Annotated in this window: 102 protein-coding genes, 5 pseudogenes and 1 riboswitch (2 of these 108 cut by a window edge); of the genes and pseudogenes, 48 read left to right on the forward strand and 59 right to left on the reverse strand. The window is 56.1% G+C overall.

Annotation, left to right across the window (positions count from 1 at the left end):
- The 7 genes from ATG98_RS05995 to ATG98_RS06030 form a co-directional block, all read right to left on the reverse strand.
- A protein-coding gene (locus ATG98_RS05995; protein WP_098422394.1) for an ABC transporter permease crosses the window boundary here: on the reverse strand, positions 1 to 306 show its 5' end (the start). It extends 2,181 nt beyond the left edge of the window; only the first 306 of its 2,487 coding nucleotides appear in the window; its start codon is at positions 304 to 306; the stop codon falls past the left edge of the window.
- A gap of 5 nt (positions 307 to 311) precedes the next feature.
- The gene (locus tag ATG98_RS06000) at positions 312 to 989 is read right to left on the reverse strand and encodes an ABC transporter ATP-binding protein (protein WP_098422395.1); all 678 of its coding nucleotides are present in this window, start codon (positions 987 to 989) and stop codon (positions 312 to 314) included.
- Complete coding sequence (locus tag ATG98_RS06005; protein ID WP_098422396.1) at positions 986 to 4,183, reverse strand: efflux RND transporter permease subunit; 3,198 nt, start codon at positions 4,181 to 4,183, stop codon at positions 986 to 988. The genes ATG98_RS06000 and ATG98_RS06005 overlap by 4 nt, the downstream gene beginning before the upstream one ends.
- Positions 4,180 to 5,424: an efflux RND transporter periplasmic adaptor subunit gene (locus ATG98_RS06010; RefSeq protein WP_098422397.1), complete on the reverse strand. Its 1,245-nt coding sequence runs from the start codon at positions 5,422 to 5,424 to the stop codon at positions 4,180 to 4,182. Before ATG98_RS06010 ends, ATG98_RS06005 begins: the two co-directional genes overlap by 4 nt.
- A gap of 17 nt (positions 5,425 to 5,441) precedes the next feature.
- Positions 5,442 to 8,798 (reverse strand): efflux RND transporter permease subunit, encoded by a 3,357-nt coding sequence (locus ATG98_RS06015; protein WP_218925841.1) that lies wholly within the window; start codon positions 8,796 to 8,798, stop codon positions 5,442 to 5,444.
- The gene (locus ATG98_RS06020; protein ID WP_098422398.1) at positions 8,795 to 9,886 is read right to left on the reverse strand and encodes an efflux RND transporter periplasmic adaptor subunit; all 1,092 of its coding nucleotides are present in this window, start codon (positions 9,884 to 9,886) and stop codon (positions 8,795 to 8,797) included. The genes ATG98_RS06015 and ATG98_RS06020 overlap by 4 nt, the downstream gene beginning before the upstream one ends.
- Positions 9,887 to 10,204: 318 nt before the next feature.
- The gene (locus tag ATG98_RS06030) at positions 10,205 to 12,214 is read right to left on the reverse strand and encodes a TonB-dependent receptor domain-containing protein (protein WP_179888063.1); all 2,010 of its coding nucleotides are present in this window, start codon (positions 12,212 to 12,214) and stop codon (positions 10,205 to 10,207) included.
- Positions 12,215 to 12,461: 247 nt separating this feature from the next.
- Here ATG98_RS06030 and gdhA point away from each other — a divergent pair, with 247 nt between their 5' ends.
- The 5 genes from gdhA to ATG98_RS06055 all read left to right on the forward strand — a co-directional run bounded on the left by gdhA (position 12,462) and on the right by ATG98_RS06055 (position 20,524).
- Positions 12,462 to 13,811 (forward strand): NADP-specific glutamate dehydrogenase, encoded by a 1,350-nt coding sequence (gene gdhA, locus ATG98_RS06035; RefSeq protein WP_098422400.1) that lies wholly within the window; start codon positions 12,462 to 12,464, stop codon positions 13,809 to 13,811.
- A 9-nt stretch (positions 13,812 to 13,820) separates the two neighbouring features.
- On the forward strand, positions 13,821 to 16,415 hold the full coding sequence (locus tag ATG98_RS06040) for a PEP/pyruvate-binding domain-containing protein (protein WP_098422401.1): 2,595 nt from the start codon (positions 13,821 to 13,823) through the stop codon (positions 16,413 to 16,415).
- A 30-nt stretch (positions 16,416 to 16,445) separates the two neighbouring features.
- The gene (locus ATG98_RS06045) at positions 16,446 to 17,723 is read left to right on the forward strand and encodes a sensor histidine kinase (RefSeq protein WP_098422402.1); all 1,278 of its coding nucleotides are present in this window, start codon (positions 16,446 to 16,448) and stop codon (positions 17,721 to 17,723) included.
- Positions 17,724 to 17,745: 22 nt separating this feature from the next.
- Complete coding sequence (locus tag ATG98_RS06050) at positions 17,746 to 18,279, forward strand: response regulator transcription factor (RefSeq protein ID WP_098422403.1); 534 nt, start codon at positions 17,746 to 17,748, stop codon at positions 18,277 to 18,279.
- Positions 18,280 to 18,370: 91 nt separating this feature from the next.
- Positions 18,371 to 20,524, forward strand: a complete 2,154-nt coding sequence (locus tag ATG98_RS06055; RefSeq protein ID WP_098422404.1) for a putative bifunctional diguanylate cyclase/phosphodiesterase — start codon at positions 18,371 to 18,373, stop codon at positions 20,522 to 20,524.
- Between the two features lie 45 nt (positions 20,525 to 20,569).
- On the opposite strand, the gene ATG98_RS06060 is transcribed toward ATG98_RS06055, so the two are convergent.
- The 3 genes from ATG98_RS06060 to ATG98_RS06070 form a co-directional block, all read right to left on the reverse strand.
- Positions 20,570 to 21,229: an energy-coupling factor ABC transporter permease gene (locus tag ATG98_RS06060; protein ID WP_098419972.1), complete on the reverse strand. Its 660-nt coding sequence runs from the start codon at positions 21,227 to 21,229 to the stop codon at positions 20,570 to 20,572.
- A gap of 61 nt (positions 21,230 to 21,290) precedes the next feature.
- Entirely contained in the window at positions 21,291 to 23,018 is a 1,728-nt protein-coding gene (locus ATG98_RS06065) for a SulP family inorganic anion transporter (RefSeq protein WP_098421753.1), read from the reverse strand.
- Positions 23,019 to 23,025: 7 nt separating this feature from the next.
- The gene (locus ATG98_RS06070; RefSeq protein ID WP_098422405.1) at positions 23,026 to 23,898 is read right to left on the reverse strand and encodes an MBL fold metallo-hydrolase; all 873 of its coding nucleotides are present in this window, start codon (positions 23,896 to 23,898) and stop codon (positions 23,026 to 23,028) included.
- Positions 23,899 to 24,124: 226 nt separating this feature from the next.
- Here ATG98_RS06070 and ATG98_RS06075 point away from each other — a divergent pair.
- From ATG98_RS06075 to ATG98_RS22240, 4 genes and pseudogenes are all read left to right on the forward strand, one after another.
- Positions 24,125 to 25,010 (forward strand): annotated as a pseudogene (locus tag ATG98_RS06075) (transposase).
- Between the two features lie 342 nt (positions 25,011 to 25,352).
- Positions 25,353 to 25,721 (forward strand): histone-like nucleoid-structuring protein, MvaT/MvaU family, encoded by a 369-nt coding sequence (locus ATG98_RS06080; protein WP_098419975.1) that lies wholly within the window; start codon positions 25,353 to 25,355, stop codon positions 25,719 to 25,721.
- Between the two features lie 25 nt (positions 25,722 to 25,746).
- On the forward strand, positions 25,747 to 26,061 hold the full coding sequence (locus tag ATG98_RS06085; RefSeq protein ID WP_098419977.1) for a hypothetical protein: 315 nt from the start codon (positions 25,747 to 25,749) through the stop codon (positions 26,059 to 26,061).
- Between the two features lie 166 nt (positions 26,062 to 26,227).
- Positions 26,228 to 26,545 (forward strand): annotated as a pseudogene (locus ATG98_RS22240) (hypothetical protein); the annotation flags it as partial.
- A gap of 490 nt (positions 26,546 to 27,035) precedes the next feature.
- Here the strand turns inward: ATG98_RS22240 and ATG98_RS06100 are convergent.
- Positions 27,036 to 28,379, reverse strand: coding sequence for a methyl-accepting chemotaxis protein (locus ATG98_RS06100; RefSeq protein ID WP_098422406.1), 1,344 nt, complete (start codon positions 28,377 to 28,379; stop codon positions 27,036 to 27,038).
- A gap of 232 nt (positions 28,380 to 28,611) precedes the next feature.
- Between ATG98_RS06100 and cobS the strand changes: the two genes are divergently transcribed.
- Entirely contained in the window at positions 28,612 to 29,397 is a 786-nt protein-coding gene (gene cobS, locus ATG98_RS06105; RefSeq protein ID WP_098422407.1) for an adenosylcobinamide-GDP ribazoletransferase, read from the forward strand.
- 53 nt (positions 29,398 to 29,450) lie between these two features.
- Here the strand turns inward: cobS and ATG98_RS06110 are convergent, their stop codons facing one another.
- Both ATG98_RS06110 and ATG98_RS06115 read right to left on the reverse strand, forming a co-directional pair.
- On the reverse strand, positions 29,451 to 29,957 hold the full coding sequence (locus ATG98_RS06110; RefSeq protein WP_228706254.1) for a lipid-binding SYLF domain-containing protein: 507 nt from the start codon (positions 29,955 to 29,957) through the stop codon (positions 29,451 to 29,453).
- Between the two features lie 153 nt (positions 29,958 to 30,110).
- Positions 30,111 to 30,779 carry a DNA-3-methyladenine glycosylase I gene (locus tag ATG98_RS06115; RefSeq protein ID WP_098422409.1) on the reverse strand — a complete coding sequence of 223 codons (669 nt, stop codon included), beginning with the start codon at positions 30,777 to 30,779 and terminating at the stop codon, positions 30,111 to 30,113.
- 227 nt (positions 30,780 to 31,006) lie between these two features.
- On the opposite strand from ATG98_RS06115, the gene ATG98_RS06120 reads away from it, so the two are divergent.
- Genes ATG98_RS06120 through ATG98_RS06180 form a run of 13 tightly spaced genes read left to right on the forward strand, consistent with a single transcriptional unit; the run spans position 31,007 to position 42,695 of the window.
- The gene (locus ATG98_RS06120) at positions 31,007 to 32,548 is read left to right on the forward strand and encodes a YfcC family protein (RefSeq protein ID WP_098422410.1); all 1,542 of its coding nucleotides are present in this window, start codon (positions 31,007 to 31,009) and stop codon (positions 32,546 to 32,548) included.
- 45 nt (positions 32,549 to 32,593) lie between these two features.
- Entirely contained in the window at positions 32,594 to 33,823 is a 1,230-nt protein-coding gene (locus tag ATG98_RS06125) for an arginine deiminase (RefSeq protein WP_098422411.1), read from the forward strand.
- Positions 33,824 to 33,862: 39 nt separating this feature from the next.
- On the forward strand, positions 33,863 to 34,864 hold the full coding sequence (locus ATG98_RS06130) for an ornithine carbamoyltransferase (protein ID WP_098419997.1): 1,002 nt from the start codon (positions 33,863 to 33,865) through the stop codon (positions 34,862 to 34,864).
- A gap of 34 nt (positions 34,865 to 34,898) precedes the next feature.
- Complete coding sequence (arcC, locus tag ATG98_RS06135; RefSeq protein ID WP_098419999.1) at positions 34,899 to 35,822, forward strand: carbamate kinase; 924 nt, start codon at positions 34,899 to 34,901, stop codon at positions 35,820 to 35,822.
- A gap of 18 nt (positions 35,823 to 35,840) precedes the next feature.
- Entirely contained in the window at positions 35,841 to 37,280 is a 1,440-nt protein-coding gene (gene atpD / locus ATG98_RS06140; protein WP_098422412.1) for a F0F1 ATP synthase subunit beta, read from the forward strand.
- A complete protein-coding gene (locus ATG98_RS06145; RefSeq protein ID WP_098422413.1) occupies positions 37,277 to 37,687 on the forward strand; it encodes an ATPase in 411 nt (136 codons plus the stop codon). The genes atpD and ATG98_RS06145 overlap by 4 nt, the downstream gene beginning before the upstream one ends.
- Complete coding sequence (locus tag ATG98_RS06150; RefSeq protein ID WP_098422414.1) at positions 37,684 to 38,022, forward strand: AtpZ/AtpI family protein; 339 nt, start codon at positions 37,684 to 37,686, stop codon at positions 38,020 to 38,022. Before ATG98_RS06145 ends, ATG98_RS06150 begins: the two co-directional genes overlap by 4 nt.
- Positions 38,012 to 38,323, forward strand: coding sequence for an ATP synthase subunit I (locus ATG98_RS06155; protein WP_098422415.1), 312 nt, complete (start codon positions 38,012 to 38,014; stop codon positions 38,321 to 38,323). The genes ATG98_RS06150 and ATG98_RS06155 overlap by 11 nt, the downstream gene beginning before the upstream one ends.
- Positions 38,323 to 39,045 carry a F0F1 ATP synthase subunit A gene (locus ATG98_RS06160; RefSeq protein ID WP_098422416.1) on the forward strand — a complete coding sequence of 241 codons (723 nt, stop codon included), beginning with the start codon at positions 38,323 to 38,325 and terminating at the stop codon, positions 39,043 to 39,045. The genes ATG98_RS06155 and ATG98_RS06160 overlap by 1 nt, the downstream gene beginning before the upstream one ends.
- Entirely contained in the window at positions 39,042 to 39,329 is a 288-nt protein-coding gene (locus tag ATG98_RS06165) for a F0F1 ATP synthase subunit C (RefSeq protein WP_098420008.1), read from the forward strand. The genes ATG98_RS06160 and ATG98_RS06165 overlap by 4 nt, the downstream gene beginning before the upstream one ends.
- A 38-nt stretch (positions 39,330 to 39,367) precedes the next feature.
- Positions 39,368 to 40,138: a F0F1 ATP synthase subunit delta gene (locus ATG98_RS06170; RefSeq protein ID WP_098422417.1), complete on the forward strand. Its 771-nt coding sequence runs from the start codon at positions 39,368 to 39,370 to the stop codon at positions 40,136 to 40,138.
- A 6-nt stretch (positions 40,139 to 40,144) separates the two neighbouring features.
- The gene (locus tag ATG98_RS06175; RefSeq protein ID WP_098420010.1) at positions 40,145 to 41,803 is read left to right on the forward strand and encodes a F0F1 ATP synthase subunit alpha; all 1,659 of its coding nucleotides are present in this window, start codon (positions 40,145 to 40,147) and stop codon (positions 41,801 to 41,803) included.
- Entirely contained in the window at positions 41,787 to 42,695 is a 909-nt protein-coding gene (locus tag ATG98_RS06180) for a F0F1 ATP synthase subunit gamma (RefSeq protein ID WP_098420011.1), read from the forward strand. Before ATG98_RS06175 ends, ATG98_RS06180 begins: the two co-directional genes overlap by 17 nt.
- On the opposite strand, the gene ATG98_RS06185 is transcribed toward ATG98_RS06180, so the two are convergent.
- The 3 genes from ATG98_RS06185 to ATG98_RS06195 are packed head-to-tail and all read right to left on the reverse strand — an operon-like array spanning position 42,690 to position 46,357.
- Positions 42,690 to 43,472: an SDR family oxidoreductase gene (locus ATG98_RS06185; RefSeq protein ID WP_098422418.1), complete on the reverse strand. Its 783-nt coding sequence runs from the start codon at positions 43,470 to 43,472 to the stop codon at positions 42,690 to 42,692. The genes ATG98_RS06180 and ATG98_RS06185 overlap by 6 nt on opposite strands.
- Entirely contained in the window at positions 43,459 to 45,636 is a 2,178-nt protein-coding gene (locus ATG98_RS06190) for an AMP-binding protein (protein ID WP_098422419.1), read from the reverse strand. The genes ATG98_RS06185 and ATG98_RS06190 overlap by 14 nt, the downstream gene beginning before the upstream one ends.
- Complete coding sequence (locus tag ATG98_RS06195; protein WP_228706026.1) at positions 45,620 to 46,357, reverse strand: thermostable hemolysin; 738 nt, start codon at positions 46,355 to 46,357, stop codon at positions 45,620 to 45,622. Before ATG98_RS06195 ends, ATG98_RS06190 begins: the two co-directional genes overlap by 17 nt.
- A 151-nt stretch (positions 46,358 to 46,508) precedes the next feature.
- On the opposite strand from ATG98_RS06195, the gene ATG98_RS06200 reads away from it, so the two are divergent.
- On the forward strand, positions 46,509 to 47,195 hold the full coding sequence (locus ATG98_RS06200) for a response regulator transcription factor (RefSeq protein ID WP_098420015.1): 687 nt from the start codon (positions 46,509 to 46,511) through the stop codon (positions 47,193 to 47,195).
- Positions 47,186 to 48,601 carry an ATP-binding protein gene (locus tag ATG98_RS06205; RefSeq protein WP_098422420.1) on the forward strand — a complete coding sequence of 472 codons (1,416 nt, stop codon included), beginning with the start codon at positions 47,186 to 47,188 and terminating at the stop codon, positions 48,599 to 48,601. The genes ATG98_RS06200 and ATG98_RS06205 overlap by 10 nt, the downstream gene beginning before the upstream one ends.
- Before the next feature lie 70 nt (positions 48,602 to 48,671).
- Here the strand turns inward: ATG98_RS06205 and bluB are convergent, their stop codons facing one another.
- Positions 48,672 to 49,472: a 5,6-dimethylbenzimidazole synthase gene (gene bluB / locus ATG98_RS06210; protein ID WP_228706027.1), complete on the reverse strand. Its 801-nt coding sequence runs from the start codon at positions 49,470 to 49,472 to the stop codon at positions 48,672 to 48,674.
- Positions 49,441 to 50,088, reverse strand: a complete 648-nt coding sequence (locus tag ATG98_RS06215) for a proton-conducting transporter membrane subunit (RefSeq protein WP_228706028.1) — start codon at positions 50,086 to 50,088, stop codon at positions 49,441 to 49,443. The genes bluB and ATG98_RS06215 overlap by 32 nt, the downstream gene beginning before the upstream one ends.
- Before the next feature lie 315 nt (positions 50,089 to 50,403).
- On the opposite strand from ATG98_RS06215, the gene ATG98_RS22245 reads away from it, so the two are divergent.
- The 9 genes from ATG98_RS22245 (at position 50,404) to ATG98_RS06260 (ending at position 58,651) form a co-directional block, all read left to right on the forward strand.
- Positions 50,404 to 50,742 (forward strand): F0F1 ATP synthase subunit gamma, encoded by a 339-nt coding sequence (locus ATG98_RS22245; protein WP_228706029.1) that lies wholly within the window; start codon positions 50,404 to 50,406, stop codon positions 50,740 to 50,742.
- Positions 50,743 to 50,828: 86 nt separating this feature from the next.
- Entirely contained in the window at positions 50,829 to 51,515 is a 687-nt protein-coding gene (locus tag ATG98_RS06225; protein ID WP_098422422.1) for a hypothetical protein, read from the forward strand.
- Positions 51,512 to 52,438 (forward strand): hypothetical protein, encoded by a 927-nt coding sequence (locus tag ATG98_RS06230; RefSeq protein WP_098422423.1) that lies wholly within the window; start codon positions 51,512 to 51,514, stop codon positions 52,436 to 52,438. The genes ATG98_RS06225 and ATG98_RS06230 overlap by 4 nt, the downstream gene beginning before the upstream one ends.
- A gap of 13 nt (positions 52,439 to 52,451) precedes the next feature.
- On the forward strand, positions 52,452 to 53,579 hold the full coding sequence (locus ATG98_RS06235; RefSeq protein ID WP_179888065.1) for a hypothetical protein: 1,128 nt from the start codon (positions 52,452 to 52,454) through the stop codon (positions 53,577 to 53,579).
- Positions 53,576 to 54,958, forward strand: coding sequence for a hypothetical protein (locus tag ATG98_RS06240; protein ID WP_098422424.1), 1,383 nt, complete (start codon positions 53,576 to 53,578; stop codon positions 54,956 to 54,958). Before ATG98_RS06235 ends, ATG98_RS06240 begins: the two co-directional genes overlap by 4 nt.
- A gap of 10 nt (positions 54,959 to 54,968) precedes the next feature.
- Positions 54,969 to 56,249, forward strand: coding sequence for a hypothetical protein (locus ATG98_RS06245; protein WP_098422425.1), 1,281 nt, complete (start codon positions 54,969 to 54,971; stop codon positions 56,247 to 56,249).
- A 41-nt stretch (positions 56,250 to 56,290) separates the two neighbouring features.
- Positions 56,291 to 56,968 (forward strand): hypothetical protein, encoded by a 678-nt coding sequence (locus ATG98_RS06250; RefSeq protein ID WP_098420024.1) that lies wholly within the window; start codon positions 56,291 to 56,293, stop codon positions 56,966 to 56,968.
- Positions 56,931 to 58,064 carry a transglycosylase SLT domain-containing protein gene (locus tag ATG98_RS06255; RefSeq protein WP_098420025.1) on the forward strand — a complete coding sequence of 378 codons (1,134 nt, stop codon included), beginning with the start codon at positions 56,931 to 56,933 and terminating at the stop codon, positions 58,062 to 58,064. Before ATG98_RS06250 ends, ATG98_RS06255 begins: the two co-directional genes overlap by 38 nt.
- Positions 58,061 to 58,651 carry a hypothetical protein gene (locus ATG98_RS06260; RefSeq protein WP_098420026.1) on the forward strand — a complete coding sequence of 197 codons (591 nt, stop codon included), beginning with the start codon at positions 58,061 to 58,063 and terminating at the stop codon, positions 58,649 to 58,651. The genes ATG98_RS06255 and ATG98_RS06260 overlap by 4 nt, the downstream gene beginning before the upstream one ends.
- 64 nt (positions 58,652 to 58,715) lie before the next feature.
- On the opposite strand, the gene ATG98_RS06265 is transcribed toward ATG98_RS06260, so the two are convergent.
- From ATG98_RS06265 to cobU, 12 genes are all read right to left on the reverse strand, one after another.
- A complete protein-coding gene (locus ATG98_RS06265; RefSeq protein WP_098422426.1) occupies positions 58,716 to 60,185 on the reverse strand; it encodes a cobyric acid synthase in 1,470 nt (489 codons plus the stop codon).
- 3 nt (positions 60,186 to 60,188) lie between these two features.
- Positions 60,189 to 60,800: a cob(I)yrinic acid a,c-diamide adenosyltransferase gene (cobO, locus tag ATG98_RS06270; protein WP_098422427.1), complete on the reverse strand. Its 612-nt coding sequence runs from the start codon at positions 60,798 to 60,800 to the stop codon at positions 60,189 to 60,191.
- Positions 60,801 to 60,853: 53 nt separating this feature from the next.
- Entirely contained in the window at positions 60,854 to 61,552 is a 699-nt protein-coding gene (locus tag ATG98_RS22250) for a cobaltochelatase subunit CobN (protein WP_267283828.1), read from the reverse strand.
- Entirely contained in the window at positions 61,536 to 64,874 is a 3,339-nt protein-coding gene (locus ATG98_RS06275; RefSeq protein WP_228706031.1) for a cobaltochelatase subunit CobN, read from the reverse strand. The genes ATG98_RS22250 and ATG98_RS06275 overlap by 17 nt, the downstream gene beginning before the upstream one ends.
- A 12-nt stretch (positions 64,875 to 64,886) precedes the next feature.
- Positions 64,887 to 66,215, reverse strand: coding sequence for a cobyrinate a,c-diamide synthase (locus ATG98_RS06280; protein ID WP_098422428.1), 1,329 nt, complete (start codon positions 66,213 to 66,215; stop codon positions 64,887 to 64,889).
- 25 nt (positions 66,216 to 66,240) lie between these two features.
- The gene (locus tag ATG98_RS06285; protein WP_098424385.1) at positions 66,241 to 67,011 is read right to left on the reverse strand and encodes an ABC transporter ATP-binding protein; all 771 of its coding nucleotides are present in this window, start codon (positions 67,009 to 67,011) and stop codon (positions 66,241 to 66,243) included.
- Positions 67,012 to 67,019: 8 nt separating this feature from the next.
- Positions 67,020 to 67,979, reverse strand: a complete 960-nt coding sequence (locus ATG98_RS06290; protein ID WP_098422429.1) for a FecCD family ABC transporter permease — start codon at positions 67,977 to 67,979, stop codon at positions 67,020 to 67,022.
- A gap of 30 nt (positions 67,980 to 68,009) precedes the next feature.
- Positions 68,010 to 68,933 (reverse strand): cobalamin-binding protein, encoded by a 924-nt coding sequence (locus ATG98_RS06295; protein ID WP_098422430.1) that lies wholly within the window; start codon positions 68,931 to 68,933, stop codon positions 68,010 to 68,012.
- A gap of 23 nt (positions 68,934 to 68,956) precedes the next feature.
- Entirely contained in the window at positions 68,957 to 70,768 is a 1,812-nt protein-coding gene (locus tag ATG98_RS06300) for a TonB-dependent receptor domain-containing protein (protein WP_098422431.1), read from the reverse strand.
- A 160-nt stretch (positions 70,769 to 70,928) separates the two neighbouring features.
- Positions 70,929 to 71,139: riboswitch (cobalamin riboswitch) on the reverse strand.
- 28 nt (positions 71,140 to 71,167) lie between these two features.
- Positions 71,168 to 72,187, reverse strand: a complete 1,020-nt coding sequence (cobD, locus tag ATG98_RS06305; protein WP_098420046.1) for a threonine-phosphate decarboxylase CobD — start codon at positions 72,185 to 72,187, stop codon at positions 71,168 to 71,170.
- Positions 72,187 to 73,173, reverse strand: a complete 987-nt coding sequence (gene cbiB / locus ATG98_RS06310) for an adenosylcobinamide-phosphate synthase CbiB (protein ID WP_098422432.1) — start codon at positions 73,171 to 73,173, stop codon at positions 72,187 to 72,189. Before cbiB ends, cobD begins: the two co-directional genes overlap by 1 nt.
- A complete protein-coding gene (gene cobU, locus ATG98_RS06315) occupies positions 73,173 to 73,691 on the reverse strand; it encodes a bifunctional adenosylcobinamide kinase/adenosylcobinamide-phosphate guanylyltransferase (protein ID WP_098424386.1) in 519 nt (172 codons plus the stop codon). The genes cbiB and cobU overlap by 1 nt, the downstream gene beginning before the upstream one ends.
- A 189-nt stretch (positions 73,692 to 73,880) precedes the next feature.
- Here cobU and cobT point away from each other — a divergent pair, with 189 nt between their 5' ends.
- Together cobT and ATG98_RS06325 are read left to right on the forward strand one after the other, a co-directional pair.
- The gene (gene cobT / locus ATG98_RS06320; protein WP_098424387.1) at positions 73,881 to 74,972 is read left to right on the forward strand and encodes a nicotinate-nucleotide--dimethylbenzimidazole phosphoribosyltransferase; all 1,092 of its coding nucleotides are present in this window, start codon (positions 73,881 to 73,883) and stop codon (positions 74,970 to 74,972) included.
- A complete protein-coding gene (locus ATG98_RS06325; protein WP_098420049.1) occupies positions 74,965 to 75,579 on the forward strand; it encodes a histidine phosphatase family protein in 615 nt (204 codons plus the stop codon). The genes cobT and ATG98_RS06325 overlap by 8 nt, the downstream gene beginning before the upstream one ends.
- A 79-nt stretch (positions 75,580 to 75,658) precedes the next feature.
- Here the strand turns inward: ATG98_RS06325 and edd are convergent, their stop codons facing one another.
- The 3 genes from edd to ATG98_RS21450 form a co-directional block, all read right to left on the reverse strand.
- Complete coding sequence (gene edd, locus ATG98_RS06330; RefSeq protein WP_098422433.1) at positions 75,659 to 77,479, reverse strand: phosphogluconate dehydratase; 1,821 nt, start codon at positions 77,477 to 77,479, stop codon at positions 75,659 to 75,661.
- A 91-nt stretch (positions 77,480 to 77,570) separates the two neighbouring features.
- Positions 77,571 to 78,221: a bifunctional 4-hydroxy-2-oxoglutarate aldolase/2-dehydro-3-deoxy-phosphogluconate aldolase gene (locus tag ATG98_RS06335; RefSeq protein ID WP_098424388.1), complete on the reverse strand. Its 651-nt coding sequence runs from the start codon at positions 78,219 to 78,221 to the stop codon at positions 77,571 to 77,573.
- A gap of 155 nt (positions 78,222 to 78,376) precedes the next feature.
- Entirely contained in the window at positions 78,377 to 78,661 is a 285-nt protein-coding gene (locus ATG98_RS21450) for a hypothetical protein (protein ID WP_143751163.1), read from the reverse strand.
- A gap of 169 nt (positions 78,662 to 78,830) precedes the next feature.
- Between ATG98_RS21450 and ATG98_RS06340 the strand changes: the two are divergent.
- From ATG98_RS06340 to istB, 3 genes and pseudogenes are all read left to right on the forward strand, one after another.
- Positions 78,831 to 80,096: pseudogene (locus tag ATG98_RS06340) on the forward strand (ISNCY family transposase); the annotation flags it as partial.
- 283 nt (positions 80,097 to 80,379) lie between these two features.
- Positions 80,380 to 80,829: an OsmC family protein gene (locus tag ATG98_RS06345; protein ID WP_218925842.1), complete on the forward strand. Its 450-nt coding sequence runs from the start codon at positions 80,380 to 80,382 to the stop codon at positions 80,827 to 80,829.
- A 108-nt stretch (positions 80,830 to 80,937) separates the two neighbouring features.
- Positions 80,938 to 81,627: pseudogene (gene istB, locus ATG98_RS06350) on the forward strand (IS21-like element helper ATPase IstB); the annotation flags it as partial.
- 175 nt (positions 81,628 to 81,802) lie between these two features.
- On the opposite strand, the pseudogene ATG98_RS06355 reads toward istB, so the two are convergent.
- The 22 genes and pseudogenes from ATG98_RS06355 to ATG98_RS06465 all read right to left on the reverse strand — a co-directional run.
- Positions 81,803 to 82,192, reverse strand: a pseudogene (locus ATG98_RS06355) (type II toxin-antitoxin system RelB/DinJ family antitoxin); the annotation flags it as partial.
- Between the two features lie 189 nt (positions 82,193 to 82,381).
- Complete coding sequence (locus ATG98_RS06360) at positions 82,382 to 82,819, reverse strand: response regulator (protein ID WP_098420054.1); 438 nt, start codon at positions 82,817 to 82,819, stop codon at positions 82,382 to 82,384.
- 13 nt (positions 82,820 to 82,832) lie between these two features.
- Positions 82,833 to 84,311: a PAS domain-containing sensor histidine kinase gene (locus ATG98_RS06365; protein WP_098420055.1), complete on the reverse strand. Its 1,479-nt coding sequence runs from the start codon at positions 84,309 to 84,311 to the stop codon at positions 82,833 to 82,835.
- Positions 84,312 to 84,366: 55 nt separating this feature from the next.
- The gene (locus ATG98_RS06370) at positions 84,367 to 85,173 is read right to left on the reverse strand and encodes a GvpL/GvpF family gas vesicle protein (RefSeq protein ID WP_098420056.1); all 807 of its coding nucleotides are present in this window, start codon (positions 85,171 to 85,173) and stop codon (positions 84,367 to 84,369) included.
- On the reverse strand, positions 85,170 to 87,326 hold the full coding sequence (locus ATG98_RS06375) for a CDC48 family AAA ATPase (RefSeq protein ID WP_098420057.1): 2,157 nt from the start codon (positions 87,324 to 87,326) through the stop codon (positions 85,170 to 85,172). The genes ATG98_RS06370 and ATG98_RS06375 overlap by 4 nt, the downstream gene beginning before the upstream one ends.
- Before the next feature lie 70 nt (positions 87,327 to 87,396).
- On the reverse strand, positions 87,397 to 87,999 hold the full coding sequence (locus tag ATG98_RS06380) for an Hsp20/alpha crystallin family protein (RefSeq protein WP_098420058.1): 603 nt from the start codon (positions 87,997 to 87,999) through the stop codon (positions 87,397 to 87,399).
- Positions 88,000 to 88,041: 42 nt separating this feature from the next.
- Positions 88,042 to 88,371: a gas vesicle protein gene (locus ATG98_RS06385; protein ID WP_228706033.1), complete on the reverse strand. Its 330-nt coding sequence runs from the start codon at positions 88,369 to 88,371 to the stop codon at positions 88,042 to 88,044.
- Between the two features lie 7 nt (positions 88,372 to 88,378).
- Positions 88,379 to 88,669: a gas vesicle protein K gene (locus ATG98_RS06390; RefSeq protein WP_098420061.1), complete on the reverse strand. Its 291-nt coding sequence runs from the start codon at positions 88,667 to 88,669 to the stop codon at positions 88,379 to 88,381.
- The gene (gene gvpJ, locus ATG98_RS06395) at positions 88,666 to 88,872 is read right to left on the reverse strand and encodes a gas vesicle protein GvpJ (protein ID WP_098420062.1); all 207 of its coding nucleotides are present in this window, start codon (positions 88,870 to 88,872) and stop codon (positions 88,666 to 88,668) included. Before gvpJ ends, ATG98_RS06390 begins: the two co-directional genes overlap by 4 nt.
- A gap of 20 nt (positions 88,873 to 88,892) precedes the next feature.
- Complete coding sequence (locus tag ATG98_RS06400) at positions 88,893 to 89,198, reverse strand: hypothetical protein (RefSeq protein ID WP_098420064.1); 306 nt, start codon at positions 89,196 to 89,198, stop codon at positions 88,893 to 88,895.
- 49 nt (positions 89,199 to 89,247) lie between these two features.
- The gene (locus ATG98_RS06405) at positions 89,248 to 91,155 is read right to left on the reverse strand and encodes an ArsA family ATPase (RefSeq protein WP_179888067.1); all 1,908 of its coding nucleotides are present in this window, start codon (positions 91,153 to 91,155) and stop codon (positions 89,248 to 89,250) included.
- 47 nt (positions 91,156 to 91,202) lie between these two features.
- Positions 91,203 to 91,487 carry a gas vesicle protein GvpG gene (locus tag ATG98_RS06410; RefSeq protein ID WP_098420068.1) on the reverse strand — a complete coding sequence of 95 codons (285 nt, stop codon included), beginning with the start codon at positions 91,485 to 91,487 and terminating at the stop codon, positions 91,203 to 91,205.
- Complete coding sequence (locus ATG98_RS06415; protein ID WP_179888069.1) at positions 91,471 to 92,253, reverse strand: GvpL/GvpF family gas vesicle protein; 783 nt, start codon at positions 92,251 to 92,253, stop codon at positions 91,471 to 91,473. The genes ATG98_RS06410 and ATG98_RS06415 overlap by 17 nt, the downstream gene beginning before the upstream one ends.
- A 369-nt stretch (positions 92,254 to 92,622) precedes the next feature.
- Positions 92,623 to 92,847: a hypothetical protein gene (locus tag ATG98_RS06420; RefSeq protein ID WP_143751164.1), complete on the reverse strand. Its 225-nt coding sequence runs from the start codon at positions 92,845 to 92,847 to the stop codon at positions 92,623 to 92,625.
- Positions 92,848 to 92,959: 112 nt separating this feature from the next.
- Positions 92,960 to 93,952, reverse strand: coding sequence for a gas vesicle protein GvpN (gene gvpN, locus ATG98_RS06425; protein WP_098420074.1), 993 nt, complete (start codon positions 93,950 to 93,952; stop codon positions 92,960 to 92,962).
- 160 nt (positions 93,953 to 94,112) lie between these two features.
- A complete protein-coding gene (locus ATG98_RS06430; RefSeq protein WP_098420076.1) occupies positions 94,113 to 95,138 on the reverse strand; it encodes a hypothetical protein in 1,026 nt (341 codons plus the stop codon).
- A gap of 100 nt (positions 95,139 to 95,238) precedes the next feature.
- Positions 95,239 to 95,457, reverse strand: coding sequence for a gas vesicle structural protein GvpA (gene gvpA / locus ATG98_RS06435; protein ID WP_098420078.1), 219 nt, complete (start codon positions 95,455 to 95,457; stop codon positions 95,239 to 95,241).
- Positions 95,458 to 95,861: 404 nt separating this feature from the next.
- On the reverse strand, positions 95,862 to 96,485 hold the full coding sequence (locus tag ATG98_RS06440; protein WP_098420080.1) for a hypothetical protein: 624 nt from the start codon (positions 96,483 to 96,485) through the stop codon (positions 95,862 to 95,864).
- Positions 96,486 to 96,625: 140 nt separating this feature from the next.
- Positions 96,626 to 98,236 carry a sigma-54-dependent transcriptional regulator gene (locus tag ATG98_RS06445; RefSeq protein WP_098420082.1) on the reverse strand — a complete coding sequence of 537 codons (1,611 nt, stop codon included), beginning with the start codon at positions 98,234 to 98,236 and terminating at the stop codon, positions 96,626 to 96,628.
- 1,185 nt (positions 98,237 to 99,421) lie between these two features.
- A complete protein-coding gene (gene tnpC / locus ATG98_RS06455) occupies positions 99,422 to 101,134 on the reverse strand; it encodes an IS66 family transposase (protein ID WP_218925843.1) in 1,713 nt (570 codons plus the stop codon).
- Positions 101,109 to 101,429, reverse strand: a complete 321-nt coding sequence (gene tnpB, locus ATG98_RS06460) for an IS66 family insertion sequence element accessory protein TnpB (RefSeq protein WP_018405611.1) — start codon at positions 101,427 to 101,429, stop codon at positions 101,109 to 101,111. The genes tnpC and tnpB overlap by 26 nt, the downstream gene beginning before the upstream one ends.
- The gene (locus tag ATG98_RS06465; protein WP_098422437.1) at positions 101,426 to 101,890 is read right to left on the reverse strand and encodes a hypothetical protein; all 465 of its coding nucleotides are present in this window, start codon (positions 101,888 to 101,890) and stop codon (positions 101,426 to 101,428) included. The genes tnpB and ATG98_RS06465 overlap by 4 nt, the downstream gene beginning before the upstream one ends.
- Before the next feature lie 419 nt (positions 101,891 to 102,309).
- Here ATG98_RS06465 and ATG98_RS06470 point away from each other — a divergent pair, with 419 nt between their 5' ends.
- The 7 genes from ATG98_RS06470 (at position 102,310) to ATG98_RS06500 (ending at position 109,680) form a co-directional block, all read left to right on the forward strand.
- The gene (locus tag ATG98_RS06470) at positions 102,310 to 103,284 is read left to right on the forward strand and encodes a TRAP transporter substrate-binding protein (protein WP_218925844.1); all 975 of its coding nucleotides are present in this window, start codon (positions 102,310 to 102,312) and stop codon (positions 103,282 to 103,284) included.
- Positions 103,285 to 103,353: 69 nt separating this feature from the next.
- Positions 103,354 to 103,947 (forward strand): TRAP transporter small permease, encoded by a 594-nt coding sequence (locus ATG98_RS06475; protein WP_098422438.1) that lies wholly within the window; start codon positions 103,354 to 103,356, stop codon positions 103,945 to 103,947.
- Positions 103,948 to 103,949: 2 nt separating this feature from the next.
- Entirely contained in the window at positions 103,950 to 105,230 is a 1,281-nt protein-coding gene (locus tag ATG98_RS06480) for a TRAP transporter large permease (protein WP_098422439.1), read from the forward strand.
- Positions 105,231 to 105,243: 13 nt separating this feature from the next.
- Entirely contained in the window at positions 105,244 to 105,783 is a 540-nt protein-coding gene (locus ATG98_RS06485) for a gluconokinase (protein WP_098422440.1), read from the forward strand.
- Between the two features lie 17 nt (positions 105,784 to 105,800).
- Positions 105,801 to 106,796 (forward strand): gluconate operon transcriptional repressor GntR, encoded by a 996-nt coding sequence (gntR, locus tag ATG98_RS06490; protein WP_098422441.1) that lies wholly within the window; start codon positions 105,801 to 105,803, stop codon positions 106,794 to 106,796.
- Positions 106,797 to 107,066: 270 nt separating this feature from the next.
- Positions 107,067 to 108,953 (forward strand): putative nucleotidyltransferase substrate binding domain-containing protein, encoded by a 1,887-nt coding sequence (locus tag ATG98_RS06495; RefSeq protein WP_098420093.1) that lies wholly within the window; start codon positions 107,067 to 107,069, stop codon positions 108,951 to 108,953.
- Complete coding sequence (locus tag ATG98_RS06500) at positions 108,943 to 109,680, forward strand: 3'-5' exonuclease (RefSeq protein ID WP_098422442.1); 738 nt, start codon at positions 108,943 to 108,945, stop codon at positions 109,678 to 109,680. Before ATG98_RS06495 ends, ATG98_RS06500 begins: the two co-directional genes overlap by 11 nt.
- Positions 109,681 to 109,714: 34 nt before the next feature.
- Here the strand turns inward: ATG98_RS06500 and msrA are convergent, their stop codons facing one another.
- The 3 genes from msrA to ATG98_RS06515 form a co-directional block, all read right to left on the reverse strand.
- Positions 109,715 to 110,914 (reverse strand): peptide-methionine (S)-S-oxide reductase MsrA, encoded by a 1,200-nt coding sequence (gene msrA / locus ATG98_RS06505; protein WP_098422443.1) that lies wholly within the window; start codon positions 110,912 to 110,914, stop codon positions 109,715 to 109,717.
- 80 nt (positions 110,915 to 110,994) lie between these two features.
- Positions 110,995 to 112,494: an ATP-binding protein gene (locus ATG98_RS06510; protein ID WP_098420098.1), complete on the reverse strand. Its 1,500-nt coding sequence runs from the start codon at positions 112,492 to 112,494 to the stop codon at positions 110,995 to 110,997.
- A gap of 2 nt (positions 112,495 to 112,496) precedes the next feature.
- Entirely contained in the window at positions 112,497 to 113,198 is a 702-nt protein-coding gene (locus tag ATG98_RS06515; RefSeq protein WP_098422444.1) for a response regulator transcription factor, read from the reverse strand.
- A gap of 461 nt (positions 113,199 to 113,659) precedes the next feature.
- Here ATG98_RS06515 and ATG98_RS06520 point away from each other — a divergent pair, with 461 nt between their 5' ends.
- Both ATG98_RS06520 and ATG98_RS06525 read left to right on the forward strand, forming a co-directional pair.
- A complete protein-coding gene (locus tag ATG98_RS06520; RefSeq protein WP_098422445.1) occupies positions 113,660 to 113,920 on the forward strand; it encodes a MazF family transcriptional regulator in 261 nt (86 codons plus the stop codon).
- Positions 113,920 to 114,282, forward strand: a complete 363-nt coding sequence (locus ATG98_RS06525) for a type II toxin-antitoxin system PemK/MazF family toxin (protein WP_098422446.1) — start codon at positions 113,920 to 113,922, stop codon at positions 114,280 to 114,282. Before ATG98_RS06520 ends, ATG98_RS06525 begins: the two co-directional genes overlap by 1 nt.
- 215 nt (positions 114,283 to 114,497) lie before the next feature.
- Here ATG98_RS06525 and ATG98_RS06530 read toward each other — a convergent pair whose 3' ends face one another.
- Positions 114,498 to 115,343: the 3' portion of a sodium-dependent transporter gene (locus tag ATG98_RS06530; RefSeq protein WP_098420103.1), read on the reverse strand. It continues 552 nt past the right edge of the window; the window shows 846 of its 1,398 coding nt (coding positions 553-1,398); its start codon lies beyond the right edge, outside the window; it ends in the stop codon at positions 114,498 to 114,500.

The following is a 115,343-nucleotide window of genomic DNA, read 5'->3' on the forward strand; positions in this document are numbered from 1 at the left end:
TACTTCCAGCCAGGGCATTACGCACAGGCCGGCGCGGCGCAGAGTTACAAAATCAGCTACCGCCAGCGCCTGGCCATCAACGCGCTCTACCTGACTGCGCGCGGCCACCGCCTGCTCGCTCTGGCCCAGACTGGCTCGCGCCTGGGTCGTCAGGTGGTTCACGCCGGTCCACAGCATGGTGGCCAGCATAATCATCAACGCCAATGCCAGCAGTTGCAGCGGGTGGCGGCGATAATGACTGAACAGGGCAGAGAAAAGGTTTGAAAACTGAGACGCTGGAATCAGGGACTTTGGAATCAGAGACATGGAAGCTAAGCCCCCATTTGAGCGAGGTCCAGACGCTGACCACAGCGTGCGGCCAATGCCGAATCGTGGGTGGCCAGTATCAACCCACAACCACTGGCGGCTTGCTGGTGAAACAGCTCATCGACCACCTCAAGTGCTGTGCGGGCGTCCAGGCTACCGGTAGGCTCGTCTGCCAGTATCAGTGACGGGCGCATGGCAAACACCATGGCCAAAGCCGCGCGCTGGCGCTGACCGCCAGATACCTGGTCCGGGTAACGCTGCGCCAACTCGCCAATGCCCAGGCGCTTTAACCAGTCGCCGCAATGCTGGTCGCTTTGCCCTGCAAGCCTGGCCCGCAGGCGTACGTTGTCCAGCAACGACAGCGCCGGCATCAGGTTAGCTTCCTGAAACACCACGCCAATACGTTGGCGCCGCAACAGAGCCCAGCGTTGCTGATTTGACCCATTTGCGCTTGAATCCGCCGCAAAGTGCTCGCCGGCAATGCTCACCGAGCCGGCATCTGGCTGCTCCAACCCACACAGAATGTTCAGTAACGTACTTTTACCAGAACCGGAGCGGCCCATCAGCGCCAGGGATGCGCCCGGCGCCAGAGTCAGCTCAAGCCCGGACAGCACATTCACCGTTTGTCCGGCGCTGACAAAGTGCTTACCCAGGCCGCGTACAGTCAGTAATGGCTCAGTCATGCTGACTCCCTGGCCCACCAGGCCCTCAGTTGCTCAAGGTAAGACAGCAACGCCGGAATCACCAACAGCACCAGCAACGTGGACAAACCCAGACCAAAGGCGATAGAGGTCGCCATAGGAATCAGAAACTGCGCCTGCAACGAAGTTTCAAACAGCAGCGGCAGCAGCCCGCCAATGGTGGTCAGCGATGTCAGCAGCACGGCGCGTATGCGCTGGACTGCGGCTTCGTTCAGGGCGGCGTCAACGCTCAGCCCCGCTTTCCGCTGCTGGTTGTAAAACGACACCAGTATGATGGCGTTATTCACCACAATGCCAGACAGACCGAACAAGCCAAACAGTGACAAAATCGTTAATTGCATGCCCATCAGCCAGTGACCAAGAATGGCGCCCACCAAGGCAAAGGGAATGATCGCCATCACGATCAAGGGCATAGTCCAAGAAGCGAATACCCAGGCCAGAATGACGTACATCAGCACTACGCCGATAATCAGGCCGGTTTTCATATCGTCAATGGTTTCACGCTGGTCGGCAGAGCGGCCTTCAAAGCTGTAGCGCACGTTAAACCGGCTGCTGATCGCCGGCAGGGCTTCGGCCTCCAAGCTTTCGATGATGTCGCTGGTGGTGCTGACCTCTGTGTTCAGCGACGCCGACACCTCCACCGCCAGCTGGCCATCAGCGTGGCGCAGGGCCTCAAAGCCCTGGCGATGATCCAGCAACACCACCTGGGACAGGGGCACAAAGCGGCCGTCTGGCACCCGGATGGTTACTTGGGACAAAGTAGCCAGGCGCTCGCGCTGGTGGCGTGGCAGCTGAACCCGCACTTCCATTTCATCACGACCATCCTGATAAATCTGCGCTACCCGGCCATCAAACGCGGCCCGCAGCTGGCGCCCTAAATCGGTGGTGGTCAGGCCCAGGGCTTCACCCCAGGGGCTAACCTGATAAATCAATTGCTCGCGGCCCCAAGGCATGTCGTCTTCCACGTCCAGAACCCCTGGCAACACCGCAACGGCCTGTGCAAGCTCCTCTGCGGCACGCTTCAGGCGGGTGGCATCCGGGCCGGTCAGGCGCACATTAATATCACGGCCCGGCGGGCCGGCTTCACGTTCGGTAATGCTCAGGTTCTCTAACCCCGCCGGCAGCGACAGGCTCGCCCGCAACTCGCTGATAAATTCCGGATTGCGCACGCTGCGCTGGTCTGACGGCACCAGCTCGATCATCATCGAGCCCAGCTCTTCACCGTTCCGAGAACTGCCCCCAGCGCCCAGGGTACCGCCACGGGTAACCACCGAGTGCAATATCAGGTTGCCGCCCAATGCCTGTTCGGTAGCGTTAATGCTCTGCGCCATGTCGACCATAAACTGATCAACCCGGCGGCTGTCGGTGCCGGCCACAAAACTGGCGTTGGCATAGAGCACCGACGGCTCCGGGGTGGGAAAGAAGTTGAAACCAATGCGACCGCCGCTCAGCAGGCCAGCGGTCATGATCGCAACCGACAATGCCACGGCCAGAGTCAGCCCTCGGTGGCTCAGACTGAAGCGCGAAAAACGGCGGAAACGTCCTTCGCGGAACTGCTCGAAGCGGCGCTCAAAGCCGGCACGAAAACGCCCGACACCGGCCCCGGACGCCCGCAGCCATTTAACGGCCGCGTTGCGGCTGACAGGCTTCACTTTAGGGATAACAAAAGCGTGGCGCAGGTGAGCAGGCAGCACCACAAAACACTCCAGCAACGAGGCAATCAGCACACAAATCATCACCAGCGGAATATCGCCCAGAATATTGCCAATCACTCCGCCCACAATCAGCAGTGGCATAAAAGCTGCCACCGTGGTCAGTGATGACGCCAGCACCGGCCACACCATGCGCTTTGCTGCGCCTTCGGCGGCGGCCATAGACGGCTGCCCCATCCGGGCATGGGCGTCGGCGTCTTCGCCCACCACAATGGCATCGTCCACGATCACCCCCAGCGCCATGATCAGCGCAAACAGCGAGATCATATTGATACTTCCGCCCACCAACCATAATATCGCCAAAGCTGCCAAAAATGCGGTCGGAATACCAACCGCGACCCACAAGGCCACGCGCCCGGGCAAAAATAAATACAGCAACAACACGACCAGCACCAAACCCGTCAGGCCGTTGGATGTCAGCAGCGAAATGCGGTCATCCAGCAGTTGCCAGGTTTCGTCGTACACCTCTAGCTGCAGGTTGGGCGGCAAAGTGGCGCGGGTGTCTGCTAACCATTGTTGCAGCGCGTCGGCGGCCTCCAGCGAATCGCCATTTTCAGACCGCTGCAACTGCAGTTCCACTGCTGGAAAATCATTGCGAGTCAGGGTGAGCGGGCTGTCGCGGGATTCCTGGCGAATCGTCGCAATGTCCCCCAGCCGCAATTGAATACGGTCACCGCTGAGCAGCGGAATCTGGCCAAACTCTTCCGGGCTTCGGGCCTGTTCCACCGCGCGCAATTCGCGGGTGGCGTCTTGCTGGCCCAACAAACCGGCGGGTAAATCGCGGGACACTGCGGCCACGCGCTCGGCGATCTGTTCCAGCGACAGGCCCAGAGTTTCCAGCCGTTCTACCGGTACATCAATACTGATTTGCTGTTCTGGCAGGCCGCGAATCGATACTTTGTCGATACCGCGCTGTAGCAATTCGTCTTCAAAGCGGTAGCTTATATAGCGCAGTTCGTCGGCGTCTACATCGCCATACAGCAGCAGGCGCGCCACCGGCTCGTAGCGTTCAATTCGGCTCACCCGCGGCTCTTCAGCTTCTGCTGGCAGATTGTTGAATTCATCTACCCGCTGGCGGGTATCGTCTAGAGCCTGAATCGGGTCGGTGCCCTCCTGAAATTCCAGAGTGATGGAAGACACGCTCTGGGCCGACGTAGACGTCATCTTTTTCAGACCCTGAACGCTGCGCAGGCGCTGCTCCAGAGGGTTGGTAATGCCTTGTTCGATGTCTTCAGCAGACGCGCCACTCCAAACCACTCTTACGCTGACCACATCCAGCGCAAAGGTAGGAAAGAACTGTACGTTCATTCGGGTCAGCGCCAGCGCACCGCCCAGCAACATCACCAGCATGACCAGATTGGCCGCCAGCCGATGATGCACAAAAAAACCGGTTACGCCACGGCGCGGGGATGGTGTGCCGGAGCCGTTGCTTCCAGGCTGTTCCGTTGCGGGCCGCTCACTCACTGGCTCTGCGCTCCGGCGATGTCCACTTTCAGACCGCTCATAGCGTTTGGCAGATGGGTGGTGATAATGCGCATGCCCGCTTGCAGTTCGGCGCTGCGCACTAGCAGATTGCGTGCATCATCACCCTGGGCGTCGTTGCCACGGGCCTCGCCCACACGCTCAACCCGCAGGCGCTGCAGGCGTGAATCATCATCCACAGCGTACAGAGTGTCAGCGCCATAAAGCGCGCTATAAGGCACGCTTACCACCCTTTCCTGCTGCGGGCGCTGCAAGGTAACCGGCAGTAAACTGCCCGGGCGCAAGCCGTCCACCACTCCTTCAGCCACCAGTATCGCTTCGGTGCCGGCGGCGCTGCCGATACCGGCAAAGCGCACCAGAACAAATTCGTAGCGACCGTCTTCAGTCGTCGCTCTGAGCCGCTCACCACGGTTCAGGGCTTGCTGCAGTTCCCCAACAAACACATCGGGCACTCTTGCCCGCAGCTCAAGCCCCTGGCGCGGATACAAACTCAGTAACGCCTGATTTTTGCTAACGCGGTCGCCAGCGGCCACCTGCACATCGGTGATCACACCATCAAACGGCGCAATAACCTGCGCCCTGCCGGCATCCCGCTCGATACTCTGAAGGTTGGCGTTGGCGTTGGCCAGCCGTGCCTGCAGGCTGGCCAGGCGCGCAGGGTGCTCGGTCAGTGCGCGCTGGCGGGTGCTGACGGTGAGCTCGGCGCGGGCATAGGCGTCGGTAACGCCGTCTAAGGCTTCGCGGGAGGTAAGGTTGCGTTTAAGCAGAGACTCGTTGCGTTCCAGCTGGCGCTGCGCGCTGGCCAGAATGGACTGCTCACTTTTCAATGCACGCTGATCGTTACTGTGGCGCAGCCGTTCGGCGTCAATCTGCGCCTGCAAATCCGCCACTTCGGCTTGCGCCTGGGCCAGGGCTGGCGCCACATCGGCGTCATCCAGGGCCACCAGTAAAGTGCCGGCGGCAACCGCTTGGCCTTCAGACACCGGGCGTTGGGCGATCTGGCCTGCCAACGCCGCCGTTACGGTCAGCTGTTGCGGAGCCACAACCTGGCCATACAACGGCAACAGCGGCGTAGCGTTAATCAATTCAGCACTTTGCACAGCCACTAACCAGGCGCGCTCCTGGGCTTCAGCCTGAGCGGGCTGTGGGCGGGTCATTCGCAATACCATAAACACAGCAACGGCCAGCAGCAGAACAAGCCAGGGCAAAAGTCGTTTTATCATCGGGTAAAATTTCCTGTTTAAATCCACCGCCGCCGCGCCATGACATAGTACGACAAAGGCACCACAATTACGGTCAGAAGGGTAGACACAGCCAGGCCAAACACCAGTGATATAGCCAGGCCATTAAAGATCGGATCATTCAATATAAAGTAGGCGCCAACCATCGCCGACACGGCGGTCAGCGCAATCGGCTTGATCCGCACCGCACCGGCCTTTACGACGGCGTCTTCCAGACTCATGCCTTCGTCCAGCAGCTGGCGAATAAACACCACCAGTAATATAGAGTTACGTACGATAATGCCGGCCAGCGCGATCATGCCAATCATGCTGGTGGCGGTGAATTCCCGCCCCAAAAGAGCGTGGCCCGGCATAATGCCCATCAAGGTCAGAGGTATGGGCGCCATGATCACCAGCGGCAGCAAATACGAACGGAACTGGGCTACCAAAAGCACAAAAATCATGAAAATACCCACGCTGTAGGCCATGCCCATATCGCGGAAGGTCTCGTAGGTAATCTGCCACTCGCCGTCCCATTTCAGGGCACCAGCTTCGGGTAAGTCCGGCTGGCGAATAAAAAACTGCTCCGGCGCGTCTGCTTGTTGCTCCAGCTGGTCAACCATGGCAAACATACCGTAGAGCGGCGAATCGATAGCGCCTGCCATGTCCGCGGTCACGTAGGTAACCGGCAACAGATTCTTGTGATAAATCGCACCCTGCCAGTCTGCCTCACGAATGTCTGCAATGCTGGCCAGCGGCACCAGCCCGCCGTCGCGGCTGCGCAGATTCAACGACAGCAAAGCCGAGGGACGGGCTTTGTCGGCGTCTGACAGAATCACCCGGATGGGCACCGGATATTTGGCGTGGTCGTCGTGCAGATAACTCACACCACTGCCGCCCAGGGCAATTTGCAGCGCCATTACCACCTGCTGCTGCGACACCCCCAGGCGCGCGGCGCGGGCGCGATCGACCACCAGTTCCCACTGGCGGATAGGCGCTTCAAGCGTGGTGTCTATATCAACAAGGCCAGTCACATCCTGCATACCGGCGACCACAGAGCGCGCCAATGCCGCCCGCAGCTGCGGATCTACCGCGTAAATCTCTGCCACCAGCGGCGACAGCACCGGCGGGCCCGGCGGTACTTCCACAATTTTCACACTGGCGCCATAACGCTCGCCAATGGTGGTCAGCGGCTGACGCAGGGACTGGGCAATCATGTGGGATGGCTGATCACGCCGATCGCTACCGCTAAAGTTGACCTGAATATCGCCATGATACGGCTCAGAACGCAAATAATACTGACGAATCAGACCGTTAAAGTTGATCGGTGCTGCCGTGCCGGCGTAGGTCTGCCAGTTGTCGACGTCTTTTACCGTTTCCAGATAGTGGCCCATTTCCATCAACACTCGCGCAGTCACTTCAACAGGCGTGTCTTCGGGCATATCCACCACTACCTGCAGCTCGGATTTGTCGTCAAACGGCAGCATTTTCAGAATAACCGCCTGAAAAACCGGCAGTGCAGTCGCACCCAGAGTCAGCAGAATAACCACAGACGCCAGCAGGCCGCGACGCAAGCGGTGGTCCCCTAAAAACGGCCCCAGCACGTGGCTAAACAAGCTCAAAATACGGGGATTCACGCCTTCGGCCGAGCTTTCAGAAGAGCTGTCAGAAGCGCTGCCAGATTCGTTTTCCGGCTCCGCCGGCTCGCCTTTTCTGTGGCGCAGCAGGCGCAGGGCCAGCCATGGCGCCACTATAAAGGCCACAATTTGCGACAACACCATACCGGCCGACGCGTTAATAGGGATCGGGCTCATGTAGGGCCCCATCAAACCGCTGACAAACGCCATGGGCAGCAAGGCAGCCATAATGGTCAGGCTGGCCATGATGGTGGGTGTACCCACTTCGTCCACCGCCAGCGGGATAATCTCTTTGATCGGGCGGCGCGAGTTCTGGATGCGGCGGTTGATGTTTTCGGTAATCACTATGCCGTCGTCCACCAGGATCCCGATGGAGAAAATCAGCGCAAACAGCGATACCCGGTTCAAGGTGAAACCCCAGACCCAGGAAAACACCAGGGTTAGCAGCAGGGTAATCAATACCGCGATACCCACAATTAACGCCTGGCGCCAGCCCATGGCGACCAGTACCAACAGCACCACGCACAGGGTGGCGGATATCAGATCGGAAATCAGTTTGCGGGCTTTTTGCGAGGCAGTTTCGCCGTAATCACGGGTTACCAGCACCTGCACATCCGCCGGTAGGGCGCGGTTGCGCAACAATTCGATACGTTGCTGAATGGCGCGAGTGATGTCCACTGCGTTTTCACCCGGCTTTTTGGCGATGGCAAGGGTAACCGCCGGGAAGACTTGCCCGGGCTGGCCTATAAACGTCGAGTCGGTGCTTTTCTCAAGATCATTCTGGCCAGTGCTCTGATGAGCCGGGCCAAAGCCCGTCATCACGCTTTGGTCAGCAACCGTATTACCACGGCTGACGCTGGCGACATCCTCCAGATAAACTGCCGCGCCCTGATCCATACCCACAACCAGGCGGCGCACTTCATCTACCTGGGTTAGCAGCGTACCGGCCTGAATAGGGATCGATAAATTGTTACGGGTAATTCGGACTTCCTGAGAACTGCTGTTCGCCGCCAGCAGGGCCTGTTGCAGATCGTAAACGGTCAGGCCAAAACCGGCCAGCAGGGCCGGATCAAAACGGATATCCACCCGGTCGGGTATGCCGCCCACGGTGTAGACATCGCGGGTGCCGGGCACCCGCTTCAGGGCCACTTCCAACATGTGCGCAAGGCGAGTGAGTTCTTCGCCGCTGTGACCGTGTTGTGGGTCGTACAGGGTGAGCGTCATTATTGGCACGTCGTCAATGCCTTTGGGTTTGACCAAGGGCTGGCTGGCACCCAGGTTGGCGGGTAGCCAGTCCTGATTGGAATACACCTGATTGTAAAGCCGTACCAGCGACTCCTGGCGCGGTATGCCCACTTTGAACTGCACGGTAATCACCGCCTGGCCCTGGCGCGATACCGAATACACATGCTCAACGCCGACAATTTCACTCATTACCTGTTCGGCCGGTGTGGCAATGGCACTTTCCACTTCGCGGGCGCTGGCACCAGGAAATGACACCATGATATCGGCCATGGTGACATCAATTTGCGGCTCTTCTTCTTTGGGTGTAACCACCACCGCCAGAACACCCAGAATGACGGACAACAGCATAATCAGCGGGGTCAGGTGATTGTCCTGAAACAACCGCGCAATGGCGCCAGAAGGGCCAACCCTTGCGGCTGCCGAGGATGACGGGGCGAGCGGTAAAGGCTGGGAAGAAGAGCCCGAAGGCAGCTCCGGTGGTAATGGTTGGCTCACAGCGCTTGCTCCTGCGCTGTTGGCGATGACAGACGGAAGCTGCCCAGCAATTCTGCTGCGTTAACCACGATTTGTTCACCGGCGCTAACGCCCGCTAGTATTTCGATCTGGCCGTCCACTATTTTACCCGTGCGAACCTGGCGCAGCCGCGGAGTGCCATTGCCATCCAGCACGTACACGGCGCGCAGCTCGCTGCGTTGCACCAGGCTGCTGGCAGGCACCAAAAGTGTTTGCGAATGGCTGACCGGCACCTCCACTTTTACCAGCATTCCCGGGAACAGCGACCCATTGGGCTCGGTAAGTGCCATGCGCAGGCGAAAGGTATGGGTTTTTGCATTGGCGTAGGGGTAGAAGGTCATTTCGCCGGTTTTCAGTACCCGGCCGTCCGCCAGAGTAACGGTGGCCTGGCGCTCGGCGCGGGCGCTTGCCGCATAGCGTTGGGGCAAGTCCACCACCACCCGCAGCTGCTCCAGCGACAGGCCGCTTAAAAGGGCCTGACCGGGACTGACCGACTCACCAACTTCCACGTGGCGCTCGGTCAGAATGCCACCGTAAGGCGCTTCAACGCGGGTGTAACTCAGTTGTTCGCGGGCTTCGACCATTCCCGCATCGGCACGCTCGGCGCGGGCCTGGGCGCCGGCAAGGTTATTGCGGGCCTGATCAAACTCCTGGCCCGATACCAAACCTCGTTTATGCACGCTTTCAATACGGGCGAACCGCTGTTTCGCATCCGACAATGCGGCCCGGGCTTCGTTAACGGCAGCTTGCGCCTGGCTCACCCGAGCCCGCTGTTCGCTGTCTTCCAGCTGCACAATCAGATCGCCAGAGCGAACGGAATCGTCCACATCGAACGGCAGTTGCAGTACCTTGCCGCTGGTCTGGGCTGACACAGTGCTTTGCTGCACGGCTTCAATTACGCCGTCCAGCAGTACGGTATCGGCCAAAGCGCGGCTTTCTACCATTACTGTGGTCAGCTCGCCAGACAACAACTGCGCTTGCGCGCTTAATGTAAAACCCCACAAGAGCACGCCCACAACAGCGCCCACATATGCCCGCAACGGGCGGCTGATCAGCTGATTGTTCACCACCGGATACTCCTTGTTTCGCAGCTTGTTCAACCGCGAACGCCAAACTGTAAAAGTTATTAGTTAATAACCGGAGGTTATCAGAATACGACTCGTGAGGACACCGCAACCCGGCACAACTATGGCTATGGCTATGGCTATGGCTATGGCTATGGCTATGGCTATGGCTATGGCTATGGCCAACAAAAGCATAGCCCATGGCGCCAGCAACAACGGCACACGGCCGGCCATAAAAAACCCCGCGCACGGCGTTTCGCACCGGCACAGGGCAAAAATGGTCATCCACCGGCTATTAAGGCGGACAACCCCCAATTTTATGCACTACCAGCGTGCCGTTAACGCTGCCCGAACAGTACGCCCTGGTTCATTGACGCGAACCGCTTCCGGATTGAACGGGTCGCTGTTACGGCGGCTTACGTGGGGCGCCCAGGTGTTGTCAAACAGGTTGTCCAGCGCCCAGTTCAGGGTGAGGTAGCCGGTTAGTGGATGGCTGCCAGACAGATTGAATACGCCGTAACCGGGTGAGGTTCCAGCGGCGTCCAGGCCAGACTCCTCATCAATGCGGTCCTGGCGGCGAGCCAGCTGCCACTGGGCTTCAATGCTGTGACCGCGCTGTTGCCAGCTCAAGGTCTGGATAAATTGCAGCGGCGGAATTTGCGGCAGGGCTTTGTTGTCGTCGCGATTTTCACCGCGCACGACAGCCAACGCGCTGTTGCTGCTCCAGGTGCTGTCGCTCCAGCCCAAGTTGGCTTCCACGCCCAACAGGCGGGCGTCGATGTTTTTATAACGGGTATCTTTCGGCGTGGCTAGGTAACGCAGCACAAAATCGTCGACCTGATCAGCCCATACCACCGGCTTCCAATTCCACTGACCGCTCTGGCCACTGAGTTCCAGCTCCAGCTTATGATGCTTCTCGGTGTCCAGCTGCGGATTACCTATCCAACTGTCAGCCATCGTACTGCGAGCAATATAGCGCTCGGTCACACCCGGGCTGCGCACGCTGCGGCTGGCCGTCAGTGTCAGCGCCTGTTGCTGCGGCAAGCGCCATTCGGCACTGGCAAAGCCGCTGACGTTGTCGTCATTCGCTTTTACAGAATTTGCGCCGTACTCGCTTTGATACAACGCGGCCGGAGTGAGTCCCATGCCGCCGACTTGATCAGCTTTGGTGGCGTCCATTTCCACGCGGTCGTAGCGCAACCCAGCACCCACTTTGGCCGCCGAACCCAGGCGCATAAATGCTTCCGCGAACACACCAGCCCGCTCTCGCTCCACACCTGGCCACATCAAAGAAGCCGTCATCGGCATAGCGCCGTTCACATTCAGCAGAGTGGCGTCCCAATCGTTGGTTTCCACGTCTACCCCGGCGGCCCAGTCAACAAGGCTGGTAGGACTCTGGTCCAAAATGAAACGCAAACCCCGAGTTTGGGTGGTGGAATCTGTCTGCATTTTTTTCTTATCTGCGGGCAGCTGCCGCAGGCTGAAGTTATCCATGATGTGATCCACGTCGGCCTGCCAGGCCAGCAGTGACCATTCGCCCTTGGCCAAGGGCGCACCCAGTTCCAGGCGATACAGATCGGTATCAGTTTGCGGCGCGTCCATACCCGCACCGGCGTACTTCACATCGCTTTCTTCCTGGCGGCTGACCATACTTTTAATGTAAAGGCCGTTCTGTGCTGTCCAGGCCCCGTCAACTCGGCCTTCAGCATTTTCGTAGGCGCTGCGCACCTTGTTACCGCTGCCGTCTTCGTAATCATTGGCCTCGTCATAACCGCCAGACAGCCTCAGCCAGGCGTCGTCACTGCCTACCGCAGCCGCCGCGTTGGCCAGTTTGCCGTTACCGTTATCGGCGCCCCCCAGGGTGACCTGGCCGGTGGTTGCACGGCCATTAAATGTCGGATCGGCTGTGGTGGCAACGATTTGCCCACCCGCTACCGGCCCCCAGCGCAATGTCTGGTTATTGGTGCGCACCTGTAAGCTTGGCGCCAACGCCGAACTGAGGCGGCTGGTGGGCGGGTCCATACGGTTTGGGCAGGCGCCTTCCACACGAATACCGTCTAGTAGCACATCCACCCGCTCCCGGCCTTGGCCACGTATAATCGGCTCTAGCCCTCGGCCACCCATACGCGACAGAGAAACAGCCGGGTTACTGGTTAAACGCTGTATCGGTTCACTGGCCATGCTGGCCGAACCAACGGCAGCGCGTTGGCCTTCAGTTACCTGAATTAACAGCTGTTCGGTTTCATCTGCCTGTTGGCTATGGGCTTGCAGCGGTAGCAGAGTCAAGCCGCTCAATGTGCACGCAACCAGCCTGCCTAGTGGTTTTTTTCGCATTTTTGTTCCCATCCATCGGCGCATGTTCAAAATTTAATGCCAATATTACCCAGCTAGCCGCCAGCCCGCCTGTGGCACGTTGCCGCAGCCCAAAGGAGGTACCTCTTGCGCGCGTGCTAAGCATATATCTGAGAGAAACTCCATACGTATTTTCTTGCCATAACCCGTCGAATATGGTGGAATCGGTCCCCCCTTTTTTACATGTCCTTTGAAATTCACACCATTCAGGCCTTCTAAGGAGGTACTTATGAGCGCACGACTGGACGAAAAACTGGAACCCATTTTCCAGGATGTTTTGCACCGCAACCCGGGCGAAACCGAATACCACCAGGCCGTTCACGAAGTTTTGGAAACTCTGGGCCCGGTACTGGTGAAATACCCGGAATTCGCCGACAAAAAAATTATCCAGCGTATTTGCGAGCCGGAACGCCAGATTATTTTCCGTGTTCCCTGGCAAGACGACAGCGGCGAGATTCACATCAACCGCGCCTTTCGCGTTGAGTTCAACAGTGCTCTGGGCCCCTACAAAGGCGGCATGCGTTTTCATCCGTCGGTCTATCTGGGCATCATCAAGTTTTTGGGTTTCGAGCAGATTTTCAAAAACGCTTTGACCGGTCTGCCCATCGGCGGCGGCAAAGGCGGCTCGGATTTTGATCCGAAAGGCCGTTCTGATGACGAAGTCATGCGTTTCTGCCAAAGCCTGATGACCGAACTGTTCCGCCATATTGGCGAATACACAGACGTGCCCGCAGGCGACATTGGTGTTGGCGGCCGCGAGATTGGTTATTTGTTTGGCCAGTACAAGCGCATCACCAACCGTTATGAATCTGGTGTACTGACTGGCAAAGGCGTGGGCTGGGGCGGCAGTCTCGCACGCACCGAAGCCACTGGTTACGGTACCGTATTCTTTACCCAGCAAATGTTGAAAGCCCGTGGCGATTCCATGGACGGCAAGCGTGTGGTTGTGTCGGGTTCCGGCAATGTGGCCATTTACGCGATTGCCAAGGCTCACGAGCTTGGCGCTAAAGTAGTGGCCTGCTCTGACTCCGCCGGTATGATCGTGCACGAAGCTGGCATTAATCTGGACACACTGAAACGTTTGAAAGAAGTGGAACGTCGACGTATCAAGGGTTATGTGGAATCCCATCCAGACGCCAAATATATCGAAAACGGCAACATCTGGACCGTGCCCTGCGATATTGCCTTGCCTTGCGCCACCCAAAACGAGCTCCACGGCAGCGATGCTAAGACGTTGGTGGAAAATGGCTGTATTGCTGTCGCCGAAGGCGCCAATATGCCGACTACACCTGAAGGCGTTCAGATATTCCAGGATGCCGGCTTGATGTACGGCCCGGGTAAAGCCGCTAACGCCGGTGGGGTTGCCACCTCCGGATTGGAGATGCAGCAGAACGCCAGCCGTGATTCCTGGACCTTTGATTACACCCAAAGGCGCCTTGAAGAAATCATGATCGAAATCCATAAGAGCTGCTACGAAACCGCCGCAGAGTTTGGCGCAGAAGGCAACTACGTGCTGGGTGCCAACACTACCGGTTTCATCCGGGTGGCTAAGGCAATGAACGCCATGGGCGTGATATAACCCGTTGATATGATCAACCAACCTGCTGGCACTTCAGCCTTAACCGACCGGGTTTCAACCGGCCTTGACGGTTTGGATGAAGTGCTGGACAGCCTGCGCATTGGCGATAATGTGGTCTGGCGCGTCAGCGACCTGGCCGATTATCGCCGCTTCGTTACCCCGTTTATTGAATCGGCTACGGCCGCCGGTCGCCAAGTTATTTATCTGCGATTCGGTCAGCACTCCCCTTTGGTTGCCGACAACCCTGCCGTTAACACCATTGTTATTGACGCTCTGGGCGGCTTTGAAACCTTCACCAGCGCCATATGGCAGCTTATTGAAACCCACGGCCGCGGCGCCTTTTATATCTGTGACTGCCTCAGCGATCTGCTCAATGCATGGGCCACAGACGCTATGGTGGGCAACTTTTTCCGTGTGGTGTGCCCGCTTCTATTCCAGTTGGACACCGTGGCCTGGTTCGCGCTGCACCCCCAGCGCCACTCCCGCGCCACCTTGGACAAAATTCGCCGCACCACCCAGGTGATGATTGATGTGTATCGCCACGGCGATAACGTGCAAATTCATCCGGTGAAAGCCTGGCGGCGGCAGTCACCTACCATGTTCTTGCCCCATCGCGAGCACGACGGCCGCTTTACGCCGGTGACCGACAGCAGTGATGCTACCCGCTTGCAGGCTAGTCTGGAGCAAAGCCGCAGCAACCAACGGCCATTACTGGACCACTGGGACCGCCTGTTTCAACAGGCCAACGAGGCGTTGGCACAAAACGACCAAGACGCCATTGCCCGCTACCATCAGCTGATTTTACCGCTGCTGATCAGCCCCGAAGAACGCATGCTGGCCCTGGCCCAAAAGTACCTGACGCTGGCCGACTTATTGAACATTCGCAGCCGCATGGTGGGCACCGGCTTTATTGGCGGCAAGGCCACCGGCATGCTGATAGCCCGTGCGATTCTGCAAAAAGACGCACCGGCTCTGGGCAACCACTGCCTGGAGCCCCACGATTCCAATTACCTGGCGACCGACGCCTATTACGGTTTTCTGGTACATAACGGCTTGTGGCCGGCCATCATGCGCCAGCGTTCCGCCGCCGGATACCTGGCGGAAGCGGATACCCTGCGAGATGGCATTCTGGCCGGGGAGTTTCCGCTCGACGTTCGCAGCGAACTGGAACGTTTGCTGGATCACTACGGCCAATATCCGATTCTGGTGCGTTCCAGCAGCCTGCAGGAAGACAGTTTTGGCAACGCTTTCGCCGGGAAATACGACAGTGTGTTTGTGGTGAATCAGGGACCACCGGAAGAGCGACTGTTGGCTCTGGAAAATGCCATTCGCACCGTGTACGCGTCGTCTATGAGCCATGACGCCCTGGTGTACCGCCAGCAGCGTGGTCTTGACCAGCAGGAAGAACCCATGGCGCTGTTGATCCAGCGGGTGAACGGTCGCTTTCATGGCCAGTATTATATGCCCGATGCGGCCGCTGTTGGCGTGTCACGCAACACCTTCGCCTGGGACTCAGATATGGATCCGAAAGCCGGCATGGTGCGGCTGGTGATGGGGTTGGGCACCCGCGCCGTTGACCGAATTGAAGGCGACCATGCCTGCGTTATGGCGCTGGACTTCCCTACCCGCCAGCCGTTTCGAAACCCCGGTGAAAGTTATCGATTTTCCCAACATTTGGTAGACGTTCTGGACCTGCACAGCGGTGAACTGGTCACCCGCCCCCTGAGCCTGCTGACCGAACAAATACCCGATTTGCCCATGGCGCACCTGGCGGAGATAGACCGCGAGGCCAGCGAGCGAGCGCGGGAACTGAAATTGGCAGAACCGGTGTGGCGGCTGACATTCCGTCCACTGGTTCGCAACAGCGGCTTTGTGCCGCGTCTGACTAAACTGCTTAAAACTCTGGATGACGCCTACCAGCACCCGGTCGACGTGGAGTTTACCCTGCATCTGAACAGCCACGGCGAACCTGCCATCAACCTGGTGCAATGCCGGCCCCTGGCCACGCTGGGCGAAACCGGAGCGATCACCATTCCAGAAAACCTGGACCGTAAGCACACCTTGTTCCGTACCCAGGGGCATTTTATGGGCGGCAACATCAAACTGCCCATTCATCGAATTATTCGGGTGGATGCGGCGCGTTACTCGGTGCTGACGATCAGCCAGCGCCACGATCTGGCGCGCCTGGTCGGCACCCTGGTCAGGCAAACCCCCGAAAACCAGAAAGTGATGCTGATTGGCCCGGGCCGCTGGGGTACCAGTAGCCCCGAACTGGGCGTACCGGTGCGTTTCGCCGATATCGCACGGGTTGCTGTACTGGTGGAAGTGGCGGAAATGTCCGGTGACATGGTGCCGGACCTGTCTTACGGTTCGCACTTTTTTCAGGATCTGGTAGAAACCGGCATTGCCTACGCCGCACTGTTCCCCCAAGACAACCAATGCAGCTACCAGCCCGACTGGCTTGACAGCAACACCCAGCCTTTGAGCATCCCGGCCGAAGCTCCCTTATCTGCGTGTTTGAAATGGTACGATAGCGCCGACGCGCCGCTGCAACTGGCGGGCGACCTGCTCAGCCAGGTTCTAGTGTGCTACCGCCAAGAATGAATCAACACGCTAACGGGTAACCAACGCCCTATGGAATGGCTAACACTCTCCCAAACCGGCTTTCAAGGTGCCGCCCGCTATTTGCTGGGCATGCGCCTAGCCATAGTAACCATCATGTTACTGGCCATTGCCGTCACCGATGCTTTTATCACCTTGAGCCACCGCGCCCAGGCCCTTTTGGTGTGCCTCGCCTATGGCGTGCTGGCCACCCTGGCCTGGCTGTGGTTCACCCGTCGCCCGCCTCAATCCATAGCGCCGGTCACCATGACGCTTGGGCTCGATCTGTTGTTAATAGGCTGCTGGCTTTATAACACCGGGGGCTACACCAACCCACTGGTGTCATTGCTGTTGTTGCCACTCGCTATCGCCCTGGTATTGGTGCCCCTAAATCACGCCATTGGCCTGACCATAGGCAGTGTGCTTATATATTCCCTGCTAATGCTATGGCACCAGCCCATCAGCTCAGGCGCCGTTTCCGGCATGGCCCACGACCACGGCGCAAATTTGGCCCAGCTCCATCTGATAGGCATGTGGGTCACGTTTGTGCTGACGGCGGTTATTCTGGTGCTGGCGGTCGGCACCTTGGCGCACCAGTTGCGACGCCAGCAACTGCGGCTATCCCAAAGCCGGGAAACCCGCCTGCGAGATGAACAGATTATTTCGCTGGGGCTGTCATCCGCCGCTATTGCCCACCGCCTGGGTACACCGATGAACACGCTGACACTGCTGGTAGAGGAGCTTAAAACCCTGCCATCCGACGCTGACCTCAGCGCCGATCTGGAACTGATGTCATCGCAGCTGGCGCTCTGTGGCCAGCATTTGCAGCAGCTATCTGCATCCGCCATGCAGGCCAAGCTGTCGCAGCTGGAAACTCTGAGCCTGGAGCAGTGGCTACAACGCCTGCAGGAGTCCACAACCTTGCTCTGGCCAGAGGCAAACATACACTGGCAACGACCTTTTCCGGCGCTTAACGTGCAGGTAGATGCCACTCTGGACCAGGCCGTGCTAAACCTGCTGGCCAATGCCATTGCCGCCAGCCCGCAATGGGTTGCCGTCAGCGCACAATCCCCCGACTTAAATTTCGTAGAAATCATTGTGGAAGATCAGGGGGCCGGCCTGGCATCGGCGCTACTGGATTCACCCGGCGCAAACATTGTAGATTCGGAAACCGGCATGGGCGTTGGGTTGTTTTTGTCGAACGCCACCATCGGCCGCCTTGGCGGCAAACTGAAAGCGCGCCCAAATGGCACCGATGGGCGCGGCACCACCATGATCATCGAGTTGCCGGCCGCGGAGTATTCTTTATGAGTAATCAGATGGGTAGGCAGTCATGAGCAACCAGCCACTGTGGTTATTGATTGACGACGACGAAGCGTTTTTGCAGGTACTGCAACGCTCACTGTTACGCCAGAACATCAACGCCGCAACCGCACAAACGGCTCAACAGGCAATCGCAGCGATCGCCGACCAGCACTTCAGTCACTGCGTTCTAGACCTGAACCTGGCTGGCGAAAGTGGATTGCAGTTGCTGCCAGAGCTGCTGGACTACAAGCCAGACCTGGCCGTTCTGGTGTTAACCGGTTACGGCAGTATTGCAACCTCGGTTGAGGCGATGCGCCGCGGCGCCGTGAATTATCTGTGCAAGCCGGTCACGGTGAACCAGCTGATTGCGGGTTTTGAATTCTTGAACAAAGCTCCAGAGGTGCGGTCAGAACCGCCTTCGGTGGAGGAAATGGAGCGCGAACACATTCAGCGCGTTCTTGACGAGCACGACGGCAACATATCCGCCACGGCCAGAGCGTTGCACATGCATCGCCGGACACTTCAGCGCAAGCTGCAGAAGCACTCCCACTGGCGCAACTGAGCGTAAGCTTTGCGTTTATCACCACGCTTCGCAATCGTTTTTCCAAAAAATATATGATGCAACCAACTGCAAAAGGTAACCCTGTCAGGCTATGAAATATCCGCAATTCCCGAATCTGAGCGACAACTCACAACATCTTTCTGGCATCGCTCTGGTTGCGGCATTGAGCCAGAACACAGCCTTGTTGCTGGATGAAAACGCCCGAATCGTGTGGGCAAACACCGCATTTGAAAAAATAGCCGGGCGCTCCCTGGCCAGCGTAAAAGGCGCCCGCCCTGCGGAATTTCTGTACGGGCCAGGCACCGACATCAACAGCATACGGTTTATCCGGCGGCGCATGCTGCAGCGCACGCAGTTCGATATTGACCTGCAAGTCTATAACAGCGACAAACACCCGTTCTGGGTTCATTGCCAGTGCATTCCAGTGGGCGAGATCGAAGGCGTTACACCCGGCTTTATCATTATTCAGAGTGACATCTCCGCCACCAAGGCAGCCCAGCGTAGCCTGCGCATTGCCGACAGCATGTTCGAACAAAGCCGCGAAGGCATTCTGATCACCGATGAAAACAACGTCATTCTGGACGCCAACCCGGCGTTTTCACAGATTACCGGTTACTACCACGACGAAGTGATTGGCCAAAATCCGCGCATATTGAGTTCGGGCCGCCAATCTGCAGATTACTACCAGACTCTGTGGAATGCTCTGCTTACCCGCGGTTATTGGCGAGGCGAAGTGTGGAACCGGCGCAAAAACGGAGAAGAATATCTGGAATTTCTGTCAATCCAAAGGGTAAAACTAAGCGACGGTAACGGTTACTATCACATCGCATCCTTCTCTGACATTACCGCCCTGAAAAATCACGCCAAAGATCTGGAACGCGCCACCCATTACGATACCCTGACCGGCTTGCCCAACCGCCAGCTGGCCAGTCAGCGGCTTGAAGCAGCCTGCCTGCACGCCGCCATGCAGCAGCGACAGCTGTGGATAGTGTCTATGGATCTGGACGGCTTCAAAGCCATCAACCACCAGCACGGCGCTAATATTGGCGATCGCGCTCTGCGCATTCTGTCAGAAAGACTGGCCTCACAACTTCCGCCCGGCGACATTGTGGCGCGCGTGGGTGGCGACGAGTTTCTGCTGGTTATTCAGCGGCCACGCGATGAAAACAGCTGCCAGTACCTGCTGGACATTGTGCGCGAATCGATGATCATCAATGGCGACACCCTGAAGCTGTCAGCAAGCTTGGGCGTTACCCGCTATCCCGAAGACAACACCGACGCGGAAGGCCTGATTCGTCACGCCGATCAAGCCATGTACCTGGCCAAAGAAAAAGGTCGCAATCTGATTCACCAATTCGATCCACTGCTGAACGAGCACCTGCAAAAGCGCCGTGACCAGCTTACGGATATTTCCCGCGGCCTGGCCCAGAATGAATTCGAGCTGTTTTATCAGCCGCAAATCCGGCTAAATGATAACGCGTTAATCGGCCTGGAGGCGCTGATCCGCTGGCACCACCCCGAGCGAGGTCTACTATTACCCGGCGCATTTTTACCCGATGTTGAAAACAGTCATCTGGACGTACCCCTGGGCAAATGGGTCATCCACCGGGCACTGGAGACTCTGCAAGGCTGGCGCAAACAGGGGTTTGACGATATCGGCGTGAGTATTAACGTGAGCGCTACTTTTCTTAGCGACTGGCGTTTTCTTGAATTTATCGCAGCGGAGTTGGGTCGGTTTCCCGATCTACCAGCGCACCTGATTACCTTGGAAGTGCTGGAATCTTCGGCTTTGGACGACATCCATCAGGTGCGCCAGATGCTGGATTGTTGTCGTGAACTGGGTTTGACACTGGCGTTAGACGATTTTGGTACCGGATTCTCATCGCTAACCTACATGCGAACCCTACCGGTCAATATGATTAAAATTGACCGCAGTTTTGTCAGCGGCATGCTGGACAACCCGAACGACAAAGCGATTGTAGAAAGCATTCTGTTTCTGTGCCAACGTTTTGACCTCAACGTGCTGGCGGAAGGCGTGGAAACACCGGAACAGGCAGATATGCTAAAAACGTTAGGCTGCGACGGCATTCAGGGTTTCGGCGTGGCACGGCCCATGGCCAGCGATACAGTATTGCCATGGGTGCAGCGCTGGCAACAATGGCAACAATGGCAACAATGGCAACAATGGCAACAAAAGAATCAGTCCCTGACCACACACATAGCGGCCATTAACACCGCACGGTAGCAGCCTGACCACCCTTGCATTGATCTCTGGCAAAAAAGCCGCGGCTCAACGGTAACGGCGCTGGTCCAGAGTGGTCAGGCGGTCTGGGTGAAACACCATCATCCCGGTCACAAACGCACCATTGGCAAAGCCCTCCGGAATCATGAACAGGGGAAGATAGCTAAGGTATTCGTACACCAGCTCGGCAAAGGTGTACACGCCGCTGGTCCATAACATCAGACACATCACCACGCCGGCCACCGCCACCGCAATGGCCGAACCAAAAAATCCGCAGACAAAAATATAGGCAAAGAAATTGTTAAAGTCGCGGTGGCGCTCCCACAGCATGATGGCGTAACTGACCAGCGCAGGCACCATCACGGTTATCAGGCCATTGGCCGCAAACATGATCAGCGGTTCACGGCCGGTAATCACCGTAATCGCCAGTGCCAGCAAGCCGGCCAATACGGCCAGCCCCCAGCCCAACATCAGCGTAACAAGGGTGACGCCAAAGACGTGAATGGACAGCCCCGGTGAAATACCTGCGCGCAACTGCCACAAAAACCCAAGCGCCACGGCAGCGCCAAAAAAGGTGTGTTGCAACGAGGTGTCTTGCCGTAGTTTATGCCAGTCAACACTGCGCACAGCCGCCAGCAGAATAACGGCGAACAGTAAGGCCGTAATCACCCATTGGGTGGTGGAAAGCAGGTTTTCGGTCATACCCATATGTCTGGCCCGTCTGCGTCGTCAGCAGCGACCGGATACCCGCCGTGCTGATCTTTATCGGCTATGAATCATCGTTTTTGGCGCCAGTTACCAGCGCTTTCCAGCCCTCATGGGCGCTCAAAAAGACGCCCCCGCTCAAGTGCTGACAAAACTCCGTGCGTTTGAGCCGGTCCATCACCGGCCCTTTCACATCTGACATGTGCAGCCGCACGCCGGCATCTCTCAGGCGCTCATTAATCGCCTCCAGGCTTTCAAGCGCCGACGCGTCCACCAGATTCACTGCCGGACACACCAGCACCAAATCCGTCAGCTGTGGTTCGCGGTTCACAATGTCTAGCACCGTTTCTTCCAGGAATCGGGCGTTGGCAAAATACAGGCTCTCGTCCACCCGTAAAAATGTCACCGTCGGGCATACGTCTACTTTATGGCGCAGCACATTCCGAAAATGCTCGCTGCCTGGCACACGCCCAACCACGGCACAGTGGGGCCGACTGGTACGATACAGAAACAGCCCCAGAGACAAGGCCACCCCCGCAATAATGCCGGCTTCTACGCTGTGCCCCAGAGTCAGCACAATGGTAGCCAGCATGGCACCGAAATCCGTTCGCGAATAGCGGAAAGTGCGCCGCAGTGCCGGAATATCAATCAGTGTAGCCACCGCCACTATAATCGTCGCTGCCAGCGTGGCCTGGGGCAACCAGGCAATAGCCGGGGTCAGGAACAGGGTGGCCACCGCAATACCCACCGCCGTATAAATGCCGGCTGCCGGCGTTTCGGCACCGGCGTCAAAATTCACCACCGAACGGGAAAACCCGCCGGTTACCGGCATGCCACCAGAGATGCCAGAACCCAGATTGGCGGCGCCCAGGCCGATCAGTTCCTGGTCGGGGTCAATCCGTTGGCGACGTTTGGCCGCCAGTGTCTGGCCCACTGACACCGATTCCACAAACCCGACCACGCTGATCAGCAAAGCGCTGACCGCTAACTGCTGCCAAAGCGCCCAGTCGGCCTGTGGCCAGGTTAACTGTGGCAGCCCGGAAGGAACATGCCCCACCAGCTTTACTCCCTGGAGCTGCAACTGCCAGAACCAGGCCGCCAGGGTGGTCAACACGACCGCCAGAATGGGCGCCGTTTTTGTGGCTACATCGGCCAGCCGCGGCGCCACTCCCAACGCCAGTAAGCCAGGTTTAAGGCGAGTGCGGGCCAACACCAAAAACACCAGAGTACTCACACCCACCGCCAACGTGACCGGATTGATATCACTCGCCGATGCCCAGAGCGAGCGGCCTATGTCGAACAGATTATGACCTGACCCGGTTATGCCGAATACGTGCTTGAGCTGGCTCGCCGCGATCACAATGCCGGAAGCCGTGATAAAACCCGAAATCACCGGGTGGCTAAGAAAGTTGGCCAGAAAACCCAGGCGCAACACGCCCATCAAAACCAGCATCAACCCCGACATCAGCGCCAGCACAACGGCGCCCATTATGTACTCTGCGCTACCGGCCTGAGCCAAAGGCGCAAGCGCCGCCGCGGTCATCAGCGACGCCACGGCGACCGGCCCCACCGACAGGGTGCGGCTGGTGCCGAAAAGCGCGTATATCACCAGCGGCAATATGCTGGCGTATAAGCCGATATGAGCGGGCAAACCTGCCAACAAAGCGTAAGCCAATGACTGCGGTATCAGCATTACCGTCACAATCAGCGCGGCCACCAGATCGCTACCTGCCTGCTGGCGATTGTACTGTTTGCTCCATTGTAATACGGGCAGGTAACGGGATAGGTTCATCAGCAACTCAGAACAGGTTTAGAGGGATTTTCAAATAGGCCTGACCGTTTTCTTCCGCTGGCGGCAATTCGCCGGCGCGCATGTTGATCTGCACCGACGGCAGAATCAGCCGTGGCATATCCAGGGTGGCGTCACGTTCGTTGCGCATGGTTGCGAAATCCTCTTCGCCGATTCCGTTATGCACGTGAATGTTGTGCTCGCGCTGCTCCACAACGGAGGTTTCATGGGCGTAGCTCTCTCGGCCGGGCGCTTTGTAATCATGGCACAGGAACAGACGGGTGGTGTCTGGCAAGGCCAGAACCCGGCGGATTGAGCGATACAATACACGGGCATCGCCACCGGGAAAATCGCAGCGAGCGGTGCCGTAGTCCGGCATGAACAGCGTATCTCCCACAAACGCCGCATTGCCAATAACATAGGTCAGGCAGGCGGGCGTATGGCCGGGCGTATGCATAACCTGAGCCTGCAACTCACCAATAGCGAAGCTGTCGTTGTCTTTAAACAGCCTGTCGAACTGACTGCCGTCGCGGGCGAATTCCGATCCGGCGTTAAACGCCTTGCCGAAAATCTCCTGCACCTCGCAAATATGTGCGCCAATGCCGGTTTGCCCGCCCAACTGCGCGTGCAGATAAGGTGCCGCCGACAAGTGGTCTGCGTGCACGTGGGTTTCCAGAATCCACGCCACCTGCAAATTGTGCTCGCGCACATAGGCAATAATAGCGTCTGCACTGGCCGTGCTGGTGCTGCCCGCGGCGTAATCAAAATCCAGCACCGAATCAATGATGGCGCAGGCATTGGACGCAGGGTCTTGCACCACATAGCTGAAAGTATTGGTGGGCTCGTCAAAAAAATGCTGAACGGTTGGATTGGTCGTGGTCATCACTAAACTCCTTTCGAATTCGCAAACATCGAACCTGTGAATAGGCTCTAAGCATATACTAAGATGGAATATATAATGAAGTGCTGTTTTCTTCTAAGCAGCCGAGCTGACAGAAGAATGTTGCTGCACTGATTTTGGGGCTGATGAAAACCCCCTTAGCCAGCCTAGTTGTCCAATTGGCGATTTCGCCTAAATTCATATCAGATTGGGCGGTATGAGAGCAGTCATGCCACGTTATTCCGAGGAAAGTAAAGCGGCCGTGTTGAAGAAGTTGTTACCTCCGCAGAACCGCAGTGCCGTGTCGGTGGCCGCAGAGGAAGGCATATCGGATGTGACTCTGTATAGTTGGTTAAAACAGTGTCGACAACAAGGGGTGCCTGTGCCGGGTTATCGTAATGCTGGAGACGATTGGTCTCCTGATGCCAAGTTGGCCGTCGTGATCGAAACGGCTTCTTTGTTGGTACTGTCAAAAAAGCTCGAAGCCTTGTACGGCGAGGACCCGGACAGCGAGGACAACTGACACCGCTGACCGAACGTACAAGGCTTTTAAAGGACTATGACGAAGCTGTCGCCAGTGGCGCAGCCCGGTACAAAGCGGCCGATTTGATGGAGCTGTGGCGGAAGATCAACGTCCGCAAGCGGAGCGCGTTGTGCAGCCACACCAACTCACTCACGCTGAAGAAGCGGCCATCCTGGACACCTGCAATGAACGGGAGTATCAGAGCTTGCCACCGTCCCAAATCGTGCCTCGACTGGCCGACAAAGGGCTTTACTTGGCGTCGGAGTCCTCGTTCTACCGGGTACTCAAAAAACACCGGCAATTGAATGCGCGGCTGGCAGAACTGGGGATGTTGATGTCGCACAGCCGGCCCAGGGTGAGCAACGATAACCCGTACTCAGAGTCGTTGTTCAAGACGCTGAAGTACTGCCCGAAGTGGCCCGCCAAAGGCTTTAGATCACTGATAGCGGTGCGTGAAGCGGTTTATGAACGAGCAAAGAGTCTGAATCCCAGGCGTTGGGCTGGTGACATTCGAAACTGGGAAGTCGCCGGAGCCGTGTCGCTCAACCCTGGAAAATTGCAGGAAATTGAGCGCAATAAACAGGCTGCTTAAGTGCAGCTATATGGACAACTGGGTTGCAAATCACCGATTGTCTGCCTTTCCTTTTTTCATTCGCCTTAAATATCGCAAAGTATCACGAAAGCAAAAAGATAGTTACTGGAAGATTCAATTGCAATGGCGAAGCGATAGACGGCCAGATCGTTTGGGTTAGTATCTGTACTGTTTTCAAAGCTCATACTATTTTTTTCCATAGTTACCAACTTTATTATCTTGTTACCGACTTTATTATGATCCCACAACTCCGTTGCATTGTGGCAATTCAATTTATCTGCCACAATGCAATCTTATGAAATAAGTAAATCATAAATTAACCAAAATCAAGTGGGGAACTGTATGGCAACGCTACGCGAATACATGAAAATTAAAGAACAAATGCAGAAAATGGAAAGTGATCTAGCTGCTATTGAGAACAACGAGAGCTTCCAGAATGATCTGAAGTTTTTCAACGAACTTGAAACTCTTTTAGAAATTTATGATAAAACAAAAAAGGAAACTGCGGAGCTGCTTAACCCGTACCAGGCTGAAGACTCGGCAAATGATGCCTTTACCAAAAAAGCCCGGAAACCGAGAGAGCCAAAAACTTACAAAAACCCCGAAACGGGTGAAACTGTTACCACTGCCGGGGGGAATCATACGGTTCTGAAAAAATGGCGTTCTGAAAATCCAGATTTAGACGTTTCAGACTGGCTAGTAACTGAATAACTATTAATAACTAAAGAGAAATACAATGACCAAATTTATTTTTGCTTTAACCGCTACTTTACTTTTGACCGCTTGCGGAAGCAGCAATATAGAGCCATTTTTAGGTACATGGATTGAAGTAAAAGATAATGGTTATGAACAAATGACGTTAACTGTTACAAAAGATTCAAGCGACAAGGTGAATATGTTGCATGACCGAATTATTACTAAAACGAACGTAACGTTTTTAGTTAGTGACGAAAAATTAGTTGATTTAAGAAATGACCAAACTAAATTTGAGTTAGATGGCGATTATCTGGTAACTGTTGACGCAGACCCCACGCGATACCAGAAAAAGTAAAAACCCTATTTTTTAATAACTAACTGTGGGGACATAATAAAGGTGGTAACAAAGCCCGCTTGTAGGCCTTACAGATGAGCCGACATACCAGATCCCAAAGAAATAAAGTTGGTAACTTTAGCCATAAATGGCGATTTCAGTGCAGGCTACTCTGTGGCCTGTACTAATGATGCTGTTTGACGAAGTGACCTCTGCACTGGACCCCGAAGTCATCAGCGAAGTTACCAGCGTAATACGCGGCCTGTTCGATCAGCACAACCTGACCATGCTGATGGTAACGCACCAGATTGGCTTCGCCCGGGAAATCTCAGACCGGATCTGCCTGTTCTTTGATGGCAAGATTGAAGAGCAGGGGTCGCCAGAAAGACTGCTGGACAACCCCCAGAACGAACGCACTACCAGGCTTCTTACCCAACTCTCTCCCAGCTCTAACCCGACTCCAGTTAGACTTACAGGCGTCTTCCATTGTCATGGCGCCGGGTAAAAACGCCTTGATATATTCGTCAGGCGTTACGGTTGCCATCATTTCATCAGAGACCATGTAGTCCTTAAGGGCTTTGTTGAATTCGGCGCGGAAGGCGCTGTCTTCAGGGCGGAAACCGACACCGACAACCTGTTTTGCACGCCCTACAAACACCTCTGGGTCAGAGATATCGAAACTTTCATTCAGGTCTGCGACGTGCTTGGCGTCCAGCACGTTAATGGGCACGGCATCGGTACGACCGGCGTACGCTCAGGGTGGGCCTGCAGCAAAACCTAGGCGAATCGACTCTCCTTCCGAGATTCGATCTTCAAGCGTTTCAGCCTGAGCCATACCGGCCGAAACCATCACGCCCAACGCGTGGTTTTTGTCCATCGATTGTTAAATAATGTCACCAGGTTGCCTCGCTTTTATCTCATTAATGAGTCTGATGATTATGCCTTAGATACAGGTCCTGACATTTCTTAACCACCGCCAGCTCCCGAGTGCTTTACTAATTGCGACCCAACTGCGCGATCATATCGTCAAGCAAGGCCACCACTTCTTCGGAACTGTGATTCAGGCTCCCCACCAAACGGGTAGACGTCTCGTCGTAACGGTCGCTATTCAACTTACCGCTATAGAACGACTGCGCCGCTTCGTAAAGTTCCCGGCCCACTTTGTGTACCTGCGGATGAACCTGATTAATCAGGGTGTCAGCACCTTTCAAACCGCGCGCACCCGCGGCTTTCTGACTGATCAGGAACTCGCCAAGACGGCACTGGGTGTGATCACGTATTTCTGAGGCCGAAATCGCCGGTTCGTTGAATATCGCAAAGCGGATAATTTTGTCTACCCACACCACGTGGTCATGCTTGGCAGTCGCCAGCGCCATCTGCGGTGAATTTGCCTGCAAATACTCGAACCCGGCATCATTATTATGGCGCAGCGGCGCAATAGTGCTCACCAGCTCCTGAAAAATACGGCCCAGCGCCGCAGAGTCCTCCGAGTTAGCACTGACCTGGCACGCCATATCCCCGGAAACCTGGCTTTGCTCTTCCGCCGCTGAAGCGATGGAAGAAGCTAGGTCAACGTTCTGAACCGACGACTCTCGGGCCCTACGAATAACTTCAGCCACCCGCTCGCGGCTCTGCCCGGACAGCTGTACAGCTTCAACCGAATTTGCCAGGCGCGCCTGAACACTTTCGGAACCAGAAATAATGTCGCTCACAATGCCATTGATTTCACTGGCGGCACCAGAGCTGCGCGACGCCAACTGGCGCACTTCATCGGCAACCACGGCAAAACCGCGGCCCACATCGCCGGCCCGGGCCGCTTCGATGGCCGCGTTCAACGCCAACAGGTTGGTCTGGTCAGAAATTTCATTAACGACGTTGGTCAGCGACTCAATTCGTTTGGTTTGCGCGGCCAGTGCTTTCATTTCTTCATTAGCTCGGGTCAGCACCGTATCGACCTCGGCCAGCTTGGCCTCCATGTCGTCCAATGCCTCTGTAGACTCCTTTGTGTAGTTGTTCACACTGGAGGCCTGCTGCAGAACATCCTGCCCCAGACTGCCCACTTCCACCGCGCTGGCAGACATTTCTTCAATGGCCGCCGACAGTGTCTGGATTTTTTCTACTAAACCGTTGATGCGATGATCAAATTCCAGCGCGCCCTGGCCCAGAGTGGATACGTGTTGTGCCACAGAGACCATGCTATTGGCGATGCCAAGTTCATTACGCTCCGTCGCGCCCATATACTCAACCAGCGGCGCCAGCCATTGTGGGTAGGTATCCGGGGCTCCGTCATCAATCACTGCTTGAAGTGCCTTTCGAGCCTGGTTTTGTGTAAGAAACATAGGTGTACTCCTTTTGTCAGCTTTTCAAAGAATCTTTGCAGAATAACGTTTTTTGAGCGCTATTCTGGCTTTAAATTTGTGTCTCTGTTATCGACAGGTACAAATATTTCTTGAATCTACAACGCTCAATATTACGCCTTTTAACAAAGGTTTAAGGCCACCGCGGCATGACGCCACATTCGGCGCAGTCAATCCGGTACTATCCCAGGCTGACACCCATACGGAGTTCGCTTTGACAGGTCCAGATCATACACCCCAACAGACTAAGACCGCCGCTGCCCGCGAGTGGCAGGCATTCTGGCTGGCCGTCGGATTTTTAACCCGCATACCCATGCTGGTATCGATTGATTATTCCCAAAAACTGATGAACCAGTGCAGCGTGTACTTTCCACTGGTTGGTTTGTTGCTGGGCGCTTTATACGCCGGGTTGTTTGCGCTGTTGGGGCTGCTCTGCAGTCCGCTGGTCAGCATTCTGCTGGTGCTGTGTTTTCATCTTTTCATTACCGGCGCTTTTCACGAAGACGGGCTGGCCGATAGCGTGGACGCGTTTGGCGGCGGCTATACCGTTGCAAAGCGTCTGGAAATCATGAAAGACAGCCGCATTGGCACCTATGGCACAGTAGCACTGGTGCTGGCGTTAGCGCTTAAGGCCGCCCTGCTGGTGGAAAGCCATCACATCATGCTGGCGCTGCTTCTGGCACCGGCTATCAGTCGGCAAACGCCACTTTTGTTGATGTCATTCCTGAATTACGTGACCGATCCCGACAAAAGCAAAAGCAAACCGGTGGCCGAAGGCTTTTCCCGCCGGCGGCTCGGGTACAGCAGTGGGTTTACCCTGCTGGTGGCATTGGTGTTCAGCGCCTGGCTGCCAGGCTTATGGCTGCTGGCACCGGTGGCAGTGATTGGGGTTGCTCTGCTGTGGGGCTGGTATCTGAAGCGCCAGCTAGGCGGCTATACCGGGGATGCACTGGGGGCCAGCGTGGTGTTTTGTGAGCTGTTGGTACTGCTGCTGATTTAACCACCAGTAGTTTGGCGTTACTGCAGTTGTTTGCGGTAACGCCACTCTGTCTTTTAACGGTCAATGCGGGATATTTTAGTACCTTCAATACTCAGCCCCGCCATCAGGCCCTGCTGGCTGTAAATAAACGCATAAGCATCGTCTTTCAGGGACGAGGTCGACAGGTTTCTAGCCACGCCTTCGTCAACCAGAACGACAGTCGGACCAACACCAATTTCCCAGCCGTTGGTTTTCTCAAGGTAGGCCACGGCGGAATCTGTCATCAGAAACACGGCGTAAGCGTAGGTCTGTGCTCCGGCCTGCAAACCCCAGGAACCGGTGATGGAATTGTAGTAATCAGTCACGGCCGAGCCTTTCAATAACACGCCTTCGCCATAGCTGCCGCCAAAGACCAGGCCGGCTTTTACGATATTGGGGAACACCAAAATACCTTTGGCACTTTTCGATAAAGTTTCAGCCACCGGATGAACTTTATATAGCGTATCCAACGACTGCATTGCATTGCGGTCAAGATCTTCAGCGCTTGCCGCCAGCGCCGGATTCGCAACGGTCATTGCCATGGCGGACGTTAGCGCGAATACAAATCCAAAAAAGGTTTTACCTAAACGATTCATGACACAGTCCTCCTGAGTGTTCACCAAACTATAGATCTGTTGGCTGAAAACTTACCGTTAAAGCTGGGACACATTGCCTTAACCATCGATTGACTCGCTTTAACTATCGATTGAATAAGAGGCTATTCGCGACAATTGACTGTAAGGTAGGCCGGTTTCTTCATGCCAGGCATTGAACGCCTCCTGCACCTGATACAGGCCTTTTTTACTGCTTGTTGATGCATCTAAAAGCTTGGCCTGGCGCAGCACCTGAATAACATCGTTGGACATAATAAAGCCGTCCCAGCCCACCCGGCGCAGAAAATACTGGGCGCTGTTACCACCCAGGCGCGAACCCTGGCGCTTTAACCACAGCAGCAATCCGGCCTGGTCAGACGACGGCCACTGGCGCAGAAAAGCACCAAAACTGCCGTGCTCGTGGACTGTGTCCATAATCATGCGGGCGTTTTCCGGCACCGTGCGGATTTTTTGCAGGTTGCGCACGATGCGTTCGTCCATGGCCAGTGCCTCTAGAACGTCCGGCGGCACCTGCTGCCAGTAGGCTGGTACGAAGCCGTGAAAGGCGGCTTCAAAATCCGGCCATTTTTTGTCGATCACCCGCCATACAAAACCCGCCTTGAACACACAACAGGTGATTTCTGCCAAATAACGGTCGTCACTGCGCTGTTCCAGCGCGCTGGCCGGCGGCGGCGTGGGTAACCAGGCGTTTAACTCTTCAACGCCGCCTTTGCGCGCAATCGCGCGCTCATGAATTTCTGCAAAGCGCATGGCATCTTGTCTTTTAGGGTGTGGATGGGTTGCTGGAAATTAATAATGCATTCGCACAATAGTGACCCGACTCAATTCCGATTTTCCATTTCTCAACTACCTTGAAGGTTAACGATCCGGAAATCGTGGCCCCACCTGGCTGGGCAAGGCTAAAACGTTCGCAGCCAGGATCGGGATCTTTCATTGGCTCTATTTATAGCTGTCGGTGTGGATAAAGGAGAAATGCTGTGAACAATAAAAACAACCCCCCGAAAACCCCTTCTGACGATTCGTCAGATCCTGTAAATAGCTCGCCAACTGGCTCTCCAGACCTCTCTCCAAATAATTCTCCAAATAACTCTTCAGACAATCCGGAACACGATCTGGCAACGCGGTTTCCTACCGCCTACACCATTTTGTTTCTGCTAATTATATTTGTTGCTGCGTTGACCTGGATTATACCTGCTGGCCAATACGACCGGGTGATGAACGAAGAGGTCGGCCGCGAGGTAGCTGTGCCTGGCACCTACAAGGTTGTTGAGGCCAACCCTCAGGGTTTCGTGGACATAATGCTCGCGCCCACAGCCGGGTTTTATGATCCGGACAGCTATGTGGCCAACGCTATAGATGTTGCCCTGTTCGTCATTTTCCTGGGTGGCTTTCTGGGTGTAATGAATGCCACCGGCGCCATTGATACCGGCATACGCAGCGCCATGCGCCACCTTAAGGGCCATGAAATCTGGATGATTCCGATACTAATGACCCTGTTTGCCATCGGCGGCACAACCTACGGCATGGCCGAAGAGACCCTGGCGTTCTATGCCATTCTGATCCCGGTGATGATGGCCGCCGGATACGACGCTGTCACCGGGGTCGCCATTATTCTGGTGGGGTCCGGTATCGGCGTGCTGGGTTCCACCATCAACCCGTTTGCCACAGTCATCGCCGCCAATGCAGCCGGCATTCCATTTACCGATGGCATTGTCGTGCGTTTTATTCTGTTGATTGGCGGGCTGCTTATCTGTACCGCTTATGTCATGCGGTACGCAATACGCGTCAAAGCGGATCCATCCCGCTCTGTTGTGGCCAAACAATGGGACGCTCACCGCCGGCTCTTCCTCAGCAAGCAAAGTGAGGGAGTTGATGATTCCACACTCAACAAGACCCAGATCGTCGCCCTGCTGATTTTCGCTGCAACCTTTGTGTTTATGATTTGGGGTGTGTCTTCGCAGGGTTGGTGGATGGCCCGCATGGGCGCGCTGTTTTTTGGTTCGGCCATTGTGATCGGTATTGTTGCCCGCCTTGGCGAGAAAAAACTGACCGGCAGCTTTGTCGATGGCGCCCGTGACCTTCTGGGTGTTGCGCTGGTGGTCGGGCTGGCCCGCGGCATCGTGGTCATTATGGACCAGGGCATGATTGCCGACACCATTCTGCACAGCGCCGAAAACTCGTTGGGCGGGCTGCCCGAGCTTGCGTTTATCAACCTGATGTTCTGGATTGAAGTGGGCATGAGTTTCTTTGTGCCATCGTCTTCAGGCCTGGCCGTGTTGTCTATGCCGATTCTTGCACCGCTGGCGGACTTCGCCAATGTCGGGCGCGACCTGGTTGTGACCGCTTTCCAATCCGCCAACGGTCTGGTCAACCTGATCAACCCCACCTTCGCCGTTGTCGTTGGCGGCCTGGCCATTGCGCGGGTGTCTTACGACCGCTGGCTCGTGTTTATCTGGCCCTTGTTGCTGATTCTTACAATTTTCATTTCGGTGGTCATCAGTGCTGCGGCATTGCTTTGACATCTTTCGAAGTAATGACGAAGCCATACACATTGGAGATTAACCATGTCTGAACTAACACTTGGCGTGCATTCTGAAGCCGGAACACTGCGGCAGGTTATTGTCTGCCGCCCTGGCCTTGCCCACCGCAGGCTCACACCGTCTAACTGTGACGATCTGCTATTTGACGACGTGTTCTGGGTGAAACAGGCTCAGAAAGATCATGACGTATTTTCCGAGCTTATGCGGTCACGGGGTATTGAGGTTTTAGACGTCAACGAGTTATTGGCAGAAACCTTAGACATACCCGAAGCCCGCAAATGGATTCTCGATCATCGAATCACCTGGAACGATATCGGCGTCGGAATGATTTCGGACCTTCGTGCCTGGATGGACGAACTGCCAGGCGCAAAACTCTCCGAATACCTGATTGGCGGACTGGAAGTGGCCGATTTGCCCTTTAACCCAACCGGTCTTTTTGGCAACCACCTGGGGCATTACGGCTTCGTGCTACCACCGCTGCCCAACTATTTGTTCACCCGCGATAACAGCGCCTGGATTTACGGCGGTGTTGTTCTCAACCCCATGTACTGGGCCGCGCGGAAACCCGAAACCCTGCTGATGGCCGGCATTTATCGTTTCCATCCGAAGTTTGCCGGCAAAGCAGACGTGCTTTGGGGCGACCCTACCAAGAACCATGGCCTGGCAACGCTCGAAGGCGGCGACATCATGCCCGTGGGCAATGGCACCGTACTGGTGGGCATGGGCGAGCGCTCATCACCTCAAGCCGTAGGACAATTAGCCAACGCTTTGTTTGAAAAAGGCACCGCGGAGCGGGTGATTGCCTGCCAGATCCCAAAATCCCGCACAGCCATGCATCTGGACACCATATTTACCTTCTGCGGCGGCAATGTGGTTACAGCGTTCAAGGAAGTAGCGGACGAAGTGATCTGCTATGACTTGCGCGCCGGTGAGGGCAAAACACACCTGTCTTTCCGCCAGGATTCACGGCCGCTGTTTGATGTGGTGGCAGAGGTTCTGGGCTACAAATCCCTGGAAGTGGTGCCCACCGGTGGCGACGACCCCGCCGAGCGCGAGCGTGAGCAGTGGAACGATGGCAACAACGTACTGGCCATAAGCCCGGGCGTGGTGATTGGCTACGACCGGAACGACGACACCAACGCAGCCCTTAAAGCGGCGGGTATTGAAGTGCTGGCCATTCCAGGTGCTGAACTGGGCCGTGGCCGGGGCGGCGGACGCTGCATGAGCTGCCCCACGATTCGTGACGCTATCTAATCGAACCTGACCGCACCTGCACCCAAGAGGACAAAGAATATGGCTTTTAATCTGAAGAATCGCCACTTCCTGACCCTGCGGGATTTCTCCCCGCAGGAGATCAGCTTTCTGCTTAAGCTGTCGACCGATCTGAAAGCGGCAAAATACGCCGGCACCGAGGTACCGCAGCTTATCGGCAAGGAAATCGCGCTTATATTTGAAAAGAACTCCACCCGCACACGAGTTGGGTTCGAAGTGGCCGCTTACGATCAGGGCGCCAGAGTGACCTATTTAGGGCCCTCTGGCACCCACATCGGGCACAAGGAGTCGGTAAAAGACACGGCTCGGGTATTGGGCCGGGTTTACGATGCCATCGAATACCGCGGTTTTGGTCAGAAGATTGTCGAGGAGTTGGCAGAGTTTGCCGGTGTACCGGTTTATAACGGTCTGACCGACGAGTTCCACCCGACGCAGATTCTTGCGGACTTTTTGACCATGCAGGAGCATGTTGAGAAGCCGCTGCACCAGGTGGCCTATGCGTTTCTGGGCGACGCCGCCAACAACATGGGCGACAGCCTGCTGATTGGTGGTGCCAAAATGGGCATGGATGTGCGCTTGTGTGCACCCAAAATCTGCTGGCCGCAGCAATCCATTCAGGACGAAGCCCAGGCGATTGCAAAGGAAACCGGCGCCCGCATTACCCTTACCGAAGATGTAGATACAGCCGTGACCGGGGTCGACTTTGTTTACACCGACGTTTGGGTGTCTATGGGCGAGCCAAAAGAAAAGTGGGGTGAGCGCATAAAACTGTTAATGCCCTATCAGGTGAACGCGGCGGTGATGGAAAAAACCGGCAACCCCCGTGCCCGCTTCATGCATTGCCTGCCGGCGTTCCACAATACCGACACCATCGTGGGTAAGGAAATTCAGGCAGAGTTCGGAATCAGTGCCATGGAGGTCACCGACGAGGTGTTTGAAAGCCCTGCATCGATTGTTTTCGACCAGGCAGAAAACCGCATGCACACCATTAAAGCGGTCTTGGTAGCCACTCTCGGGGCCTGATTCCGGCGCGGAATGCTGATAAAGGACACACATTATGCTGATTGTTGCAGCTCTGGGCGGTAACGCCCTTTTGAAACGCGGCGAACCACTGACCGCCGAAGCCCAGCGCACCAATGTTCGAACAGCAGCCTTATCGCTGGCCGAACTGGTGCGCGCCGGGCACCAGCTGGTAATTACCCACGGTAACGGCCCCCAAGTGGGTTTGTTGGCTTTGCAGGGCGCCGCCTATAAGCCGGAAGAAGCTTATCCGCTGGATGTTCTGGGGGCCGAGACCGGTGGTATGATCGGCTACATGATTGAGCAGGAGCTGGAAAATGCTCTGGGTCATGATCGCCCGGTGGCAACCCTGCTTACCCAGGTTGTTGTAGATCCGAACGATCCCGCTTTTGCCAATCCGACCAAATTTATTGGCCCGGTGTACGATAAGGCAGAAGCGGAATCCCGCGCCGCGGCCGCCGGCTGGCATATCGCAGCCGATGGCGACAAATGGCGCAGGGTAGTGCCCTCCCCTGCACCCAAAGAAATTCCGGATATGCGCGTACTGAAACTATTGCTGGATCAGGAGGTGGTCATAATCTGTACCGGGGGTGGCGGCATTCCAGTGCTGCGCCGTAACGACGGCAGCATGACCGGTGTAGAAGCGGTTATCGACAAAGATGCCGCCAGTGCTTTGCTGGCGAGGGAGTTGGGCGCCGACGCGCTGCTATTGCTGACCGACGTGGATGCTGTTTATCGTGACTTTGGTAAACCCACTGCCGCTCCGGTTCGCACCGTTACACCGGCCCAGGCAAGAACACTGGACGTTCCCGCCGGGTCCATGGGGCCGAAAGTAACGGCGGCCTGCGACTTTGCGGATACCGGAGGCATCAGTGGCATTGGCCGGTTAGAAGATGCGCTTGCCATTCTTGAAGCGCGCGCGGGCACACTCATCACAGGATCATCCACTCACAACCCTTAACGTTTCAGGCGCTTCGCCATGTTGAATCAAGCTGTTCCGGGCTCAGGTCAGGGTAGCCCGGAGCCTAAGTCTGTTACTGATCATCTCGCAAATGGCGAACTTGACGGAGAGGTAGTCGGCATTCGCGGTGGCGTTGTTGACGTTCTTTTTCCGCAAGACTCTCCGCGTATTCACGATTTGCTTTACGCCGGCAATCTGGCGCTGGAGGTCACGTCCTTACTGGAAAGCGGCGCCGTGCGCTGTATGGCGCTGGCCCCGGTGCGCGGGCTGGGCCTGGGTGTTTCTGTGCGTGCTACCGGAGCACCCATCCTGGTCCCGGTCGGAGACGCTGTTTTGGGCCGCATGCTGAACGTCTTCGGCGAGCCCATTGATAACAGACCTGCTCCTGCCACCGACATTCGCCGTTCTATTCACCAGCCGCCACCGGCGCTGGAAGACCGCGTGGTGCACAGCGATATTCTGGCAACCGGCATCAAGGCCATTGATCTGCTGTCGCCTATCGAGCGCGGCGGTAAAACCGGGTTGTTTGGCGGCGCCGGTGTGGGCAAAACTGTGCTGATCACCGAGCTGATTAACAACACCGTGCAGGAATACGAGGGCGTCAGCCTGTTTTGCGGCATTGGCGAACGCTCCCGTGAAGCCGAAGAACTCTACCGGGAAATGGGCGACGCCGGCGTGCGCGACAAAACCGTGATGGTGTTCGGGCAGATGAATGAGGCTCCCGGTGTGCGCTTTCTGGTGGGCAAAACAGCGCTCACCATGGCCGAATATTTCCGTGACGATAAGAAGCAGGACGTTTTGCTGCTGATCGACAACATTTTCCGCTTTGTTCAGGCAGGCTCGGAAGTGTCCGGTTTGATGGGCCGTATGCCGTCACGGGTGGGCTACCAACCCACACTGGCCACCGAACTGGCCACCTTGGAGGAGCGCATCACCTCCACCCGCAACGGTTCCATCACCTCTATTCAGGCGGTATACGTGCCGGCGGATGACTTCACTGACCCGGCCGCTGCACGTATTTTTTCGCACCTGTCCGCTTCGGTGGTGCTGTCGCGCAAGCGCGCCAGCGAGGGATTGTACCCGGCCGTCGACCCTCTTGCCTCGGCTTCTGTGATGCTGACGCCGGCGGTTGTCGGCCAGCGCCACTACGACATCGCCCGCGCGGTGCGGCGTACCCTGGCCGATTATGAGGACTTGCGAGACATTATTTCCATGCTGGGTATGGAAGAACTGTCGGCCGCCGATCGCGCCGTCGTGGCGCGGGCGCGACGTTTGGAGCGCTATCTGACCCAGCCGTTTTTCACTATTGGTTCGGTCGACGGCGCCAACGGCAGGCGAGTGCCCATCAAAGACACGCTGAACGACTGCGAAACGATACTCAACCAGACTGAATTCAACGATAACGAAAGCGACTATTACATGATTGGCTCGCTGAAAGATTTGGCGTCATCGTCATGAGCCTGGCAAACGTGATGACGGTTACGCTAAGGCTACCTACCCGCACTCTGTTCGAAGGCCGCGCACAGCGGCTGTTTGCCACCGCCGTCAACGGTGCCTTTGGCATGCTGCCCAACCATACCGACTTTGTCACCACGCTGGTGCCGTCGGTGCTGATTCTAACGGACGAAACCGGTGAAGAGCTGTTTTTTGGCATCGACGAGGGCCTGCTGGTGAAAACCGGCCATCAGATAGACATCGCCATTCGCCGGGGTGTTCAGGGCGACAGTCTGGACACCCTGAACGACACCATACAAACGGCCTTTGTGGAGGTAGATGAAGAAGAGCGGGTAGCCCGGTCAGCGCTATCACGCCTCGAAGCCAACATTGTTCGACGCTTTGGCGACTTACGGAAGCCCGCGCTATGAGCAGCCGCAAAGACCGTTCTGCCGACGACATCCGCCGCAGCACTGAACGGCTGCAGCGCGCCCGCAAACAGCCTGGGGCCAGCCCATTAAGAGGCATCGGCGCCTTTGGCATGATTGGCTGGTCGGTAGCGGTACCTGCCGTTGCGGGGGCGTTTCTGGGGTTATGGCTGAACAAGGTAGCGCCGCAGAATTTTTCCTGGCCCATCGCCCTGATTCTGGGGGGTATTGTGGTGGGCGCCATGATCGCCTGGAACTGGATTGACAAAGAAACCCCAAAAGCCGGCGGCGATGATAACCACACAGACGCCAACGAAGGAGACAAACATGACGGTTGACTGGTCAGCTGTATTGTTGGGATTGGCCGTAGGTGTGGCCGTCAGCAGCCTGTTTTTTGTCGGGCTGGTCTGGGGTATGAAACGCGCTCTGCGTTCGCGCCAGCCCGAAGCCCTGTTATTGCTCAGCGCAACCGTGCGCATCGCCATGCTGCTGGGCGTCGGTTTCTGGCTTGCCACCAGCAGTGCCACAGCCTGGCCCATGGCCGGTTTCGCCCTGGCATTTCTGTTAGTGCGTATGGTCGTAGTGCTCTGGGTCAGAAACCGGGAAACCATAACTTTGCCGGAACAGGGGGGCACGTAATGCAATTTTCACCGGACAACATCATTGTGCTCACCCTCGGTGGCTGGGGCCTGAACGCGACCATCGTGAATACCTGGGTCGTGATGGCGCTGCTGGTGGGCATTTCCTGGTTCGTTACTCGCAACCTGCGCGCCGACGTACCCCCCGACCGCCTGCGTACTGCGCTGGAAGTGATCGTAAAACTGATTCAGGGCCAGATTGAGGAAATCACCCAGAATTCAGCCCGCCACGTGATGTACTTCGCTGGCACTCTGTTTCTGTTTATTGCGTTGTCGAATCTGATGCTGGTGATTCCCGGCTTTTCACCGCCCACCTCGTCGTTGTCGACCACCATGGCCCTGGCGCTGTCGGTGCTGGTCGCTGTTCCGGTGTTCAGCATTGCCAGCGGCGGCGTAAAAAGCTACCTGCGAACCTTTATTGAACCCTCTGTCATCATGCTGCCATTCAACATCATCAGCGAATTTTCCCGTGGTATCTCGCTGGCTATCCGCCTTTACGGAAACGTGATGAGCGGGGCCGTTATTGCCGCCATTCTACTGACCGTCGCACCATTTTTCTTCCCAGTGCTGATGGACATGCTGGGCCTTCTCACCGGCATGATCCAGGCCTACATCTTCGCCATTCTGGCCACCGTCTATATTTCCTCTGCTACCGCGGAAAAAGAGCACACAATATCACCCAAAAAAACACAGCCGCCGTCCCACAACGAGGAACAATCATGACCGATCTTGCCATTATCGCGGCAATCTCTATTTTTACCGCCGGTTTCACCATAGCGATTGGCTGCATAGGGCCGTCCCTGGCTGAAGGGCGTGCGGCCGCGGCCGCTATTGCCGCCATTGCCCAGCAGCCAGACGCTGCGCCTACTCTGTCCCGTACCCTGTTCGTCAGCCTGGCGATGATTGAATCCACCGCCATTTACTGTTTTGTGGTGGCGATGATTCTTATCTTCGCCAACCCGTTTTGGGACGCTGCTTTACAGGCCGTGGCGGCAACCGCCAGCTAGCCTGCCATTTGGCTGATTCACCCAACAGGTCAACCATTATGTCCATTGACTGGATTACCGTTTTGGCACAGCTCGCCAACTTTCTGGTGCTGGTGTGGCTGCTGAAACGCTTCCTGTACCGCCCCATTCTGGACGGTATTGACGCGCGCGAAGCTGAAATTACCAAAAGCATGGCCGCCGCCGGTGAAGCTCAGCAAAAAGCCCAAGCCGCACAAGTCGACTTCCAGCAGCAGAAAAAACAGCTGCAGTCTGACCAAGACGCCATGATTCAGAAAGCGCTGCGCGATACTGAAGACCAGCGCGACGGCTTGCTGGCCGAAGCCCGCGCCCGGTTGGAGCAGGAACAACAAGACTGGCGCAAGCACCTGGAACGGGAGCGCGAAAGATTCACCGCCAGGCTACAGCGGGCCGGACAGGAGACCCTGTTGGAACTCACCCGCAAGGCCCTTCGTGACCTGGCCGATGAAACCCTGGAACAGGCCATAGTGCGCCATGTGGGCAAGCGGCTGGAACCGTTGGTGAACGAATTGAAGAAGGCCGCAGCGGGAAGTACTCAGGCCACAGCAACCACCCGAGAGCCTTTGCCGGAAACCGCACAATCACAGCTAAAAACCGATCTCGAAAAACGGCTGCCAGCCATGGCACTGAGCTTTGAAACCGATACGGATCAGGCTCCCGGACTGATTCTGCGAATAGGCGGTGCCCAAGTGGCGTGGACGGTTGACAGTTATACCGACGAATTTCGTGCCCTGCTAAACGAGCGTCTGGCCACCGGCGCTTCAGGCCGGGCAAAAGCTGAGGCTGAATGATTCCCTATGAGCGATAGAGACAGCAGCAGCGACATCAACAACGTCAACACCAGCCAAGCGCAAAACCCTGCCAGCGCGCAGCCTAAGGCTCAGAGCCAGGATCAGGACCAGAATCAGGATTTCGAACAGCAGTTCCAGCGCTGGCAGCAAGACCTGCTGGCCACACCAACACCCGCACCGGTGCTGACCGAGGTGGGTCGCGTTATTGAGGTGGGCGATGGCGTAGCCATAGTGACCGGCCTGGCTCGCGCCCTGGCGGATGAGTTGCTGATATTTGCGTCAGGTGTGCGCGGTATAGTGCTGGACCTTGAGCCCGGCCGGCTGGGCGTTATTCTGCTGGGGCCATCGGAACACATCCGCCTTGGCGAAGACGTGCGGCGCACCTGTAAGGTGATCAGCGTGCCCGTTGGCCCCGCCCTGTTGGGCCGTGTTGTGGATGCCGTCGGCCTTCCCCGCGACGGCCTTGGGGCCATCGCGGCGGTCGCCGAGCACCCGGTGGAGGCCGAAGCACCGGGTGTATTAAGCCGCTCGGCCATCTTCAAGCCGCTGGCCACCGGCATCAAAGCCATAGACGCCGCCGTGCCGGTGGGCCTGGGCCAGCGCGAACTGATCATCGGTGATCGCCAAACCGGCAAGACCTCCATCGCTGTGGACACCATGCTCAACCAGATACGGTCCGACGTGATTTGTATCTACTGCGCCATCGGTCAGCGCGGCGACGCTGTGTCACGGGTTATCGGCGCGCTTAAAAAAGGCGACATGATGGCCCGCAGCATTGTGATATCGACAGGCGATGAGGAAACACCGGGCCTGGCCTACATCGCCCCCTACGCCGCTATGACCATGGCGGAGTATTTTTGCGATCAGGGCCGCGATGTATTGATTATATTTGATGATCTGACCCACCACGCCCGCTCCTATCGCGAATTGTCGTTATTGCTGCGCCGGCCACCGGGGCGTGAGGCGTTCCCGGGTGACATCTTCTACGTTCACGCCCGCCTGCTGGAACGGGCGGGCCAGTTTACCGAAGAGGTGGGCGGTGGCTCTATTACCGCTCTCCCAGTGGTAGAAACCCAGGCCGAGAACCTGTCTGCGTATATTCCCACCAACCTGATTTCCATCACCGATGGCCAGATTTATCTGTCGCCGCAGCTGGTGCAGAAAAACCAGTTTCCGGCGGTGCATCAGGGGCTGTCGGTGTCCCGTGTGGGCAGCAAGGCTCAGAGCCGGGCCCTGCGCAAGGTCGCCGGCAACCTGCGGGTTACCCTGTCGCAATTTGAAGAACTGGAAGACTTTGCCCGCTTTGGCACGCGGCTGGATGACGCGACCCGCGCCCGCCTGAAACGCGGTGCAGCGGTACGCAACTCTCTGCGCCAGGCCGAGCGCGACCCGATGCCGGCGGTTGAGCAACTTGCGGTACTGATTGCGGCTATGGAAGGCTTACTTGACGGCCTGGAAGAGCAGCCACTGGTAGATGCCATGCAGCACATCCGCGCGCTGGCCAAGAAGCAGTTACATGAGATTGAACAGCGCATAGCAGACGACAAAGAGTTACGGCCAGAAGACAGCGAGCGGGTGATCACTATGGTTCGCTCGGCCTTGGAAACTGATTCGGAGACTGATTTTCAGGCTGATTTGGAGGCAAGGAATGGCCCAATCTCTTGAAGCACTGGAGCGCCACAGCGACACGCTGACCAGCATTCGTGGCATTGTGCACACCATGAAAACTCTGTCTGCCATCAACGCCTCGCCCTACGAGCGCGCAGCCCGCTCCATAGAGGCCTACCACCAGACTATTTTGCAGGGCTTTGCGGCGTTTGCCTACCGTACCGGTGGGCTTAGCCTGCAACAGGACGCCAGCGCCGAACAGCTGATCGTGGTGTTTGGCACCGACCACGGCCTGTGCGGCAACTACAACGAAAGCCTGGCGCAGCTGGTGAAGCAGCACCAGAACGCCCAAAGCGCCGGCAAGCAGCGCCTACTGTGCATTGGCGCACAAATGCAGGATGCCCTCACCGATCAGGACTTGAAACCGGAAGCCACGTTACTACCGCCCGCCTCCGCCGATGGCATTGGCCGCTTGGCCGGCGACATTGTCACCCGCATTGACGCTCTCAGCCGTGGCCAGTCCCTGTTAGGCGTCGGCGTGACCCTGGCGTTCACCCAGCGCGGTGAACACGGCACCCGCGGACCGGTCACCCGGCGCCTGCTGCCACTGGAACCGGCGCTGTTACACAGCACCAAGCGCTGGAACTCCCGGGCGCTGCCGGATTACACCATGGCTGCCAACGCGCTGCTGTCGTCGCTGATTCGCAGCCACATCTTTGCCAGCGTATTTCGCGCCTCGGCCGAAGCCATGGTGACTGAAAACGCTGCGCGCCTGGCGCTGATGCAACAGGCCGAGCAGTCGGTGGATGAACGCATTGAAGTTGTAACGGGAGATTTGCGCTCTGTGCGGCAGACCGAAATTACCAACGAACTGATGGATGTGATTATTGGCTTTGAGGCACTGAAAAAAAAGCCGAAAAAACGAAGCCAGCCACCCATTACCTCATGACGCAACCTTTGCATTAAGAAAACGTCGAATCACCGGCAGCTGCTTAAGCATCGCTTTATCGACAATGCGCGGCAGTATCCCGTTAATCACCACAAACAATTTCTCGGGCCAGCCAAGGAACCGGCGGCGATCGCCATTTTCCATCGCTTTCAGAATGGCCGTTGCCACCGCCTGGGGCGTGTCAACGCGGTTACCAAGGGCACGATTCAGCTCGTTTACGGCTTCCGCATTCATGTCGGTGGCGGTGGCCCTGGGCGCTACGTACACCACCTGCACAGCGGTATCCGCCAGCTCACGGCGCAAAGCTTCGGTAAACCCCCGCAGGCCAAACTTGGTGGCGCAATAGGCGGTATAACCGGGAAAGCCTATGCTGCCAAAAGTCGACCCCACAAACACCAGCGCGCCGCTGCCGGCCTTTTCGAACCTGGGGGCAAAATGCCTGGCCACCAGCATGGCCGAGCGCAGGTTCACGTTAAGCTGGGCATCGAGCTCGTCAACCGACATCCTCGCCAGTCCGGCAAAGCGATTCTGGCCGGCGCAATGGATCACTCCGTCGATCTCCGGGTAGGCCTCCGTCAGGCGCGCCAACTGTTGGTCCAGATCGACGGCCGCCAGGTCCAGACACACCGGCGACACACCTTCCAGATGGCCAATACGTTCCGGGTGGCGGGAGGCTACGATGACACGGCTGCCTGCCCGAACCAGCGGCTCCACCAGCGCCTTGCCAATACCCCCGGTTCCTCCCAACAGCAGAAAAACCCGATCATGCAGCTTCATGCTGTTTCTCCTTGCGCGTGGCCGGCAGCGGAATGCTGTGCAACATATCGCCGTAGAGACGGTATACCACGCGTGCAGAATCAATAATGGCCTGCTGATCGGTAGGGTCGGTAATGCCGTCCATCAGATTTCGGAAAAACTCGAAGTGGTCCTGGTCGAGAGCGCCGTGGGAGTACAGATAACTGAACGCCTGATTCGGAAGCCCAAGGATTTTCTGAATTTGCTCGGCCAGCGGCGTGGCCAGCTCTACGGAGGTGCCCTCAAGCACTTGAACCATACCAAAGAACGCCGCCGGGTTGCCCCGGTTAATCTGGTCGTACAGGTACGCCACCATAAGCTCTATAGACACATCCGGCTTGCCCGTGCGAATCGCTTCCTTGTCGGCGTTGCAGGCGTCCAGATCATTCAGTATCCACTCATCGTGGCCGTACTCCTCGTCAATGTATTCAACCAGAGCCTTGCGAACGAACTCCATCCGCGAGGGCAGTTTTGCGCCACAAGCCATCATTAACGGCACCGTGTGCTTAACGTGGTGAAAGGCCTGGGTCAGAAACCAGGTATAGGACTCCAGGCTGAAACAGCCTTCGCCAATCGCTTTCACAACCGGCGCGCCGCTAACGTGGGCCCTTGCCTGTGCGGTTTCCTGCTGCAATCTGTCAAAAAATGCCATGTGGAATTCTCCTGCTTGGTTGGCTAACGATGTCGACATAGATAAAGGAAAGGCTTTTGCCAACAGGGTCGGCAGATGGGCCTGAATGGTTAACCGCACCGGGCGGCCATTTGCGGTGATGTGACCTTCGGACTGGCTCAGGGGCTGGCGGCGGATATACACCGTGGCCAGGCGGGCATAATCCGGAAGGCGTTGATTGAGTTGCCGCAATGTGCCGGCAAGGTGGTCTGGCGAGCGCCCGTCTGTCACCGTTATCAGTGCCATTGGCTGCGGCTCACCGTCGCCGAACACCACGGCCTGGCGAATGCCCAAGCCCTGAACAAGCTCACTTTCCAGCCACTCCGGGCTGATATTGCGGCCAAAGCTGGTAATCAGCAGATTCTTCGAGCGGCCATTAACCGACAGAAAACCGCTTGGGTTGAGCGCGCCCAGGTCGCCGGTATCCAGCCACTCGTCCTGCTCCGGCTCGTCATCCAGATAACCTAGATAGCCCAAATGGGTATTGCCGCGAACCAGAATGTGGCCGTCAGAATCCACCTTGATATCGATATGAGACAGGGGTTTACCCACGCTGCCCTCGCACTCGGCAGCCGGCACGTTCAACGCCACCACAGAGCTGCACTCTGACAAGCCATAACCTTCGTACAGTGGCAGGCCAGCAGCGCGGCCACGGGCCAGCAACTCGGCAGATACCCGGCCACCGCCAACGGCCATAAAGCGCAATGAGCGGCTGTTCAACTGCCCCTGTTCGGCGGCACTGACCAGCGCCATCGCCAGCTCCGGCACCGAAATCAGCGATTGGGGTTGGTGTTGATTGATTCCCGCAACCAGCTTGCCCAGGTTCAAGCCGCTGCTGCCTGTCATGCCCAACTGCGCCAATGGCACCACCATGACCGTAGCCCCCATAAGCAACGGCAGGTAAATGCCGGCAATATTCTCCAAAAGAGTTGCCAGCGGCAGAATGCATAAATGCGTTTGTAATTCGACGCCCGCCAGCCATTCTTTCAGGGCCAAAGTCGTTGCGGTCATCTGCGCCACCGACAGGCACACACCTTTGGGGGTGCCGGTACTGCCGGAAGTGAAGGTGATTTTCGCCGTGTCTTTAGGTATCGGCGGCGCTGCAACAACCGGCAGCGGTTGCAGCCAGACGCCGTGGCACAGGGGCTCGCTGCCGCCCACCTCTTCGCTGTGCAGCAGGCCGTCGAGGCCCGCCCGTTCAATCAGGTGAGCGGTCTGGGATTCAGAGAAGAACACAGGTACAGGCACGGAAACCGCGCCGGCCAACAGGCAGGCAAGATCGGCCAGTACCCAGGCAATGGTGTTGTCGCCGCACACACCGGCACGCTTTACACCCCGTGCGCTCAGCTGTTCGGCCACCACTTCTGCCGCCTGCATCATCTGCTGATAGCTGAACTCGGCCTCCGGCCCACGCAAGGCAATACGTGACGGGTGCGCCATTACCTGACGTTTGAGCAGTTCAGGCAAGGCGGCCATAAGCATCCTCCTGCTGCAAGCTGTCAGAACCGTCTGAGCTGTAAGAACCGTCTGAACCGATGTCTGATAACGCCGGCTGAATTCGCCGTAACATGCCCACCTGCTGCAAAGCAGCGAGGCTATCGGCCACTTTGATGGCCATCACCACGGGTTGATGATCGTAATAGCGGCCCCAACCGGCGCCACCATCGGGCAAACTCGCCGGGTTCGCATTGGCCAGCACCTGGGTGGCAATCCCCATTCGGTGAAAACTGTTACGCAGCTGATCGGTGCCGGTACACACCACCCAGTCATAACCCGCGCCCTGCAGCCACACTGTCAATGAGGCAAACAAGTGTCTGCTGACACCGGCTTCTACACCGGCCAGGTGGGCAATCTCTGCAATTTTGCTGCGCGCAATACCCGCCAACGGCATAACCGATTCGACCGGTACAGACAGGTAGTCTTCAAGAAATAAACGTTCCCGGGCCGCGCTCCGAACACCCACTGCGGCCAGCAGCGTGCCTTGAGCCGAGGTCAACGCCAGCAATAGCGGTATCCGCAACGAAGGTTCGGCCCCATAGGCCTGCAAAAACCGCCGCCGGATAAATTCTGCAACCGTAGCCGCCAGTACGGTATCGGGTGTAATCTCGCTCAACCAGCGCCCGGCGCAACGAAGGGCCGGAACCAGCTCCGGCGAATCCGGTGGGCAGTGTATGGACATTGTAAGTGGGTCGCTCATTCGCATTCTCCGACAGCTCCTGGGCAGGGTGCCCGACATCGTGATCCATCAGATTAACCAGCAAGCCTTAACCCAGCCTTAAGCTCTGGCACCAGAATTCTTAAACGGGCCTTAAGGTTTTGACGTTTTTTCCCAATACGGATTCCGCTTGATGCGCATACTACTGGTAGAAGACGACCACCTTTTGGGCAGCACCATGCTGGACATGCTGAGGGCAGACCAGCACACCGTAGACTGGCTGGACGATGGCCAGCAGGCGTTGAATGCCCTGGTGGATGAGCATTTTGACCTGGCCATACTGGATTTAACCCTGCCCAGGGTAGACGGCCTTGATATCGTTCGACATACCCGGCAACAGGGCAATCAGCTGCCCATTATCATTCTGACCGCCAGGGCTGAACTTGAGGAAAAACTGCAGGGCCTGGATGCAGGCGCAGACGATTACCTGACCAAACCCTTTGCCATGGCCGAGCTCAAGGCCCGAATTCGGGCCGTTACTCGCCGCAGATCAGCCACAAACCGGGACGAACTGATTGTGGGCCAGCTAACACTGGACCCGGCTTCGGCCCAGCTAACCTGCGGCAAAGACACCGCAACCCTGCCGCGCAGCGAGTTTCAAATTCTTCAATACATGATGCGTCACCCTGATCAGGTTGCCACCCGCAGGCGCTTGGAAGAGCAGCTCTATGGCTGGGAACCGGGCGCAGAGAGCAATGCCTTGGAAGTGCACATTCACCATCTGCGGCGTCGGGTAGGCAAGGCCACCATCAGAACGATCCGCGGCGTCGGGTATTTGCTGGACAGCCAGGCAGCCTCCGGAGTGCCGGAATGTCTCTGACTCGCACCCTCACGCTGTTGGTTACCTCAACGGTACTGTTGATTGCTCTGATCGCCGCCGCCTGGAGTTACGTTGAAAGCAATCACGAGCTGGAGGAGCTTTTTGATGCCGAACTGGCGCAAAGCACGCGCATTGTGCAGGGGCTGGTTCGCCACCTGGCAGACACCCGGTCGATGGAGCAGCTACCGCAAACCCTGCGCGAAACACTGACGCTGTCTATTGCTGAAGACCTTGACCCGGAAGCAGACGGTGACGAAATACTGCCCGGTGGTGCAGGGCACAAGTACGAGAAGAAACTGGCCTTTGAAGTCTGGACGCCCGACCGCGTGCCCCTGTTGGATACGCTCAACGCCGATGACGCCGGGGTTTTGGCCCCGGGCTACTCGTGGACCGAATCCCAGGGCTATCGCTGGCGGGTGTTCACACTGAAAGACGCGGCCACGGGCTTTTGGATCCGCACCGCCCAGCGCGAAGAAATTCGTGAGGAGCTGAGCCAGGAACTGGCCCTGGGTAACGTTCTGCCCTTACTCCTCGCGTTGCCGTTACTGCTGTTGGCTGCCAGCGCCGCCATTCGAATCGGTCTTCGCCCCCTGCTAAGGCTGGAGCGCCCTATCCGCAATATGGCGCCGGAACGGATTCACCCCCTTGATGACCGGCAGGCGCCGAAGGAAGTTTCAGGGCTGGTACAAGCTGTGAACAGTATGCTGAAGCGGCTAAACCAGGCTCTGGAACGGGAAAGACGCTTTTCAGCCGATGCCGCCCATGAACTGCGGACACCGTTGGCAGCCTTGCGACTGAATCTTGAAAAAGCCTGTGACAGCAATCCGCAGCAATTCAACACCCTGATCCAGTCTGTTGACCGAATGACTCATTTAGTAGAGCAGATGCTGTTACTGAACCGGGTCGACTCGGGGGCCGATTTTTCACCGCAGTACCATAATCTGTCTGAGATACTCGAGCAGAGTATTGCCGATGTGGCACCGCTGGCGCTAAAAAAGAATATTGAACCTGTATTACAGGACGATGCGGGCGAAGCCCTGGTGTGTTGCCATGACGCCCTGATCAACACGTTGATGCGATCCCTGCTGGCCAACGCGATTCAATACAGCCCGCAGCACACGGTGCTGGAAACCCGTCTGGTACCCTCCGCAGACGGCTATCACATCACCGTTTGCGATCAGGGCCCTGGCATTGCGACTGCGGACCGGGAACGGGCGCTTAGCCGTTTCGTGCGGCTTGACCAAAGGATTGGTGGCGGCGCGGGGTTGGGATTGGCCATTGCGCGGCGAATTGCGGAACTCCACGGCGGACAACTCATCCTGAACGCACGACCCGATGGCCAGTCCGGGCTCTGTGTCAGCCTTTGGCTGCCAGCGCGCACGGCGCTTTGCAATAGTACAGAATAGTACGGAATAGTTCGGCAACGGTAAGCAGCAGTGCTGAGCTGCAACGGTGAGCGTTAAGCGAAACCGGGCTTTAAGATTTCAACGCATTCAAGAGCGTTTCATCGTCCAGCGGCTGCCCCCAGCGATTGCTGTGCATCAGTTCGGTCAGGGGCAGGCGCGAACGCCAGCCTTTTGCCTGAAGCTCGGGCTGATCCAGAAACTCGCTGACGTAGCCAAGGCACAAATAAGCCAGCGGATACACGTTATCCGGCAGGTTCAGAATGCCTGCAAGTGTGGTTTGATCAACAATGCTCACCCAGCCTACACCGATGCCTTCTGCCCGCGCCGCCAGCCATAAGTTCTGTACCGCCAGGCACGTGCTAAACAAATCCATCTCTACAATGGAACTGCGCCCCAGTACATGGGTGCCGCCACGGCTGCGATCGCAGGTAATGCAGAGGTTTAAAGGGCTTTCGACAATGCCCTGCAACTTCAGGCTGCGATAGGTGTCCTGTCGCTCTCCACTATAATTGTCCGCGGCTTTGGCGTTTTCTTCGTGGTAGCTGGCCAACACCTTCTGGCGCACGTCCAGGCTGTCGATCAGAATAAAATCCCAGGGCTGCATAAACCCAACCGACGGCGCATGGTGCGCAGCTTTCAACAGCCGGGCCAGTACCGGCCGGGGGATGGGGTCTGGCAAAAACTGGGAACGGACGTCGCGGCGCTCGAAAATAGCCCGATACAGCCCGGCGCGTTCTTCTTCAGTGAAAGGCCGGTTGGGATCACTCATGGCTGCCTCGTCGGCCCAGGCGAAGTCGCCGCGGCATTCAGCCCCAGCAAGTCGCGCAGCCAGTCCGTATTCAGGTGTTGCTCCACCTGGTCCGCCAGCCATGAAACGGCAACTGAGCGCACTTGAGCAGCGCCGCAACGGCCATCAGAACCGCTGCAAACTGCGCCGCAGCCGGAATAGCATCGGCCCCTGCTGCAGCGGCAAGAATCTGGTCGATAAAGAGGGTGTTGTACTGGAAATACAGCAACGCAAACCCGAGCACGAGGCAAAGCTCCGCGAGTCTCGCAAAAATGAACTTTTTATGAGCCGCCAAGGCGGCCCTGGGCCTGTCCGGGAAGAACATCAGCAGCTGGTGAAGACTGATGCTGATCACAATCCAACTGGCGAGAAAAACCAGCAGGTGATTGGTTGTAACGATCAGAGAAACTGCTCCCAGTATGATCTGTAACCAGACTATAAAACGCCTCTGCCCCGGATCACCCGCAAGATACCTCATGGAGAACCGGGCCAGCGGCGCCAGATTCAGCCAGCTCGCGGACCCCGGCAAAAGCCAGCCGCTCATGGCACCTGCCAAGGCTGCGACAAAGGCAAGATTGCAAATCAAGGGGCTTTTAAGGAGGCTCCCAGGGGAGCTGTTAAGGGGTATTTTCATTGAGCTGGTGACCGGTCCAATAAAGTAGAGCAGCGGTACCAGAATCAAAAACAACGGCTCGATCATCTTAACATCGACCATTCATTGGGCCTTGGAATCGGATAGTAGTTAGATGGCTCTAGTATCAGAATCTTTTATCGTAAACAAAAATAGTTATTTACGATCCTTATGTTCTTCTAAAGAGAACGGTTAATCGCCTTTCATATCAGGACTTGAAACCAGAGGCCACGTTACTACCGCCCGCCTCCGCCGATGGCATTGGCTGCTTGGCCGGCGATATTGTCAGCCGCATTGACGCGGCCAGTCCCTGTTAGGCGTCGGCGTGACCCTGGCGTTCACCCTGCGCGGTGAACACGGCACCCGGAACCCGTCACCCGGCGTTTGCTGCCACTGGAACCGGCACTGTTACAAAGCACCAAGCGCTGGAACTCCCGGGCGCTGCCGGATTACACCGTGGCCGCCGACGCCCTGCTGTCGTCGCTGATTCGCAGCCACATCTTTGCCAGTGTATTTCGCGCCTCGGCCGAAGCCATGGTGACTGAAAACGCTGCGCGCCTGGCGCTGATGCAACAGGCCGAGCAGTCGGTGGATGAGCGTATTGACGTTGTAACGGGAGATTTGCGCTCGGTACGGCAGACCGAGATCACCAACGAATTGATGGACGTGATTATTGGTTTTGAGGCACTGAAGAAGAAACAACGCACTCTAAAAATAATGTAGCCAAAATTTACATTTTTTGACATTTCCCACGTGAATTTTTTGTTATGATCCGGTAAATAAAATTTATAGAGTTCATAGGAAAAAAAATGAATAAATGGATTGCAATTTCTTTCGCCACTGTAGCTATTTCTGGCTGTGCTACTTTTAATGGTGAACAGGCCGCCACCATGGACCGCGAGCAACATATCGCAGAACTGTCCCAAGAGATCGAAACGGTTGGATTCAACCGGGTTGAAATCCAGCCAGGCGTCGATGAATTTCTCAACTTGAGTGCCTCTTTGCTTGAACGTCAATATTCGGTCATGGGTGAATATCGAACCGTAACGGCCAACTATGTAGACGTTCAAGGTTTTATTGAAGCTAATAAGAAAGCCACGGATGAAGAATTAGCGGCAGCACTCATGGCATTTGACGCAGGAGCAACATCTGAGGAAGGCAAAATTGGCCCTAAAATCAAAGCCTACGAAGATGCTGTTGCTAACATCTCCGAGCAAAACGCAGGTCTTGGGCTAGAAGTCGCGGCGAACCTCCTCAAAGCTACCATTATCCTCAAGGACAACGCGCAAATAGTGGGAATTGCCACAGGTGTCAAAGCAGCCGGCAGCTTGTTCGGTGGCTCAGATAAGACAGCTGATAACGATTTGGGCCTCGCCCTTCTTCGTGCCAAAGATCAACTGTCTCTTGCTTACGATGCCAACAAAATCATTTCTCTTGAGCAAGAAACCATAGAGCAGATCAACGAATTTCAGGAAGAGCTTGAAAACAAGGCATGAAATTGATCTGCACTAGGGCGATGATTGTTTTCATCGCCCTTTTTTATATGTTCGCTCTTCCGGCACATGCGGCGCAGAAGCCTGCTTGGATTTTTGAGGCACCACAGTCGGGCCCCAGCTTGCAGTCAGTGGGCTCCGGCAACACCGTAGCCGAAGCTCGCCAAGTTGCTTTAGGCAACATCTTGCTGCAAGTCAGCCAGACTCTACAAGCCAATACCCGTTCAATCATCGAAAGCCATAATGGCGTTGCCAACACTCAGTTTCAGCAAAAGGCTCAGGGTAAGTCACTGAACCTGGATATCAGCCAGACGAAGATTGCCCGCCAATGGCGAGACCCGGACACTAGCGATGTTTACCTACAGATTGCCGTTGCCAAAACGGATCTTGTTCGAGCACTGGAAGACCGGTTAGCAAAGATGGCAGTGCTGCGGTTCCCAGACACATCCAGCCAAACCGATCAGCTGTTGTGGGCGTTAAAACACCTCGAGTCACTTGACCTTGGCCTGCGTTTGGATCGGGCATTGACCGCGCTCGGAGCAGGGCAGCCCGATACTCGGGCACACCTAGCCGGTAATCAGAAAAAAGCCATGTCGATCTGGCAGACCGCCGGCGTGCGAATTATCGCCAAGCAGTCCTTGGACTCTATATCAAACCTGATCCGCCAGCGCCTGCCCACATCCACGAATACGGCTCTTTGGCTGCAACTCAACCAACAAACGTATCACCGTTTGGCCAACGGACGAACAGAAATCAAGAAGGTGCTTTCCATAAACCTGAAGCAACCGCACTCTCCTTTCACCAGCTACTACCAGCGCGAAGTGGTGGCCCTTGCCGCAGGCCCGGACCGCAGTTCTGCCGCGTTGGCCGCCGAACAGGCGCTGGCCGACAAGCTTAACCAACCGCTAGCCAACTGGCTTTTTTAACAGGGATACCGTAATGAGAAAGTTTGCCCAAGTTACCGTTATTGGACTTACGGTCACTATGCTGACTGCCTGTCAAAGCGGCCCCGCCCGCCAGACCTCTGACACCATAGTCAGCAACCGTGCATCTAATGTCACAATTGCCCGCAGTGCATATAATTTCGAGGATGCGGACATCAAGGTACCGGCCTACTTCGACACCCAAGGCTTGCAGAAATGCAGCTTTGAACAGGCCAACGAAAATGACGGCTGCCCTCTGAAGAAGCCCATTGTGCGAATGTTTTTTGGCGGCACAGATGTCGGCGGCGAAGGCCAAGGCGTGGATGCACTGCGGGCTTACGATGACACGCAGTTACTGTTCATGTTGGAAAGTCAGTTTGCTGGCATCAACCGCTTCCGGATTGTTACCCGCGATGACGATGTTATCGCCGAGGAACAACAGATTTTTCTCGAACAGCAGGGCGCTCTCGCTACCGCTGAGCGCAATGACGGGCAGAGGGCTCTCAAGCCTGACTTCATTGTTAAATTGAACACCCTTAGAACCGTCAAAAGCGAGGGCAGCATTACCGGCTGGATGGACTACACTCTGGAAATAACCACCGCGATTTTGAATCCGTCCACCCGGGAACTGATGTCCTACCCAAACCTGGGCAAAATTCGGGTCAAGTCCGAGGATGTTCGCGAGCGCAGCGAACTGAAGTACGTCATGGTGAACAACCGCTACACTACGGGTTTCCGCTACCACGATGCCGCCCATGTCAACGCTGTTATCAATGACATGACATCACGGGGTGTTGATATCCTGCTGACTCGCATGCTCTCAGAAATGCCGGCCACCGCTCAGGTACAAGGCATCAAGGGCAACCAGATCAGCCTGGACCGCGGCCAAAACGCCGGTGTTCTACCCAATGAAACCATGATTATCTTTCAATACGAGGCCGGTTTTGTCGAGCCGATTGGCGTGGCTCACGTTAACCCGTCCCGCAACAGTGCCGCCGGCGAAATGATTCTCTGGAAAAAAAGCCGGGTGGCAAACGATGTTGAAGATCAGGCGGCCGATGGTATTTTCCGCCCGCGCAACGGCGCCAAAATCTTTGCCGTTTCGGTAGGCACACCGGCTGGCTTTTTGGAGTCCCGTACATGAGGCTAAAACGTGTCCTGTTACCGGCATTGTTGCTGGCCTGCAGCAATGCAATGGCCCTGCCCACATTTATGACCAGCGGCGACCTGTCTGTAGATGGTTGCGCCTATGGCCGGAGCACCATGGCAGTGGATGATGCCACAGCCAATGCCTTACAGGAACTTGCCAGTTTTCTGAGCTCTCCCAAGCTGTTTACCGAAAGCACCGCCAACGAAGAGTTGGACACGGCAACCTCCACCTGGCTGCAGGAACTCCGCGACATGTCTGTGGAAGGCCTGCAACTGCAACGGATGCCGGTGACAACTTCCAGCCCGAGAATTCAGGGCAATGACACCTGCGTCACCGTTACCTTAGTTCGAGGCACCTTGCCCGGCAACCAAAGTAACGGTGACAGCGGACGTTGGGAGTCTGGCACACCGGAAGTTACCGTTACGGTGACCGGTGAAGGCTGGCCTGACAAAAGCCGCAGCCTAACAGCACGCAACCAAGCAGAACTGGACGCCCTAAAACGGGCGGTATCGCAGGTTGTCGGAGTATGGCTAACGCAACAGCGGGCGCAATTTTCAACCATGGAAGAGCGAGCGTCTGGTAGCAGCAGCTCTATCGCCCTAAACGATATGATCTCCCAGCAGCTTTACACTCGCTCGGAAGGGCTGGTAAAAGAATGGAAAACGCTTAATTTCCGAGACCTTGAGAACGGTGGCATAGAAGTGACCATTCAGGCCGTGGTGGAAAAGCAACTTTTGGCTACTGCGGCCAACGACGTGCTCACCGCCATTGGCTCGCCCCGTGTTGCCGTAGTAGGTCCGCAAGCCGTAGCCGGCCCACTAAAAGCCTGGCTCAATACAAACGGCGTGGAAGTCAGTCAAAGCGCCAGTTTGCGCATTGTGGCGAATGCCCAACTAAAAGCCAGAGGCAACACCCGCCGTCTGGCTTTAACAGTCACCGTCGAAGATCTTTCCGGTCAGCAATACGGGCTTTGGCGCAACGATCCCAGCCTGCTGGCTTTGCCTGCTTCGGATACCGTTCAGACCGACTTGATTGACGTCCATTTAGCCTTGCCAGCGCAACAAAAAAGCCTGCGAGCAGAGCTTCAACAAGCCTTCCAGTCCATGGTGGCTCAAGGCGGCCTGCTACGGGAAATTCGTTTGCGAAAAGGTTTGCTGCGTGAGCCCGACAAACTTCAGGCCTTGCTGGCCACGCTCGGTGGTGCCCGCGATGTGGCCGTCAGTTCCAACGGCAATTATCATCAAGCCAGCCTTCGTTATGCCGGTGCCACTGGCGACCTTGTCAGTGCCATTCGTCAATCACTTCGACCTATTGCGGCCGAACCTCTGCCCCAAGCCAATATTTCTAATGGCTACGAAATTACATTTAATTAAGGAAAGATGAATGAAACGTTCCGTATTCGGACTAGCACTGTTTCTATCCCTGCCGGTTGCCGCACAGGATTTCGACCTTACTGACATGGCACCAGCCCGCCCCGGCGGCACGGTAGACACTGCGGGTGTCTCCAGCGAAGGTGACATGGTGCTGGCAGAAAGCGATCAGCAGGGTGTTGCAGTAGCACACCAGCAACTGATGGACAGTAACAGCGACGGGATCAAATTGATTCAGGTTGGCAGTGGCATCGGCATTTTGTCCACCGGTAGCACGAGCTACCAGACCTACGACAATCTGAACGCAACCCTGCTTTCGAAGCGTGGCGCTTACACCCAGGCAGCCTTAATTGCCAAAAAGCAGCTGATCGAGAACATAACGGGCCTGCAACAAACTTGTGAAAACGCTGCCCAATCTACTATTGATGTCATCGACACCGGCTCAGACAGCGTCGGCAACACCCAGACGTCGCTGCGGGAAAACTGTGCCGAAACGGTCAAGGGCGCACTTTCCGGCTACGTAACCTTCGATGTGTACGACAATACTGACGATAAGGAAGTTCGAGTCAGCCTGATCTCAACACCAAAAACACGGGCTCAAATTCGCAGCAACCGGGGCGCGGTATCAGTCACCTCTGACCCCAACGCAATCTTTAAAGAAGTTGTTGCAGACATCAACCGTGGCGTGCTGCCACCCGTCGGCGCCAAGGTATTAACCCACGCCGATTCCGGTGAAGTGGTTCTGATGGGCTACGGGTCAGCGATTATTCGCAATAACAGTAATAAGCAGATCGCCCGTAAACTTAAAGATGCCGCTAAGCGCCAATCACAAACTCGCGCCCGCTCCGCTCTGTTAGCCACCATGCAGGGCGAAGAAGTGTACTGGGAAGGCGGCTTTAACGAAAAACAAATAGAAGGTAGCCAGCAGTTCGAATACGTGGATCCCAGCCTGCAAGACCCGGCTGAAGTCAAAATATTGGACCAAGAACGTAACTCTTTCCTGAATCAAATGAAGATGTCTGATGTATATGGATCAGTGACCAAAGGCCAACTGCCACCGGGGGTATCTACGCGTAGCTTCGGCAGCAAAGATGGATATTGGATGTATACCGTTGCCGTGTACGCCCCTACTCTAGAAGCCACCGCTCGCGAAGCCGGCCGGGAGATGCAGGGTAAGGCAGCTGCTAAGCCCAGCGACACCGGCCGTAATATCAGTATTCACAACGGCCTCAATGAGAACTCCGCGAACCCTAGTGGTGCGTCAGGCCAGGTCTCTAACTCCGACTCACTGTGAAGCGCATCACTCTAGCTTGCGCTTTGGTGGGGCTGGGATGTATGTCCCAGCCTACCCTGGCCGGCATCGCTCTGAACCAGTTTGACACCCACTATTCCGAAGGGGAGGCCGCCGTTCGCCCCCAGCGGGATTTCCCAGATTCGTTGCTTCACCAAGCTTGCCGACGCGTATTAACCGGCCCGGCAAGGCTTGAAGTTCGTGACCGCCTGGCAGAAAAAATGCAGCTGACGCTGCCTGAAGATACAGGCTTTATTGTCGCCGACATTACAGACTATCGTTCTTGGATCAAGGACAAATGGCTGCATTGCACCGGTACCGTGACCGTCAAAGATTGGCCACAGAACCTGGCGGGTCTGGCCATTCGTGTGGCTTGGTACCATGCCGACCAGAATGAGCTGGAGCCTCTTCGCCCGCTGTTGAAACTGGCTCTGGAGCATTCCGCCACCACTGCCGATGCCGTGGCCTTGATCGCACACCTGGCACCAATGGAACAACAGCTGAATTACCTGGACGCCAACCTGAAGCCTGAACAGCTGACGATGCCTGCCTCAATAAAGGCCGTTGCTGAAATCTGGCTGCAACAGAAGCGCTGGGAGGAAATCATCCGCCTGACTGAACGCTGCGACACCCTCGCTTGTCGTCGGTTACAGCTCGACGCTAAAGAACAGAAGGAAATAGAAGATGCTGAAAAAGTGGATGATTTGTCTAGCTATTTTTAGCCTGAGCGGCACCGCCGTTGCCGATGATAGCGCAGAATTCGAAGCGTTTTTGCAGCAGCAGGATACAGAATTCGATATATTCCAAACTCAACGCCAACAGGAATTCGAGACTTTTGTAAAACGCTGGCAAGAAGCCGAACAGGCCTACCGCGAAAAAGTCGCCAGCCAATGGGATGACCCGGAACTGAGCGGCAAAACCCGGCTAGTGCAGTACTCGGACGACTTGAAGCAGCGCACCGTGGTGGATTATGAAGCAAATACCATCACTGTGGAATTGAATCAGGACCAGGCCGACACCGATATTCAGCAGGTAGTTGCGCAACAACTGAACCAACTGGGTAACGCCACTGTTGCTGAAACGGCCAGCCAAGACCCAGTGCTGATCAATGCCCGTGTTGCCATCGACTCTCGCAGCCAGAACCAGGTGCCTCACCGAAAGCTTGTGCCCGGGCTTGCCGGAACCGAACAACAAGCCCTGCGTAACGTGAAAATTACCCGCGACGGAGGCAAGGTAAAAGCAACGGTACAGATGACTGGCCGCAACACCCAGGAGAAGATTGAAGAAATCTTGCCCGTAGTGCAGCAAAACGCCAAGAAATGGGGTGTACCACCTGCGCTGATCCTCGCCATCGTACACACAGAGTCTAGCTTCAATCCTTTGGCGCGATCGCACATTCCCGCCTTTGGCCTGATGCAGATTGTCCCTGTTTCGGCTGGCAAAGATGTTTCCAAGGAACTCTATGGCAGCCAGCGGTTGCTCTCGCCAGATTACCTTTACGACCCCGAAAAAAATATACAAGCCGGCAGCGTTTACCTGTATTTGCTGTTGAACCGGTACTTCAAAAATGTGGTGCAGGGTGAAAGCCGCTTTTATATGGCGGTCTCTGCCTACAATACGGGCCCCGGCAACGTAGCCAGGGCCATGAGCAATACAACCCGACTGTCCGCCGCAAGCAACGCCGCAAATCAGTTAAGCCCAACCGAGGTTTACCAGCGCCTACAGCAGAACCTGCCAGCGCAAGAAACCCGAAACTATCTCACCAAAGTGACCAAGCGTTACGCCCAATATCAAACACACCTGGAGTCACAACCATGATGCTGAAAAAAAGCCTGCTGGCCCTGTCACTGGGCGCCCTGCTCAGCGCCTGTGCGTCTGCGCCTGAGTCAAGTGCCATCGATACTACCCGCGAAGTCACCGGCAACCCGCTGGACAACGCGCCATCTTGGGTGTTTTTACCAAAATCCGACAAAGGCCTGGCCGCATCTTCCTGCGTAGAATGGACCGGCAATATGTCTATTGACCGCCCCCACTCCATCGCCAATGCTCGCGCAGACCTGGCCCAGCAAATTAACATTAAAGCCAGCGTTCTGGACAAACTGTACAACCGCAAGCTTCAAACCGAAGGAAAGTCTGATGTGGGCTCTACCTTTGAACAGGTATCCAAACAAATCGCCAGCGAATCTCTGGCCAACTCCACGCCGGAAGAAATCTCGCTGGCCACGCTTGATGGCAAGAAGTACCTGTGCACACTGGTTGTTCTGAGCCAGAGCGAAAATACGTTTGATGACCTTGTTGAAGGTTCTGGCCGCCAACTGGACCCACAGTCCAAGGCCGCCCTGTATGAAGAATTCCGAGCGCAAAAGGCCATGAAAGATCTGGAAAAAGAGTTGGAATCGCTGTAACTACAGCCAGCAAGAATGCCTGATGGCGAAGGTGGGAACACCTTCGCCATCAGGCACGCGTTATTCATAACCCCAAAATGTCGCGCAACCAGTCTGTATCCAGATGTTGCTCCACCTGATCCGCCAGCCGGTCAAGCTGGGCCAGACGATGCTGCTGATAGTCAACCGCTACACCTGAGTGGTCCAACCCCGCCCATTGCAACAGGGCTTCACAAGCCCCGGGCTCATCAAAAATCCCGTGCACATAGGTGCCCGCTACCTGTCCGTCGGCACTGACAGCACCTTCATTGTGGCCGTTCATCTGACCCAGCGGGCGCGCCAGAGCTGCGCCTTCGCTCACGCCGTTGTGCATTTCGTAGCCGCTGAAAACGACCTCTGATTGTTCAGAATGCGGGTCTGGCATGGCGAGAGTTCCACGGACGTTTTTGAGCTGCTTGCCGGCCACCATAGTGGTGGTCATGGCCAGCAGGCCAAGGCATTCAGTTTTGCCACTGCTGCCTTCCAGCCCGTCGGGATCGTTCACGCGCTCACCCAGCATTTGAAAACCACCACAAATGCCAAACACTTTGCCGCCGTAACGCAGATGTTTTTGGATGGCCTGCGTCCAGCCCTGAGCGTGAAGAAAGGCCATATCGGTGCGGGTGCTTTTGCTGCCGGGCAGAATAATCAGATCAGCCGCAGGAATGGGTTGGTCCGGGCCGATGAACTGCAGATTCACCCCTGAATGCAGGCGCAGGGGGTCAAAATCGTTGTGGTTACTGATGCGCGGCAGCACTGGCACAATCACGTTCAACGCGCCGGCTTCGCTGGTACCGCTGGTGCCAATGCTGTCTTCGGAATCCACAATCAGGCCGTGAAGATAGGGCAGTACGCCGATCACCGGTTTGCCCGTGCGTTCGGTCAGCCAGTCCAAGCCCGGTTCCAGCAAGGCAATATCGCCGCGAAAGCGGTTGATGATAAAACCTTTTGTGCGGTTCTGTTCGCTGGCGGAAAGCAACTCCAGAGTGCCTACCAGCTGAGCAAACACACCACCCCGGTCGATATCGCCCACCAACAGCACCGGGCAATCTGCCGCTTCGGCAAAGCCCATATTGGCGATGTCGTTGGCGCGCAGGTTGATTTCAGCGGGGCTGCCGGCGCCTTCGGCGATGATCACATCATAGCGTTGGCTAAGCGCACGCCAGGCGGCCATCACCGCCACCATGGCCTCGGCTTTGTAGGCGTGATAATCCAGCGCGTCCATATTGCCGTGCACTTGGCCGCGCAGAATCACCTGGGCGCCGCAGTCGCTTTGTGGCTTCAGCAATACCGGGTTCATATCACTGTGGGGTTCAAGGCCGCACGCCAGCGCCTGCAGTGCGGTCGAACGGCCAATTTCACCGCCGTCTATGGTCACCGCGCTGTTCAGGGCCATATTCTGCGGCTTAAACGGCGCCACCGACACACCCTGGCGCGTCAACCAGCGGCATAAAGCCGCCACCACGGTGGTCTTACCGGCGTCAGAAGTGGTGCCCTGAATCATCAGTGTGACCATAATCTACAACTCAACGCCCTTTTGGGCTTTTATGCCCTGGTCTTTGAATGCGTGCTTCACCACGCCCATTTCAGTCACGGTGTCGGCCAAGTCAATCAGTTCCTGGGGCGCGTTGCGGCCGGTAACCACGACGTGCTGCATCTCAGGCCGGCCTTGAAGATCGTCCAGTACCCGATCCAGATCAATGTATTCGTACTTCAGCGCAATATTCAGTTCATCCAGCAAAATCATGTCGTAGCTTTCGTCTTTCAGCATGACCGCAACAATTTCCCAGGCAGCTGTGGCAGAGGCCACATCCTGTTCCCGGTTTTGAGTTTCCCAAGTGTAGCCCTGCCCCATCACGTGATAATCGACGTTAGGCAGATTGCGGAAAAAGGCTTCTTCGCCGGTGCTGAAGGCGCCTTTGATAAACTGCACCACACCCACTTTCATGCCGTGGCCCAGGGCGCGGGCAACCATGCCAAAGCCGGAGCTGCTTTTGCCTTTACCCGGGCCCGTCAGCACCAGCAAGACACCTTGCTCTTTCTGGGCGCGGGCAATGCGTTCGTGCATCATTTTCTGCTTGGCCGCCATACGGCGGGCGTGGCGTTCGGGGTCTTTAGCGCGTTCACGCATTTAATGGTTCCTTCTCAGTTAACGGATGAAAGGGCTGGCCCAGGCCAGATTCACTAACGGCAGCGTGAGCGCGTCAGGATCCCCGATGTCTGGCAGTCATCGTTCGCCGCACGCACGGACGGATACGCCGCGGTGCCGCCCTTACGGGCAGAACCGAAAGCTTCCCGCTGTTGCGGATCCAACTGACCTGCCACCCAGTCCATCAACGGATGGTCAGGACGGGTGTGGCCGCTTCCGAGCAGGCCATGGTTGATAATATTGTTGGCGAAATCACTTAATAGCGGTTTCAGGGTGAAGATATCCACCTTCCAGAACCCACGTTTGGCTGCTAGCAGAGCGATCGCCTGCATATGCGTCTTGACGTGGACATTGTGACCCTCACCCAGAAAGTCATCCAGGCCAAGCCCGTGGCGATCCTGAAAATACACGTCATTAACCTCATCCCAAACGCTTGAGCGAATCACCTGCGGGCTGGTTATCTGCCAGCCCCAGAGGTTATCCAGAAAATCGCTGCCCATGGTGCGGGCACCGGCATAACCATGCTCCATTAACGGTGCCAGCCACTGCGGATTCAAATTGCGGGCGCGAAGTTCAACCTGCAACGCGCGCTGAAGTGAATCGACACGCGGGTTCTTTGGATCCTCATACTGCAAAACCCGATTTTCCGGCGGTTCACCCCGCAGATGTTCCACTGCATTGGAGAGGCCGCCTTGAAAGTCGAACCCGTCGTCGTTATCAAGCAGGCCGTACAAATGGCTTGACCGGCCCAGATAGGTTTTGTCTACGGTAGGCTGCCTGTGTACCGGCGGCGCGCCCCGACTGCCCGGCCGCCAGCAGAACCCGGACATCGGCAACCCAGCGCGCGGCCACGCCATTGGTTGCAAGCGATTCAATGCCGCGCTCACGCAGGGCCACCGGCAATACCGACAGTGCCTGATCAAGGGCAGGCGCCAAATCCGGGTGGTCGTTAACGATCGTTTTTGCGGCGCCCGCCAGCGCGTAACGAGAGGCAAGGTCCAGCCATTCCAACTTGCTACCGTAAAGATCCCGGAAAAGTCCGGACGTGGTAAAAACCACATTGCGCCGCACCGGGTTATCGGTGCCCGGCCCGGCCGGCAGCCGCTCCAGGCCGTTAACAATACCCCGACTGTTCCAAACCGGCCGGATACCCATAAGTTTCAGACCGAAAGCGATCATCACGCCTTCGTCGCGCACCGTATCTGAAGCCCAGAGAACCAACGCATCACTTTCATCACGCTGTCGGGTACCGGTTTTTTCTGCCTTTGCGACCAGTTCCTCAGCCAGCGACCACGCAACTCGTGTTGGAATCAGGTCGTCCGACAAGGCATGGAAATTTCGCCCGGTGGGCAGAACCTCGGGGGTTCGTAACGGATCATTGCCTTGCCCTGGTGCCACAAAACGACCATTGAGCGCATTCAGCCAGCTCTTGCGTTCCGCCGCCGGCGAACCGGCCAGCTTCTGTCGCCAATCCGGGTTTGGTTTACCGGAGTCGCCTGCCATTGAGGTCAGCATGGTATCCAACATCTCAGGGGTCCAGTCCTGACCAAACACGTGCAGGCCCAGGGGCATGTAATGCTCTTGTATGCTGGTCACATAATGCCCGGCTTCGTGAACCAGCAATTCCGGCGACAACTCATCGACCGAGACCTCGTCGGCCGCAAGACCCATTTCACTGGCAATTTCATGTTCGATATCTTCGGCGATATCCAGTTCGGCAATTTTTTCCCGAAGCAACGCCAGCGCTCGCTCCCGGGTGGGGCTGTCGGGTTCGGTGGCAGACTGCCAGGTCTCCACTAACTGCCTTACTTCAAGCAAATTGTCGTACAGTTCGGTGGCCGCCAGAGGCGGCGTCAAATGGCTGATCATCACGCCCAGTGCCCGGCGCTTAGCCTGTATGCCCTCGCCAACGCCGTCCACAATGTAGGGGTAGATCAGCGGCAAGTCGCCACCCAGAAGATCCGGATAATCGTCCTCGGTCAGGCCCGCACGCCGCCGTGGCAGAAACTCACGGGTGGAATGCCGCCCCACATACACCAGCGCATCGGCCTTATAGTGATCCCTCAGCCAATGATAGAAACCCACGTATTGATGCGTTGGCGGAAAGGTGGTGTTGGCGTGAAGCAGCTCTTCATTCACCTCCCAGCCTCTTGGCGGCTGTGGCCCAATAAAGATGTTCCCGAACCGCAGACCGGGGAAAATCAGGCGATCATTCACCACCATCGACCGCCCTGGCGCCTCACCCCAACCCTTCAATCCTGGAAGGTCAGTATCGGTTAGTGCCACTCGCAGAGCATTCAGCTCGTTCTTATGGCCGCCTTCTTTCAGCCGGCGGATCCATAATGTTTCGTAGTCATCAAGACGGGCCAGGGCTGTGGGTCGATTGGGATGCTTCACATTTTCGATCAAATGCCGAAGGTCCCTCACGCCCCGGTCCAAAATACCCAAGGCCAGGCCCTGTTCAGCAAGTTGATGGGCCTGTTCGAGACGTTCATGAAGATACCCGGTAGGACCATGAACCATTTCCTGCTGCACGACGCCGGGCAGAGACTGCAGATAACCCCGGTAAGTCTCCGCGCTCATTGATGGTACCTCACCGGCCATTTCCTGCAGCGCGCGCGGGTCATCCGGCAAGCTGACGCCACGCTGCTGAATCAGGTCGAGTAAGGCTTCCGGGCTGTCCGGCAGGGTGCCGGTGTTGTAACCCTCAGCTTGCAACCAGGTCAGCATTTCAAACAGTGAGGCCGGCACGTCCAGATTATCCGCCCCCACATTCTGGCGCCCCGGGGGATGGTTGTAGTAAAGAATCGCCACCCGCTTGTCAGCGTTCGCTTTGGTTTGCAGCACCTGCCAGCGCTTAAGGCGGTCAGCCAGCGCTTGCACGCGGTTTAGCACCGGTTGTGTCAGCGTGAGTGCCACACCTGTTCGCGAATCAATCACTTCTGGTTCCGCCGTTGCCAGCACCATAGGCTGGCTGACGCCCTGAAGTTCCGGCATTGCCAGCTTATAATGCACTTTGTCGGCGGGAATCCCGTCAACGGATAACTGCCACTGATTGCGGGTTCGTGAAGCCAGCCTGAGCCCTTTGATCACCGGGACGTTGAGGCGAATGAGCTCCTGCGTTACCTGCAGACGGCCCTCGCCACCACCGATGGTAAAATCCTGCAGGCTGACAATGCCCGCCAGCGTCGCCGGCTGAATCGTCGCTTCCAGGGCGCTTAGGGCATCAAGGCTGGCACCGCCCCAGCGGGAGAGAATAGCGAAGCACTGCAGGTCTCGGGCTTTCAGGGCTGCACACATATCGTTCAGCAAATCCCGGTCGCCGGGCCGATCACCGCTATCAAGATCGAGAATCGCCACCACAGGGCCGTCTGCCAGCTCTAATCGGGAAGCGTCGGCGTTGGCTTCACCGTTCTGATAATAGCGGATGCTGGCACGGGGTTCGGGCTTTTCATAATCCATATCATGACCCGCGCGGGCCAATAGCCAACGCATCAGACCATCAAGGTACTGTGGCGTTCTGCCCTGATAGAAGGCCCTGCCCTCCAGCCAGGCGGCCTGGTCCGGAAATGCCGCCTGCCGGTCTGCCAAGTCATCACTGGCGTCAACACCCGCCGCTGGAGCAGCCACCAGCATTCTGAGCCCGGCATCGTCCAGCGACGCCAATGGCTGGCGACCATTAATCTGCGATAACCGGGAGATACGCCAATCACTGTTGATACCCAACACGGGCATCTGCCTTGCGGCGTCATCCGCAATTACTTGCTCTATTAGCGTTGCAAGACGGTTAACCTGGTCGCCAAATACCGCCGCCAACACCAGTGCATCTGCGCTCTCAAGCAGTTCAAGCACGTGTTCATCGCTCTGGACGGCAAGCTGTGCCGGGGTTCGTAACACCACTTGATGACCAGGGTTTCGATCCAGAAAGCGATGGGCGCCTGCGGCCATTTCCGCAGCTGAACGCTCCGAAACAATACCCATAACAGTGGCAGCCACCAGCGGCGGAGCCCAAATTGACATCGTCAGGGCGATCAAAAGGGTCTTCAAATATCGCATCAGCAGAAATCCTCATGCATCAGTTTTCTCCGAGGCGCTGGGGAATCTCAGTGGCTGGCCGCGAAAAATAGCGGCCACTAATGCGGGTGCCGATGGGAAATAGCCGTGGAAGTAGCTGCCAATCAGACCCTTCTCGCAGAACACGGCTTCGCTGCCGGTACCCGCTTGCTTATAGGTATGGGCGGCAGGCTTCCAGGAGGTCTCAAGCGTAGAACGGTGATAGGTGTGGCCCCGCAGTTCGCCTTCTTTTGCCGTCAGGCTGTGCATGCCCAAACCCTGTAAGCGCTTGGCCATGGCCGCGCGGCCCGGAATTAATCCAAGCAGCGAATGCACAGCCCCTTCTTTGTCTGCCAGCTCTTCTGCACACGCCATAAAGCCACCACATTCGGCCAGTATCGGCTTGCCTGCGTGGTAAAAAGCACGAATGGAATCCATCATTGTGGTGTTGTTTGCCAACGTGTCGCCATGCAGCTCGGGATAGCCACCGGGAAGCCAGAGGGCGTCTGCCGGTGGTAACTGCGCATCGGCCAGGGGTGAGAAGTAATGCAGCTCTGCGCCCATCGCTTCCAGCAGTTCTGTATTGGCGCGATAGATAAAACTGAAGGCCAGGTCGCGGGCGATGGCAATGCGCACACCCGCCAGCAAAGCATCGGGTTGTGAGCGCTCTGGCGCTGCGATGGCCACCGCTTTTGGCAACACATCCAGGCCCGCCGCTTTGAGCACTTCGGCCGCCTGATCAAGCTGTTGATCCAAACCTTCCAGCTCTGCCGCCTGAACCAGACCCAGATTCCGGTCCGGAATGCTCATGGCGTCATCCCGTGGAATAGCGCCCAGCAGGCTGATGCCATCCGGCAAGCGTTCTTTCAGCATGTCGCCATGGCGCGGGCTGCCAACTTTGTTGGCAATAACCTGGTACACCGACAACTCAGGGTCAAAGCTTGCCAGCCCCAGCACCAGGGCACCGAAGGTTTGCGCCATGCCGCTGGCGTCAATCACCGGCAGTGCCGGAATACCCAGCCGTTTGGCCAGATCAGCGCTGGACGGGGTGCCGTCGAACAGCCCCATGGCGCCTTCAATTAAAATAAGGTCGGCGTCCTGTGCGGCCTCTGCCACCCGCCAGCGGCATTCGTCTTCTCCGGTCATCCACGGGTGCAACTGATACACCGGCTGGCCGGATGCTACTTCCAGCACCATCGGGTCCAGGTAATCAGGGCCGTGCTTGAACACCCGCACTTTGCGACCAGCATTGCGGTGCAGGCGCGCCAAAGCGGCTGTAACCAAGGATTTACCCTGCCCGGAGGCGGGTGCGGTAATCATTACTGCCGGGACGGTTATGGTCATTGATCAGCCAGATTCAGAGTGATGATTAAAAACTAACGGGTACAAATACGGGCGCACCATCTGCTTCTACGGTGATTAATTTCTGGTTGTAGAGCCGTTCAAGCGCTGCCGGCTCCAACATATTCTTAGCGGGCCCCCAGCAGGCATCGCCGTTGGTATAGAGCAAAAGTACGTGAGTGCACCAGCGTGCCGCCAGATTCAGATCGTGCAGGCACATGAACACGGTTTTGCCAGCACCCGCCTGATCCCGCAGCAGATTCATCACCTTGACCTGGTGGTGCAAATCCAGGTGATTTGTGGGTTCGTCCAACAGCAGGATATCGGGGTTTTGGGTCATCAGGGTGGCGATGGCCACGCGCTGACGTTCGCCTCCGGATAGAGTGTTCAGTAAACGATCTGACAGCTGATTCACGTCCAGCGTGGTCAAAGCCTGCTCCGCACGACGCAGATCTTCACCCTGCTCACTGTCCCAGGGCGATAACCAGGGGTGGCGACCGATCAAAGCCGTTTCCAGAACGGTCGCCGGAAAACTGTCCTGACGTTCCTGAAACACCAGGCCCAGTTGCCGGGCTATATCGCGACGTTTCAGTGCGGTGAGCGGGCTGTTGTTCAGCTGCACCTGGCCACTGCGGGCGGGCAATAATCCGGCCAGTGTGTGCAATAACGTGGTTTTGCCGGCGCCGTTGGGGCCCAGCACGCCCCATATCTGACCGGGCTCTATGCTCATGTTCAAAGGGAAGCCGTCAGGCCGGCCGGGTACGTTGATGACCAGATCGCGAGTGTTCAGAGTGCTCAGCGTGCTCATCAGCGGCTCCGGTGCAGCAGGTATAGGAACGTGGGCACGCCCAGCAAAGCAGTAATCACACCAACGGGCAACTGTTCGGGCGCAATCACGGTGCGTGCAAGGGTGTCTGCCAATACCAGCAAGGTACCGCCAGCCAGTGCGCTGGCAGGAAGAATTATGCGCTGGTCGTTGCCCAGAATCAGTCGCAGCATGTGGGGCACAATCAAGCCAACAAATCCGATACTGCCTGCGGTGGTGACCGCTGTTGCTGTCAACAAACTGGCCAGAACGTAAATTGTCCACTCCAGCGGTCGCACCGACACGCCCAGCGCCGCGGCTTGCATGGGGCCCCGCGCCAGCACGTTCAGATTACGGGCCAGGGGCATAATCACTACAACTGACACCGCCAACACTACAACTGCCGGCCAGGGGGAGCGGGCGTAGGATACATCGCCCATCAGCCAATACAGCATTCCAGGCAATTTGTAGGAAGGGGTAATGGCCAGCATCAGGGTAATCACGGCGCCCCAGCCGGCCGCAACTACAACGCCGGTCAGCAACAGGCGTGACGGTGTCCAGCTGCCGGTACCGTGGGCAAGGCCAAACACCAGCACGGTTGCCAGCATGGCGCCGGCAAAAGCCGAGCCCGATATGATCAACGTGCCCATTCCCCCCAGCATGGCCAGTAATGCGCCAACTGCTGCGCCACCGGAAAGCCCAAGCACGTAAGGATCAGCCAAAGGGTTGCGCAGCAATACTTGCATCAGAGCGCCCGCCACGGCCAACAGCCCGCCGGTGCCAAACGCCGCAAGCGTGCGCGGCAATCGCAAATCCAGCAACAGGGTTCGGTGCAACGTGCTGCCTTCTCCCTGAATAACCTGCCACAAATCCGCAGGCGAAACCGTCACGCTTCCCAGCGCCAGCGCAAAAGCCATGGATGCCAAAGCCAACATACCAAGACCGAGCAGAGAGCGGGTCATCGTCTCATAACCTGAATGTTAACCCCGGGCCTACAAATTTTCACGAGCGCTTTCCAGATTCTCACGGGCATTTGCCAACTTTCCGCACACCGTTTGAATAGCATCAAGCAATCTCGGCGTAGGCCGGGAAATGGGCGAAGCCGGCACGAAAAACAGATTGTTTTTTTCCACCGCGGTCAGCCCCGCATACTTCTTCCATTCATCCAGCTGTTCGTCGCTGACGCCTTCAACGCTGCCGGTAAGAATGGCATCGGGGTCCGCCTGTAATACAACTTCTGCGCTGATTCTGGGTATTAACCTTTGCATGTCGCCAAACACATTCACGCCGCCACACAACTTCAGCACTTTGCCAATCAGGTGCTCGTTGTTAACCGTCATTAACGGTTTTTCCCACACTTGATAAAACACCGGTATGGGTTCAACGCCAGCGTACTGCTGTGTTAAAGCGGCAATACCTACGCGGAAGCGCTCGGCTTCGGCAAAACCTTCCAGCTCGGTGCCCGCAAGCGTGGCAAGCCGTTCGATAACACTGGACACCCCCGCAAAGGTGCGGGGTTCTATAGCAAAAGTGGACACGCCCAGCTCTTGAAGCAACTCAACCTGTGCTGGCGGATTACCTGTTACCCAGGTCACCACCAGATCAGGATTGAGCGCGATCAGGGCCTCCATATCTACCCGGGTGTGGCTGCCCACCGACGGCAACGTAAGCGCAGCCGGGGGATAGTCGCTGTAATTAACCACGGCCATCACTTTGTCGCCGGCGCCGGCTGCGAACACCAGCTCTGTGGCGCCAGGCGACAAAGTGATAACTCGCTGTGCCGGGGCTGCTATACACAGCTTTTTCCCGGTGTCGTCGACAGCGCAACGTTGCGTCTCGCTGGCTGATATCGGATGCGCCGAGAATGCTGTCAAAAGCCCTAAAGCAAATCTGAAATTCAGCCCGCGAGAAGCCACGCCTTTACTCCTGCATTTATAACTTACTGGATGTCGTAACGAACGGTCAGCATGGCTGTGCGGCCTGCTGAGATGTAGTTCAAGTTCTTGGATTTCTTGGCGGTTGAATACTCTTTGTCTAGCACATTAGCCATCGTTAAACGGGTGCTCCAGTTTGGTGCGAAGTTCCAGCCTGCGCGGAGGTCCAAAGTGGCAAAACCCGCCAACAGATCGGTATTGCTTCTATCGTTGTAACGTTCTCCTTCAGCTATAAACGTTCCACCAGCACTCCAGTTTCCAAGCTGCTTACTCAAATCGAACCTTATCGTCCTGTCTGCGCGCCGCTCGAGCTGCTTTCCAGTTTTACGATTTTCTGGGTCTAGTAGCGTAAGAGCAACATCGCTTCTCCAACCGTCATGCTCAAAGCCAGTGCTCCACTCCAATCCTCGAATACGCGCTTCATTGACATTCATCGGCGACCATATGCCACTGGACCCGGGCTGCCAGGCGATCAAGTTGTCAACATCAAGCTGAAACACAGCAGCGTCCCAAAACCAGCGTTGGTAATGACCGCTAACCCCTAATTCTACGCTGCTAGATTCCTCCGCTTTCAACTGCGGGTTTGCACCAGGATAGTAAAGGTCATTAAATGTTGGCGCACGGAACGCTGTACCATAGCTCAAACGCACCCGATGAGAGCGATCAAACGAGTGCCCGAAAGCGATCGCTCCTGTTTCATTCTTGCCATAAGCTTCATTATCGTCAGCGCGTAAACTCATTTGCAGGTCGGTAGGGCCAAAGTTCAATCTCAGTTGGCTATACAAGCCGGTATTGGTGCGACTGTCTTCTGCATAATCTTGACTGCTGCTGATCTCATCCGACGAAAACTCAGCCCCCAACGCCAGTTCATGCACACTCCAGGCAAATGTATTATCCCAACGTGCGGTTCGTGTACGTGTATCGTAGTTGTCGGGGGTCCCCGAAGTAGGGAAGTTCTCTGTCTCGTCCCGAGACTCTGAAAACTGGACGGCATTGTTCCAGTAGTCACTAATTGGAGTTTCTAATCGCAAGCCAACTGTGCGGAGCATAAAATCAATGTCGCCGCCCTCATATTCTGTATTGCCTTCACTTTGAAGTACTAACAGACTCGCTTCGCCGCCTGAATCCAATTCGTGAACCACCCGTGCGACTCCGGCGCTATTATGAAAACCTTTGTCTTCACCATTGGTAACGATGGCGGTGCCGTCTGTTTCTTTATGCAGTCCACTAAGGCTAAGGTGCGTATTTCCAGAGCGAACAGACACTCCAGCACTTCCCTCACGCGTATTAAAGTTTCCAGCACCTGCTTCTACCCAGCCCTTGGACGCGTCATTTGGGCTCAACGTAAACGCCTGAATCACACTGCCAACTGCATCGGAGCCGTACAACGAGCTCCTTGGGCCCCGAACAATCTCTACTCGTTCAATCAACTCAACAGGCAAGTATTGCCAAGAGGCGCCGCCACTAGTGGCAGACCGCAGGCGAATACCATCCACCAACAACAGAGTTGAATCATTGGCCGTGCCCCGAGCATACACAGTGGTGGCTTTACCGAAAGAACCACTGCTAGAAACTGTCACACCCGGCTGCCCTCTCAGTAATTCGCTAAATTCGGATGGACTTTTTTCCCTGATACTCTGCTCATCAATCACCGTCACCGACGCCAAGCTTTCACCCACAGTTTTAGGGCCAAGCGTAGCAGTAACAACAATCGGATCCAGAGTCGCGCCGGTAGATTCCTGGGCAACCGCAATAGAAAGAGGACTTAATGCAAAAGGCACCAGCAGACTGCCGGCAACAAAGTGGAAAACTTTCATAAAATGCACTCAAAGCCACACCACGCGCACCCGCATGGCTGATTTTTTGGTGCTGCAAAGGGAAGCGACGGCCGGCCGCAAACGAAGCGGACGCCTTCCAAAAGGTGGGGAAATGCCGTGAAACAGGGTCGGTGTTTACCCACCGCAACTGCCCTCCGCAGCGTTCGGTGTGTTAACAGGCCGGTCTCCGGACTTGTGAGCTGTATTGCTGAACGGCGCAAGCCTTCCCATGCGTTTGCACAGTGGCACCTTTCTTAGCCGTTCACTCACTTACCGTTGCGGGGGCAGTGCCGGACTTTAACCGGCTTCCCGTTTCACTGTTGTGGCGATGATGATTACGCCAGAACAACACCTGAAAACGAACTCAAGGCTAACAACGCGTTAATGTCTGGTCAATGATTAATCACGAACGGCGTCCGCCAGTGCCGCTTCCAGACGGCGCCATTGGCTCTCGTCTGGCGCCAGGCCGAAGCGCACCATCCCGGGTTGTTCAAATATTCTTACCAGCACTCCCTGCGCGGCAAGGCAGTCCGCCAGTATGGCCGGTGCATCGGTGCGAACGGTGTGGAACAACGCGCTTCCACCCATCGGGTTCAGCCCGGCTGAGTGCACTATTTCTCTTAGCCGTTGGGCGCCGCCCTGCAAACGGGCACAGGCACTTTGCTGCCAGTTTAAATCCAGCAGCGCCTGCGCCATCACGTGGCGCGCGGGGCCATTCACCGCCCATGGCCCCAGCTTTTCCGTCAGCGCGCTCGCAAGATTCTTATCGGCAAGCACAAAGCCGGCACGTATCCCGGCCAGGCCAAAGAACTTCCCCAGTGAACGCAGAACAATCAGGCCCGGCCGGCCGCTCTGGCAGGCCAGGCTAAAAGCCGGCGTTGAGTCCATAAAGGCTTCGTCCACCACCAGCCAACCACCACGTTTTTGCAACCGCCGATGCCAGCGCAACAGCGTAGAGGGAGGAATGACTGCACCCGTGGGGTTGTTAGGGTTGATCCATACCAGCACGTCAAGCTGATCCAGCCAACGATCATCGCAACCCGAGGCACCGCCGTGGATCTGTTTGGGGCCTACTGGAACAATATCGTGGCCGGCAGATCGCCAATGGTGCCCGTGCTCGCGATAGCCGGGTACGGGTATGCCTACACGGCAGGGGTTGCGTAAGCTGGGCAGCGCCATAATGGCGGCCTGACTACCGGCAACGGGCACGCAACCAGCAACCAGGGGGGCGCCAGACCAGTTGCGGATAATCTCTTCCAGGCCATCGTCTTCTTCTGGCAGGCGCTGCCACACTTCTGATGGCAATTCTGGCACCGGCCACCCCAACGGGTTGATGCCGGTCGACAAATCCAGCCACTGTTCGCGGGGAATGCCCCAGCGTTTTGCCGCGTTATTCAGCCGCCCGCCGTGCTGTGGCATCACGACCCCGCCACCGCGGCAACAAGGCCGGTTATGACGAATATAACAGCCAACCAAAGCCAGGTGCCGTGGCGTACTAGCGCAATAGCCGCCTGGATACTGTTGGCACTGGCCGGACTGGTGCCGCCAAGATACGGGCGCTGTTTTACACCTTGCGCATAGGGCGACGGGCCACCGAGTTGAACATTTAGTGCACCCGCGCCGGCCGCCATCACAGGGCCGGCGTTGGGGCTGTCCCATTGGGGCGCCTGCCGGCGCCAGCAGTACCAGGCCAGCTTGCGATTGCCTAACAGCGTGTAGGTGAGTGCCGTAAGCCGCGCAGGCACCCAGCCCATTACGTCGTCCAGCCGGGCAGCCGCGCGGCCAAAATATAAAAACCGCGGGTTGCGATAACCCCACATGGCGTCCAGCGTATTCACCGCACGATGCGCAACAACGCCAGGAATACCGCCCACCAAAAACCAGAAAATGCTGGCGAATACCGCATCAGCGCCATTTTCCAGCATCGATTCGGTTGCAGCCGCTGCCACGCCTTTTTCATCCAGGGCGCTGGCCTGACGGCTGACGATGCGGCTGACCTGCTCCCGCGCTTCATTCAGTTCGCCTCTTTGCAGCGGCTCTGCCACCGCCAGGCCGTGCTCTGTCAGGCCCCGGAGGGACAGCGCGAAATACACTGCCACAGCCTGGGCCAGCAGCAGCCAGATGCCGTCGAGTGCAGCAGACAACCCGATCGCCAAAAACAGCAGAGGCAGCACAAGCGCACACAGGGCTAAAACACCCAGAATAAGGCTACGCCAGGCATTTTTTGGCGCTTTGTTAAGAAGGCGTTCCAAAGCGCTGGCCAGAGTGCCAAAGCCTGCCAGTGGGTGGAGCCGGCGGGGTTCACCCAATAATCGGTCAAGGGTAAGGCTCAGCAAACAAACCAGAAAAAGCCCACAAAAGTGAGCGAAAAGGGAGTCGGGAAAGGATTCAACAAAAAGAGTCATTACGATTTTAAAGTCACCGGCAAACCGGCGACGCTCATCATTACCGTGTCGCAGCGCTCAGCAAGGGCCTGATTCAGCCAACCCAGTTCGTCGCCAAAGCGTCGGGTAAGTGGGTCCATGCCAATAATACCCAGCCCCACTTCGTTGCTGACAATAATCAGCTTACCCGGGTACTGGGCCAGCTGTGTTAAAAACTCTTCCCGCTCCCACGCGAAAACGGTCTCGCCGGCGTGCAGCAGATTACTCACCCACAGGCTCATGCAGTCCACCAGAATGCAAGGCGCTTTTTGGTCTGCGCTGGCATAGAGTGCAAGCACTGAGGCCAGGGCCAGGGGCTCTTCACTCAAGCCCCAGTGAGCAGGCCTTTGGCGCTGATGGCGGTCAATACGCCTGCGCATTTCGTCGTCGCCGGCCGTTGCGGTGGCGAGGTACACCACCTCGCCGTCGGTGTTGCGGGCAAGGCGTTCCGCCATCGCGGTTTTACCGGAGCGAATGCCCCCAATAACCAGAGTGTGCATGTTGGTTTCAGTCCTCAGGGTGAAAAAGTAGGTGGTAGCCGGCAAGCTGGCGGGCCTTGAACTCTACCGGATCTGCACTACTCAGAGTATCATCCAGAGTCTATCGCCCTAACTATCGCCCCGACACCGGCTATTACATTGTTGGCCATTGCCGTGGCGCTACGCGTTTGCAGTTTACAGGTAATTATCATGTTATTTCCCGTCAGTTGGACCAACCCGCCCGCGCTTCCTTCCGCCCATTTTTTGGAGCTTGCCACACAGCGCCAGAACACGCTGACCAAGCCTGCGGGATCATTGGGCCGGTTGGAAACCATTGCGACGCAGCTGGCCAGCATGCAAAGCTCCAAGCAGCCAATAGCTGACAAGATTCATATCAGCATATTTGCCGGCGACCATGGTGTCTGCGCGGAAGCCATTTCTGCCTACCCGCAAGCCGTCACCGCTCAGATGATTGCCAATTTTGCCAACGGCGGCGCCGCCATCAGTGTGCTGGCAAAACTTTTAGGTGCGACGCTGGAAGTGATCAACCTGGGTACCGTTACCGACACGCCGGATCTGCCGGGTGTGATTAACGCCCGCATTGCGCCCAGCACCCGTAACTTTGTAGAGATAGACGCAATGACCAGCCAGCAGGTCACCAAAGCCATACACTTTGGTGATGAGGCCGCCCAACGCGCGGCCCGTGCTGGTTGCCATCTGTTTATTGGCGGCGAAATGGGCATTGGCAACACGACCTCTGCGGCCGCCATCGCCTGTGCGTTGCTGAAAAAAAACCCGATGCGACTGGCCGGGCCTGGTACAGGTCTGGACAGCGCCGGGGTGCGCCACAAAGCCGAAGTGATTATTCGGGCACTGCAACGCCACAACGATGACCAAACCCCCATGGCGGTACTCAAGGCCTTTGGCGGCTTCGAAATTGCCGCTCTGGCCGGCGCCATTTCAGGCTGTGCTGCCCGAGGCATACCGGTACTGATAGACGGTTTTATTGTGTCGGTAGCCGCGCTGATCGCGGTGAGTGAACAGCCCGATATTCGCGCCTGGCTGTTGTTTTCCCATCGCTCTGCCGAGCCCGGCCACCAGGCTATTCTGGACGCACTAAAGGCCACACCGCTATTGGACATGGGCATGCGGCTGGGCGAGGGCAGCGGAGCAGCGTTGGCGGTTCCGTTGATACGCACAGCCTGCGCTCTGCACAATAATATGGCCAGTTTTGACACCGCGGGCGTAGATAACGGCCAAAATGATGCACCTGAATCTGGAGCGAACAGCCGCAATGACTGACACCACCACGATTTTTGATGTGATCCGCCATGGCGAACCGGAAGGCGGGCCCATGTATCGGGGCAGTAAAGACGATCCTCTTAGCACCGCCGGGTGGCAGCAAGTGCGCGATGCCATTACCAGCGCAGATCATTGGGACGTTATTGTGAGCTCACCCATGCTGCGCTGCGTTCATTTCGCGCGGGAACTGGCAGAACGCTATCAAATCCCCCTGCACCTTGATGACGACCTGCGGGAAATTAACTTCGGCGATTGGGAAGGTCGCACCGCTGACGAAGTGATGGCCACCGATGGCGAACGCCTCAGCCAGTTCTGGGCCAATCCGGTCACCAACACCCCTCCCTCGGGCGAACCGGTCAGCGACTTTCAGACCCGGGTAGTTGCGCGTTGGTATCACTGGCAGGAACAGCTTGCGGGCAAACGGGTGTTGATCGTTTGCCACGGCGGGATTGTGCGGATGATTGCAGCAGATGTGCTGCACATACCGCTGGAACATGCGTTTTCCGGCATAAGCACACCTTACGCCTGCCGCAGCCGCATTCAGGTCAACACCTCCAGCCACGGCCGATTTCAAAGCCTGATCGGGCACGGTTTAATCAGCGACTGACCACGACGGGAAGATTCGGGCCCAAAAGAACCTGGCTCAACCCATTCGAATTCGGGATGAGTGCGCTGCTTCGCTGCGGTTACGCATCGTGATTCCAGAAAAAGCTAGCGCCCTCCTCCGGGCTGCTGGCAGCACGGCGCATCCATCCAAACATTTCACGTCCCAAACCGGTATGGGATGCACTCAAATCCACCGTGACCTGCGCCCGCTGATCCAGTTCCTCATCCGTGAGCGCGATGGCTAGCTTACCGGCTTCTGCATCGACACAGATTATATCCCCATTACGGATTTTCGACAGCGGACCACCATTGGCGGCTTCCGGGTATACATGAATCGCAGCCGGTACCTTGCCGGAGGCACCGGACATACGACCATCCGTTACCAAAGCCACACGAAACCCGCGATCCTGCAACACGCCCAAATAAGGGGTTAACTTGTGCAACTCCGGCATGCCATTGGCTTTCGGCCCCTGGAATCGCACCACAACCACGCAATCCTTATCCAGCTCACCCGCGTCAAAGGCTACCTTCAGGTCATTCTGGTGATCAAAAATAACCGCTGGAGCTTCCACTCTGTGGTGCTCTTTTTTCACCGCCGATACCTTGATCACGCCTCTGCCAAGATTGCCATCCAGCACTTTCATGCCGCCGTCGGGAGCGAAAGGTTCTGCAGCGCTGCTCAGCACGGTCGGGGCCTGGGTTTGGGCAGCAGCCGGCGACCATATCAGTTTGTCATCCTTTATAGATGGCATGCGGGTGTATTGCTCAAGCCCCCGACCGACTACCGTTTCGACATCCTCGTGGAGATACCCCTCGGACAACAACTCGCGAATCAAAAATGGCGTACCGCCAGCATCATGAAAGGCGTTGATGTCTTCCTCACCATTGGGATAAATACGCGTCATCGATGGCACCACTGACGACAGCTCCGCGTAGTCATTCCAGTCAATAATAATACCGGCCGCCCTTGCAATGGCGATCCAGTGAATCGTGTGGTTGGTGGAACCGCCAGTGACCAGCAAAGCCACAAGCGCGTTTACGATGCTCTTTTCGTTCACCATATCCGCCAGCCCCAGCGTGCCTCCGTTAGGCTTCGACAGCTTCACGACCTGCTCGGTGGCGGCCCGCGTCAGCTCGTCCCGCAAAGGTGTGTTGGGATTGATAAACGCAGCGCCCGGCAGATGCAGCCCCATAACCTCAACCAGCAACTGGTTACTGTTCGCGGTACCGTAAAACGTGCAGGTTCCCGGACTGTGGTAGGACTTGCTCTCTGCTTCAAGCAGCTCATCCTTGTTCACCTTGCCCTCAGCATACAACTGGCGAATGCGTTGTTTTTCCTTGTTTGGCAAGCCTGACGGCATGGGCCCCGCCGGTATCAGTATGGTCGGCAGGTAACCAAAGCTTAGCGAACCAAGCAATAGCCCCGGCACGATCTTGTCACAGATGCCCAATAAAACAGTGGCATCAAACATGTTGTGGCTCAAGGCGACCGCCGTGCTCATGGCAATCACATCCCGGGAAAACAGACTGAGTTCCATGCCGGGCTGGCCCTGAGTCACCCCGTCGCACATCGCCGGCGTGCCCCCGGCAAACTGGGCAACGGAGCCCATACCGTTGGCCGCCTTGCGAATCAGATCCGGAAAGCGCTGGTAGGGCTGATGGGCCGACAACATATCGTTGTAGGCCGAAACAATAGCCACATTGGCCTTGTTCATTAACTTGAGGGTGTTCTTGTCACCACTGCCACAGGCAGCGAAGCCGTGGGCGAGGTTGCCGCAAGACAGCACACTGCGCTGAGGCGATGACTCTTTCAGAATGTTCATTCGGTTTAGATAGTCGTCTCGCGTGCTGCGGCTGCGTTCAATGATGCGCCGTGTAACCTTATTAACTGTCGCGTGCATAGATTTTCTCCAACCATTATTCGTTTGGTGAAAGCAGGGGATTCAACAATCTATTGCCAGCACCGCGTTATAGCGCTGCTAGCAAAAAAAATCAGGCGATATCGTTCAGACTTCCCGCCACAAGGTCGGTAATAGCCCGCCAATCTTCGGCCTCAATCCGGTCTTTCGGCGTTAACCAGGTGCCGCCGACCGCCACCACGTTATCCAAAGCCAGATAATCCTTCGCAGTTTCACGGCGAATGCCGCCGGTCGGACAAAACGTCACATCCGCAAACGGTCCCGAAAATGCCTGTAATGCCTTGACGCCACCGACAACCTCCGCCGGAAAGAGTTTAAATTCCCGATACCCTATAGCGTAGCCCATCATCATCTCAGAGATGGTTGAAATGCCTGGCAGCAAGGGAGCCTGAGCATTCAACCCATAAGCAAGGAGCTGCTCCGTTACCCCCGGGGTAATTACAAACTGTGCACCTGCTGCTTCCGCTTCCCGGTACTGGCCAACCTGCGTAACGGTGCCAGCACCTACCCAGACATCCGGCAACGCCTTGCGCAATTGCCGTATCGCACCGAGGCCATATTCCGTGCGCAGTGTGACTTCAAGAATGCGTATACCACCCGCCACCAAAGCTCTTCCGAGCGGTACCGCATGGTCGGGGTGTTGGATGGTGATGACCGGCACCAACGGGCAGGCTGCAAGCATGGCTTGAATTTGATGGCGATGATGCACGGATAGCTGCGACATATGGGTTTTCTCTTCCATTGAATTTAACAGTAAAGAGCTCAGCGACTTTAAGGACTCCAGAATACCGACGACACACCAACGGGCGAGGTCACCCAGAGCGCCGAACATTACCAGGTCACAGCGGGTGTCAATCTGTTGGACCATATTTCATTCTCTCAATTTGTCAGGCGACCTCGGGAAGCCGCAGATTGCGCTATTTTGTAGTAATTATATAAAAACAATGACAGACAAAGTGAGAAATACCAACCACAAATTCCTATTTTGATATTTTTACTACCGAATATCGAATTGAAACACAGTGAAACCCAGCCCTCAGAAACCATTGCCCGCACAATTTGGCTTGCAACTCTGACATCAATAAAATTCTGTTCCTGCAGAGCCAGCTTTACGGTTTTTAAAGCGACAGGCTTTTGATCAGCGTTTCCCTGGGCGTTAATCATAAGTTGGCAGTTTTTTTTGACACGCCCTAGGTAAGTAGCTAGTGCCCATCCAGAAACTAATAACTGGCTGATTTTCAGGAAATAATTCGGAGAAAGGTTAAAGAATCCTCTTGGCTTTGGTCTGTTTTAAGTGCAACCCAAAAACATCAAACAACCAAGAGGATCCAGCATGCGAGAGACCCGCAATGCTCAGGCCAGTATATTCGAAGAGTACTCGAATCACGAGTATGGCGTCAGGCTTCGGAAGCTGTCGGAAATTTTGGACAGGCATCCCGGGATTCTGGATCTGGTCGCGGCGGATTTGATCGACCCATCCGTATCGGCTGTGGGGCGGATCGGACTCAGTGCGGAGAGTGTTCTGCGGTGTCTTGTGTTGAGGCAGCAACTGGGTTTCAGCTTTGAACAGCTGGCCTTCCACTTGTCGGATTCGGTGACCTATCGAACGTTTACCCGATTGCCGGCGCACCTGTCACCCAGTCGGTCATGCCTACAGTCCACGATTCGCAGCATCACGCCCGAAACGCTGGAGCGGGCGCATCACGTGCTTACAAGGAGCCTGCTGGACACAGGCATTGCTTCCCTGAATAAGCTGCGCATCGACAGTACCGTGGTGGCCAGCAATATCGCCCCACCCAGTGACAGCCAGTTGTTGGATGATGCCGTTCGCGTGATCAGTCGGCTGCTGGCAAAAAGCAAGGCCGAAACCGGTCTGAAAATACGCTTTACCGACAAGCGAAAAGCATCAAAATCACTGGCATTTCGCATATTTAACGCGAAAAAAGCGACCAAGGATGAACTCTATCCCGAGTTGTTGAAGATCGTGCGACGGGTATTGAAGCAGGCGGATCGCGGGCAACAGCAGGTAACCGACAGCGCATACACTTCAGCGCCTCGGCAGCAGAAATGGCTTGGCGCTCTGGCGCACTACAGAGATCTGGCTTCGCGCGTGATTGAACAAACCGAACGTCGTGTTATTCAGGGTGAGCGGGTGCCCTCTTCGGACAAGATTGTCAGCCTGTTCGAACCCCACACAGACATTATCGTCAAGGGATTCCGCGATGTGCAATACGGCCATAAAATCAACCTGAGCACTGAAGTGAGGGGCTTTATTACTGCGTTAACCATCGAAGAGGGTAACCCCAGTGACAAAGCGCTGTTCCTGCCGGTTCTGGATTATCATCGCTCTGTCCTGGGCAAGCTGCCTCGTTCCGTGGTTGCCGATGGCGGCTACGCCAGCCAAGCGAACGTCGCGGCTGGACGCGCAATGGGCCTTAAGCACGTTGTGTTTCACAAGCCGGTGGGTGTATCGCTCACCGCCATGGGCGTGAAGTCGAAAACCTTTACCGCATTACGTCATTTCCGAGCCGGAATCGAAGGCAATATCTCAGAGTTGAAAAGGGCGTTCGGAGCCACGAAAGCGACGTGGAAAGGTCACGTGTTGGGCGCCATCTTATTGGGGCTACTGGTGTTGGTGGGAAAGTTTGGCTGGATTTGATTGCACCTAGAATGTCATCTGTCTGCGACAGTATATTAGAGTGAGGCTGAAGCCTTTTTTAATAAGGCTCCAGTTTAAGTAATAGCTGATGAGCTTAAGTGCTCCGGGTTTTTCTCAGCTAAGCTAAGGCTAATAACGTCTAACCGATTGTATTGACAGAATTTTATTTAATTTTTAGTATAGGCTCACCCAAAAGCTTCAAAGCAAGTATTTAGGAGAGCCCGTGGATACAAATATATTAGAAGTTGCAGCCCGAAGCGAATGGCGCTCGGGCCTGCAAACCCATAGTCAGATACGTGGCTTTGATCCTGTGGTGATGGACGAACCTAAAGCCCTGGGCGGCCAAGATCAAGGCCCGAACCCGTTAGAATATCTTGTGGCATCGCTTAATGGCTGCAAAGGAGTGATGATCCCGCTCGTTGCGAAAGAGTTAAATTTTGAGTTCAGCGAACTGACCTTCGACACCAAAGGGATGGTTGATCTTCGTGGACTAATGGGGCAGCCGGATGTTTCCACCCATTTCCAAAGCCTTACTTTTGCAGTGAATATCAAAACCGATGAATCCGCCGAGCGCCTGCAAATGCTGCAAGATGCAGTAGCCGAGCGTTGCCCTGTTTATAATCTCTTGCGCGATGCCAGCGTGTCGATGCACACTCAATGGACTCGTATTTAAGGCTGCGAAAAGAGCCTGACGAACATATCCTTACTACAGATAAAAACCCAGCAGATGTGGCAGTCGGCTGGGTTTTTTGTTTTATATTGAAAACCCTGCGAACCGAGGTCTGATCAGTCGGACACGCCTGATATCACCGAACTGAGCTTCGAGGAACGCCTTAGACTGCTGGTCGATCGGGAGATGACCGAACGAGATAACCGACGCCTGACCAGCCGGCTGCGCCGGGCTGGACTGCGACACACCGCCGTTCTCGAAGACCTGGATTACCGGAACTCACGGGGTCTGGATAAGGGACTGATCCAATCCCTGGCAAGCTGCCAATGGGTGAAGGAACACCTGAATGTGCTCATTACCGGCCCCACCGGCGTTGGCAAAACCTGGCTGGCCTGTGCCTTGGCGCACAAAGCCTGCCGGGAAGGCTACACCGCGCAATACGTTCGCCTGACCCGGCTGCTACGAGAACTGACCATCGCTAAAGGAGACGGTCAGTACCCCAAACTGCTAGCAAATCTCGCCAAAGTCGATGTACTGATCCTGGACGATTGGGGGCTCATGAAACTGAGTGCAGAGAACCGAAGAGACTTGCTGGAAGTGCTGGAAGACCGTTACGGCCGTCGCTCCACCATCGCCACCAGCCAACTCCCTATCGAGGAATGGCATGACGTGATCGGTGACGCCACTCTGGCGGATGCCATTCTGGATCGGCTGGTTCACAACGCCTACAAGATCAATCTCAGGGGTGAATCCATGCGAAAACGACAAGCAAAGTTGACGGGCACCACGGCTTCGGAGTAATAATGAAACCCCCGCGTCGCCACGCTCCGATGGGTGGCAGCCTTGCTCCGGTCCGGGTGGCAGGCTTCAGGTGGAATGGGTGGCAACCTTCAGCGGTTTACGCACATGTCTTTTCCGCGTTTTTTGGCGGCCTTTAAATCTCGTTTGAACTGGCCAGAATAGACAGGATTGCGCATTAGATACCCAGTTCATCGAACAAAGCATCAGCACTTTCTGCACGGTGTAAATCCTCCCCGCGCTCACTTTTAGCCAGAGTCTCAGCGGTAAGCCGATTAGGCACGCGCATTTCAAAAGGCAAGCCCTGTTCGCTGACGACTTTGGTCAGGGCAATGCGTACAAAATCAGACACGGTAAGCCCCATAGTAGCCAGTATCGTGGTGGCCTCATTTTTTAGATGTTCGTCAATTCGGTAATAGGGATCTATCCCAATACAGTGCCCACCCACCAGGCCGGGTTTAAACGGCAGGAAGTTCCACTTGATGCCGGCGGCGGCCAGTACTTCGTGGGTGTCGATGTTCATGCGCCTGAAGATCATCGCCAGTTCGTTCACCAGCGCGATGTTCACAGGGACTGCAAACCAGAGACAGATTTGAAATCTGTCTCTGGTTCAGGCTTTGCAGGTCAGGTAGTACGGATCTACCTCAGCTCCAGAAAAAGCAGCCCGCGGTAAGCGCCAATAAATCAGCACCTACATTCAGTAGACACTGAGAGCTTCAATCACCAACCTCAATCTTCAATCTTCAATCTTCAATCTTCAATCTTCAAATACGATCGGGACAGCGCTCGAAATCGCATCTCGGATAAGAAGAAGAAGATCATCATGAACAATCGGTTTCGTGGCAAAAGCGGCAAAGAGTCCTGAACTCAAAACCTCACTAACGGCCGCATCGTCGTCATAGAAATAGCCGGAGACAAGAATCAACGGCGATTGACAGGGTGTTTCGATCCGAATTCGTCGTGCCAGATCGATCCCGTCAATGTCAGGGAGCTTGGCGTCTACCAAGACGATGCAAAACTTCGAGGCCTTCAGACTCTTTATCGCCTCAACACCGGATGATGCGCTCGCGACCGTGAATCCATTGCTTTCCAAGAGGTGGTGCAGGGACCAACGCACACCGGGTTCGTCATCGATGATCAAAATAGTGTCACGCTGCGCTGGGGCCTGTCGCAATGGAGCCGGGTCTCTACTCATCGTTGAGCCCGCGCTACCTTGTCGACAGACGAATCGTGAAGGTACTTCCTTTCCCAGTCACGCTATCCACATCGATGCTGCCCTCGTGCTGGCTAATGATGGTGTGACAGATGGACAGTCCCAGCCCGGTCCCACTGCCAGCGGCTTTGGTGGTGAAGAAGGGGTCAAATATTTTGGCCCTATTAGCCTCCGCAATGCCACAACCTGTGTCGCGAACAACAATAACTGCCCATCCATCCTCATGGAGGACGGCAATCTTGAGTTCACCCCCATCAGGCATCGCGGCATAGGCGTTAAAAATCAGATTCATTAACACCTGCTGGAGCTGGCTCACGTTGCCGTTGATGAAAATGCTGACTGCAGGATAGTTCTCCGTCACGGTGACCTTTTGTAGCGCCCCCTGATTGCTAAGGAGACGTGCGGTCTCGCGTACGACGGGCACGAGGTCGATGATCTTCGTGTTGCCGACCTCCGACGGCCTGGAAAAGCGCAGAAGGTTTTCAATAATGCCGGATGCCCGCTCTATGCCGGCGAGAATCTTTTGCACGCATTCTGCGTGGAATGCGGGGTCCGGGGCACCCTCATTCAGAAATTGTGCGGCCGAATAGCTGACGGACAGAGGGTTGCGCAGTTCATGCGCGATTCCTCCGGCCATGACCCCCAGCGCGGCCAGTTTCACGTTCTGAGCTAGTTGCGCTTCGAACGCATGCCGCTCAGTCAGATCACGGCCGACTGCCACCAGAGCGCTCACTTTCCCGGATTCGTCGCGCATGTAAGAGAATGCCCACGCCACCGGAATCAGTGCCCCTGAACTAGCGACGAGACGCAACTCCCTCGGGCGTACCGATTTCCCTCGAGCCAGCTGCTGAATCATTGACTTCATATCTTCCTGATCACCGTGTTCGCACAGATCAAACATAGCGCGACCCTGCACGTCTCTGGATGAAAAGCCGGTGACTCGCTCCGCAGCGGGGTTCCAGGTGACGATGCAGCCTTCGGCATCGGCAGACACCAGGAGATCGTTGGCGTATTCGACCACATTCGCCAGACGCATTTGAACCAGATGAGCCTGCTCCACCAGGCGCACCTTTTCTGTAATATCGTCCATCAGGATCATGGCGCACTCAACCCGACCTTCGGCCTTGACGGGAACCACCGTGTAGTAGTAAATGCGGGTTGGAATTCCCGGAGCGCGATAGGTAATCTGATCTCCACGCAACAACTCGCCTTGCTCAAACACTCGCCGAACTTTGGCTTCTATTTTAGTGAATTCCAGAATGGGCGTCGGGAAGACATCGTTCATCGATGCGCCTATCGTCGAACGCTCGTTGCGGCGGCCCTTCTCGAGGAAATTTCGGTTCGCCGAAATGACCCGCAGCGACCGGTCCACCAGCAGCACTGAGGACGGGATACTCTCAAGCAGCATGTCGTAGAGTTGTTCTTGCCATTTTTCCGGTGACGATAAAATATTCGAACTCACGCGTCTAGCCATCGCTCATTCCTCCGCCTTGCATAGCCTGTATATCGATAGGGGTCTTCACTGAAGATTAGCTTTCTGCCCGCAGATCTGGGCAAAAATTATAGGGCGGCCACGGGCCTTTCAGTTCCAGTGTCAAGCCGTCCTCGCGCCCGGCTTCCTGCAACGCAGAGAGCGCCGCACGAAAGGCGGGCAGGGCCGGATCGGCCACCAGGAAACCACTGTTGAAAACCATGCATTCCGGGCGCCCGGACGCCTCGCTGGAAAGAAGCCGCAATTCAGCAGTTTCCACGGCATGGGCCTGAAGCGCATCGCTCATATTGCGGGCTTGATCGGCCACCCACACCCGTAATGCCGCATCGAGCATGACATCGATCTGTTTCTGCTGCAGATACCGAGCCCCAGGTGCTGAAGACAGTGCCGCGAACCGGGCCTGGATGGCGGGGTTCGCGGCCCTCACGCTAGATCGAGCGCGCTCCTCGTCCAGATAAGCCTTGATGCTCCATTCCGATTCTCCACGCAGCTTTTCAAGAAACGCGGCAATACGCTCCCGATGCTGGGTCAGGAGTCGGGTCAAGCTCTCCGCCGAGTCAAAGATCGTGCCGAATTTAACCGGCAGAACCGATGAGACGGCCATGATTTTTTCCACGAGCGCGGCATGACGATAGGCCCGTGGCCCCACCCATTCCATGGACTGAAGGTTCTGCTCATTAAATTCACCGGCATCGATTTCTCCGATCACGGCTACGATGCCGTCTCGTTCCAGCGTCAACAGGGGAAAGCGTTCATCAATTCCTGCACTTTCCTGTTGAGACAGTTGTTTCACCATAGCGACACAAGCCGAGCCGGCCAGACAATATAGATAGATCGAGTTCATCGATTGATACCTGTTAGGGCGGCTTCAAAATGCCGCTGCTGGAGAACCACCGCGCCCTCAATCTTGCGAGTGCTTTGCACCCGTTCCCGGACGGCATTGAGCGCCGCGTTCTGACAAATCGCAGCCAGGTCGGCGCCCGAAAGCCCCTCGGTCCGGGGAATCAGTTCTTCGATGGAAAGGCCCTTGGCCAGGCGCTTTTTGCGCGTGTGCACCTTTAAGACGGCAAGGCGTTCCCGTGCGTCTGGGGGTGGAATTACCACCTTCACGTCGAAGCGTCCTGGACGCAACAGAGCCGGATCAATCATGTCTGGGCGATTTGTTGCAGCCAGGATCAGCACACCGGTCAGCTTCTCGATCCCGTCCAGTTCCGTCAGGAATTGACCCACCACCCGGTCACTGACGGGAGACTCCGAAGAGCCGCCACCCCGTTGTGGCACCAAGGCATCAATCTCGTCAAAGAACACCAGACAGGGCGCTGCCTGCTTAGCCTTGCGGAACACCTCGCGCACCGCCGATTCCGACTCGCCGACGTATTTCGACAGTAATGCAGGCCCTTTGACGCTGATAAAATTCATCTCGGACATACTGGCCGCTGCTTGGGCGAGTAGTGTCTTGCCGCAACCTGGAGGCCCGACCAGGAGAATCCCTTTGGGCGGCTTCACATCGGCCGCTTCCAACAGCTCTCGATATTTCTGCGGCCACTCGATGGCTTCCTGTAGCAGCGTCTTTATCTCCTCCAGGCCTCCGACGTCGTCCCACGTCGTCGTTGGCACCTCGACGAACACCTCGCGCAGCGCCGAGGGCTCCACCTCACGCAGTGCGGCCAGGAAATCTTCCCTTGAAACTTCCAATTGCATCAGCGTGTCGTAGGGGATAGCAGACTGTGCGAGGTCGATGTCCGGAAGAATCCGCCGCAGGCAGGTCATGGCCGCCTCCCGGCAGAGTGCCTCGATATCAGCGCCCACGAATCCGTATGTGATACGGGCCAGATCGTTCAGGTCGCTGTCCTTCGCCAAAGGCATGCCGCGGCTGTGGATCTCCAGAATCTGCAAGCGTCCATGACGGTCCGGAACCGGCAGCACGATCTCCCGGTCAAAGCGGCCAGGACGGCGCAACGCCGGATCAAGCAGGTTTGGCAGGTTGGTGGCGGCAATGACTATCACCTTGCCCCGGCTCTTCAACCCATCCATCAGCGTCAGCAGTTGCGCGACGACCCTGCGCTCGACCTGCTTTTCTCCGCCCAGCTCCTCGCGCTTGGGCGCGATGGCCTCGATCTCGTCGATAAAAATAATGCTGGGGGCGTGACGCTCGGCCTCCTCAAACACCGATCGCAGCTTCGCTTCCGACTCACCATAGAACTTGCCAATGATTTCCGGCCCGCTGAGAGAAATAAAGTGAGCATCCGTCTCGTTGGCCACCGCACGTGCGACCAAGGTCTTGCCGGTTCCGGGTGAACCGTGCAGCAGCACTCCCTTGGGCGCTTCAATGCCCAGCTTCTCGAAAATCTGCGGGTGACGCAGCGGCAACTCGATCATCTCGCGGATCTTCTGAACGACGATGCTCAACCCGCCGATGTCTTCGTAGGAGACGGTGAGCCGCCCCGATTTTCGGTTTTCCTGCCCCACTGAGGCCACATCAACCGTCAAAAGGGTGGTCGGTGCAATCAGCACCGGCCCCTTCGGTGTCGTCTCACGGACGATAAATTCAGTGTGCCGACTGCCAAACAAAGTGGCACGGATTCGATCGCCCTGAATCACCGGAAGGCCATCCAGAAGGCTCCCGATATACTTCATATCACGCTCGCCTGGCACCACATCGGTGGGCGAAAGTACCAGCTTCTGCGCCGGCTGCGTCGCCACTTTGCGCACCGTCACGATTTCATCGAGCGCCACTCCGGCGTTGACCCTTGAGAGACCATCGAGCTGCACCTTGGCCCCGTTCCTGGACTCCTTGTACGCGGGCATCAGCTTGCAGACACTGCTGCGTTTCCCGGAAACTTCGATGATCTCGCCGATCTTGGCCCCTAGCGCCTCAATATCGGCCGGATCCATCCTGGCTAGCGCCCGACCAGCGTCTTTGCCGAGGGCTTCACTGACTTTAAGCCGCAGCGCGTCTTCGGCCGGCTTCTTCGTCTCACGGGTTTTTTTCTGCATCGAACTCTCCGGTTTTCGCCACGCGGTCATCCCCTCATTTCACAAGACGAGAGGACCAAGGGGTGCGTGCTTATTTATTGAGCCGTATTTCTACGATTCCGCCGCGGCAGGTAAAGCTCATCTTGTCCGCTGAGAAGCTGACCGGCAAGAGCATTTCCTTGCGGTATTTTTTCTCACCCCGCTCGGCTGCCAGCGTCAGGATATCGTCGTGGAGTTCCAGTCGCACATCTTCCTGCGTGACGCCCGGCACTTCAGCGACGATCAGGATATGCGTTGGCTCATCGAACAGATCGGTCATGGGCTCCCGAATTTCCCGGACTTCCACGACGCCGCTGCGCTCGTCCTTTCGAATGTTGCCAAAGGGTTCGACTTTGACTCCTTGTTCGCCCAAGCCGGTCTTGAATGAAAACCCGTACACGCCCTGCAGACGTTTGTCCGGCCCCAGATCGAACTTGCCGCTCTTGCTCGTGACGCCGCCGGTTTTGTCCGCCTCGTCAGCCAGTTTTCCAAGCTGGTCAATGAGCCCGCCAAGCCCGCCTAAAAATCCGTCTAAGCCCGACTCTTCAGGCTTCGACGCTGCCGGCCCTGCAAACAGACCCCCGAGCCGGCGCCGGATCTCTTCCAAGCGCTGTTTGCCTTCGGAAAACTGCCCTGATTTGTCCTTGTTTGCCATGTATTTCTCCTAAGTTTGTTAGCGCTTCGTCCTTGAAGCCGTTCAGCTCGGTGCGGCCGGTTGGCGGGCAAGGTCTTGCTCCAAATGGGCGATTCGCGCTCGAAGCGTATCGAGTTCCTGATTGTCATCTTGTTGCTTCGCCCCCGAATTGAGATAGGGATTGGTCATCCACCAATCAATGCCCATCTCTTGGGCCTTGTCCACGGAACAAATCAAAAGGCGGATCTGAATCGTCAGCAATTCGATATCCACCAGGTTGATCTTGATATCGCCGGCGATCACCACGCCCTTGTCCAGAATACGCTCCAGAACATCGGCAAGAGTGGACGAATCTGTGGAGTGCGTCATTGAGTTTTCGTTCTTATTCATCATGTTTGTCCTAAAGTAATTTCCCCAACGGACCGAGATCAAGGTTCAGTTCGGCATCGGTCAACCCGAAATCTTTTTTCAGCCGTTCCATTTCCTCATCTAATCTTAAAAAGGTCAGGCCCAGGCGCTCGATTTCTTCCTCCGAAAGCGTGCCACCCTCTATGCGCCGGAGCGACTGCTTTTCCAGCAATTGCCGGATCAACTCAACCAACGTCAGAACAAGTTGCCCGAGTCCTTTGCGCATATTTTCCGGATCTAGCGCTATACGCGGCGACGGCGAAGGGCTTTCGGGTTCTGTCATGCTTGTTCTTCCAGTGCCCGCTTCAGCTTCGCTTCATTAGCGGTTTCTACCGAAGTCAGCGTGAGGTTCATGCCCAGATAGATCAAATCGATATCGGCCACCGAAATAACGATTTCGCCGACCACCACCACGCCTGTGTTCAAAACCCGGTCCAGGGTTTCGCACAAAGACATGCTGTCTGAATAGTTAACAGGTTTATTCATCGTCGCAGAACTCCTTCAAATTACAACAGACGCTCATAGACAGCACGCGCCACATGCCTGGCGCCGTCCCGCTCATACGCGTCCGCCTGATCCAGCAGGCTCACGCACGCGCCCTCCGCTTGCGCCGTACCGGGGTGGTTTTCCAGCACATTCCAGTACATCTCCATCGCCTGCCGCAGATTGCCTTCACTGCGGTAGCGGTGCGCCATGCCCAACAGACGATCGAGTACCCTGCCGTTCACAGACGGATCCCCCGCGGCTTCTCCCGCGCCACCGGTTGGTGCAATCGCTGGTTTCGTCATACCCAATACGGTTTCCGTTTGCATACAATGCTCCTTTTTTCGTGATGTTCAACGAGATTTTGATCGTGTGGGCTTAGTTTAAGCCGTCATAAAGTGAGCGCCCCAGGATGCCCAGTCGCTCCCGCTCAACTGATTCTTGCCAGTATACAACGGTGAGACTTTGCTCTCGGAATGTCTCCTGATACCGCTCCAACAGAAGCAGCTCCCCGCGCCGCAGCGCGGAACAGGTCGAACATGAAGACTCCGGCGTGACCATATTCACGAACAACACCGGAGCTGAGGCCCGCAGTCGCTCACAAGCAGCCACCAGGTCCCCGGTTTCTTCATACGCCATCTCGGTGGGAATCGTCACCACCATCAGCGACGCCCGTTCCGGATCGGTCAGAACGCGCCGGAACTGTTTTACCTTCTTGGAGAGATCCACCATGGCCTGCGTAACTTTCGGCAGCCGAAACACCTGCCGATATTTAAGGAGTATGCTGAAAAAAGTCTTCAACCAGGCCTCGATCAGCTCTGGCATCTCCAGGAAGCGCAGAAGATGACCCGTTGGAGCGGTATCCAGAATAAACAGGTCATAGCGTCCCTGGTCCATCAGTTCCACGATCCTCGTGATCGCAAGCATCTCATCCAGACCCGGTGGGGCGGTGTCCATGAGGCGCTCTATCACTTCCTGATCGAATTCAACGTGGATATGAGCCTGCGCCGACAGGCGCTCAAAGACCCCCGCCACTTCATCGGCATAGAGTTGTTTTAATCGTGCGTGTTCAGCTTCTGGATCGAGCTCTATCGCGCTCAGCCCGCGGCTAATCCGCACTTCATCAGGTCCGATCTGCCGGTTCAAGCAGGTGGACAGTGAATGTGCCGGATCGATGGAAACAAGCAGAATTTCCTTGTCTTGCCACTCTTCAGCCAGCCGCAGCGCCGAAGCGCATGCCAGGGTTGTTTTCCCCACCCCGCCCTTGCCCGCAAAAAAAAGCAGCTTCATAAAGGAGGAGGGAAGGCAAGCCGGATTTTTCACCGCGGCAAAAGACTCAAGAGCAGGCGCAGGGACAGGCGCGCTCGCAGGAGCAAGCTGCTGCCATGCGTCCAGCGGCCGCAACTGCTCCCACAGGGATGTCAGTCGCTCCGTGCCCCGCGTTTCTTCAAGTACCAATGGCAATCCCCATGGCTCATGGCCGGGAAAGATTCGCTGGCTATCCGCGATCAGCGCTGTTTGTGTCGCCACCCGCGCCGAGCAGAGCGGGCATTCAGGCTGAGAATGGAGCAGCCGGTTAACCACCAGCTCGCGCACGGGAATCTGAAGCGAGGCCAGTTCCTCCAGCATCCGGCGCGTGACATGCACGCTGAGCCTCTCGGCCAGCAACACCGGCACGAAGCGGCATTGCGCTGACGACTGAAGCAATGTCCACAGGTAGCGAAGGTCGGATGCCATCTCTTCCAGATAGAGATCTACTGCATCCTTGACGTAACGTTTGCTGAAAAGATTCACCATAAACCGATGCTTGGCTAGCATCGTATCCAGGACTACCAGCCATTTGCGCATCAGTTCGGGAAGCGCGAGCAGCCGAAGCGTGTGGCCAGCCGGCGCCGTATCTACCACGATGCAAGCATAACGATCTTCCTTGACCCATGCCACGACCTCCAGTAAGGCCATCATTTCATCCAGACCCGGCATCGACAAGCCCAACAGTTGAGCGATATCGGCCTCATCAAGAAACGTGCCGCGCAGCGCGATAGTGCGTAGATGATGGTGATGCCGCGCCCGAAACCGCGCCAGACTGCCCTGCGGGTCAATTTCCCGCAGCGTCAGGTTTTGACCCAACGCGCCGCCAGCCAGACAATCACGCAGAGAATGGGCCGGGTCGGTGGACACCAGCAAGTACGAACGTGCGGGATTCTTCGCGGCCAAGTGGAGCGCAGCCGCAGCCGCACAGGTGGTTTTCCCCACCCCGCCCTTCCCGCCAAACAGCAGCAGACGCAAGCCCTCGTCTCCAAGGAAACCCGGCAAGGAACGAGAGGCGCTAATCGTCACGGTTCATTGCCCTCGGGTTCATCCATCGCTTCAGTCGCGTCCGGTGCGCCCTCCTCGCGCTCCCAGATTTCATCTAGCCGGTCAAGCAGCACTTTCTCTTCGGCCGCAAACTGCTCATCCGTGAGCTCCCCGGTTTCGAGCTGCATGTAAAGCTCGCTCAGCGCGTGGGTGATGTTATCGGCCTCTCCGTCAATTTCCTGCTGCGCCGATTTGTGGACTTCCTTGAACACCCAAATCAGACTGTTGAACGGCGCGAGCAGAATGTTATCGACGAGAAACATGGCTGCTCTTTATATTAAGCTCGATATGGACGAAATTGTGAGGAGCCCAAGGACCGTTGAAATCGAACGCGAAGTTATTGTCGAATTGACCGGCCGCCGCCAACACGGCGTCTTCAAATGCTTTGAGGTCTTCGCGCTTGACTAGGCAGGCCAGATTCATCACCTCCAGATTATTGCGCGGCGGGTTGGGTTTGATCTCCACGCAGTGGGCATTCAGCACCGGCAGAACAGTTGCCGTATGGGTCTCCCGCTCCGCGGTCAACAAACGGTCGAACTGACCTCCCAGCTCGATCTTGGTCCCGCGCATGGGTTCTTGCGGACCCCCATACGCGGTATCACGCGCGTCCCTCAGGTCGCGATGTGTGCTTACTATATATTCGTAAATATTCGGCACATCAAAGCGCACGCGCAGCCCCATCTCTACCTTTCCCCTCAGGCTGTCGAGTTGTTCTACGAGGAGCGCGCTATTCTTGGAAAGAAGAAACTCCACCGCCTGATGGCGGTCGGCAATAGTACCAAAAGCCACTGGCAGTATGGTGCTCTCCTGCATTAGCAATTTGATCACGCCATTGTGAGAAGCCAAGTTGGCGCGCTCAGGCCGCACGCGTTTAGCTGCGATGCCACTGACCACTGCTGCAACCGGGCCTTTGGTGATCGTTGTCACGAGCGCGCCATTGATTCCGATATTTCCCCATTTGCCGGCTTGACTGGCATCGATAATGGCGTACAAGTATCGCCGTGATGTGGACGGGTTAACTTTCTTCATGTCGGAAATTTCCAAAGATTGCATTGTTCAACGCGCTAGGAGTCTGCACGACAGAAGGGCTACGCTTGGAACTTGAGTAAATTTAGCGACACGGTGTCTTCCCGCAATTTGTCCTGATTCGCCCTCTTACCACTCTCGGACCAGGCGTAGCAATAGGTGTCTGCGAAAGCCGCCTCACGCTTAGGATGTCTTTTCGCGCACGATAGACCAAGCCGCGGGGATCGCGTGCCAGCACCACCTGGAATGCCGCCGTCTTCAATGAAGAAGTGACATTGGCGCAAGTTCGAATACAAATACTCATAGCATCTCCTTTTTATGGTGGACTATAGTTTACCCCATCTCACGGTCAACCGTGGTCTATGCCGGCCATCAATAAGACAAGCGCCTGCTCTTCGCCTTGCCCGGTGGCACCGTGTGGGTCGGGGAAGAGTCAGCCTCTGCTACACTTGGCGCATCCATGGAGGGCTTCTCCACAAAGCGGTGGAGTCGCTGTGCCTTGATGTCAATTTCCGCAATCCGCTTGCGGATATCCGCACAGCGCCGCTCTGCGCGCTGCATCTCGGTAGTGAGCCGCAGTGTCTCGACTCCCAGCATGGATAATTCCAACAAAGCCCCATGCGAAGTCCTGCTGCTGCGGGCGTCCCTCAGCCCAGCCATGGTACGAAGATGGGTCACCCCGCGACGTTCGATGCTCATAGCCGTACTCCTATTTACGCGCGTGCACTGCGGGACTGGCACGTTTCTGTTTGGGGACTTGAACCGTAGCCTCAATGGGCTTGACCGCAACGGTACAGAATCTGTCGATGATCTCATCCAACCGTTCCAAACCCAGCGCCTGACTATCGTGTGTAACCTTGACGCAATCGATATTCATCACGTCATGACACATTTGGCGGAACAGCGGATCTGAAGCGTCAACGACGCTACCTCGCGACGCCACGATGCGCGCCAGCATGACGCAGGCCCGAATCGTCGGAAGCGCGTTGTTGACCCCTATGGTTCGAAACTCGCGGACCATCTCCACGATTGCCTGCGCCTGTATTCGGGGCAGCCCAGATTTCGCTTGGGTGATCGCTATTTCCGTTTCCGCGTCATGGCGATCCAGTTTGATCGTGATCATCCGGTCTAGCAGCGCGTCTTGAGTCTTATGAACCCCGGCGTACTCTTCAGGATTGCTAGTAAAAATGGCGCTGAACTCGGAGTGTACTTGCAGATAACTCTCGCCGCCCCGCAAGCTGGGCAACACCAGCAGTCGCTCTTCAAGGACTGAAAGCAACACATTATTGGCCTCGGGACGGGACCGAGTGAACTCGTCATAGATCAGCGTAAACCCATGCTTGCACGCCGACGTCAGTCGGTTATCAACCCATTGCTTGGAGACGCTCTCTTCTTTTTTGATCACCGAGGGGACGTAATTGTCGATCACCTGGGTCGAACGATAACCATTGTTTCCACCCACCAGATCCGAACTGCCAAATTCGTCGTCACCTTGGATGAGAATCACTTGGGGTTCCAGTTGGGCAGCCACATGCATCGCCAATGCCGTCTTTCCGGTTCCTGCGGGTCCGCTAAAATGAACCGGATAGCCCGCCCTGATGTAGCTCAGTGCCCGCTGCGTGATATCTTGGATATAATCGGTCTCGACGAAATCCGGCCTCTTGTCCAATGTCAGCAATGTTAAATTTTCAGCTTGTCCCATTACACTTTTCCCTCTTCGCGCGTTGTAGTTGTGATCTCCCCCAGCCCCCGACACTTCAAACAAGGCAAGCCATTTGATTTTTCAGAGGCCTGCCCTGCCTGTGCAGTACGCGCAATCGATTTCAGATGACCGGAAATAATTCAAGCTGCCAGGGGGGCTATCAGCCGCCCTTGGACGGGGTATAGAGCCGCGCCCCGTCATCTCTCAGGGCCTCTCCTTTTTCGATCAACCCCTTCATAATTTTGCCGACTTCAATGGCAGGCAGCGACACCTGCGCGCCGATTTGACTGGCGGAAATACCATTCGGGTTTTCTCGTACGATTTGGAGGACTTGGAGGACTTTTTCCTCACCTGACATCTTGGATCCGTCCTTGCTTGGCTGTGATTTTGCTTCGATTTCCGGGTAATCAGCCGCGCGCGCGTCAAAGTCGGACTTTTTCATCACTTTTCCCGCCAGTCCAAAACCCCCGCCCTCCGCCTTGACGGCCGCTTGGGAGGTCTCACCTGACATGGCAGACCCTCTGTTGTTCCTGTTGTTCCATATCTGAGCGGCAGCTTGCATGTCATCGCGCAACTCAATTTGCGTCTTGTTGAAGCCAAGCTTCAATTTGGTGACATCGCCGCGAAGCGTTGCTGTGTCGGCACTTAATGTTTTCCGCAATTGCCCTGCCATCTCGCCATGCGTTTGCTTGAACCCGCCGAGCATAACGTCAGCCCCGTTTCGAATCGAAAGCGCGAAGTTCTCGAGGTCTTGAGAAAGCTTTTGTGACATGTTTTGACGTGACACGCTGAACTCGCCCATCAGCCTGTCATTCCCTTTGACGCGCGCCTGGTTATCGTTGGTAAATTGCTTCTGTTGGGCCCTGGCCATGGCAGCATGTTCCATGGAACTACCGGCCCGCAAGGATGCTACAGAAATTGAAATTTGATTGGTCGCTTGTGAGAGCCCGCGCCGCAGATCGCGCCCCATGCGGCCCTGGTCCTCGCGATGCCCCCGGCGCATCGAATCGACCTGATGTGCCCGTGCGCTGCATCCGGCAGCAAGGCTGGACTTCTGTTGGTGCGACATGCTCGCTTGCGCATGGCCAAATTCGGACAGCATACTCTTCACGGTCAGAATGCAGTCTCGCCTTGAGGCAACGACAGATTCCGTCAGTGACGCCATTTGTTCTGTGAACTTACCCATAGAACACCTCTATCGTATTCAGATTTTAATGCCCTTAAATTACCCGGCTGGGAAAGAACTTAAGTGTCTCTCCCGGCCAGGCAACTGTCTGGGTACTACCTTACGCGGGCGATGCTGCACTGGCTGTGAGGCCAATAGCTTCCGCATACTTGAGGTAAGTTTCGACCGACGCAATCACTACGCGCAGCTCAATCGACACTAGTTCGATGCCGACCAAAGATACTTTGACCCAGGCGTCAATGACAATACCTTTGTCCAAGATACGGTCAACTACTTCTGCCAGGCTCGAAGAGTCTGTTGATTTTTGTACGTTCGCCATTTAAATAGCTCCTAAAGTTTCTTCTGAAGGGTCTAAACCCATGTGTCACGGCCGGAATAGGGTTAACTTCCGGCCGCACTTAATATAAGCATATTACGTGCCAAAACGCAGGGGAATGAAAACCTTCCCCGCTCCCAAGGGGAGATTTGCGCATTAGGGAAGGTCTGCACAGGTCCGTTTTGACGAGTCAGTCTAAGAAATAACCATTAAAATCAACATTTTATACAAACTCTTCAGCAAGCCCAGTGAGAGTGCTGTCCTTGTGCCGAGCTTCTTTGGCCTTAGTGTCCCAAGTGACTTAGCACGGGGAGAGGAATAAGCATTCACGCTTCGAATTTGAGATGTAGGGAATATTTCTCCTATTTGGCATGAAAATAGGTAAGAACTTCCCGGGAGTGTTGCCCCTATTTCGTTTTGGCACCCTTGGCACTAAGCGATGGCATAAGGTGCTTCACCTGTATATCCGGGTGCAGGAGCGCTTCAACCGAGTGAGCCAGGCCCAAGAACAGGAAACCGATCTCGTCCGCGCACAAGGTGTCGTTGATACGTTGGGCAATGTAGTGATCTCGTTCGGCCAGGAGTTTGTGGCCCTCGTCGATCGCTGGTGCGGCATCGGCTTTCTCGGACACAGACGGTGCCGCCAGTCCAGCGCGGAGCAATGTGAGCTCCTGCACTAGTAACTCCGGGGATTCGGTTCCCATCAACGCGGCCCCTTTTTGCATCAAGTCCAGCAGCAATTGATGGTTCTTGCTGCCGCGACCGGCCACCTCCTTCACGAGCTCTTCTTCGCGGCCACATTCAGGTAAGCCGTCCTGGTAAAGACGAATCCTTTCATACGGCAAAGCCAGGGCCTCGATCAACTGCCAGATCAACTGACGAATGCCAGTCCAGAGTCCGTGAATCACCTCCAGATGCTCTTCCCATTTGGCCAAGCCGTACTTTTGCACGTACTCCTGTTTGGCTTGATCGGAGAAGGACCCCATGTCCTGCTCTGTATGAATAATGGGGACTAAGATAAGCAATCGCATGGCAAATTCCTCTAAGTGTTTACGGGTGGACTTGGATTCGAAAGAAATTTAAAGGGCTCTTTTGTACGAGAAGAAATTCGAGAAACGCCAGTATGGGGCTCAGCAAAAGAAGTGGCAAAATTCGATGGCTATATCGTACGTTAAACAAAGACATCGCGTTTCCCTAAGATCTTGTGAAACTTCAATTTACTGCAAAGCGTCTTATAATCGATCTGAAGTAGGCGGGCGGCCAATGCCTTATTGTTATTTGTCTGCTCCAACATCCGGGACAGTATCTGTTGTTCTGCAGAGTGGCGTACCGCGTCGATGATATCCTTAAACGGAACCTGTCCGTCCGACCCTTGCGGAAAGGCGTCCGGGTGGAGCGGACACGATGCGTCGCACAAGCTACGGGAAGTCTGCGGTGTGGGTGTTGGGCCAAGGCCACAGGGATAGCCCCGGTCATCGTCTTGAGCCCTCCCGGACAGCTCGAAGTGTTGGGAGAGTGCATCGGCGGTAACCATGCCGTTTTGATCCATATTCAGCACCAGCGCGTGGCGAATCGCATTGCGCAGCTCGCGGACATTGCCCGGCCAGTCCTGATGCTGGAGTAAATCTAAACCTTCTTCCGAAATGCCGGTGACGGACGTGCGATGTTCTCGGCGCTCAATGCCCAAGAAGTGTCGGACCAGATCGGGGATATCCTCTTTGCGTTCGCGCAGAGGTGGAAGAACTACAGGGTATTCGTTGAGCCGGTAATAGAGATCCGAACGGAATTCCTTCTTTTGAATCATCTGTTCAAGACTCACATTGCTCGATGCAATGATTCGGGCAGTTAGCCGGCGCGTGTGCGTTCCGCCAATCCTTCGAAACTCCCGGGCCTCGACGACCCGCATGAGACGGGTTTGCATCAGTAGCGGAAGACTGCTGATTTCGTCGAGGAAAAGGGTTCCCCCCTGGGCTAAGTCGAACACTCCAGGGTGGGATTCAACAGCCCCCGTGAACGCCCCTTTCTTATGCCCAAAGAGCTCGGACTCGATCAGCGACTCGGGGATGGCGCCGCAGTCCAACGCGATAAACGGCCCGCCCCTCCCGGCGCTGAGGTCATGGATGGCCCGGGACACAAGTTCCTTTCCGGTCCCCGTTTCCCCGTGTAATAAGACCGTCAAATCGGTTGGGGCAACGTGTTTCACGGCATGAATAACTCTCTGGGCTTTAGTTCCCACCCCCATGGACTCAATCAGGCGCGCCAGTGTCTCTGCCCTTTCCGGTTGCACCAGAGCGCGTGGCACCGAACGTTTTTCTGGCCCGAGCCAAGCCATCGAATTCGCCAGTACGCGCCGCAAGCTCCGTTCAAGCATCCGATGGTCGTAAGGCTTGGTTAAGTAGTCATTGGCGCCGCGCCTGAGTGACGCCGCCGCATCCTGAACATTCCCGTAGCCTGTGAGCATGATCACAGGCGTGTCGTACCGCTTGCGGATTTCCTGCAGTACCTCATGGCCGCTCAGGTCGCCCAGGCGAACATCGAGCAACACTGCATCAACCTTCTGCGTTGACAGGGTCGCCAGTGCGTCTCTTCCGGTCTCCGCCAGCAGCGGCACAAAGCCCACTTTCCGAACGAAGGTGGAAAGGGTCCAGCGAGCGTCCTCCATGTCGTCCACTATGAGAACCGTGATCGCGTCGGCCATGTAACCCCTTATTTTCGTTATTGTAGCCGCGCCCTGACGGAACTGGCTTTCGGCTTCGGCACATACACGGCGGGCATCGATCATGCGGGCGCCGGACAGGGAAAGCTCGGCGACGCAAATGGCTCTTGCCTTGCTGCTCAATGCTGATGCGTGCCATGAACGCTCTGGTCACCGAATCGAAGATGTGCGCTTCAGTGGCCACAGCATCGGCTTGCCGGTCCTCGGGCAGGGTCGCCGGCATAGTGCGTGGCAAAAGACAGGATTCGAACCTGTGACCACTGCCTTCGGAGGGCATCTCCTGGCTGCGTTTTAGATTGGGAGCAATCGGTTTAAAGCGAGATGATTCAGGTATCTACTTATCCTGTCGGCACTTCAAGAAAACCCTGTTTAAACCGTTAGTTGTACGATTGAAACCGATTCTGGGCACAATGCCGTCTGGTTTCAAATGTCCGAATTTGACCAAAATGATCGCTGCACTAAGTTCCAGTTCCATAAGCGTACTCACCAAGACCGCAGTAAGCAATATACTTAATTCTGTCTGGTTCACGCTGTCCAAAATCGGACAGTTTATGTGGTCTGATGACTAACGCGTTCACTAGCTTTCGTTAATTGTTGAAAAACTCCGGTCGTCAAAAAGTGCGAATCGTTAGATAAATATCTGCACAGCGATATAGGAATAATTTTTATCAACGATGGAGCGTAAGCGTCTGGTAAACCCATCTTGAGCCCGACGCCGCAGACGTCAAGATAGTGTCCACTTATTTCTTAGTGGACACTTGTTATGAACAACCTAAGCGTAACCCGCCCGTATCGAAAACGCCGTCAACACATCCAAGAATTCAAAGCCCAGCTAGTGCCTATCCATAAATTTGTAACATTTTGAAAAATAATGAAATATTTTAGAAATGTATTAAAAAATCCTCTTGAACTTGTTAAGTTAAAGGTACGAAGAATAACCAAAAAAACAAGAGGATTCCGCATGCGAAAAACCCGCATTGCTCAGGCAAGCATATTTGAAAACTACTCAAAACACGAATTTGGAGCTCGACTTCGGGCGCTATCAAATCGACTGGATCAATACCCAGAAATACTACGCTTGGTCGCCGACGATCTCCGGTTGGTTTATCACTTAATGCCATGGGCGTTAAATCGAAAACATTTGTTCGATTACGCCATTTCAGGGCAGGGGTCGAAGGGAATATCGTGACCTTACGGCAGCATAGCGCAACTTCGCGCTACGCTTGTGCTAGACCTGTCTGGATGGCGTGCTCAGGCGGCCTTGACGTCTTGACTGCTATGGCTTTGATAGGTCCACGGCAACCAGCTCTGCGGGCTTTGCCTGGCTTCGCTGGCATGGCGCTGGACGCTGCGCAGGTAAATCAGCGGATTGATTCCGGCAAAGGCGCAGGTCGCAATCACTGAGGTGATCACATCGGCGATGGCCGCACCGGCGGCGCTCTTGAAGAACATGGCGTTCTTGCGATTGCGGATCGGCAGCTTGAGACCACGCTCCATGCGATTGTTGTCGAGCGGTGCCCCCTCATGGCGGCAGAACGCGCTGAGTCCGTCGAAGTGTTTGTTGAAGTAGTTGACCGCCTGGCCAAAGCTGCTGTTGGCTTCAGCCGCGTTCGCAGCCAGCCGGTCTGCGCCATAGCGGCGGATGTCTTCCATCACCGGAAGTGAGTGCTCGCGGTGATGGGCCAGCCGCTGCACGGGCGTCATCTGCTGCTCAGTCGCTTCAGTGTCGTGTTGCCAGATCAGCTGGTAACGCGTCAGTACCGCCTCCGCCTCTTCAGGAAAGTGCACCACCAGATCGGCAAAGTTGCGCCGGCCGTGTGCATTGCACAGGGCGATGCGCAGCGGGGTGCGGCTGACATGGTTGGATGAGAGCGCATCACTCATCACCAGCGGCGGCGGGCTGCCGTCACTGCGCAGGCGCAGGACATCGTCCAGTAATTCACCGGCATGGCTGAGCGATGTCTGGTACAGCACCAGGGGCGGACCGTCACCTTGCTCGGCAATCATGCCGGAGGTATGAATGCCGGAGCGTAGTCGCTCACGGCCGTCATGGCGACTGCGTTTCATGACCGGCTTCTGATCCAGTATCCGGTTCCCGGTATCGTCGATATGATACAGCCAGGCGTCGGCGGCCAGCTTGAGCAGGGTGTCATGCACCGGCTTGAGATCATTGGCCAGATGCTCGCACTGATCGAAGATCGTCGAGGCTGTCATTGGCACGCCCAGGAGCTGATTCAGGGTGCCCTGACGGTAAAACGGGTGGCCGGCGAAGTACTTGTTCATGGCCATCAGAGCTCTGGCGCCGTAGCCGTACTTCTGGCCTCGCCCGCCGTCCTGCAGAACAGAGTCTGGCAGTGTGGCCGTGATGAAGACACCGCAGGCGTTGCAGCGCAGGCGCTCGGCCACGTGCTGCACGGCATTGAACGGTGGCTGACTCTCAATGCGGACGAAGCTGGCCGGATCGTACTTGTAGAGCTTGCCGGTCTCGCATTCAGGGCAGTCGTCGCCCTTGCTGACGTCTTCGAGCGCATGATGTTCGACCGTCGGTGCCACCGCCTCGACAGCCGGTGGTTCGGCCGAGGTGGCCGGACTGCGTGATGAGGCTTTGCGTGATCCGCTCTTCCCAGTGGCGGTGCCCAGCAGACTGCTGAGCTTTTCTGAAGCATCGACCAGGCCGGCCAGCTTCCGCAGCTTGTGCAGGCCGACTCTCTTGGACTTGATGCCAGCCTGCAGCTTCGCCAGCGTCATCAGCGCATCGAGCAGCAGCCTGACATCTTCAGGTGGTAGGGCCAGATCATGATCCAGCGCATGCTGCACGCGCGTGGTCAGCGCTTCTACCTGCGCTTCGGTCAGTGTTGTGGCACTGGCAGCCATGATCTGTTCCTGTTGTGAGTCTGTTTGAAGGTGTTGGCATAGCCTACTGAGTTTTCGAACGTTTTCAAGATAATTTCTCGACAGGGCCACGCAGCCACTGCCGCAGCTGCGCCGCCTCCAGCACGGTCAGCGCACTGCCTGCGGCCGGCCAGCGGGTAAAGCGGCCTTGCGAGAGGCGTTTGGTCATGAGCCAGAACCCGCTGCCGTCATAGCAGAGCACGCGGACCATGGTGCGGCTTTTGTTGGTGAAGACGAAGCGGGTATCACCGCGCGGATCCTGTCTGAGCTGATCACGGCACAGGGCCACGAAGCCATCGATGCCGCGACGAAAGTCAGCCGGCTGCGCTGCCAGCAGGATGCGGCTCGAGCTGGTCAGCAGGATCATGCGGCCGCCGTGGCGCAGAGCGCCAGTACCAGCGCACTCACCTGAGCAGGACTGCAGGCCCCTTCGATGGTCAGCCGTTGCCCTGATGAGGTCGAGAGGGTGAAGGTAGGGACAGTGATATCGGTTTCGGTTTCGGCTATCGCCTGTTCAAGCGGCACGAAGGTTGGTGCTGATACACATGAGCGTGTCACTGTCTGTGGAGCAGCGCCCCGACGTGTCGTTGCTTGCGCCTGCAACTTCGGCGACCAGGTGTTCAGCATGGTGTAGCTGATACTGAGCGCCTTGCTGACACAGACCCGCGAGGATGCCAGTGCCAGCGCGACGGCCCTGTCGCGCAGCGACTGAGGCACGGCAGCCCGCTGGTGTGGTCGTTGCACGCGCCAGCGCGTGAAGTCTGCGGCCAGCGAATCGAGCCGCCTCTGGAGTTGAACGGTATCGTTAACGGGGGTTGATGGAATCATGACTGCCTCCTGATAGGGTTGAGGCATTCATTGAATCAGAAGCTCAGCAGGAAGTTGCGCTATGCTGCCGTAAGCTCACGGAATATCTCAGAACTCAAAAGGGCATTTGGTGCATCGAAGGTCAACTGGAAAGGGCTCGATGGTTTCAGGGCTTATGTCTGGTCATCGGTTCTGAGCTACAATCTGGTGCGTTTGGCGAGGCTAGACTCTGGCTAGACTCTGGCTAGGATCAACGGTGGTGTCGGCTGATAAATATCTGTAAGCCTATGGGCAGCGCAGTGGAAACCTGCGGCGAAAATTCAAGATAAAAGACCATGAAGTAACGATTCAGGTCAGTCAAGGGCCGCTACGAAGTCCGGATCAGTTTGAACCGGAACGAAAAGATTAAAACAGGGTGTTTTTTCAAAAAACACCCATTTATGGATAGGCACGAGTTAGTCGGCGACCACGGTTCGCATACCCTACGCATGGGTATTGGCCTTTCTGAAAGCTCGCCGCAGTTCATTTCCAGCCAATACTTTGGCGAAATTCTGGAGCAGCGCACTGACGGCCGCATTACCGTTAACGTGTTTCCTAACAGCCAGTTAGGCGACGACGTACAGATGCTGGAAATGCTGCAAACGGGCACGCTGGATATGACCTATCCGTCTAGCTCAGCAACCACGGGCTACGTTGAGGAGCTTGCTGCCTTCGACTTGCCGTTTCTACTGCCTAATCGTGACGCCGCTGTGGCTGTCATGCGCAGCGACGTGGCCCAGGGCATGCTGGACGCCTTTGAAGGCACCGGTTTAAAGGCCCTGACCTTCTCTGAAAACGGTTACCGTCAGCTTTCTAACAGCGCTCGCCCGGTGGTTAGCCCTGAGGATGTTGCAGGGCTGGATGTGCGCGGATTAAGCGTCCGCACGATGGAAAACCCCGTACACCTGGCTATATGGGAAGCCTTGGGCGCTAACCCAACACCGATGGCTTTTGGTGAGCTGTTTTCCGCTATGGAGCAGGGCGTCGTTGATGGCCAGGAAAACCCATGGAGCACCATCCTGTCCTCTAACTTCAACGAAGTTCAGAATTATGGCACTGAAACACGCCACGTCTATACACCATTCATTATGATGCTTTCCGAGCGTACCTGGGACCGTATGGCGCCCGAGTATCAAGAACTGGTGCTGGAAGCAGCGCGTCAGTCCGCTAAATACCAGATTCAGCTGTCTGCTGAGTACGATGATTGGTCGCGCGACCAGCTAATAGAGCGTGGCATGGAAATTACCAGCCTGAATGATGAGCAGCTAGCCGCTTTCCAAACCGCCGTTCAGCCGGTTTATGCAGAGTGGGCTCCGCGCATTGGCGAAGACCTGATCGCCGACATTCAAAAGGTTGCTGAAGAAAGCAGCAACTAGACCTTAGGTTTAGCGCGCCATCGGGCAGGCATTGTGCCTGCCCAACGTGTCAGTGCCCTTGGAGCTCCTATGTCACCCTCCTCTACGCCCCCTGATGATCCCTCGCCGATCGAAGATCCATCGGTGTATCTGGACGACCCCAACCGCAAGCTATTGGAAATCGATACTGATACCCACCAAGGCCCGGCGCTGTTTCGCTGGCTCACCTTAGGTATGGAGTATCTGATCGGCGCCATTTTAGTCGCGTTGATTGTGTCCGTTTCCTGCAACGTGGTCGGTCGTGCGCTGTTTAATAACTCGCTGCCGTGGGCAGATGAGCTGGCACGTATGCTGTTTATATGGCTGGTATTTATCGGCGCCGCCGCGGCGTTTTCCCGCTATGAGCACATTGCCGTCGACGCACTGGTGCGGCGCCTGCCGCTGCGCACGGCGCATATGCTTTATCTCCTGCAGCACCTGATTATTACCGGCCTGATGGTGGTGATGATTTGGGGTGGTTACCAAGTGCTGACGCGTTCAAGTGGACGTTCGGCGATTATGGACGTGCCGCTGAGTTTTATCAGCCTTTCGCTGGTGCTATGCGTCATCTTTATTGCGGCGGTATCGATTTGGCGGATGTGGGTCAGCCTGAACGTTATTCGCCGCCCAGAGCGGGAACGTTAATCATGCTGTGGATTTTTCTGGCTATTTTATTGGTCTCTATTGTTATTGGGCTACCCATTGCCTTTGGCTTGGGCGTGGCGGCACTGGTGATGGCGGTGCTCTCTGATATTCCGCTGTCGATCATGATCGAGCAGTCTATTCGCGGTGTTAACAGCTTTCCATTGCTGGCGATCCCGTTCTTTATTTTAATGGGTGAGGTGATGAGTCATGGCGGCATCGCTCGCCGTTTGATGGAGTTGGCTGGCGCGCTGGTCGGCTTTATGCGTGGCGGGTTGGGGCAGGTAGCCATCACCGGGTCAATGTTCTTCGGCGGCATCAGTGGTTCAGCGGTGGCTGATACGGCGGCCACCGGCGCGATGATGATTCCTTCGATGAAAGAGCAGGGTTACACCGCGGCCAATGCCACAGCAATCAATACCGTGTCATCGGTGATCGGGATCATTATTCCGCCGTCGATTCCGCTCATTCTGTACGGTATCGTCACCGAAACGTCCATCAGCCGCCTATTCATCGCCGGTATTATTCCAGGATTACTGATTGGCTTTGCGCTGATGGTGACCACGTATATTCTCGCCACCAAGCAAGGCGGCGGTGTGCGAAAGTTCCGTTGGGATCGTCTCTGGAAGGCTTTTAAAGCGGCCTGGCTTGCATTAGTGCTGCCGATCATTGTGATTGGCGGTATTATCGGCGGCGTTTTTACTGCCACGGAAGCCGCCGTAGCAGCACTTCTCTATGCGCTGGCTATTTCGCTGGTGGTTTATCGTGAATTCAAGCTCAAAGAGCTCGGCGGCATGCTGATTCGCACTGCGCGTTTGACCGGCATGGTGATGATGCTGCTGGCGTTTGCGACGGTGATTGCCTGGTTTTTAACCATCAATATGGTGCCGCAAACCCTGGTCGGCCAAGTCAAGACGATCACTCAAGACCCATTTCTGCTGCTATTAATTGTTGCCTTTTTGCTGCTGTTAATTGGCTTTGTAATGGACTTAACCCCAGCGATGGTGATCATGGCGCCCATGCTGGCGCCTATTGTGACCTCAGTGGGCGTCGATGCGGCCTACTTTGGCGTACTGATGGCGTTTGTATTAGGCATTGGGCTATTAACCCCGCCGGTGGGCACCTGCCTTTACGTAGGTTGCGGCGTGGGCAAGGTCTCCATGGAGTCTCTAGTCAAAGCCATGTTGCCTTATTACGCTGCACTTCTCGTCGTGCTGGTGATTCTGATTGCCGTCCCGGACATCGTTACCTGGCTGCCTGACCTGACCGCGGTGCGCGGCAATTAATAGGAGAGCTTCTGTGAAGACCCTCTCGCATCGTATTTTAGTGATGGGTGTGTCCGGCTCGGGTAAGTCGCATATTGGCCGTCAGTTGGCGCTAATCGCGGGGGCGACGTTTATTGACGGTGACGATCACCATTCACCCGCCAATGTTGCTAAAATGGCCAGCGGCATACCACTCAATGACAATGACCGGAGCGAGTGGCTGGATACGCTGGCAGCGTTATTGGCAGGCTATCAAAGGCAGGATTTATCGCTGGTGATTGCCTGTTCAGGGTTGAAAAAACGTTATCGCGACCGTTTGCGCGAAGGTGACCCGGCGCTGCATATTCTTTATTTAGAGGGCCGTCGGGAGCTGCTGCTGCAACGTTTGGAAAACCGTGCAGGCCACTTTTTCAAAGGCGATACCATGTTGGCCAGTCAACTGGCCGATCTGGAGCCCCCCGGTGACAAGGAAGCTTTCAACGCTTCGATTTCTTTGTCGCCCAAGGAAATCGTTGATCAATTTTATGCCACGTTGGCGCTACCTGGCCCCACGCCAAGCTACAGGGAGAGATAGGCATTGGAGTTACCCTTTTGAAGAAAAAACGCCCGACTCTACAGGATATCGCTGACCATGTAGGGGCTACCAAAATGACGGTAAGCCGCTGCCTGCGCGACCCTGAAACGGTCTCGGAAGGCCTTCGTGATCGCATTTTCTTGATTGCTGAACAGATTGGTTATATTCCAAACCGTGCGCCTGATTTGCTCTCTAGAGCAACCAGCCATTCGATAGGAGTGCTGGTACCGTCTCTCACCAACCAGGTATTTGCCGATGTCATTGTGGGCATAGAGACGCTAACGGAGCCGGCGGGCTATCACCTGATGCTTTCTCACTACGGTTATAGCCCCGAGCTTGAAGAGCGTAGTTTGGCCTCGCTGCTCTCCTATAACGTCGATGGGGTGATTCTGTCCGATCGTGACCATACCCCGCGCAGCCTGCGCATGCTGGAAACCGCCGGTATCCCGATTGTTGAAATCATGGACACCCACCGTCCTCCGCTGCAGCAGGCGGTGGGCTATGACAACGTTCAAGCCGCGTTCGATATGGTTAGCGAGATGATTCGCCGCGGGCGACGCCAGGTGATTTACCTGGCGGTGCGCCTGGATGAGCGTACCCGACAGCGCGAGCTGGGCTATCGCCGCGCCATGGAAAAGCACGGATTAACACCCGTCACCCTGCAAAGCACCCAGCGCTCTTCATACAGCGTTGGGGCAGCGCTGCTTCAGCAGGTCATTGCTGATTACCCAACGGCAGATGGCGTTTTCTGCACCAACGATGACGTCGCGGTCGGGGCCTATTTCGAGTGCCAGCGACGTGGCGTAGACGTGCCTGGACGCATGGCGTTGGCTGGCTTTCACGGCCACGATGTTGGGCAGGTTATGACGCCCCGATTGGCCAGCGTAGTCACTCCACGTCAGGCCATCGGCGAAGCGGCAGCGAGAGAGCTGCTAGCGCGTATTCGCGGTGAGTCGCTAACGCAGAAAGTGGTAGATTTAGGCTATCGTATTGAAGTGGGCATGACATTATAACGCAACGATGCTGGTCAACTACCCCGCCCTGAAGGACGGGGCTTGTAGAGAGCACCCTGCAAGCCAGGTTGACCAGGGAAAGCGATGAAAATGCCAGGCCTGAGAAGTGTGACTCCATCGGGCAAGCGATCCGGCTTCAAGCCGGCGAAAGTAAGCAGGTTCATGGCTGCGTCCAGCACCGCTTGTCGTTTTCGCGCCATCACCCACGATCAATCAGTGCTTTCTGCTATAGTTTTGGCCAGGCACTACTCAATCCAATCCGGGGGCTGCATGCAGGCTGAACTGATCGACATTCGTAACCACCTTTTACAGCATTCGCCGTTCAACGAAATGCCGGAGGAGCTGGTTAACCGTGTTACCGAAACCATCGAGATTGTTTACGCCCGTGCCGGCACCGAGCTTTTGCGCATCAACGATCCCAGCAAGGCGCTGTATTACGTGCGCAGCGGCGCGGTGGAGATTTTTCGACGCTCGGGCGAACTGTATAACCGGATTGGTGAGGGTGAAATCTTCGGCCAATTTGGCCTGCTGATGAACAAACACGTGCGTTTTCCGGCTACCGTACTTGAAGACAGCCTGATTTACCGTATTCCGGCAGAGACCTTCCACTATCTGTTCGAACAGGACGAGGGTTTTGCGGATTACGTGGAAATTGAAGACCGCAGCCGCCTGCGCTCCGCGGTATCGCGCCGGGAAAAGTCCAACCAGCTGATGACCTCGCGGGTAAGCCGGCTGATTTCACGCAAAACCGTGTCTGCACCTTATACCGTAAGGCTGCAGGAAGCGGCCCGAATCATGACTGAAAACAGCGTATCGGCGCTGCTGCTGATGGACGGCGAAGGCGACCAAGCGCGGCTAAAAGGTATTATTACCGATCGTGACCTTCGCATTCGGGCGGTGACGGAGGCCCTACCGTCGGAAACACCGATCAGCGATATTATGACCGAAGGGCTGATCACCATACCGGCCAGCCACTATATTTTTGAAGCCATGCTGACCATGTTGCACAATAACGTGCACCATTTGCCGGTGATGGACGATCACGAAGTGCGCGGCGTGATCGCGCTGTCTGACATCGTGAAATATGAAAGCCAGAGCAGCCTTTATCTGGTCAGTGATATTTACCACCAAATCAACGTAAAAGGCCTGAAGAAAATCAGCCTGGAAGTACGCGACAGCTTCGTGCGCATGGTGAATGAAGACGCCAACTCGCACATGATTGGCAGTGCCATGGCGGGTATTGGCCGTAGCTTCACCCAACGGCTGCTGGAACTGGGCGAGGAAAAGCTGGGACCACCACCCGTGCCCTATTGCTTTATGGCCCTGGGATCTATGGCGCGTGATGAACAACTGGTGGTGACCGATCAAGACAACGCCATGATTCTGGACGACAGCTTTGTAGCGGAGGAACACGACGCTTATTTTCTGGAACTGGCGAAATTTGCCAGCGACGGTTTGGCCGAGTGCGGCTACACCTACTGCACGGGTGACATCATGGCCACCAATGAACGCTGGCGCCAACCGCTGAAAGTTTGGAAAGCTTACTTTAGCGACTGGATTGATAACCCCCAGGCCCGGGCCCTGCTTAATAGCAATATCTTTTTTGATCTTGACGGTATTTACGGGGAAACCGATTTTGCCGAGCAGCTAAAAACTCTGGTAGCGCAAAAGGCGTCAAACAGCCAGCGCTTTTTGGCAATGATGGCGCGCAATGCTTTGAATCGTACGCCACCTTTGGGTTTCTTCCGTAATTTCGTGATGGAAGAAGACGGTAAGCATGGCAAGCACAGCAAGACCTTTAATCTGAAACGCCGTGGCACGGCGCCGCTGTCAGACCTTATTCGCATACACGCACTGGCTTGTGGCTCCAAGGCCCAGAATTCGTTCGAGCGCCTGGAAGCCATCGGCAAAACCCGCCTGATTCTGGACGACGGCATTGGTAATCTGCGGGATGCTTTGGAGTTTATCGCCATTGTACGTATTCGCCATCAGGCGCTGGCTATTGAAGCCGGGCGCGAGCCGGACAATAACGTGCGCCCGCAGGATCTTTCGCCTTTCGAGCGGAGCCACCTGAAAGACGCTTTTCAGGTGCTCAGTAACGCCCAGAAATTTCTGAAGTATCGCTACAACGCGCAGATTGCTCGCAATGTCTCTTGAAGAAATGGATACCCCGCCGTCCCAGCCCTTTGCCAATGTGCCCTGGCCCGACCGTTATCAGGCCCTGACAGAGGCCACTAACAACCCCTTGTTGAAGGCTTTTTACCAGGCCGGCTGCTGCGACGCGAATAGGCCTTTATCACAGGTGCCGATGGTGGCGATGGACTTTGAAACCACCGGGTTAAGCGCCACCGAACATTCCATCATAAGCGTAGGTCTAGTCCCCTTTACTCTGGAGGGTATACAGCTCAGCGGTGCCCGCCACTGGCTGGTGAAGCCGAGGCTTGCTTTACATCAGACCTCAGTAACGATTCACGGTATTACCCACGCCGACCTGGAGCAGGCGCCAGATCTGGCCGACATTTTGCCAGAGTTACTGGAATGTCTGGCGGGGCGCTTGCCGGTGGTGCATTACCGCGATATCGAACGGCCGTTTCTGGATGTGGCTTTGCGCTACCGGTTGCAGGAGGGGATTCAGTTTCCGCTGCTGGATACTATGGCCATAGAAGCGCACCTGCACCCAGACCGCCGGCCCACCTTTTGGCAAAGCTGGCGGGGCCAAAAACCGCTGTCTATTCGCCTGGCAGACAGCCGTTTACGTTATGGATTGCCCCACTATGCCGCGCACAACGCCCTGATGGACGCCATTGCCACCGCAGAGTTGCTACAAGCACAAATCGCCCACCATTTTGGTGCGCAAACACCGGTGAGCGATCTGTGGCTTTGATGTCACGCCTGAACATGGCGTCTGGCTAAAAAGCTCAGTTAACGGGTTCTACCGCGCCAATAAAATCGCCGTAGCCAGCATCGGCCATCTGCGCCAGCGAAATGAAACGCATAGACGCTGAGTTCATGCAGTAACGCTTGCCGGTAGGAGCCGGGCCGTCATCAAACACGTGCCCTAAGTGGGAATCTGCATAGTTGCTGCGAATTTCAACGCGAGTCGTAAAGAAGCCGCGATCTTCATGCTCCTTCACCATTGCCTGGTCCAGCGGGCGGGTAAAGCTGGGCCAGCCGGTGCCAGACTTGTACTGATCACGGGAAGAAAACAGCGGCTCGCCGGATACCACGTCTACATAAAGCCCGGGCTCTTTGTTATCCCAGTAGGCGTTGTTAAACGGGCGCTCGGTGCCGTCTTCCTGAGTCACGTTGTACTGAACGCTGCTGAGTAACTTTTTCAGCTCGTTCTGCTGCGGCTTTACAAACGCGTCCGGATTAAATCCTGCACTCGCACCAGACGCCTTTACCGTTTTCTGACCGACGCTTTCAGTATTGTTGGCAGTTGGCTTGAACTGACTGAAGTCCAGCTCGTAATCTGAGCCATACACTTTTTCAATGAACTGATAACGGCCAGAATTAAAGGTATAGAAGTTGTAGCGCACCGGATTCTTTTTGTAGTAATCCTGATGGTAGTCTTCCGCCGGGTAAAAGGTGCCAGCCGGAACAATCTCAATCACCACCGGATTGTCATATACACCAGATTCCTGCAAGGCCTTTTTGGCCGCTTCGGCTTTCTGCTTTTCTTCTTGGTTGTGATAAAAAATAGCCGGGCGATACTGGGTACCGCGGTCCACGAACTGGCCCTGATCATCCGTCGGGTCCATCATCCGCCACAAGCCCTGCAACAGCCCTTCATAGGTAATCTGTTGCGGGTCGTAATACACCTGTACCGCTTCGGTATGGCCGGTGCCACCAGAAGACACCGAGCGATAGGTCGGGTCTGGGGTTTCACCGCCAGCGTAGCCGGAAACCGCCTCTACCACGCCGGGGATTTTCTCGTAACCGGATTCCACACACCAGAAACAGCCACCGGCCACAGTTGCCACGGCCAGGTTCGGGTCAGCAGGCGCATAGGGGTTGCTCACAGCGGTGTTCTTCTCAGCGGAGGCAAAGGCTGCGTAAAACGCGCCGCTGGCCGCTATAACAACCGCAACAAGCACAGCTTGAAATTTGCGATTCATAAAAGAGCTCCTGAAAAGTAGTGTTCAATGATCATCCTAAACCTGAGGGATCACCAAAACGTTCCTATAGTGTTACGAATTTATAACGGCGTGGATTGTTTTTCGTCGGCCAAAGGCAGCCAGAATAAAAATTCCGCGCCGCCAGCGGGGCGATTGTGCACCGTTATGTGGCCCTGCTGCAGTTCTGCCATACGCCGCGCTATGGCCAGCCCAAGCCCGGCGTGGCCGCTGCGGTTAGCGCCAGGCGCCTGATAGAACGGGGTGAAAATGTGTGCCAGGGCCTGTTCATCAATGCCCGGGCCGGAGTCTGCCACGTAAATACTCACACCGGTTGCGTCTGCCGCTACGCTCACCCGCACTTTAGTGCCCGCCGGTGAGTGGTTGACGGCATTGCTGATCAGGTTGTCCAGGACCCGCTCGGTCATCGCAATATCGGCGTTTACCATGGCGGGCTCAACCGTCCCAATACTCAGGCTTACGCTATTCTGCCCGGCGCCAGGGGTGTGCTTTTGCACCACGTCGTGCACCAGCTCGGCCACCATGAAGCATTCAGGGTTAGGCTGCTTTTCACGGGCATCCAGAGCAGCCAGCTCGAACAGTTCGTCTACCAATTGACCAAGGCGGCGGGTTTCCCCCAAGGCAATCGCCAGAAAACGACGGCGCTGATCAAGATCCAGGGTGTCCTGTTTTAGGCTTAGGGTTTCCAGGTAGCCCTGCACAGCGGCCAAAGGCGTGCGTAAATCGTGTGATACCTGAGCTACAAGCTGGCGGCGCTGATGGTCTTTATCTTTCAACAGTTCAAGCTGACCCGCAATACGATGTGCCATGGCGTCAAAGCGCAGGCTCAGGTAATCCAGATCATCACCCCGTTCGCCGGGCACCTGCGGCGCCTGGGGCTCTAAATCCCTATCCGTTTTTGCCTCAAAGCCTTCAACCCGCGCGGTCAGCCGGGTTAACCGCCGGGTCAGCAGGCGGAAAAACACCAACCCTGCCAGCAAACCAACCGCCAGGCTCAAGGTCAGCGCGCCCGCGGCCATTTTTAGCAAGCGGTTGCTGTGCACCATGCTTTCGGCAAAATCGTACTGCTGACCTCGCAGCACTACATAGAGGTAACCACTCGGGTTGTCCGCGCTGGGCACGGGCGTCACCGAGAACACTTTGCGGCGATCGTGGCTGCGGGGGTCGTCGCCGGGCAATGGGTACACGTCAGGATTGGTCAGCAAGGTCTGAATTGGCTGCAAAGACACTTGATTGCGCTTGATCTTGTCGGGATTGGCAGAAAACGAAACTATCTTGCCCTGTAAGTCCAACAGGTAGATTTCAATGCTGGGATTGATGCTCATGTACAGATCAAACAGGCGTTCCAGCTCGCGATGGTTGATTTGATCACCGCTTACCAGATTACGGTCAGCGACTAAACGACTGGCCAAATCACGGTTGAGCTGGTGGTTTACTGCGGCACTGTATTCACGAACCGAGTAAAAACTCAGGGCGCTGAACAAGGTGCCAATGACCAGCAACAGCAGAAAAAGACCCAAGGCCAGGCGGGCGTAGAGTGTTCGCAACAGAGGTAGAGCCATGGTCAGTCCTGGAACCTGTAACCAACACCCCATACCGTTTGCACATAGAGCGGTTCGGCGGGATCGGTTTCGATTTTGTTACGCAAACGGTTGATGTGGGTATTCACCGTATGTTCGTAACCCTGGTGGTTGTAGCCCCACACAGCATCCAATAGCTGAGCGCGGCTGAACACCCGGCCGCGATGGCTGGCGAAGTGCCAAAGCAGATCGAATTCGCGGGCGGTCAGTTCTACCTCGGCATCCTTTACAAATACCCGCCGCCGCGACGAGTCTATACGCAGACCGTCAACCTCAATTACGCGACTTTCTGGCGTGACTGTTGCGCGTGCCGAAAAGGCGTCTCCGCGACGAAACAGAGCTTTTATACGGGCGCCCAGCTCGGCCACGCTAAAAGGCTTGGTCAGATAATCGTCGGCGCCCATTTCCAGCCCCAGCACCCGATCCAGCTCGGTGCTTTTGGCGGTCAGCATAAGCACGGGCACGTAATCTGGTGCGGTGCGGATTTCACGGCACACCGCCAGGCCATCAAGGCCCGGCAGCATCAGGTCCAGAACCACCAGATCGATGCCACCTTGGCGAAAACGTGCCAGACCATCATCGCCGCGGTTCGCCAGCACTGGTGTCATGCCCAGGTCGCCCACCTGCATGCTCACCAGTTCGGCGATGGCGGGGTTGTCTTCAATAATCAGTACGCTGCGTGTCATGGTGCTGGGGCTCGTTTGTCTGGACTGCAGGCCTAAGAGGTTACCGTTTTCAGTCTAACCCGAAAACGTCACAAACCGGTCACCGCAGGCCACCAAGAGAAAGTTAGAACCTGACAGCTTGGCAGCTTCGCACCTGGAGCTAGGGTAAAAGGCTTCTTAGTGACGGGATAAGGTCTTGCGTCTTGCGTCTTGCCCCTGCTTTGCCACTTCGTTGTAATCGTCTCGGCCTTTCCCGCCTCAATTAGAACGACAGAAGGAACCAGGAAATTGCCAGATCGCTACGACTGGAATTTCCGAGTGCATTGTTCTCGCATAAGCCGGATTATTCGAGAGGCAAAACGCAAGACCTGACCCCGCATCTCCGCGTATCTCCGCGCGAAATGTAGATACAGTTGTTGACACGCGCATGACCACGAATTAAAGTAGATACATTCGTAGCTACAAAAACCTAGGAAGTTTTTATGCAAAGTGAAGTTAAGCGTTGGGGTAACAGTGCTGCTGTTCGACTTTCCAGTAAAATCTTAGCTCAAGCAAGGCTGGACGTATCCAGCCCTATCCGCATTGATGTAAAGGCAGGGAAGATTGTTATCGAGGCAGTAGAGAAAGCTTCACACAAGATCAATTTACCATTTTCCGAGGCAGACCTGCTCGTTGGACTCGATGCTCACGGCGCTCATGCTGATGAAATTGCTGAACCCTCAGCTGCTGAAATGGGGGTTTAATGGCACAGTACATCCCTGATCGCAATGAAATCATCTGGCTGGATTTCGAGCCGATCAAAGGCAAAGAGGTCGGCAAATATAGGCCAGCACTGGTGCTATCGTCGAAGCAGTACAACATGCAGACCGGACTCCTGATTTGTTGCCCGATTAGTACCAGCATTCGCGGCACCACGACAGAGGTTGCTGTAGGTAACTTGGATAAGCCTTCTGTGGTTGCTTCAAGCCTCATTCAAACGCTGTCTTGGAAAGACCGTAAGGCTAATTTCATCACCAAGGCTGAAACCGGCGTGATGGATCAGGTTTTGGTCCGCATTATTCCTCTTATTGGAGCGGATAGCGTGATTGAGAAATTCATTGAGTAAGTGAAAACTGGCTCAATAGGGCTGAAATCTGTACAGAATGAGTGCCCGTCAAATCGACTGGGAGCCTACCGGTCAGGTGAAGGGGTAAGGTCTTGCGTTTTGCCCCTGCCTGGCCATTTCATTGTAATCGTCTCGGCCTATCCCCTTCAATTAAAACGGCCGATTAAAGCCCGCAAAGCATCGCCGCCTTCCGGGCTTTCTCTTTCTTCCGCTAATTACCCTAACAGGTTGTAAACAAATACAATCACAACCGCGACGGGCGTTACATAACGCAGCAGATTCAGCCACAGCGCAAAAGTGGCACCGTGCAAATTCAGGTCTGCTTTCAGCGACTCTTTCGCCACAAACCAACCGACAAAGATGGCGGTTAGCAAGCCCGACAGCGGCAGCAGGACGTTGGCGGTGAAGTAGTCCAACAGGTCAAAAATGGTTTTGCCTTCAAACGCTGCGAACATACCCAGCGGAGCCACATCTGACCACACGTTCAGCGACAGAATCGAGGCGATACCTAACAACCAGCACAGTATGCCCACCACAATGGCACTGCCGGTGCGGTTCATATTGGTATTTTCTTCCGCCCATTCCACCACCGGCTCCAGCAGCGAGATGCCGGACGTCCAGGCAGCAAACAGCAGCAACACAAAGAACAGTGTGCCAAACAGGCCGCCCATCGGCATGTTGCCGAACGCCAGCGGTAAGGTCTGGAAAATCAGCCCGGGGCCGGCGCTGGGCTCGAGACCATTAGCAAAGACCACCGGAAAAATGGCCAAGCCAGCCAGCAGAGCGACCACGGTGTCCATCAAGGCTACGGTAACCATAGTACGGCCCACCGGAACATCGTTACCGAGGTAGGAACCGTAGGCCATCATAATGGCCATACCAAGACTGAGGGTAAAGAACGCGTGGCCCAGAGCAATCAGAACACCCTCAATGGTTAGTTTTGAAAAGTCTGGCGTAAACAAAAAACTGACGGCTTCGCCGAAATGGCCGGTCGTCGTGGCATAACCCACCGCAACCAGCAACAGCAGGAACAACGCCGGCATTAGAATAGTCACGGCGCG

The sequence above is a fragment of the Marinobacter sp. LV10R520-4 genome, assembly GCF_002563815.1.
GTDB lineage: Bacteria > Pseudomonadota > Gammaproteobacteria > Pseudomonadales > Oleiphilaceae > Marinobacter.

Excerpts from the sequence above, each read along its gene's own strand:
- ATG98_RS06145 (WP_098422413.1), top strand. The coding sequence starts at position 37,277 with ATGAGCCTGGCAAACGTGATGACGGTTACGCTAAGGCTACCTACCCGC.
- ATG98_RS06470 (WP_218925844.1), top strand. The coding sequence starts at position 102,310 with ATGGATAGGCACGAGTTAGTCGGCGACCACGGTTCGCATACCCTACGC.
- arcC (WP_098419999.1), top strand. The coding sequence starts at position 34,899 with ATGCTGATTGTTGCAGCTCTGGGCGGTAACGCCCTTTTGAAACGCGGC.
- edd (WP_098422433.1), bottom strand. The coding sequence starts at position 77,479 with ATGCACGCGACAGTTAATAAGGTTACACGGCGCATCATTGAACGCAGC.
- tnpB (WP_018405611.1), bottom strand. The coding sequence starts at position 101,429 with ATGATCCTGCTGACCAGCTCGAGCCGCATCCTGCTGGCAGCGCAGCCG.
- msrA (WP_098422443.1), bottom strand. The coding sequence starts at position 110,914 with ATGAATCGCAAATTTCAAGCTGTGCTTGTTGCGGTTGTTATAGCGGCC.
- ATG98_RS06175 (WP_098420010.1), top strand. The coding sequence starts at position 40,145 with ATGAGCGATAGAGACAGCAGCAGCGACATCAACAACGTCAACACCAGC.
- ATG98_RS06060 (WP_098419972.1), bottom strand. The coding sequence starts at position 21,229 with ATGGGTATGACCGAAAACCTGCTTTCCACCACCCAATGGGTGATTACG.
- ATG98_RS21450 (WP_143751163.1), bottom strand. The coding sequence starts at position 78,661 with ATGATTAACGCCCAGGGAAACGCTGATCAAAAGCCTGTCGCTTTAAAA.
- ATG98_RS06080 (WP_098419975.1), top strand. The coding sequence starts at position 25,353 with ATGGCAACGCTACGCGAATACATGAAAATTAAAGAACAAATGCAGAAA.
- ATG98_RS06030 (WP_179888063.1), bottom strand. The coding sequence starts at position 12,214 with ATGCGAAAAAAACCACTAGGCAGGCTGGTTGCGTGCACATTGAGCGGC.
- ATG98_RS06510 (WP_098420098.1), bottom strand. The coding sequence starts at position 112,494 with ATGGCTCTACCTCTGTTGCGAACACTCTACGCCCGCCTGGCCTTGGGT.
- gvpA (WP_098420078.1), bottom strand. The coding sequence starts at position 95,457 with ATGGCGAACGTACAAAAATCAACAGACTCTTCGAGCCTGGCAGAAGTA.
- ATG98_RS06410 (WP_098420068.1), bottom strand. The coding sequence starts at position 91,487 with ATGTTTCTCGTCGATAACATTCTGCTCGCGCCGTTCAACAGTCTGATT.
- ATG98_RS06055 (WP_098422404.1), top strand. The coding sequence starts at position 18,371 with ATGAAATATCCGCAATTCCCGAATCTGAGCGACAACTCACAACATCTT.
- ATG98_RS06200 (WP_098420015.1), top strand. The coding sequence starts at position 46,509 with ATGCGCATACTACTGGTAGAAGACGACCACCTTTTGGGCAGCACCATG.
- bluB (WP_228706027.1), bottom strand. The coding sequence starts at position 49,472 with ATGGCTGGCGGACCAGGTGGAGCAACACCTGAATACGGACTGGCTGCG.
- ATG98_RS06190 (WP_098422419.1), bottom strand. The coding sequence starts at position 45,636 with ATGGCCGCCTTGCCTGAACTGCTCAAACGTCAGGTAATGGCGCACCCG.
- ATG98_RS06335 (WP_098424388.1), bottom strand. The coding sequence starts at position 78,221 with ATGTCGCAGCTATCCGTGCATCATCGCCATCAAATTCAAGCCATGCTT.
- ATG98_RS06070 (WP_098422405.1), bottom strand. The coding sequence starts at position 23,898 with ATGACCACGACCAATCCAACCGTTCAGCATTTTTTTGACGAGCCCACC.
- ATG98_RS06040 (WP_098422401.1), top strand. The coding sequence starts at position 13,821 with ATGATCAACCAACCTGCTGGCACTTCAGCCTTAACCGACCGGGTTTCA.
- ATG98_RS06290 (WP_098422429.1), bottom strand. The coding sequence starts at position 67,979 with ATGACCCGCTCTCTGCTCGGTCTTGGTATGTTGGCTTTGGCATCCATG.
- ATG98_RS06240 (WP_098422424.1), top strand. The coding sequence starts at position 53,576 with ATGAGGCTAAAACGTGTCCTGTTACCGGCATTGTTGCTGGCCTGCAGC.
- ATG98_RS06205 (WP_098422420.1), top strand. The coding sequence starts at position 47,186 with ATGTCTCTGACTCGCACCCTCACGCTGTTGGTTACCTCAACGGTACTG.
- ATG98_RS06500 (WP_098422442.1), top strand. The coding sequence starts at position 108,943 with ATGTCTCTTGAAGAAATGGATACCCCGCCGTCCCAGCCCTTTGCCAAT.
- ATG98_RS06250 (WP_098420024.1), top strand. The coding sequence starts at position 56,291 with ATGTCCCAGCCTACCCTGGCCGGCATCGCTCTGAACCAGTTTGACACC.
- ATG98_RS06365 (WP_098420055.1), bottom strand. The coding sequence starts at position 84,311 with ATGGCTAGACGCGTGAGTTCGAATATTTTATCGTCACCGGAAAAATGG.
- cobD (WP_098420046.1), bottom strand. The coding sequence starts at position 72,187 with ATGCCACAGCACGGCGGGCGGCTGAATAACGCGGCAAAACGCTGGGGC.
- ATG98_RS06245 (WP_098422425.1), top strand. The coding sequence starts at position 54,969 with ATGAAACGTTCCGTATTCGGACTAGCACTGTTTCTATCCCTGCCGGTT.
- ATG98_RS06050 (WP_098422403.1), top strand. The coding sequence starts at position 17,746 with ATGAGCAACCAGCCACTGTGGTTATTGATTGACGACGACGAAGCGTTT.
- ATG98_RS06155 (WP_098422415.1), top strand. The coding sequence starts at position 38,012 with ATGACGGTTGACTGGTCAGCTGTATTGTTGGGATTGGCCGTAGGTGTG.
- ATG98_RS06150 (WP_098422414.1), top strand. The coding sequence starts at position 37,684 with ATGAGCAGCCGCAAAGACCGTTCTGCCGACGACATCCGCCGCAGCACT.
- ATG98_RS06280 (WP_098422428.1), bottom strand. The coding sequence starts at position 66,215 with ATGACCATAACCGTCCCGGCAGTAATGATTACCGCACCCGCCTCCGGG.
- ATG98_RS06130 (WP_098419997.1), top strand. The coding sequence starts at position 33,863 with ATGGCTTTTAATCTGAAGAATCGCCACTTCCTGACCCTGCGGGATTTC.
- ATG98_RS06360 (WP_098420054.1), bottom strand. The coding sequence starts at position 82,819 with ATGAGTAGAGACCCGGCTCCATTGCGACAGGCCCCAGCGCAGCGTGAC.
- ATG98_RS06065 (WP_098421753.1), bottom strand. The coding sequence starts at position 23,018 with ATGAACCTATCCCGTTACCTGCCCGTATTACAATGGAGCAAACAGTAC.
- ATG98_RS06415 (WP_179888069.1), bottom strand. The coding sequence starts at position 92,253 with ATGAAGAAAGTTAACCCGTCCACATCACGGCGATACTTGTACGCCATT.
- ATG98_RS06010 (WP_098422397.1), bottom strand. The coding sequence starts at position 5,424 with ATGATAAAACGACTTTTGCCCTGGCTTGTTCTGCTGCTGGCCGTTGCT.
- ATG98_RS06185 (WP_098422418.1), bottom strand. The coding sequence starts at position 43,472 with ATGAAGCTGCATGATCGGGTTTTTCTGCTGTTGGGAGGAACCGGGGGT.
- ATG98_RS06160 (WP_098422416.1), top strand. The coding sequence starts at position 38,323 with ATGCAATTTTCACCGGACAACATCATTGTGCTCACCCTCGGTGGCTGG.
- ATG98_RS06235 (WP_179888065.1), top strand. The coding sequence starts at position 52,452 with ATGAGAAAGTTTGCCCAAGTTACCGTTATTGGACTTACGGTCACTATG.
- ATG98_RS06495 (WP_098420093.1), top strand. The coding sequence starts at position 107,067 with ATGCAGGCTGAACTGATCGACATTCGTAACCACCTTTTACAGCATTCG.
- atpD (WP_098422412.1), top strand. The coding sequence starts at position 35,841 with ATGTTGAATCAAGCTGTTCCGGGCTCAGGTCAGGGTAGCCCGGAGCCT.
- ATG98_RS06385 (WP_228706033.1), bottom strand. The coding sequence starts at position 88,371 with ATGATGAATAAGAACGAAAACTCAATGACGCACTCCACAGATTCGTCC.
- ATG98_RS06325 (WP_098420049.1), top strand. The coding sequence starts at position 74,965 with ATGACTGACACCACCACGATTTTTGATGTGATCCGCCATGGCGAACCG.
- ATG98_RS06265 (WP_098422426.1), bottom strand. The coding sequence starts at position 60,185 with ATGGTCACACTGATGATTCAGGGCACCACTTCTGACGCCGGTAAGACC.
- ATG98_RS06100 (WP_098422406.1), bottom strand. The coding sequence starts at position 28,379 with ATGTTTCTTACACAAAACCAGGCTCGAAAGGCACTTCAAGCAGTGATT.
- ATG98_RS06085 (WP_098419977.1), top strand. The coding sequence starts at position 25,747 with ATGACCAAATTTATTTTTGCTTTAACCGCTACTTTACTTTTGACCGCT.
- ATG98_RS06300 (WP_098422431.1), bottom strand. The coding sequence starts at position 70,768 with ATGAAAGTTTTCCACTTTGTTGCCGGCAGTCTGCTGGTGCCTTTTGCA.
- ATG98_RS06115 (WP_098422409.1), bottom strand. The coding sequence starts at position 30,779 with ATGCGCTTTGCAGAAATTCATGAGCGCGCGATTGCGCGCAAAGGCGGC.
- ATG98_RS06465 (WP_098422437.1), bottom strand. The coding sequence starts at position 101,890 with ATGATTCCATCAACCCCCGTTAACGATACCGTTCAACTCCAGAGGCGG.
- ATG98_RS06225 (WP_098422422.1), top strand. The coding sequence starts at position 50,829 with ATGAATAAATGGATTGCAATTTCTTTCGCCACTGTAGCTATTTCTGGC.
- ATG98_RS06430 (WP_098420076.1), bottom strand. The coding sequence starts at position 95,138 with ATGGGTAAGTTCACAGAACAAATGGCGTCACTGACGGAATCTGTCGTT.
- ATG98_RS06440 (WP_098420080.1), bottom strand. The coding sequence starts at position 96,485 with ATGCGATTGCTTATCTTAGTCCCCATTATTCATACAGAGCAGGACATG.
- ATG98_RS06525 (WP_098422446.1), top strand. The coding sequence starts at position 113,920 with ATGGCACAGTACATCCCTGATCGCAATGAAATCATCTGGCTGGATTTC.
- ATG98_RS06520 (WP_098422445.1), top strand. The coding sequence starts at position 113,660 with ATGCAAAGTGAAGTTAAGCGTTGGGGTAACAGTGCTGCTGTTCGACTT.
- ATG98_RS06400 (WP_098420064.1), bottom strand. The coding sequence starts at position 89,198 with ATGCAAACGGAAACCGTATTGGGTATGACGAAACCAGCGATTGCACCA.
- ATG98_RS06515 (WP_098422444.1), bottom strand. The coding sequence starts at position 113,198 with ATGACACGCAGCGTACTGATTATTGAAGACAACCCCGCCATCGCCGAA.
- ATG98_RS06375 (WP_098420057.1), bottom strand. The coding sequence starts at position 87,326 with ATGCAGAAAAAAACCCGTGAGACGAAGAAGCCGGCCGAAGACGCGCTG.
- ATG98_RS06170 (WP_098422417.1), top strand. The coding sequence starts at position 39,368 with ATGTCCATTGACTGGATTACCGTTTTGGCACAGCTCGCCAACTTTCTG.
- ATG98_RS06000 (WP_098422395.1), bottom strand. The coding sequence starts at position 989 with ATGACTGAGCCATTACTGACTGTACGCGGCCTGGGTAAGCACTTTGTC.
- ATG98_RS06370 (WP_098420056.1), bottom strand. The coding sequence starts at position 85,173 with ATGAACTCGATCTATCTATATTGTCTGGCCGGCTCGGCTTGTGTCGCT.
- ATG98_RS06180 (WP_098420011.1), top strand. The coding sequence starts at position 41,787 with ATGGCCCAATCTCTTGAAGCACTGGAGCGCCACAGCGACACGCTGACC.
- ATG98_RS06230 (WP_098422423.1), top strand. The coding sequence starts at position 51,512 with ATGAAATTGATCTGCACTAGGGCGATGATTGTTTTCATCGCCCTTTTT.
- ATG98_RS06275 (WP_228706031.1), bottom strand. The coding sequence starts at position 64,874 with ATGCGATATTTGAAGACCCTTTTGATCGCCCTGACGATGTCAATTTGG.
- ATG98_RS06475 (WP_098422438.1), top strand. The coding sequence starts at position 103,354 with ATGTCACCCTCCTCTACGCCCCCTGATGATCCCTCGCCGATCGAAGAT.
- ATG98_RS06420 (WP_143751164.1), bottom strand. The coding sequence starts at position 92,847 with ATGCTGGGAGTCGAGACACTGCGGCTCACTACCGAGATGCAGCGCGCA.
- ATG98_RS06215 (WP_228706028.1), bottom strand. The coding sequence starts at position 50,088 with ATGATCGAGCCGTTGTTTTTGATTCTGGTACCGCTGCTCTACTTTATT.
- cobU (WP_098424386.1), bottom strand. The coding sequence starts at position 73,691 with ATGCACACTCTGGTTATTGGGGGCATTCGCTCCGGTAAAACCGCGATG.
- ATG98_RS06165 (WP_098420008.1), top strand. The coding sequence starts at position 39,042 with ATGACCGATCTTGCCATTATCGCGGCAATCTCTATTTTTACCGCCGGT.
- ATG98_RS06480 (WP_098422439.1), top strand. The coding sequence starts at position 103,950 with ATGCTGTGGATTTTTCTGGCTATTTTATTGGTCTCTATTGTTATTGGG.
- gvpN (WP_098420074.1), bottom strand. The coding sequence starts at position 93,952 with ATGGGACAAGCTGAAAATTTAACATTGCTGACATTGGACAAGAGGCCG.
- cbiB (WP_098422432.1), bottom strand. The coding sequence starts at position 73,173 with ATGACTCTTTTTGTTGAATCCTTTCCCGACTCCCTTTTCGCTCACTTT.
- gdhA (WP_098422400.1), top strand. The coding sequence starts at position 12,462 with ATGAGCGCACGACTGGACGAAAAACTGGAACCCATTTTCCAGGATGTT.
- ATG98_RS06255 (WP_098420025.1), top strand. The coding sequence starts at position 56,931 with ATGCTGAAAAAGTGGATGATTTGTCTAGCTATTTTTAGCCTGAGCGGC.
- gvpJ (WP_098420062.1), bottom strand. The coding sequence starts at position 88,872 with ATGAATAAACCTGTTAACTATTCAGACAGCATGTCTTTGTGCGAAACC.
- ATG98_RS06445 (WP_098420082.1), bottom strand. The coding sequence starts at position 98,236 with ATGATCGATGCCCGCCGTGTATGTGCCGAAGCCGAAAGCCAGTTCCGT.
- ATG98_RS06125 (WP_098422411.1), top strand. The coding sequence starts at position 32,594 with ATGTCTGAACTAACACTTGGCGTGCATTCTGAAGCCGGAACACTGCGG.
- ATG98_RS06195 (WP_228706026.1), bottom strand. The coding sequence starts at position 46,357 with ATGAGCGACCCACTTACAATGTCCATACACTGCCCACCGGATTCGCCG.
- ATG98_RS06380 (WP_098420058.1), bottom strand. The coding sequence starts at position 87,999 with ATGGCAAACAAGGACAAATCAGGGCAGTTTTCCGAAGGCAAACAGCGC.
- ATG98_RS06045 (WP_098422402.1), top strand. The coding sequence starts at position 16,446 with ATGGAATGGCTAACACTCTCCCAAACCGGCTTTCAAGGTGCCGCCCGC.
- ATG98_RS06260 (WP_098420026.1), top strand. The coding sequence starts at position 58,061 with ATGATGCTGAAAAAAAGCCTGCTGGCCCTGTCACTGGGCGCCCTGCTC.
- cobO (WP_098422427.1), bottom strand. The coding sequence starts at position 60,800 with ATGCGTGAACGCGCTAAAGACCCCGAACGCCACGCCCGCCGTATGGCG.
- ATG98_RS06110 (WP_228706254.1), bottom strand. The coding sequence starts at position 29,957 with ATGGCAATGACCGTTGCGAATCCGGCGCTGGCGGCAAGCGCTGAAGAT.
- cobT (WP_098424387.1), top strand. The coding sequence starts at position 73,881 with ATGTTATTTCCCGTCAGTTGGACCAACCCGCCCGCGCTTCCTTCCGCC.
- ATG98_RS06390 (WP_098420061.1), bottom strand. The coding sequence starts at position 88,669 with ATGACAGAACCCGAAAGCCCTTCGCCGTCGCCGCGTATAGCGCTAGAT.